110 protein-coding genes, 1 tRNA gene and 1 riboswitch (1 of these 112 running past the window's edge) are annotated in these 113,675 nt (G+C 73.9%); of the genes, 75 read left to right on the top strand and 36 right to left on the bottom strand.

Annotation, left to right across the window (positions count from 1 at the left end):
• From QRT04_RS00555 to aroC, 9 genes are all read left to right on the top strand, one after another.
• A protein-coding gene (locus QRT04_RS00555) for a hypothetical protein (protein ID WP_289452935.1) crosses the window boundary here: on the top strand, positions 1-744 show its 3' end. 1,101 nt of this gene lie to the left of the window's left edge; 744 of the gene's 1,845 nt are visible here — the last part of the coding sequence; the start codon falls outside the window, past its left edge; the stop codon is at positions 742-744.
• 126 nt (positions 745-870) lie between these two features.
• Positions 871-2,679 (top strand): prepilin-type N-terminal cleavage/methylation domain-containing protein, encoded by a 1,809-nt coding sequence (locus tag QRT04_RS00550; RefSeq protein ID WP_326522444.1) that lies wholly within the window; start codon positions 871-873, stop codon positions 2,677-2,679.
• Positions 2,672-3,340, top strand: a complete 669-nt coding sequence (locus tag QRT04_RS00545) for a PulJ/GspJ family protein (protein WP_289452933.1) — start codon at positions 2,672-2,674, stop codon at positions 3,338-3,340. The genes QRT04_RS00550 and QRT04_RS00545 overlap by 8 nt, the downstream gene beginning before the upstream one ends.
• 14 nt (positions 3,341-3,354) lie before the next feature.
• The gene (locus QRT04_RS00540) at positions 3,355-4,974 is read left to right on the top strand and encodes a hypothetical protein (RefSeq protein ID WP_289452932.1); all 1,620 of its coding nucleotides are present in this window, start codon (positions 3,355-3,357) and stop codon (positions 4,972-4,974) included.
• Positions 4,971-5,756: a prepilin peptidase gene (locus QRT04_RS00535; protein WP_289452931.1), complete on the top strand. Its 786-nt coding sequence runs from the start codon at positions 4,971-4,973 to the stop codon at positions 5,754-5,756. The genes QRT04_RS00540 and QRT04_RS00535 overlap by 4 nt, the downstream gene beginning before the upstream one ends.
• Before the next feature lie 94 nt (positions 5,757-5,850).
• A complete protein-coding gene (gene pilM, locus QRT04_RS00530; protein ID WP_289452930.1) occupies positions 5,851-6,915 on the top strand; it encodes a type IV pilus assembly protein PilM in 1,065 nt (354 codons plus the stop codon).
• Positions 6,912-7,640 carry a fimbrial assembly protein gene (locus tag QRT04_RS00525; RefSeq protein ID WP_289452929.1) on the top strand — a complete coding sequence of 243 codons (729 nt, stop codon included), beginning with the start codon at positions 6,912-6,914 and terminating at the stop codon, positions 7,638-7,640. The genes pilM and QRT04_RS00525 overlap by 4 nt, the downstream gene beginning before the upstream one ends.
• Positions 7,640-8,470, top strand: coding sequence for a hypothetical protein (locus QRT04_RS00520; RefSeq protein ID WP_289452928.1), 831 nt, complete (start codon positions 7,640-7,642; stop codon positions 8,468-8,470). Before QRT04_RS00525 ends, QRT04_RS00520 begins: the two co-directional genes overlap by 1 nt.
• Positions 8,471-8,593: 123 nt before the next feature.
• Positions 8,594-9,784 carry a chorismate synthase gene (gene aroC, locus QRT04_RS00515; RefSeq protein ID WP_289452927.1) on the top strand — a complete coding sequence of 397 codons (1,191 nt, stop codon included), beginning with the start codon at positions 8,594-8,596 and terminating at the stop codon, positions 9,782-9,784.
• Between the two features lie 91 nt (positions 9,785-9,875).
• On the opposite strand, the gene QRT04_RS00510 is transcribed toward aroC, so the two are convergent.
• The gene (locus QRT04_RS00510; RefSeq protein ID WP_289452926.1) at positions 9,876-13,799 is read right to left on the bottom strand and encodes a fibronectin type III domain-containing protein; all 3,924 of its coding nucleotides are present in this window, start codon (positions 13,797-13,799) and stop codon (positions 9,876-9,878) included.
• A gap of 194 nt (positions 13,800-13,993) precedes the next feature.
• Between QRT04_RS00510 and QRT04_RS00505 the strand changes: the two genes are divergently transcribed.
• From QRT04_RS00505 to nusB, 7 genes are all read left to right on the top strand, one after another.
• Entirely contained in the window at positions 13,994-14,575 is a 582-nt protein-coding gene (locus QRT04_RS00505; RefSeq protein ID WP_289452925.1) for a shikimate kinase, read from the top strand.
• Complete coding sequence (aroB, locus tag QRT04_RS00500) at positions 14,572-15,690, top strand: 3-dehydroquinate synthase (protein ID WP_289452924.1); 1,119 nt, start codon at positions 14,572-14,574, stop codon at positions 15,688-15,690. Before QRT04_RS00505 ends, aroB begins: the two co-directional genes overlap by 4 nt.
• A gap of 10 nt (positions 15,691-15,700) precedes the next feature.
• A complete protein-coding gene (aroQ, locus tag QRT04_RS00495; protein WP_289452923.1) occupies positions 15,701-16,147 on the top strand; it encodes a type II 3-dehydroquinate dehydratase in 447 nt (148 codons plus the stop codon).
• A 110-nt stretch (positions 16,148-16,257) separates the two neighbouring features.
• A complete protein-coding gene (locus QRT04_RS00490) occupies positions 16,258-16,887 on the top strand; it encodes a hypothetical protein (protein ID WP_289452922.1) in 630 nt (209 codons plus the stop codon).
• Complete coding sequence (locus QRT04_RS00485) at positions 16,884-17,330, top strand: hypothetical protein (RefSeq protein ID WP_289452921.1); 447 nt, start codon at positions 16,884-16,886, stop codon at positions 17,328-17,330. The genes QRT04_RS00490 and QRT04_RS00485 overlap by 4 nt, the downstream gene beginning before the upstream one ends.
• Before the next feature lie 200 nt (positions 17,331-17,530).
• Positions 17,531-18,094: an elongation factor P gene (gene efp / locus QRT04_RS00480; protein ID WP_289452920.1), complete on the top strand. Its 564-nt coding sequence runs from the start codon at positions 17,531-17,533 to the stop codon at positions 18,092-18,094.
• Between the two features lies 1 nt (position 18,095).
• Positions 18,096-18,512, top strand: a complete 417-nt coding sequence (gene nusB, locus QRT04_RS00475; protein WP_289452919.1) for a transcription antitermination factor NusB — start codon at positions 18,096-18,098, stop codon at positions 18,510-18,512.
• Between the two features lie 73 nt (positions 18,513-18,585).
• Here the strand turns inward: nusB and QRT04_RS00470 are convergent, their stop codons facing one another.
• A complete protein-coding gene (locus QRT04_RS00470) occupies positions 18,586-20,847 on the bottom strand; it encodes a putative bifunctional diguanylate cyclase/phosphodiesterase (protein WP_289452918.1) in 2,262 nt (753 codons plus the stop codon).
• Between the two features lie 167 nt (positions 20,848-21,014).
• Between QRT04_RS00470 and QRT04_RS00465 the strand changes: the two genes are divergently transcribed.
• The 27 genes from QRT04_RS00465 to QRT04_RS00335 all read left to right on the top strand — a co-directional run bounded on the left by QRT04_RS00465 (position 21,015) and on the right by QRT04_RS00335 (position 48,874).
• The gene (locus QRT04_RS00465; RefSeq protein WP_289452917.1) at positions 21,015-22,409 is read left to right on the top strand and encodes an MFS transporter; all 1,395 of its coding nucleotides are present in this window, start codon (positions 21,015-21,017) and stop codon (positions 22,407-22,409) included.
• Positions 22,406-23,809, top strand: coding sequence for a pyridoxal phosphate-dependent decarboxylase family protein (locus tag QRT04_RS00460; protein WP_289452916.1), 1,404 nt, complete (start codon positions 22,406-22,408; stop codon positions 23,807-23,809). Before QRT04_RS00465 ends, QRT04_RS00460 begins: the two co-directional genes overlap by 4 nt.
• A gap of 129 nt (positions 23,810-23,938) precedes the next feature.
• Positions 23,939-24,523, top strand: coding sequence for a bifunctional pyr operon transcriptional regulator/uracil phosphoribosyltransferase PyrR (gene pyrR, locus QRT04_RS00455; RefSeq protein WP_289452915.1), 585 nt, complete (start codon positions 23,939-23,941; stop codon positions 24,521-24,523).
• On the top strand, positions 24,520-25,512 hold the full coding sequence (locus QRT04_RS00450) for an aspartate carbamoyltransferase catalytic subunit (protein ID WP_289452914.1): 993 nt from the start codon (positions 24,520-24,522) through the stop codon (positions 25,510-25,512). Before pyrR ends, QRT04_RS00450 begins: the two co-directional genes overlap by 4 nt.
• Positions 25,509-26,825 carry a dihydroorotase gene (locus QRT04_RS00445; protein WP_289452913.1) on the top strand — a complete coding sequence of 439 codons (1,317 nt, stop codon included), beginning with the start codon at positions 25,509-25,511 and terminating at the stop codon, positions 26,823-26,825. The genes QRT04_RS00450 and QRT04_RS00445 overlap by 4 nt, the downstream gene beginning before the upstream one ends.
• A complete protein-coding gene (locus tag QRT04_RS00440) occupies positions 26,822-27,361 on the top strand; it encodes a PH-like domain-containing protein (RefSeq protein ID WP_289452912.1) in 540 nt (179 codons plus the stop codon). Before QRT04_RS00445 ends, QRT04_RS00440 begins: the two co-directional genes overlap by 4 nt.
• Complete coding sequence (gene carA / locus QRT04_RS00435; protein ID WP_289452911.1) at positions 27,358-28,518, top strand: glutamine-hydrolyzing carbamoyl-phosphate synthase small subunit; 1,161 nt, start codon at positions 27,358-27,360, stop codon at positions 28,516-28,518. Before QRT04_RS00440 ends, carA begins: the two co-directional genes overlap by 4 nt.
• Positions 28,518-31,847 carry a carbamoyl-phosphate synthase large subunit gene (carB, locus tag QRT04_RS00430; RefSeq protein ID WP_289452910.1) on the top strand — a complete coding sequence of 1,110 codons (3,330 nt, stop codon included), beginning with the start codon at positions 28,518-28,520 and terminating at the stop codon, positions 31,845-31,847. Before carA ends, carB begins: the two co-directional genes overlap by 1 nt.
• Complete coding sequence (pyrF, locus tag QRT04_RS00425) at positions 31,844-32,716, top strand: orotidine-5'-phosphate decarboxylase (protein ID WP_289452909.1); 873 nt, start codon at positions 31,844-31,846, stop codon at positions 32,714-32,716. Before carB ends, pyrF begins: the two co-directional genes overlap by 4 nt.
• 299 nt (positions 32,717-33,015) lie before the next feature.
• Positions 33,016-33,327, top strand: a complete 312-nt coding sequence (gene mihF / locus QRT04_RS00420) for an integration host factor, actinobacterial type (protein ID WP_289452908.1) — start codon at positions 33,016-33,018, stop codon at positions 33,325-33,327.
• A gap of 55 nt (positions 33,328-33,382) precedes the next feature.
• Positions 33,383-33,952, top strand: coding sequence for a guanylate kinase (gene gmk, locus QRT04_RS00415; RefSeq protein WP_289452907.1), 570 nt, complete (start codon positions 33,383-33,385; stop codon positions 33,950-33,952).
• Positions 33,953-33,993: 41 nt separating this feature from the next.
• Positions 33,994-34,257 carry a DNA-directed RNA polymerase subunit omega gene (gene rpoZ, locus QRT04_RS00410; RefSeq protein ID WP_289452906.1) on the top strand — a complete coding sequence of 88 codons (264 nt, stop codon included), beginning with the start codon at positions 33,994-33,996 and terminating at the stop codon, positions 34,255-34,257.
• A 10-nt stretch (positions 34,258-34,267) separates the two neighbouring features.
• Entirely contained in the window at positions 34,268-35,464 is a 1,197-nt protein-coding gene (gene coaBC / locus QRT04_RS00405) for a bifunctional phosphopantothenoylcysteine decarboxylase/phosphopantothenate--cysteine ligase CoaBC (protein ID WP_289452905.1), read from the top strand.
• A 30-nt stretch (positions 35,465-35,494) separates the two neighbouring features.
• A complete protein-coding gene (gene metK, locus QRT04_RS00400; RefSeq protein ID WP_289452904.1) occupies positions 35,495-36,694 on the top strand; it encodes a methionine adenosyltransferase in 1,200 nt (399 codons plus the stop codon).
• Between the two features lie 62 nt (positions 36,695-36,756).
• Positions 36,757-38,817 (top strand): primosomal protein N', encoded by a 2,061-nt coding sequence (locus QRT04_RS00395; protein WP_289452903.1) that lies wholly within the window; start codon positions 36,757-36,759, stop codon positions 38,815-38,817.
• On the top strand, positions 38,814-39,446 hold the full coding sequence (locus tag QRT04_RS00390) for an HAD family hydrolase (protein ID WP_326522443.1): 633 nt from the start codon (positions 38,814-38,816) through the stop codon (positions 39,444-39,446). The genes QRT04_RS00395 and QRT04_RS00390 overlap by 4 nt, the downstream gene beginning before the upstream one ends.
• A gap of 10 nt (positions 39,447-39,456) precedes the next feature.
• Positions 39,457-40,413 carry a methionyl-tRNA formyltransferase gene (gene fmt, locus QRT04_RS00385; RefSeq protein WP_289452902.1) on the top strand — a complete coding sequence of 319 codons (957 nt, stop codon included), beginning with the start codon at positions 39,457-39,459 and terminating at the stop codon, positions 40,411-40,413.
• Complete coding sequence (locus tag QRT04_RS00380; RefSeq protein ID WP_289452901.1) at positions 40,410-42,050, top strand: RsmB/NOP family class I SAM-dependent RNA methyltransferase; 1,641 nt, start codon at positions 40,410-40,412, stop codon at positions 42,048-42,050. The genes fmt and QRT04_RS00380 overlap by 4 nt, the downstream gene beginning before the upstream one ends.
• Before the next feature lie 58 nt (positions 42,051-42,108).
• Positions 42,109-42,768 (top strand): ribulose-phosphate 3-epimerase, encoded by a 660-nt coding sequence (gene rpe, locus QRT04_RS00375; RefSeq protein ID WP_289452900.1) that lies wholly within the window; start codon positions 42,109-42,111, stop codon positions 42,766-42,768.
• Positions 42,769-42,869: 101 nt separating this feature from the next.
• Positions 42,870-43,000: riboswitch (FMN riboswitch) on the top strand.
• A 125-nt stretch (positions 43,001-43,125) separates the two neighbouring features.
• Entirely contained in the window at positions 43,126-44,133 is a 1,008-nt protein-coding gene (gene ribD, locus QRT04_RS00370) for a bifunctional diaminohydroxyphosphoribosylaminopyrimidine deaminase/5-amino-6-(5-phosphoribosylamino)uracil reductase RibD (RefSeq protein ID WP_289455667.1), read from the top strand.
• A complete protein-coding gene (locus QRT04_RS00365) occupies positions 44,133-44,756 on the top strand; it encodes a riboflavin synthase (RefSeq protein WP_289452898.1) in 624 nt (207 codons plus the stop codon). The genes ribD and QRT04_RS00365 overlap by 1 nt, the downstream gene beginning before the upstream one ends.
• Positions 44,753-46,090, top strand: a complete 1,338-nt coding sequence (ribB, locus tag QRT04_RS00360) for a 3,4-dihydroxy-2-butanone-4-phosphate synthase (RefSeq protein ID WP_289452897.1) — start codon at positions 44,753-44,755, stop codon at positions 46,088-46,090. The genes QRT04_RS00365 and ribB overlap by 4 nt, the downstream gene beginning before the upstream one ends.
• A complete protein-coding gene (ribH, locus tag QRT04_RS00355; protein WP_289452896.1) occupies positions 46,087-46,584 on the top strand; it encodes a 6,7-dimethyl-8-ribityllumazine synthase in 498 nt (165 codons plus the stop codon). Before ribB ends, ribH begins: the two co-directional genes overlap by 4 nt.
• Positions 46,581-47,267 (top strand): nicotinamide riboside transporter PnuC, encoded by a 687-nt coding sequence (gene pnuC, locus QRT04_RS00350; protein WP_289452895.1) that lies wholly within the window; start codon positions 46,581-46,583, stop codon positions 47,265-47,267. The genes ribH and pnuC overlap by 4 nt, the downstream gene beginning before the upstream one ends.
• Before the next feature lie 47 nt (positions 47,268-47,314).
• Positions 47,315-47,578 (top strand): phosphoribosyl-ATP diphosphatase, encoded by a 264-nt coding sequence (locus tag QRT04_RS00345; RefSeq protein WP_289452894.1) that lies wholly within the window; start codon positions 47,315-47,317, stop codon positions 47,576-47,578.
• A gap of 19 nt (positions 47,579-47,597) precedes the next feature.
• A complete protein-coding gene (gene hisG / locus QRT04_RS00340; RefSeq protein ID WP_289452893.1) occupies positions 47,598-48,446 on the top strand; it encodes an ATP phosphoribosyltransferase in 849 nt (282 codons plus the stop codon).
• A 5-nt stretch (positions 48,447-48,451) separates the two neighbouring features.
• Positions 48,452-48,874 (top strand): PH domain-containing protein, encoded by a 423-nt coding sequence (locus QRT04_RS00335; protein ID WP_289452892.1) that lies wholly within the window; start codon positions 48,452-48,454, stop codon positions 48,872-48,874.
• A gap of 42 nt (positions 48,875-48,916) precedes the next feature.
• Here the strand turns inward: QRT04_RS00335 and QRT04_RS00330 are convergent, their stop codons facing one another.
• The 3 genes from QRT04_RS00330 to QRT04_RS00320 form a co-directional block, all read right to left on the bottom strand.
• A complete protein-coding gene (locus QRT04_RS00330) occupies positions 48,917-49,759 on the bottom strand; it encodes a hypothetical protein (protein WP_289452891.1) in 843 nt (280 codons plus the stop codon).
• The gene (locus QRT04_RS00325; RefSeq protein ID WP_289452890.1) at positions 49,756-50,070 is read right to left on the bottom strand and encodes a PadR family transcriptional regulator; all 315 of its coding nucleotides are present in this window, start codon (positions 50,068-50,070) and stop codon (positions 49,756-49,758) included. The genes QRT04_RS00330 and QRT04_RS00325 overlap by 4 nt, the downstream gene beginning before the upstream one ends.
• A gap of 105 nt (positions 50,071-50,175) precedes the next feature.
• Entirely contained in the window at positions 50,176-51,291 is a 1,116-nt protein-coding gene (locus tag QRT04_RS00320; RefSeq protein WP_289452889.1) for a DUF3866 family protein, read from the bottom strand.
• A gap of 34 nt (positions 51,292-51,325) precedes the next feature.
• Here QRT04_RS00320 and QRT04_RS00315 point away from each other — a divergent pair, with 34 nt between their 5' ends.
• From QRT04_RS00315 to QRT04_RS00270, 10 genes are all read left to right on the top strand, one after another.
• The gene (locus tag QRT04_RS00315) at positions 51,326-52,378 is read left to right on the top strand and encodes a helix-turn-helix transcriptional regulator (protein WP_289452888.1); all 1,053 of its coding nucleotides are present in this window, start codon (positions 51,326-51,328) and stop codon (positions 52,376-52,378) included.
• Complete coding sequence (locus QRT04_RS00310) at positions 52,371-53,330, top strand: helix-turn-helix transcriptional regulator (RefSeq protein ID WP_289452887.1); 960 nt, start codon at positions 52,371-52,373, stop codon at positions 53,328-53,330. Before QRT04_RS00315 ends, QRT04_RS00310 begins: the two co-directional genes overlap by 8 nt.
• Before the next feature lie 6 nt (positions 53,331-53,336).
• Positions 53,337-53,663 (top strand): hypothetical protein, encoded by a 327-nt coding sequence (locus tag QRT04_RS00305; protein WP_289452886.1) that lies wholly within the window; start codon positions 53,337-53,339, stop codon positions 53,661-53,663.
• 91 nt (positions 53,664-53,754) lie between these two features.
• A complete protein-coding gene (gene tatA / locus QRT04_RS00300; RefSeq protein ID WP_289452885.1) occupies positions 53,755-53,994 on the top strand; it encodes a twin-arginine translocase TatA/TatE family subunit in 240 nt (79 codons plus the stop codon).
• Between the two features lie 42 nt (positions 53,995-54,036).
• Positions 54,037-54,822 carry a twin-arginine translocase subunit TatC gene (tatC, locus tag QRT04_RS00295; protein WP_289455666.1) on the top strand — a complete coding sequence of 262 codons (786 nt, stop codon included), beginning with the start codon at positions 54,037-54,039 and terminating at the stop codon, positions 54,820-54,822.
• On the top strand, positions 54,819-55,733 hold the full coding sequence (locus tag QRT04_RS00290) for a diacylglycerol/lipid kinase family protein (protein WP_289452884.1): 915 nt from the start codon (positions 54,819-54,821) through the stop codon (positions 55,731-55,733). Before tatC ends, QRT04_RS00290 begins: the two co-directional genes overlap by 4 nt.
• A 30-nt stretch (positions 55,734-55,763) precedes the next feature.
• Entirely contained in the window at positions 55,764-58,616 is a 2,853-nt protein-coding gene (locus tag QRT04_RS00285; RefSeq protein WP_289452883.1) for a DEAD/DEAH box helicase, read from the top strand.
• A 75-nt stretch (positions 58,617-58,691) separates the two neighbouring features.
• On the top strand, positions 58,692-60,314 hold the full coding sequence (locus QRT04_RS00280; protein WP_289452882.1) for an amidohydrolase: 1,623 nt from the start codon (positions 58,692-58,694) through the stop codon (positions 60,312-60,314).
• A gap of 498 nt (positions 60,315-60,812) precedes the next feature.
• On the top strand, positions 60,813-62,378 hold the full coding sequence (gene lnt, locus QRT04_RS00275) for an apolipoprotein N-acyltransferase (RefSeq protein WP_289452881.1): 1,566 nt from the start codon (positions 60,813-60,815) through the stop codon (positions 62,376-62,378).
• A complete protein-coding gene (locus QRT04_RS00270) occupies positions 62,375-63,139 on the top strand; it encodes a polyprenol monophosphomannose synthase (RefSeq protein WP_289452880.1) in 765 nt (254 codons plus the stop codon). The genes lnt and QRT04_RS00270 overlap by 4 nt, the downstream gene beginning before the upstream one ends.
• Positions 63,140-63,228: 89 nt before the next feature.
• On the opposite strand, the gene QRT04_RS00265 is transcribed toward QRT04_RS00270, so the two are convergent.
• On the bottom strand, positions 63,229-63,573 hold the full coding sequence (locus tag QRT04_RS00265) for an RNA polymerase-binding protein RbpA (RefSeq protein WP_289452879.1): 345 nt from the start codon (positions 63,571-63,573) through the stop codon (positions 63,229-63,231).
• Between the two features lie 170 nt (positions 63,574-63,743).
• Between QRT04_RS00265 and QRT04_RS00260 the strand changes: the two genes are divergently transcribed.
• Entirely contained in the window at positions 63,744-64,694 is a 951-nt protein-coding gene (locus QRT04_RS00260) for an aldo/keto reductase (protein WP_289455665.1), read from the top strand.
• Between the two features lie 17 nt (positions 64,695-64,711).
• Here the strand turns inward: QRT04_RS00260 and QRT04_RS00255 are convergent, their stop codons facing one another.
• Positions 64,712-65,425, bottom strand: coding sequence for a hypothetical protein (locus tag QRT04_RS00255; protein ID WP_289452878.1), 714 nt, complete (start codon positions 65,423-65,425; stop codon positions 64,712-64,714).
• Positions 65,426-65,652: 227 nt separating this feature from the next.
• Between QRT04_RS00255 and QRT04_RS00250 the strand changes: the two genes are divergently transcribed.
• Genes QRT04_RS00250 through QRT04_RS00240 form a run of 3 tightly spaced genes read left to right on the top strand, consistent with a single transcriptional unit; the run spans position 65,653 to position 68,913 of the window.
• Positions 65,653-66,102: a helix-turn-helix transcriptional regulator gene (locus QRT04_RS00250; protein WP_289452877.1), complete on the top strand. Its 450-nt coding sequence runs from the start codon at positions 65,653-65,655 to the stop codon at positions 66,100-66,102.
• A gap of 5 nt (positions 66,103-66,107) precedes the next feature.
• Positions 66,108-66,518 carry a VOC family protein gene (locus QRT04_RS00245; protein WP_289452876.1) on the top strand — a complete coding sequence of 137 codons (411 nt, stop codon included), beginning with the start codon at positions 66,108-66,110 and terminating at the stop codon, positions 66,516-66,518.
• 10 nt (positions 66,519-66,528) lie between these two features.
• The gene (locus QRT04_RS00240; protein WP_289452875.1) at positions 66,529-68,913 is read left to right on the top strand and encodes an excinuclease ABC subunit UvrA; all 2,385 of its coding nucleotides are present in this window, start codon (positions 66,529-66,531) and stop codon (positions 68,911-68,913) included.
• A gap of 109 nt (positions 68,914-69,022) precedes the next feature.
• Here QRT04_RS00240 and QRT04_RS00235 read toward each other — a convergent pair whose 3' ends face one another.
• From QRT04_RS00235 to QRT04_RS00220, 4 genes are all read right to left on the bottom strand, one after another.
• A complete protein-coding gene (locus tag QRT04_RS00235; RefSeq protein ID WP_289452874.1) occupies positions 69,023-69,664 on the bottom strand; it encodes an HAD family hydrolase in 642 nt (213 codons plus the stop codon).
• 331 nt (positions 69,665-69,995) lie between these two features.
• Positions 69,996-70,481 carry a GNAT family N-acetyltransferase gene (locus tag QRT04_RS00230; RefSeq protein ID WP_289452873.1) on the bottom strand — a complete coding sequence of 162 codons (486 nt, stop codon included), beginning with the start codon at positions 70,479-70,481 and terminating at the stop codon, positions 69,996-69,998.
• A 57-nt stretch (positions 70,482-70,538) separates the two neighbouring features.
• Positions 70,539-70,664, bottom strand: a complete 126-nt coding sequence (locus QRT04_RS00225; protein ID WP_289452872.1) for a hypothetical protein — start codon at positions 70,662-70,664, stop codon at positions 70,539-70,541.
• Positions 70,665-70,707: 43 nt separating this feature from the next.
• A complete protein-coding gene (locus QRT04_RS00220) occupies positions 70,708-71,340 on the bottom strand; it encodes an MBL fold metallo-hydrolase (RefSeq protein WP_289452871.1) in 633 nt (210 codons plus the stop codon).
• Between the two features lie 72 nt (positions 71,341-71,412).
• On the opposite strand from QRT04_RS00220, the gene QRT04_RS00215 reads away from it, so the two are divergent.
• Complete coding sequence (locus QRT04_RS00215; protein ID WP_289452870.1) at positions 71,413-72,183, top strand: ParA family protein; 771 nt, start codon at positions 71,413-71,415, stop codon at positions 72,181-72,183.
• 68 nt (positions 72,184-72,251) lie between these two features.
• On the opposite strand, the gene QRT04_RS00210 is transcribed toward QRT04_RS00215, so the two are convergent.
• The 8 genes from QRT04_RS00210 to QRT04_RS00175 all read right to left on the bottom strand — a co-directional run bounded on the left by QRT04_RS00210 (position 72,252) and on the right by QRT04_RS00175 (position 78,360).
• On the bottom strand, positions 72,252-72,836 hold the full coding sequence (locus tag QRT04_RS00210; RefSeq protein WP_289452869.1) for a MerR family transcriptional regulator: 585 nt from the start codon (positions 72,834-72,836) through the stop codon (positions 72,252-72,254).
• A 138-nt stretch (positions 72,837-72,974) separates the two neighbouring features.
• Entirely contained in the window at positions 72,975-73,487 is a 513-nt protein-coding gene (locus tag QRT04_RS00205; protein ID WP_289452868.1) for a bifunctional nuclease family protein, read from the bottom strand.
• 57 nt (positions 73,488-73,544) lie between these two features.
• Complete coding sequence (gene ftsR, locus QRT04_RS00200; RefSeq protein ID WP_289452867.1) at positions 73,545-74,321, bottom strand: transcriptional regulator FtsR; 777 nt, start codon at positions 74,319-74,321, stop codon at positions 73,545-73,547.
• Between the two features lie 54 nt (positions 74,322-74,375).
• Entirely contained in the window at positions 74,376-74,846 is a 471-nt protein-coding gene (locus tag QRT04_RS00195; RefSeq protein ID WP_289452866.1) for an FHA domain-containing protein, read from the bottom strand.
• A gap of 143 nt (positions 74,847-74,989) precedes the next feature.
• Complete coding sequence (locus QRT04_RS00190; RefSeq protein ID WP_289452865.1) at positions 74,990-76,501, bottom strand: DUF881 domain-containing protein; 1,512 nt, start codon at positions 76,499-76,501, stop codon at positions 74,990-74,992.
• A 1-nt stretch (position 76,502) separates the two neighbouring features.
• The gene (locus QRT04_RS00185) at positions 76,503-76,835 is read right to left on the bottom strand and encodes a small basic family protein (protein WP_289452864.1); all 333 of its coding nucleotides are present in this window, start codon (positions 76,833-76,835) and stop codon (positions 76,503-76,505) included.
• Positions 76,832-77,788, bottom strand: coding sequence for a DUF881 domain-containing protein (locus tag QRT04_RS00180; RefSeq protein ID WP_289452863.1), 957 nt, complete (start codon positions 77,786-77,788; stop codon positions 76,832-76,834). The genes QRT04_RS00185 and QRT04_RS00180 overlap by 4 nt, the downstream gene beginning before the upstream one ends.
• Positions 77,785-78,360 (bottom strand): CDP-alcohol phosphatidyltransferase family protein, encoded by a 576-nt coding sequence (locus QRT04_RS00175; protein WP_289452862.1) that lies wholly within the window; start codon positions 78,358-78,360, stop codon positions 77,785-77,787. The genes QRT04_RS00180 and QRT04_RS00175 overlap by 4 nt, the downstream gene beginning before the upstream one ends.
• A gap of 98 nt (positions 78,361-78,458) precedes the next feature.
• On the opposite strand from QRT04_RS00175, the gene QRT04_RS00170 reads away from it, so the two are divergent.
• Positions 78,459-78,875 (top strand): CoA-binding protein, encoded by a 417-nt coding sequence (locus QRT04_RS00170; RefSeq protein ID WP_289452861.1) that lies wholly within the window; start codon positions 78,459-78,461, stop codon positions 78,873-78,875.
• Between the two features lie 250 nt (positions 78,876-79,125).
• Positions 79,126-80,895, top strand: a complete 1,770-nt coding sequence (locus QRT04_RS00165) for a DEAD/DEAH box helicase (protein WP_289452860.1) — start codon at positions 79,126-79,128, stop codon at positions 80,893-80,895.
• A gap of 58 nt (positions 80,896-80,953) precedes the next feature.
• Here the strand turns inward: QRT04_RS00165 and QRT04_RS00160 are convergent, their stop codons facing one another.
• Positions 80,954-83,641: a substrate-binding domain-containing protein gene (locus QRT04_RS00160; protein WP_289452859.1), complete on the bottom strand. Its 2,688-nt coding sequence runs from the start codon at positions 83,639-83,641 to the stop codon at positions 80,954-80,956.
• 206 nt (positions 83,642-83,847) lie between these two features.
• On the opposite strand from QRT04_RS00160, the gene QRT04_RS00155 reads away from it, so the two are divergent.
• A complete protein-coding gene (locus tag QRT04_RS00155) occupies positions 83,848-84,837 on the top strand; it encodes a LacI family DNA-binding transcriptional regulator (protein WP_289452858.1) in 990 nt (329 codons plus the stop codon).
• Positions 84,838-84,997: 160 nt separating this feature from the next.
• On the top strand, positions 84,998-87,325 hold the full coding sequence (locus QRT04_RS00150; RefSeq protein ID WP_289452857.1) for a glycoside hydrolase family 6 protein: 2,328 nt from the start codon (positions 84,998-85,000) through the stop codon (positions 87,323-87,325).
• A gap of 96 nt (positions 87,326-87,421) precedes the next feature.
• Here the strand turns inward: QRT04_RS00150 and QRT04_RS00145 are convergent, their stop codons facing one another.
• A complete protein-coding gene (locus QRT04_RS00145) occupies positions 87,422-88,468 on the bottom strand; it encodes a threonine aldolase family protein (protein WP_289452856.1) in 1,047 nt (348 codons plus the stop codon).
• 81 nt (positions 88,469-88,549) lie between these two features.
• On the opposite strand from QRT04_RS00145, the gene QRT04_RS00140 reads away from it, so the two are divergent.
• Both QRT04_RS00140 and QRT04_RS00135 read left to right on the top strand, forming a co-directional pair.
• Complete coding sequence (locus QRT04_RS00140) at positions 88,550-89,059, top strand: DUF6328 family protein (protein ID WP_289452855.1); 510 nt, start codon at positions 88,550-88,552, stop codon at positions 89,057-89,059.
• 22 nt (positions 89,060-89,081) lie between these two features.
• Positions 89,082-89,654 (top strand): GNAT family N-acetyltransferase, encoded by a 573-nt coding sequence (locus QRT04_RS00135; RefSeq protein ID WP_289452854.1) that lies wholly within the window; start codon positions 89,082-89,084, stop codon positions 89,652-89,654.
• 18 nt (positions 89,655-89,672) lie between these two features.
• Here QRT04_RS00135 and QRT04_RS00130 read toward each other — a convergent pair whose 3' ends face one another.
• The 4 genes from QRT04_RS00130 to ku form a co-directional block, all read right to left on the bottom strand.
• Entirely contained in the window at positions 89,673-90,077 is a 405-nt protein-coding gene (locus QRT04_RS00130) for a Fur family transcriptional regulator (RefSeq protein WP_289452853.1), read from the bottom strand.
• 145 nt (positions 90,078-90,222) lie between these two features.
• Complete coding sequence (locus QRT04_RS00125; protein WP_289452852.1) at positions 90,223-90,504, bottom strand: HU family DNA-binding protein; 282 nt, start codon at positions 90,502-90,504, stop codon at positions 90,223-90,225.
• Positions 90,505-90,642: 138 nt separating this feature from the next.
• Positions 90,643-91,683, bottom strand: coding sequence for a PHP domain-containing protein (locus QRT04_RS00120; protein ID WP_289452851.1), 1,041 nt, complete (start codon positions 91,681-91,683; stop codon positions 90,643-90,645).
• The gene (ku, locus tag QRT04_RS00115; RefSeq protein ID WP_289452850.1) at positions 91,680-92,675 is read right to left on the bottom strand and encodes a non-homologous end joining protein Ku; all 996 of its coding nucleotides are present in this window, start codon (positions 92,673-92,675) and stop codon (positions 91,680-91,682) included. The genes QRT04_RS00120 and ku overlap by 4 nt, the downstream gene beginning before the upstream one ends.
• 114 nt (positions 92,676-92,789) lie before the next feature.
• Here ku and ligD (QRT04_RS00110) point away from each other — a divergent pair, with 114 nt between their 5' ends.
• The 4 genes from ligD (QRT04_RS00110) to QRT04_RS00095 all read left to right on the top strand — a co-directional run bounded on the left by ligD (QRT04_RS00110) (position 92,790) and on the right by QRT04_RS00095 (position 96,451).
• Entirely contained in the window at positions 92,790-93,716 is a 927-nt protein-coding gene (gene ligD, locus QRT04_RS00110; protein ID WP_326522468.1) for a non-homologous end-joining DNA ligase, read from the top strand.
• Positions 93,717-93,753: 37 nt separating this feature from the next.
• Positions 93,754-94,632 (top strand): non-homologous end-joining DNA ligase, encoded by an 879-nt coding sequence (ligD, locus tag QRT04_RS00105; RefSeq protein WP_289452848.1) that lies wholly within the window; start codon positions 93,754-93,756, stop codon positions 94,630-94,632.
• A gap of 68 nt (positions 94,633-94,700) precedes the next feature.
• The gene (locus QRT04_RS00100) at positions 94,701-95,270 is read left to right on the top strand and encodes a Dps family protein (protein ID WP_289452847.1); all 570 of its coding nucleotides are present in this window, start codon (positions 94,701-94,703) and stop codon (positions 95,268-95,270) included.
• Entirely contained in the window at positions 95,267-96,451 is a 1,185-nt protein-coding gene (locus QRT04_RS00095; RefSeq protein ID WP_289452846.1) for an App1 family protein, read from the top strand. The genes QRT04_RS00100 and QRT04_RS00095 overlap by 4 nt, the downstream gene beginning before the upstream one ends.
• Before the next feature lie 100 nt (positions 96,452-96,551).
• On the opposite strand, the gene QRT04_RS00090 is transcribed toward QRT04_RS00095, so the two are convergent.
• Complete coding sequence (locus tag QRT04_RS00090) at positions 96,552-96,758, bottom strand: hypothetical protein (protein WP_289452845.1); 207 nt, start codon at positions 96,756-96,758, stop codon at positions 96,552-96,554.
• 239 nt (positions 96,759-96,997) lie between these two features.
• On the opposite strand from QRT04_RS00090, the gene QRT04_RS00085 reads away from it, so the two are divergent.
• The 3 genes from QRT04_RS00085 to QRT04_RS00075 all read left to right on the top strand — a co-directional run bounded on the left by QRT04_RS00085 (position 96,998) and on the right by QRT04_RS00075 (position 101,691).
• Complete coding sequence (locus QRT04_RS00085) at positions 96,998-99,802, top strand: cellulose binding domain-containing protein (protein ID WP_289452844.1); 2,805 nt, start codon at positions 96,998-97,000, stop codon at positions 99,800-99,802.
• Positions 99,803-99,943: 141 nt separating this feature from the next.
• Entirely contained in the window at positions 99,944-101,428 is a 1,485-nt protein-coding gene (gene mqo, locus QRT04_RS00080) for a malate dehydrogenase (quinone) (protein ID WP_289452843.1), read from the top strand.
• Positions 101,425-101,691: a hypothetical protein gene (locus QRT04_RS00075; protein ID WP_407653512.1), complete on the top strand. Its 267-nt coding sequence runs from the start codon at positions 101,425-101,427 to the stop codon at positions 101,689-101,691. Before mqo ends, QRT04_RS00075 begins: the two co-directional genes overlap by 4 nt.
• 86 nt (positions 101,692-101,777) lie before the next feature.
• Here QRT04_RS00075 and QRT04_RS00070 read toward each other — a convergent pair whose 3' ends face one another.
• The 4 genes from QRT04_RS00070 to QRT04_RS00055 all read right to left on the bottom strand — a co-directional run bounded on the left by QRT04_RS00070 (position 101,778) and on the right by QRT04_RS00055 (position 104,900).
• Entirely contained in the window at positions 101,778-103,223 is a 1,446-nt protein-coding gene (locus QRT04_RS00070; protein WP_289452842.1) for an HNH endonuclease signature motif containing protein, read from the bottom strand.
• Positions 103,224-103,509: 286 nt separating this feature from the next.
• Complete coding sequence (locus tag QRT04_RS00065) at positions 103,510-103,863, bottom strand: DUF2277 domain-containing protein (protein ID WP_289452841.1); 354 nt, start codon at positions 103,861-103,863, stop codon at positions 103,510-103,512.
• Positions 103,864-103,872: 9 nt separating this feature from the next.
• On the bottom strand, positions 103,873-104,433 hold the full coding sequence (locus QRT04_RS00060) for a methylated-DNA--[protein]-cysteine S-methyltransferase (RefSeq protein ID WP_289452840.1): 561 nt from the start codon (positions 104,431-104,433) through the stop codon (positions 103,873-103,875).
• Positions 104,430-104,900 (bottom strand): RNA polymerase sigma factor, encoded by a 471-nt coding sequence (locus QRT04_RS00055; RefSeq protein ID WP_289452839.1) that lies wholly within the window; start codon positions 104,898-104,900, stop codon positions 104,430-104,432. Before QRT04_RS00055 ends, QRT04_RS00060 begins: the two co-directional genes overlap by 4 nt.
• Before the next feature lie 60 nt (positions 104,901-104,960).
• Here QRT04_RS00055 and QRT04_RS00050 point away from each other — a divergent pair, with 60 nt between their 5' ends.
• Positions 104,961-105,929 carry a pirin family protein gene (locus QRT04_RS00050; protein WP_289452838.1) on the top strand — a complete coding sequence of 323 codons (969 nt, stop codon included), beginning with the start codon at positions 104,961-104,963 and terminating at the stop codon, positions 105,927-105,929.
• A 90-nt stretch (positions 105,930-106,019) separates the two neighbouring features.
• Positions 106,020-107,639 (top strand): esterase/lipase family protein, encoded by a 1,620-nt coding sequence (locus QRT04_RS00045; protein ID WP_289452837.1) that lies wholly within the window; start codon positions 106,020-106,022, stop codon positions 107,637-107,639.
• 9 nt (positions 107,640-107,648) lie between these two features.
• On the opposite strand, the gene QRT04_RS00040 is transcribed toward QRT04_RS00045, so the two are convergent.
• Genes QRT04_RS00040 through QRT04_RS00030 form a run of 3 tightly spaced genes read right to left on the bottom strand, consistent with a single transcriptional unit; the run spans position 107,649 to position 109,288 of the window.
• Positions 107,649-108,356, bottom strand: a complete 708-nt coding sequence (locus tag QRT04_RS00040; protein WP_289452836.1) for an anti-sigma factor family protein — start codon at positions 108,354-108,356, stop codon at positions 107,649-107,651.
• Entirely contained in the window at positions 108,353-108,859 is a 507-nt protein-coding gene (locus tag QRT04_RS00035; RefSeq protein WP_289452835.1) for a sigma-70 family RNA polymerase sigma factor, read from the bottom strand. Before QRT04_RS00035 ends, QRT04_RS00040 begins: the two co-directional genes overlap by 4 nt.
• A gap of 48 nt (positions 108,860-108,907) precedes the next feature.
• Positions 108,908-109,288, bottom strand: a complete 381-nt coding sequence (locus QRT04_RS00030) for a VOC family protein (RefSeq protein ID WP_289452834.1) — start codon at positions 109,286-109,288, stop codon at positions 108,908-108,910.
• A gap of 156 nt (positions 109,289-109,444) precedes the next feature.
• Between QRT04_RS00030 and QRT04_RS00025 the strand changes: the two genes are divergently transcribed.
• A complete protein-coding gene (locus QRT04_RS00025) occupies positions 109,445-110,017 on the top strand; it encodes a COG4315 family predicted lipoprotein (protein ID WP_289452833.1) in 573 nt (190 codons plus the stop codon).
• A 108-nt stretch (positions 110,018-110,125) separates the two neighbouring features.
• Positions 110,126-110,199, top strand: a tRNA-Pro gene (locus QRT04_RS00020).
• A 496-nt stretch (positions 110,200-110,695) separates the two neighbouring features.
• Here the strand turns inward: QRT04_RS00020 and QRT04_RS00015 are convergent.
• From QRT04_RS00015 to QRT04_RS00005, 3 genes are all read right to left on the bottom strand, one after another.
• A complete protein-coding gene (locus tag QRT04_RS00015) occupies positions 110,696-110,836 on the bottom strand; it encodes a hypothetical protein (protein WP_289452832.1) in 141 nt (46 codons plus the stop codon).
• 716 nt (positions 110,837-111,552) lie between these two features.
• On the bottom strand, positions 111,553-112,293 hold the full coding sequence (locus tag QRT04_RS00010) for an RHS repeat-associated core domain-containing protein (protein ID WP_289452831.1): 741 nt from the start codon (positions 112,291-112,293) through the stop codon (positions 111,553-111,555).
• Positions 112,290-113,327: a hypothetical protein gene (locus QRT04_RS00005; protein ID WP_289452830.1), complete on the bottom strand. Its 1,038-nt coding sequence runs from the start codon at positions 113,325-113,327 to the stop codon at positions 112,290-112,292. Before QRT04_RS00005 ends, QRT04_RS00010 begins: the two co-directional genes overlap by 4 nt.
• Positions 113,328-113,675 lie beyond the last annotated feature (348 nt).

Genomic DNA, 113,675 nt, shown 5'->3' with positions numbered 1-113,675 from the left:
CACACGCAGTGCGACGCCGGCCAGCTCGGCGGCCCGACGGGCGCGACGCTGCCGCTCGGCACGTTCACCAAGACGAAGGCCGCGGGCAAGCCGACGGTCAACAACGACTCGTACACCTACGACCAGACGATGACCGAGACGAACAAGTTCTGCCAGGAGGGCAACCTCTACGTCGAGGGCGTCGTCAAGGGCCGCGTGTCGCTCGCGTCGGCGCAGTCCGTCGTCGTGACGGGCGACCTGGTGCTGGCCGGCGGCCTCAACGGCTCGGACATGCTCGGCCTCGTCGCGACGAACTCCGTCGAGATCTTCCACCCGTGGATGATGAAGGTGACCGGTCCGAGCACGGGCTGCCCGTCGAGCACGTGCAAGTGGAACACCTCGGCGACCGAGGTCGGCACGGACGTGTCCGGCTGGCCGCGCGACTACGCGGACCCGACGGGCGGCGTCGTGGTCGCCGGCGTGAACATCATGGGGTCGATCCAGACGCTGCAGCACTCGTTCTACGTGCAGCAGTACGCGAAGGGCTCCCACCTCGGGCTGCTGCAGGTCAACGGCTCGATCGCCCAGCGCTGGCGCGGCATCGTCGGCCAGAGCGGTGCGAGCGGTCCCGGCTACCTGAAGAACTACGTGTACGACAAGCGGCTCGTGTACTCGTCCCCGCCGTACTTCCCGCACTGGGTCACCGCCCAGTGGAAGCAGCGCTACTTCGGGGAGGTGCGGACCCCCCAGTCGCTCAGGAACTGAGACGGCGGGCGGGTTCGCCCGGGGGATCGCGGTGGTTTGTCCGTGATCGGACGCCCGTTTCCTGCAACGTGACTGTGTGTTGACCGTTCGGGCTCATGACAGGTGCCTGACCTGCCGAGACATCCCATGTGCGCGGCGCGCTCGAGCCGTGCCGGAGAGGGGTGTCGAGGCATGCGTCGAGGCGGTTCGCCCTCCCGTCGGCTCCGGCCGGGCGGCGACGAATCGGGGTTCACTCTCGTCGAGCTCCTGGCGGCGATGGCGGTCATCACCGTCGTGCTGCTCGTGCTCATGGTGGTGCAGACGAAGGCGCTCGTCACCAACGCCCAGACGCGTGAGCGGACGCAGGCGACCGCCTACGCGAACAAGGTGATGGAGGAGCTCCGCGCGCTGCCGTGGGCCACCCTGAGCAAAGGCCTGAGCCCGGGCTTCGCGGCCGCGGCAGGCGGGGACCCGAACATCGCGTCCGGCAAGCTGCACCCGGCGAAGGCTCCGTCGATCAACGAGACCCTCGTGACCGACAGCAGCCAGTCGACCACCGCGGTCCCGCTGTCGGGTGCCGGCGGGACGAACAAGACGACGGACGTCGACCCCGCGATACCCGGCTCGCGGTTCGTGTCCCGCGCCTACGTGACCGCGGGCTCGGTGTCGGCCGACCAGGTCCTGACGCTGACCGTCATCACCACCTGGGCCAAGAACTCCTCGAGCTCGTCCGACGCGATCGTCGTGCGCTCGCAGGCGTACTCGCCGGACGGCGACTGCGGTTCGGAGTCGACGCAGCCCTTCCTCGGCGCCTGCCAGGCGATCACCTCGAGCGGCGCCGGGGCGCAGGGCCCACGGACGACGCTGAGCGCGACCACCCCGGGCGTCGCCATCATCGACGGCACCGGCTACTCGTCCGCGTCGCTGCTCGGGACCGCGGTCGGCGCCGACGTGACGTCGCAGCAGATCACGCGCGTCGAGGCGGCGGGGTCGCAGGCCGGCGCGGTCGTCACGAGCGTCGACCCCGGCATCGCGTCGGTCGCGACCGGGCAGGACCAGGTGACGAACGCGGCGTCCGACGACATCGGCGCCTCGGGCGCGCCGCCGACGAACCCCGCCGACGTCAGCCGGATCGGCGCGACGACCAGCACCAGCTGGTCGTCCGGTGGTGTGCAGCTCCTGGTCGCGCCGTCGACGGGCACGTCCACGCTCGCGCGGGCATCGACGACGACCTCGTGCGACACGGGCGTACCGGCGGCGCAGCCGTGCGCGCTCAACCGCTCGAACGACGGGACCGGGACGACGGCGACCATGAAGATCGGCGGCACCACCTTCACCGTCTACGCGGACGGGGGCGGAGGCACGCAGCAGGCGCTCGGCGCGCGCTTCCTCACCGCGAACGGAACCACCGCGACCGGCTGCGCGACGATCTCCGGCGCCGGCTGCGTCGCCGCGACCGCCAAGCAGACCGTCGGCACGCTGACCTTCGGTGCCGCGGGGTGGGGGAGCACGGGCCCCAGCGGCGGTCTCGTCAAGCTCTCCGGCTACAGCGACTCGATCGTGACCGAGCGGGGCACGTCCCAGCGCACGTCCGCGGCGAGCACGACGCGGCAGGGCACGCTCCAGGTGTGGAACGGCTCGACGTACCAGGCTGTCCCGATCGGTCCCGCCGACGCGTCGACCGTCACCTCGGGCACGGCGACGTGGTCGGGGAGCGGCAGCACGGTGACCGCGTACGCGATCGTGACCGTCACGCCCGCCACGACGGTCGCCTCGAACCCCGACCCGGCCGCCTGCAAGACGGCCGACTGCTCGATCGACGCCGCGGTCGGCACGGTCACGGTCTCGACGACCTGGACGGTGACCTCGGGCTCGCAGCCCGTCTCGTTCACGTCGGTGACGGTGGTCGGCGGCACGCACGCGAGCGCGTCGTACAAGGCGGCCCCCAGTGCGTGAGGCGTGGGCGCGCCGGCGCAGGCCCGCGGGCGAGAGCGGCTGGACGCTCGTCGAGCTCATCGTCGCGATGTCGCTGTTCGCCGGTCTTCTGGTGATCGTGTTCTCGGTCCTGATCACCATCAGCCTCCAGACGAAGGACAACCTGGCGCGCACGCGAGCGGTCGACCAGGTCCAGCTGGGCCTGATGCAGATCGACCGGCAGGTGCGGTCGGGCAACGTCATCTCGAACCCCGCGTCGGAGAGCTCGGCCGACTCGGGAGTGCCGGCGTCGTACTCGCTGCGGGTCTACACGCAGACCGACGGCGTCTACCAGTGCGTCCAGTGGCGCGTCCGGTTCCCGACCGGGTCGCCGTACGGCCTGCTCGAGTACCGGTCGTGGAAGCCCCAGTGGGCCTCGACCGGCGGCGTCGAGCCGTGGGCCGTCGTCGCCCGCAACATCGTGGCGCCCGCCAAGGCCGTGAACCTCGGCGACCCTGCGACCTGGCCGCCCTTCCTGCAGACCGACCCGGCGAAGGGCCAGACCGTCACCGTCACGTTCCAGGTGAAGGACCCCGCCCAGCGCGCGTCGTCCAAGCCGGCCACCATCTCGTCCGTCCTGACCGGGCGGAACACGATCTACGGCTACCCCGCGGACAGCTGCGCGGACGTGCCGAACCCATGAGTCGAGGAGGAACCGTGCTCGCACTGCGCCGGAGGCTCGCGGAGCAGGACCCCGAGCGGGGGAGTGCGCTCGTCGCCGCCATGGCCGTCGCGCTCATCGGCATCGCGCTCGCGTCGCTCATCGTCGCCAGTGCGATCGAGGAGGCGAACGCCTCGGGCGCGGACCGCGCTCGCACGTCGGAGGTGCACAGCGCCGAGGGCGCCGTGGACCAGGTCTACGCGCAGCTGCAGGCAGGCACGCCGTGCCGCTGGCCCGCGTCCGGCACGGCGACGAGCGGCTCGGCGCCGTCCATCACCAAGGTGAGCGCGACCATCACGTACTACGACAAGACCGGGGCGGCGCTCCCGTGCGCCGCCGGCACCGTCACCGGTGCGATCGCCACCGCCGTCATCACCGGGACGTCGCAGGCGGCGGGCAGCAACACCGAGCTCGGCGGGGGCACCCGGCGCACGGTCCAGGCCAAGGTGAACCTCAAGCCGATCGTCAACCAGGGCGCGGGCGCGGCGATCTTCTCGGCGAACGGCACCTCGGCCACGAACAGCTTCCAGCTCAAGTCCTACGACCCGTCGACCGCCGCGATCATGTGGATCGACAGCGGGGACTTCGGCTGCAACTCCAACGCGACGATCGACGCGAGCCTCGTGGTCGTCCAGGGCAAGGCCACGCTCGACAACGCCTGCCAGGTCACCAAGGACCTGTGGGCGAAGGGCATGCTCGTCAACGCTCCGCGGACGGGCGGCGGCCAGACGGTCATCGGCAACACGTACGTGGCCGGCGACGCGAAGCTCGCGCTCGGCTCGTCGTACGGCGGCGACCTCCTCGTCGCGGGCACGCTGACCACGCCCGGCTCGGGCTCGCTGATCGTCGGCGGCACCCGGCGCACCGGCATCGGCGTCAGCGCGCTGCCGCAGTACACCAAGCGCGGGTTGCCGGAGGTCGAGTACAAGCCCGCCGACTGGGCCGGCTTCGCGGCGTCGGGCGACCGGCGGCTGGCGTACCGCCAGTGGGTCGCCGCGAACGCGGGCAACCCGGACGCGACCAAGGGCTGGGGCAACAACTCGCCGACGTGGAGCACCGCGCGCGACACGACCAACAACCAGTGCAGCCTCGCGGGCGACAACTACAGCCTCAACGGCCCGCTGATCTCGCCGACCGTCCCGACCCTGTTCGACACCCGCGCGTGCGCGACGTTGCAGTGGGGCCCGAACGTCACGGTCAAGCTCCGCTCGGACCTCGTGATCTTCGCGAACTCGTTCGTCGGGACCAACAGCTGGACGGTCCTCTCGGCCGACGGGCAGGCGCACAAGCTCTGGATCATCGTCCCGGACGCCGACGGCACGCTGAACGGCACCTCGACGTGCGCGAGCCCGTCCGGCAACATCTCGCTCGCGGCCGACTCCAAGCTCGCGACCCCGGTGACGACGTTCTTCTACTCGCCGTGCGACGTGAACATCAGCAACACGGTCGACTTCTACGGACAGATCTACGGACGGACGGTCGTGCTCCAGAACAGCCTTCACGTCGACTACGTGCCGATCGGCATCCCCGGCGTCGACCTGTCCAACTCGACGCCCACGTCGTCCGCGGTCTACCGGGTCGACGTCGTGTACAAGCGCGAGGTCAGAAACCCGTGACGGGCCTCTACGTCGCCGCGGCGACGCTGTTCGGCCTCGCGATCGGCTCGTTCCTCAACGTCGTGATCTGGCGCGTGCCGCGCGGCGAGTCCGTGGCACACCCGCCGAGCGCGTGCCCGCGGTGCGGGCACGCCATCCGCGCGCGCGACAACGTCCCGGTCCTGTCGTGGCTGCTGCTGCGCGGGAAGTGCCGCGACTGCGGCAACCCGATCTCGGTGCGGTACCCGCTCGTCGAGGCCGGCACGGGCGTGCTGTTCGCCGCGACCGCGTGGTTCGTCGGACCGCACTGGGTGCTCCCGGCGATGCTCTACCTCGCGGCGATCAGCGTCGCGCTCGCGCTGATCGACATCGACACGCACCGGCTGCCGAACGCGATCGTGCTGCCCGCGTACCCGGTGTCGCTCGTGCTCCTCGCGCTCGGGTCGTGGAACCCCGGTGGCGTCGCGCACTGGGACGCGATTGTCCGCGCCCTCGTCGGCGCCGTCGCGCTGCTCCTCGTCTACGGCATCGCGTTCGTCGTGTACCCGTCGGGCATGGGCTTCGGCGACGTCAAGCTCGCCGGCGTCCTCGGCCTGTACCTCGGCTGGTGGGGCTGGGGCGCGCTCTTCGTCGGCTGGTTCGCGGCGTTCCTGCTCGGCGGCATCTACGCGGTCGCGCTGATGATCGCCGGACGCGCGGGCCGCAAGAGCGGCATCCCGTTCGGCCCCTGGATGCTGCTGGGCGCCGCCGCGGGCATCGTCGCCGGTCAGCCTCTGTGGGACTGGTACGTCGGGGTCCTCTGATCCCGTGCGGCAACCCTGCCGTTAGCCCTCAAGTCGGACGTGCGTACGCCCGATAGGACGAACATACGACCGCCCTGCCGTCGGAAGGATCCTCGTGGCCACCACACGTGTCATCGGACTCGACATCGGCTCGTCCGGTGTCCGAGCCGCCGAGCTGGAGTTCGGGAGCGGCGGTCCGTCCGGCAAGAACCCGCCGACGCTCGTCCGCTTCGGCTCGGTGCCGCTGCCGATCGGCGCGGTGCGTGACGGCGAGGTCGTCCAGCCCGAGAACGTCTCGACCGCGCTGCGCACGCTGTGGGCGCAGGCCAAGTTCGAGACGAAGGACGTGGTGATCGGCGTCGGCAACCAGCGCGTGATCGTGCGCGAGCTCGACCTGCCGTGGATGCCGCTGGCGCAGCTCAAGGAGTCGCTGCCGTTCCAGGTCACCGAGCTGCTGCCGATGTCGACCGACGACGCGCTGCTCGACTTCTACCCGACGTCCGAGTACGACGGGCCGCAGGGCCGCATGGTCCACGGCATGCTCGTGGCCGCCCAGCGGGACACCGTGAACTCCAACGTCATCGCCGTCGAGGGCGCCGGCCTGCGGCCCACGATGGTCGACCTCAACGCGTTCGCGCTCCTGCGGTCGCTGGCTCGCGGCGACCTCGCGCGCGGGACCGCGGCGTTCGTCGACATCGGCGCCTCGATCACGACCGTCGTCGTGGCCGCGCAGGGCCAGCCCCGCCTCGTCCGCGCGCTGCCGACCGGCGGGCAGAACGTCACCAATGCGGTCGCGACCGCGCTCGGCGCGTCCGGCCCGGAGGCCGAGGCGGTCAAGCGCGAGATCGGCATCGGCTACGCGGTGGGCGAGCACCGCAAGGACGCGGCGGACGCGATCGCGAACGTCGTGCGGACCCTCGTGGAGTCCGTGCGCAACACGTTCGTCTACTACCAGAGCAACAACCCGGGCGCGGGCATCGACGTGGTCGTGCTGACCGGGGGAGGGTCGCACCTCCCCGGCCTCGGCCAGTACCTGTCGAGCGCCAGCCGCCTCCCGGTCACGATCGGTGACCCGCTGGCCGGCCTGCGGTCCGGCAAGGCCTCGCCGCGCGAGCGCCTCGCTGGCCAGGAGTCGTTCGTCGCCCTCCCCGTGGGCCTGGCATACGGAGTCGCAGCATGACCACGTTGCTGGAACGTCCGAAGCTCGCGCTCAAGCCCAAGGGCAAGGCCGGCGGGTCGAGCGTCCTCACCGGCGGCCTGCCGCAGGTCAACCTGCTGCCTCCCGAGGTGCGCGCCGCGCGCGGGCTGCAGCAGACGAAGCGCTACCTCGTCATGGCGCTCGCCGCGACGCTGGTGCTCTGCGTCGGCGTGGTGGGCTGGTCGAAGATCGAGAAGTCCAGCGCCGACTCCGACTTCCAGAGCGCGCAGGACGACACGACCCGGCTCCTCAACGAGCAGAAGAAGTACGCGGACGTCCCGAAGGTGCTCAACGCGCTCGGGAACACCGAGCTGGCCCGGCAGATCGGCATGGGCACGGACGTCGACTGGCAGGCCTACATCGGCGCGATCACGGCCGTCCTGCCCAAGGACGTCAGCATCGACACACTGACCGTGACGGGTGACACGCCCATGGAGGCGGCGAAGGCCGGCGTCGAGGACCCGCTGCAGCCGCAGAGCGTCGGCACGATCTCGTTCACGGGCCGGACGGTCACCGTGCCGGACACCGCCGCGTGGATCAAGGCGCTGAACTCGGTCCCCGGCTTCGCGGGCGCGTGGGTGTCGGCGACGCAGGTCGCGGGCGACGACCACGGCGACTACTACAGCGTCGCGTCGAGCGTCCAGCTGCTCAAGACGACGTACACGCACAACTACGACGTCACGACCGACGCCAAGGGGACGAAGTGATGACGGGCGCCAAGCGCAGCACCTGGATCGGCGGCACGGTCTTCGTCGGCGTCGTCATCGCGGTCGCGACCTGGTTCCTGTTCGTCTCGCCGACGCTCGCCTCGGCCGCCGACGTCCGCAGCCAGGCGGACCAGACCCGCCAGCAGAACGACCTGCTGACGCTCAAGGTCACCAAGCTCAAGGCGGACTTCACCAAGCTGCCCGAGTACAAGGCGCAGCTCGCGGGGCTGCAGAAGCAGATCCCGCTCGACGCGGACCTGTCGGCGTACTTCCTGCAGATCAACAAGATCGCGGACGCGCACTCGGTGGTCATCACCTCGATCGCGCCCGACACGCCGCAGACGGTCAAGCTGGCACCCGCACCCAAGCCCGCCACGGCGAGCTCGGACTCGAGCACCGACGGCTCGAGCGACTCGTCGACGCCGTCGCCGTCGCCGACGCCCACGCCGTCCGCCTCGGCGGGCGCGTCGGGCACGGGTAGCAAGACGGCCACCGTTCCGGACGGCTTCGTCGCGATCCCGTTCTCGGTGACGGTGCTCGGCAAGTACGCCGACACCGTCGCGTTCCTGCACGACGTGCAGCGCGGCACCGATCGCCTGTTCCTCGTCAGCGGGCTGACCGGGACGGCGCAGAAGGACGCGGCGGCCGTGAGCGGCAAGCCGGCGACGCACGAGGGTGACCAGGAGCTGGAGATCTCCGGCTTCACCTACGTGCTGAACCCGGAGCTGGCGAGCGTCGCGGTGACGGCTCCCACGCCGGCGCCGACCACCAAGCCGGCGCTGCCGAAGCCGCCGTCGTCGAAGAACCCGCTGGTGCCCGTCGGGAAGTGACGCACCGAAGCGCCTCGGCCCGCCTGCTCCCCTCGGGGCGCACGGCGGGCCGAGCCGCGTCCGGGCGTTCCACTGCCCGGATGCCCGCCGGGCGGCGTCGGCCACCATGGAAGGATTCCGAGCATGCTGCGTTGGTTGACGTCCGGTGAGTCGCACGGCCCCGCCCTCGTGGGCGTCCTCGAAGGGCTCCCTGCCGGCGTCGAGGTGACGACGGACGACGTGCGCGCGGTCCTCGCGCGGCGGCGGCTCGGCTACGGCCGCGGCGCGCGCCAGAAGTTCGAGCAGGACGAGCTGCGGGTCCTCGCGGGCGTCCGCCACGGCGTCACGCAGGGCGGACCGATCGCGCTCGAGATCGGCAACTCCGAGTGGCCCAAGTGGGTCGACGTCATGGCGGCCGACCCGGTCGAGGACGCCGACGTGCTCAACCGGGCGCGCAACGCGCCGCTGACGCGTCCTCGGCCCGGCCACGCCGACCTGGTGGGCATGCGCAAGTACGGCTTCGACGACGCGCGGCCCGTGCTCGAGCGCGCGAGCGCGCGCGAGACGGCGACGCGTGTCGCTCTGGGTGCGCTCGCGGCGCGGTTCCTCGAGCAGGCCGCAGGCGTCCGGCTCGTCGCGCACGTCGTGGCGATCGGCGCGGCCGCCGTCCCCGAGGGCGCACCGCTGCCGGGTCCCGACGACGTCGCCGCTCTCGACGCCGACCCGGTGCGGTGCTTCGACGCTGCGTCCTCGGCCGCGATGGTCGCCGAGATCGACGAGTGCCACAAGGACGGCGACACGCTCGGCGGGGTCGTCGAGGTGCTCGCCTACGGGCTGCCCTCGGGCCTCGGCTCGTACACGCACTGGGACCGCAAGCTCGACGCGCGACTGGCGGGTGCGCTCATGGGGATCCAGGCGATCAAGGGCGTCGAGGTGGGTGACGGCTTCCGCACGGCCGCGCGTCGCGGCTCGCAGGCGCACGACGAGATCGAGCGCGGCGCCGACGGGCGGATCGTGCGGCGCACCAACCGTGCGGGCGGCCTCGAGGGCGGCATGACGAACGGCGAGGTGCTGCGCGTGCGCGCCGCCATGAAGCCGATCTCGACGGTGCCGCGCGCGCTCGCCACGGTGGACACGGCGACGGGGGAGGCCGCGAAGGCGCAGCACCAGCGCTCCGACGTCTGCGCGGTGCCGCCCGCCGCGGTCGTCGCCGAGGCGATGGTCGCGCTCGTGCTGGCCGACGCGCTGCTCGAGAAGACGGGCGGCGACTCGCTCGTCGAGGTGCGGCGGAACCTCGACGCGTACGTCGCGTCGATCCCGGAGCTGCTCGCGTAGCAGCTCGCACCGACCGACGGCCGGCGTCGACCGACGGCCGGCACGAGAGAGGCCCGGCGCAGTGCGCGCCGGGCCTCTCTCGTCGAGCGGGCTACTTCGCCACGAACTTCACGGACGAGCTCGCGGAGCTGGTCCCCACGGAGTTCTTGGCGTAGATGCGGACGTAGTACGCCTTGCCCTTCGTGGGCTTCGACCACGTGTAGCTGGTCGCCGACGCCGAGGGCGACGCCTTGGTGGACCACGTCTTGCCCGTCGTCGAGTACTGCAGGACGTAGCCCGTGAGGGCCGCGCCGTTCGTGTTCGGCTTCTTCCACGAGACGACGGCCTTGCCGGAGGACACCTTCACCGCGACGGAGGTCGGTGCGAACGGCTTGCCCGCCGGGACGACCGTGAGCGTCGTCGAGGCTGCGCCGGCCGGGGCCGGCGCGGTCTTGGCGTAGACGCGCACGTGGTACGTCGTCCCGTTGATCAGGCTCGTGACCGTGGTGCTGGTCGCGGTGGTCGACACGCGGCTCGCCCATGCGCCCCAGGTCTTCGTCGACGCGTTGTAGGCGCTGGTCTGCACCACGTAGCCCGTGATCGGAGAGCCGCCGTCGGCCGTGGGCTTGGTCCACGACACCTTCGCCGAGCGGTCACCACGTACGACCTTCGCCGACAGCGGCGCCGAGGCTGCGGCGTAGGGCAGGGCCGTCACGGTCGCGTTCGGACCCGTGCCGAGCACGTTCTGCGCCGCGACCGTGATCGTGTACGTCGAGCGGCTCAGGCCCGTGATCGTGGCGGTCGTCGTCGTCACCGTGACGGACTTCGGCGCGCCGGTGCCGACGGCGTACGTCACGACGTACCCCGTCACCGCGGGGCTGCCGGTCGTGAGCGTGGGCGCCTGCCAGCTGACCTTGACGCTCCCGACCGACGTCAGCGCCGAGGCGGTCACGCTCCGCGGGGCGCCCGGGACGGTGCCGGTGGTCGCCGTGGCCTGAGCAGACCACGCGCTGGTGCCCAGGTCGTTCTGCGCGCGCACCTGGAGCGCGTAGGTCACGCCCTGGAGCAGGCCGGTCACGGTGTAGGTCGCCGCGTTCCCGAGGTCCTGCTCGGCGATCCAGGTGTCCGGCACGCCCGTCGCGACGTTGACGACGCCGTAGCGGACCACGTAGTCGGGCGTGGCCGACGATCCGAGGGACGGGCCGATGAGCGCCGTCCAGGTGGCTGCGACGGTGGTGCCGTCCTTCACGACGAGCGAGGGCTTGCTCGGGGTGCCGGGAGCGCCGCTGAACGTGAAGGGCACGACGGCCGACTGGCCGAGCGTCGGGCGCGCTGACGACGTCGTCGCCACCTCGGGCACCGCCGTCACCTGCCACTGGTACTGCGTCCCGAACGCCAGCGCCTTCGACGGGACGTACGACGTCGCGGTCGTCTCGGCGCTGTCGACCGTGGTGCCCGAGGGCGTCGTGATCTTGACGACGTACCGCGACGCGCCGGCGAGCGGCGCCCAGTCGAGCGCGGGGCTCTGCCACGTCACGACGGCGCCCGAGGCCGGCTCGGTGCCCGTGCTGCGGGTCGTCACCGTGCGCGGGTCGACCGTGAACGCGCCGCTCGACGTGCTGCCGACGACCGTCTGGGAGTCGGTCGGCGTGACGGTCCACGTGTACGCGCCAGGCGTGAGGTCGGTGATCGTCGTGGCAGTCTGCGACGTCGTGACTGTCTTGGTCGTCGCGCCGAGGGTCGCGGTGACCTTGTACGACGCCGCACCGGGCGACGGGTTCCACGAGAGGGTCTCGCCCGAGCCCGCCGGCACGGCCGTCAGGCCGCTGGGCGCGGAGCCGTCGATCACGAACGTCTGCGAGCTGGACGCGCGCCCCGCGGCGCCGCTGGCGTCGAGCGGCTGGACGGTGAAGTTGTACGTGCCCGGCGTGAGCGTCTTGCCGGTGCTCGGGTTCGCGGCGACGAAGAACGGGTACGTGACCTTCTGCGCCGTGCCGATCACGGTGTTGGCGCTGTTCCGGATGGTGATCTGGTAGCCGCGGCTGCCGCCGTCGAGCGGTGCCGACGCGGCCTGCGGCGCCCACCGCAGCAACGTGGTGCCGCCGACCTGCGTGACCGGCTGCTGGCCGTCGAAGGTCGCCGCCGTGCTCGCCTTCGACCAGCTCTGCGTGGTCGTCCAGTCCCCGAGGTAGGTGAGGTCCGTCGACGTGATGTCGCTCGCCATGCCGCGGACGCGCCAGTAGTAGGGCAGGTTCACCTGGTTGTCCGCGAACACGCCGGTCGCGCGGAAGGAGGTGCCGGGCACCCTGATCGTCGCGATCGGGTTCGTGTCGACGGACGAGTTCAGGCCCACCTGGACCATGTAGTACGTCGCGCCGGCCATCGGCTGCCACGAGAGAAGCGGCGCGGGCTCACCGGGCGCGACCTGGTCCGTCGAGTCGGGTCCGAGCGCGATCGTCGAGGCCGACGTCGACGCGGGCGCCGTGGCGGTCACGTACGTCGCACGTTCGGGGAAGTCGACGCTCTGCGGGTCGGACCAGTCGGAGTGGATGCTGGCCGTGGGCGCGTCGCCGGCGATCGAGGCCGTCGAGCTGGCGGTGACCTGCCAGCCGCGCACTCGCCACCGGTAGGTCCCGCCGGCGATGATCCGCTTCGCGGCCTGCGCGTTCCACAGGCAGGCGACGCCGTTCTGCCGCAGCGCGGCGGGGCTGCCGCCCGTGGCGCTGGACGCCTCGTACTTCGCGAAGATCGTCGCTGACGTGCTCGCCGTCTGGCAGGTCACGACCGTGGTGTCGTTGGCGACCTCGACCTCGTAGTACGTCGTCCGGGCCAGCGGCTTCCACGACAGCTCGAACTGGTCGAGCGGGATCTGCGGTGCTGCCCCCGGAGTCGTGGCGCCGACCAGCGGCTCGGGGTAGGCCGTCGAGTACTCGTTCGTGGTCGCAGGCGCGCTCTGCCGGCCCCACCGCTTGATGAACTCCTGCACGTCCGACGGCGTCCCCGGCTTGCCCGCGGCGTCGAGCGGCGTGACCTGCCAGAAGTACTGCTGGTCGAGCAGCGGGTCGGTGAGCGCGTAGGTCGTGCCCGTGACGTTCTTCGTGAGGACGACGTCCGTGACGGCCGAGCCGTCGTCGGAGCGCGACTTGCCGAGCGTCAGCGTGTAGGAGCCGGCGCCGGCGACGCCCGACCAGCGGAACAGCGGGTCGGACACGACGGGGTCGGACGGCGACGAGCCGTCGGAGGCGGCCGGCTCGAGCAGCATCGGCTGGGAGACGGCGGACGGCCACGTCACGGTGAACTGCCGGTCGGTGCTGCTCCACGGCCCGACGACGGGCGTCGCGGTGCCGGCGAAGTAGCGGGCGCGCACGCGCCAGTGCCACGAGATCGACTCGCCGTCGAGCGTGCGCGTGAGCGGCGCGGTCGGGCTCCACGTGGTCGCGGTGGTGGGCGAGGTCGTCGTCACGGTCGACGTGCTCGAGAAGTCCACGTCGCTGACGGGCGCGTACTGCACGTCGTAGCCGGTCGCGCCGGGCACCGGCTGCCACGAGAACTGGACCGGCGTCGGGTACTGGAGCTCGGAGTCCGCGCCCGAGCTGCCCGGGCCGAGCGGCACGGGAGCGGCGAGGTCGTCCTCCCAGAGCGACTGGGTGTCCGACCACGCACCGGTCGTCGTGCCGGACACGGCCGCGACCCGCCAGTACAGCGTCTGGCCACCGGCGTCGTGCCCGACGCCGCCCAGGGGAGAGGTGGGCACCCAGGCGGGGAGCACCGTCTTGACGAGCGGCACCACGTCCGAGCCGGAGGCGAAGTCGGAGCGCGTCGAGATCTCCAGGCTGTAGCCAGTCGCGCCGAGGACCGGCTGCCACTGGAACAGCTCGTCGCCGGCGCCGGTGTCGTCCGCGGTCACGACGTGCCCGACCTGCGGGCCGGTCGGCGCGTCCGGCCCGGCCGCCGCCGCGGGGACGGCGATCAGCACTCCCGTCACGAGCACCGCCGCTCCGGTGGTGATCCCGACGAATGCGCGGCTTCGCGACATTGCTCCCCCTCGTTCGACCCAGGTGTCGGTGGTCGTCTCGGCACCGCTGCTGCCTGGGGCAAGGGAGGGGGTGCCGTTTCACCCGTTCGGTCCTGCGTGCCCGGAACGTCGCGCGCTGACGGCGCCTGACGCCGGCGCCGCCCGCGGGACGGACACGCGGCCGCACGGCCGCCCGCGGTGGCTAGCCTCGACGCGTGACGTCCCCGACCGACCCGCGGCCCGGCCCGCGCATCGTCCTCGTCGGCCCGCCGGGTGCGGGCAAGTCGACCGTCGCCGCGGCCCTGGCCGAACGGTGGCAGCTCGCCGTGCGCGACACCGACGCCGACGTCGAGGCGGTCGCCGGCAAGCCGATCGCCGAGATCTTCTTCGACGACGGCGAGCCCGCCTTCCGCGAGCTCGAGCACGTGGCGGTGACCGACGCGCTGCGCGAGCACGACGGCGTGCTCGCGCTCGGTGGTGGCGCGGTGCTCGACGAGCGGACGCAGGGCGCGCTCGCCGCGTACCGGGCGGCCGGCGGCGTCGTCGTGTTCCTCGACGTGAGCCTGGCGCACGCGGCGCCGCGCGTCGGGTTCAACCAGTCCCGTCCGCTGCTGCTCGGCAACCCACGGGCCCGGTGGCAGGCGCTCATGGAGGAGCGGCGGCCGGTCTACGAGGCCGTCTCGACCGTCACCGTGCTGACCGACGACCGCAAGCCGCCCGAGGTCGCGCAGCTCATCGAGGACGAGCTCTCCGCCGCCCGCCGTGCCGCGCCCCGAGACCTGGAGGACCAGCGATGAACCGGATCGTCACCGTCGACGGCGAGCGGCCCTACGACGTCGTCATCGGCCGTCACCTGCTCGGCGAGCTCCCCGGCATGCTGGGTGAGGGCGTGCGGCGCGTGCTCGTCGTCCACCCGGCGGCGCTCGCGACGACCGCCGAGGCGATCCGCGCCGACCTGCGCGAGCACGGCTACGAGGCGTTCACCGCCGAGGTGCCCGACGCCGAGGAGGCGAAGACGGCGCAGGTCGCCGCCTTCCTGTGGCAGGTGCTCGGCCAGGCCGGGTTCACGCGCTCGGACGCGGTGGTCGGCGTCGGCGGGGGAGCGACGACCGACCTCGCGGGGTTCGTCGCCGCGACGTGGCTGCGCGGCGTCCGCGTGGTGCAGGTGTCCACGACCGTCGCAGGCATGGTCGACGCGGCGGTCGGCGGCAAGACGGGCATCAACACCGCCGAGGGCAAGAACCTCGTCGGCGCGTTCCACCCGCCGGCGGGTGTCATCTGCGACCTCGCGGCGCTCGAGACGATGGCGCGCCACGACTTCGTCGCCGGGCTCGCGGAGGTCGTCAAGTGCGGGTTCATCGACGACCCGCGCATCCTCGAGCTCGTCGAGGCGAACGTGGACCTGCTGACCGACCCGGTCGCGGCGTCGCGGTCCGACGTGCTGCTCGAGCTCGTCGAGCGGGCGGTCGCGGTCAAGGCGAAGGTCGTGAGCGTGGACCTCAAGGAGTCGGGCCTGCGCGAGATCCTCAACTACGGCCACACGTTCGGCCACGCGATCGAGCAGGTCGAGCGGTTCCAGTGGCGGCACGGCGCGGCCGTCTCGGTCGGGATGGTCTACGTCGCGGAGCTCGCGCGCCTCGCCGGGCGACTCTCGGACGACGTCGTCGAGCGGCACCGCTCGATCCTCTCGTCGCTCGGGCTGCCCACGACCTATCGCGGCGACCGCTGGGAGCGGCTGCTCACCGCGATGCGCCGGGACAAGAAGACGCGCGGCGACCTGCTGCGCTTCGTGGTGCTCGAGGACGTGGGCCGCACCGCACGGCTCGAGGGCCCGGACCCGACGCTGCTCGCCGCCGCGTACGCCGAGGTCAGCGAGGGCGCGCCCCGGCCGTCCCGCGCGGTCGACCTCTAGGCTGCCGCCCATGACGCGGGTGCTCGTCCTCAACGGTCCCAACCTCGGTCGCCTCGGCGTGCGCGAGCCCGAGGTGTACGGCTCGGCCACGCACGCGGAGCTGACGGCGAGCGCGCAGGCGTGGGCGTCCGAGCTCGGCCTCGACGTCGAGGTCCGGCAGAGCGACGACGAGTCGGAGCTGGTCGGCTGGCTGCACGAGGCGGTCGACGCGCGCGCTCACGTGGTGCTGAACCCGGCCGCGTTCACGCACTACTCGTACGCGCTGCGCGACGCGGCGGCTCAGGTGACGAAGGGCGGGCTGCTGCTCGTCGAGGTGCACCTGTCGAACCCGTACGCGCGCGAGGAGTTCCGCCATCGGTCGGTGATCGGCGGTGTCGCGACCGGCACGGTCGCCGGCTTCGGACCGGACTCGTACCGGCTGGCCCTGTCGGCGATCGCCTCACGCCTGGGGGGCTGAACAAGACCGCGGCCTGGTGGGCGGCGCTACAAGTCCGACTCCGCCCGCCCGTGCGGCAGCGACAAGCCTTGTGACTTGTTTCATTGGCTACAAGGGGCCAGACTTGTCGCATGTTCGTCGTCACCATGGACCAGCAGGGCAGCCGCACCCGCGGCGACCACGTCGACGCGCTGCTCGCCGAGCTCGGCCCCAGCCCTGACGCGCTGCGGGCGTTCACCCGCACGGTCGGCGACGAGGTCCAGGGGGTCTACGCGCAGCCGCGCGCGGCGCTCCAGGTCGTGCTCCGGGTGCTGCGGCTCGGCGGCTGGAGCGTCGGCGTGGGCGCCGGGGCGGTCGACGAGCCGCTGCCCGCCGACGCGCGTGCCGCGAGCGGTGCCGCGTTCGTGCACGCCCGCGAGGCCGTGGAGGCCGCGAAGAGCAGGCAGCGCTCCGTCCCGCTCGTGGTCCGCGGCGACGACGAGCAGGCGGCCGCCGACGCCGAGGCGGTCGTCGTCCTGATAGCCGCAACAGCGGCACGGCGGTCCAGCGCGGGCTGGGCCGCGATCGACGCGCTCACGGCCGCGGGCGCCTCCGCCCGCCAGGACGAGGTTGCCCGTACGCTCGGCATCTCCCAGCAGGCAGTCAGCCAGCGCCTGCGCACCGCGATGTGGGCCGAGGAGGTCGCGGCGCGCGGTGCGGCGGAACGTCTGCTGGCCGCCGCCGAGGGAGCGGCCCGACCCGCGAGGAGCCCGTCGTCGTGAACCCCGCACTCACCGCCCTGGTCGCCGTGCTCGCGCTCGCCCTGTCGAGCGCCGGCGGCTCGTTCGTCGTCACGGCCGTGCTGCGCGCCGCGTCCCGCTCGACGGACGCCGGGCACGAGCACGCGGAGGCGGCGGCCGCGGCCGACCCCTCCGAGGTCGCGGGGACGCGCTCCGAGTCCGACGGCCCCGAGGGCGCGCGCGCCCGCGCGGCCCTGCGCGGCGGGATGTGGATCGGCCTGCTCGAACGGATCGCCGTCACGGGCTGCGTCCTGATCGGCGCGCCGTCGGGTGTCGCCGTCGTCGTCGCCGTCAAGGGACTGGGTCGGTACCCGGAGCTGCGCGAGAACCCGGGCGTGTCCGAGCGGTTCGTCATCGGGTCGCTCGCGTCGCTGCTGTGGGCAGCGTTCGTCGGCTGGGTCGCCATCAGCGTCCTCGGGTCCTGACGGCACGGGCGGGACGTCGCCGGAAGACCCACGGGCCCGCCTCAGGGGCACCGTCCGCGCGCGGCGGTGGGGGAGTGCCGCACGGTACGATGGTCGGCGGCCTGCGGCAGGACCGCGCCCGACCCCACCGCTCGAGCGACGGGTCGCACGGGCGCCCGGCACCCGCAGCCCCACCCGAACCCCCGGACAGGAAGACGATCGTGGCGACCACCAACGACCTCAAGAACGGCATCGTGCTGCGCATCGACGGCCAGCTCTGGACCGTCATCGAGTTCCAGCACGTCAAGCCCGGCAAGGGTGGCGCGTTCGTCCGCACCAAGCTCAAGAACGTCCTGTCCGGCAAGGTCGTCGACCGGACGTTCAACGCGGGCCTCAAGGTCGAGACGGCGAACGTCGACAAGCGCGACTACCAGTACCTGTACAAGGACGGCGACGACTTCGTGTTCATGGACACGGACACGTACGAGCAGATGCACGTCTCGTCCGCCACGGTCGGCGACGCCGCGCACTTCCTGCTCGAGAACCAGAACGCCATGGTCGCGACGAACGACGGCGTGCCGCTCTACGTCGAGCTCCCGCCGTCGGTCGTGCTCGAGGTGACCTACACCGAGCCGGGCCTCCAGGGCGACCGCTCGAGCGCCGGCACGAAGCCCGCGACGCTCGAGACGGGCTACGAGATCCAGGTGCCGCTGTTCCTCGAGTCGAACACCAAGGTGAAGGTCGACACGCGTGACGGCAGCTACCTCGGCCGCGTGAACGACTGACGTGGCAGCTCGCACCAAGGCCCGCAAGCGCGCGCTGGACGTCCTCTTCGAGGCCGACCAGCGCGGCCTCGACCCGGTGACGCTGCTCGCGCAGCGCATCGCGGAGCCCGGCACCGAGGCGGCGCTGCCGCAGTACTCGGTCGACATCGTCGAGGGCGTCCTCGCGCACCGCGAGCGCATCGACGAGGTGCTCGCGACGTACGCGCACGGCTGGACGATCGACCGGATGCCGGCGGTCGACCGTGCGCTGCTGCGGATCGGCACCTGGGAGATCCTCTTCAACGACGACGTGCCCGACGTGGTCGCGGTCGACGAGGCCGTCGACCTCGCCCGGTCGCTGTCGACGGACGAGTCGCCGACGTTCGTGAACGGGCTGCTGGGTCGCGTCGTCGACCTCAAGCCGACGCTGCTCGCCTGACGGCAGGCTGACGAGGGCGGGACGACGGCAGCATCCGTCGTCCCGCCCTCGTCGTTCGTCGGGAGAGGTGGCGTCAGACGCGACGCGGCAGCACGACCCGGCGGTCGTCCCGCGGGGAGGACGGCGTCGGCACGCTGCGCAGCGCGCGCACCGACTCGACGACCGGGCGTGGCCCCCGGACGGGCAGACCCGCCTGCGCGCGGCCCAGGAAGTTGCCCTGCGCGCGCCGCACGCCGAGCTCGACGAGCGTCGTCAGGTCGGACGCGTGCTCGACGCCTTCGGCCACGACGTCGAGCCCGTGGGTCTGCGCGAGCGCGACGATCGCGCGGATCACGCCGCGTCCGCGCTCGGTCGCGATGTCGCGCACGAAGGAGCGGTCGATCTTGAGCACGTCGACCGGGAGCCGCGACAGCCGGGCGAGCGAGCTGTAGCCCGTGCCGAAGTCGTCGACCGCGATCCGCACGCCCCGCGCGCGCAGCTCGGACAGCACCGGGATGGCGTGCGTCGTCCGCACGAGCGCGCTCTCGGTGATCTCGAGCGTCAGGTGCTCCCAGAACACGTCGCCCCACGCGGTCTCGATCTGGGCGAGCGCGTCCGGCTCCGCGAGCTGGCGGGCGGCGACGTTGACGGCCACCGGCATCTGGAACCGCTCGAGCGCGCGCCGGCCCTGGCGCAGCACCTCGAGTCCGATGGGCACGATCAGGCCGGTCTCCTCGGCGAGCTCGAGCCACTCCGACGGCATCAGCAGGTTGCCGTGGTGGTCCCAGCGGGCGAGAGCCTCGACCTCGACGATCTCGAGCGTCCGGGCGTCGACCACGGGCTGGAAGTGCGCGACGAACGCGCCGTTCTCGACGGCCGACTCGAGCTCGGCGCGACGGTGCCGGTCGGCCTCGACGCGGCGGCGCAACGCGCGGTCGAACACGCGGAAGCCGGCGCGCGACCGCTTCGCCTCGAGCATCGCCGTGTCGGCGTGCCGCACGAGCGCGTCGACGTCGACGATGTCGCCCGGCACCCACGTCGCGACGCCGACCGTGAGCCGGGCGGGGTGGCTGTCGAACGTGCGGTCGACGAACCCCTCGCGCAGCGAGCGGGCCAGCCCGACGAGCTCGGCGTCCTGCGGCGCGCGGGCCACGACGAGCACGAACTCGTCTCCGCCGAGGCGGCCCACGAACACGTCGTCGTCGTGCGCGGCGAACGAGCGGAGGTAGTCGGCGACGCGGACGAGCAGCGAGTCGCCGGCCGCGTGGCCGTGCAGGTCGTTGACCCGCTTGAACGCGTCGAGGTCGCAGTAGACGAGCGACACGCGCGTGCGCTCGACGTTCGCCCGGTCGAGGAGGTCGGTGAGGTGCTGCTCGACGGCGCGACGGTTGGGCAGGCGGGTCAGCGTGTCGGCGTACGCGGTGTCGTGCAGGCGCTGCGTGAGCGCGTACCGCTCGGCCGCGGCCGAGACGACCTGCGCCAGGTCCACGACGAACGTGCGCTGCAGCGGGTCGGCCGGCGGGCCGTCGCCCGAGAACATCTCGCAGACGAACCGCCCGCGGGCGATCGGGCGCAGCGACGCCTCGATCGTGTCGTCCCCGAGGACCTGCCGGGCCTCGTCGCGCGCCGCCACGAGCAGCGACTCCGCGTCCTTGACGAACCACGCGGTGTTCGAGATGTGTGCGAGCGCGTCGCGCATGCGGTGCTGGAGCGTCGAGCGGTCCTGCGCGCGCCGCAGGGTACGCAGCGCGATGATCTCGAGCGCCAGCGCGAGGGGGATCGCCCACAGCCCGCCGAGGATCGGGCCGACCGCGCTGTTCTGGACGAACAGAGCCGCGGCGAACACGCCGAGCGACTCCGTGAGAGCGACGACCACGAGCACGCCGAACCGGGACAGCCGCATGCGACCCATCGCCGCGATCACGTAGCCGACGACGACGGCCGCCGCGGCCAGCAGCAGACAGCCGGAGAACGTGGCGGGCTCGTCGCGCTCGCCGGGCATGAGCGGCGTCCACCAGAGGGCGGCGCGGACCACGAGCACCGTGCCCACGGCGGCGATCCACGGTGCGACGCGAGGCCCGCCGCCGAACGCACGCGTCGCGGGGATCGAGATGACGAGGAACGCGCCGACCAGCAGCGAGTGCGCGAACACGAGCGCCTCGCGCAGCGCGCCCGGCTCGGTGTACGCGAAGAGCGCGGCCGCGAGCAGCAGGAGGGTCATGTCGATCGACCAGGCGATCGCCCACGCGGCGCCCGCGGGGCGCAGCTCACCGCGCCACCACACCCACTGCAGCACGCAGAAGCCGCCCACGAAACCGGCTGCCACGAGCTGGGCGAGCGTCACCCAGGTCGGCACGTTTCCCAGCACGTCAGGGTCATCGGCGCACCCCCACCCGACCGTGATGCGGCATTCGGGTGATGCGTGCTGTGGCTGGGATGACTCGCCGCGTCACGGGGACCGCCGGGCGCCCGCTGGCGCGTCGGTTTGGGCGCAGGGGCCGGTGAGGACGATCATCGGCGGCCATGACGACGACGTCACCCGCGGCACCGCCCCGCGCGCTGTCCCGCCGGACCGTGACGGGCTACGCGCTCGGCTCGGTCGCCACGGGCGGCTTCGGCACCCTGCCCGGCCTCGTGCTGGCGTACTACCTGACCGACACGCTGGGCGTCGCGGCGGGTGCCGCGGGGCTCGTCGTCACGATGCCGAAGATCTGGGACGTGCTCGTGAACCCGTTCGTCGGCGCGCGGTCCGACGCGTCGGCGGCGCGACGCGGGAGCCGGCGGCCGTTCCTGCTGGCCGGCGCCGCGACGCTGCCGCTGCTGTTCGCGCTCGTGTTCGCGACGCCGCGCGCCCTGTCGGGTGGCGGGGCGGCCGCTTGGGTCGTCGGGACGTTCCTGCTCGCCGCGACCGCGTACGCGGTGTTCCAGGTGCCGTACATCGCGCTGCCGGCCGAGATCGCCCCGCGGTACGAGCTGCGCACCCGGCTGCTCGCGCCGCGGATCGCGGTCCTGGCGGTGGCCATCCTGGCGTTCGGCGCCGGCGGACCGCTCGTGCGGGACGCGGTGGGCGGCGGCCGGGCCGGGTATGCCGTGATGGGCGTAGTGGCCGGCGTGGCGATCGGTCTCGGCATGCTCGGCGCGTGGTGGGGCGCGCCACGGCGCGCGGCCGTCGAGGACCGCGCGCCGGAGACGGCGGCGGAGGGGGAGAGCTCGGCGGCCGACGCGTGGCGGCAGGGGTTCGCGGTGCTGCGCGAGAGCCGCCCGTTCCGCGTGCTGCTCGCCGCGTTCGTGCTCCAGGCGCTCGCCACGGGCGGGATGCTCGCCGGTGCGCAGTACGTCGCGACGTACACGCTCGGCGACGAGAGCGCGGTGACGTTCCTGTTCGTCGCGCTCGTCGCCCCCGCGCTCGTCGTCATGCCGGTCGCCACGCGGCTCGCGCGCCGCGTGGGCAAGCGCACCGCGCTGCTCGGGGCGTCGACCCTGTTCGCGGTCGCCGCGCTGTCGCTGCTGCCCGCGCGCTGGGCGCCGGGCGGGTGGGTGTACGTCTCGGTGGCGCTGGCCGGCGTCGCGTACGCGGGCATGCAGCTCTACCCGCTCGCGATGCTGCCGGACGTCGTCGCCGTCGACGCGCGCGAGCGCGGGGCCGACCGCGCCGGCGTCCTGGGCGGCGTGTGGACCGCGGGCGAGACCGCGGGGCTCGCGCTCGGGCCGGCGCTCGTGCTCGGGCTGCTCGCTCTGACGGGCTTCGTGTCGCACACGGGCACCGACGCGGTCCCACAGCCGGCAGCGGCCCTCACCGGCATCGTGGTGGCGTTCTCCGTGCTGCCCGCCGTGCTCGTCGCCGCCAGCCTGGTGCCGATCCTGCGCTACCCGCTGACGGCGGCCGTCGTCGACGACCACGAGGAGGTCCGGCCGTGACCGACCACCAGCCGCAACCCGTCGACGCCGTGCTCGCGCGGCTCGCCCAGCTCCGCGCCGCCGACCCTCCGACGCACGGTGGCCGCGTCCTGTCGTACGTGTACGACCCCGGCCGGCCCGACCTCGACCAGCTCGCCGCGGAGGCGGTGCGGCTGTTCCTGCCGGTCAACGGCCTCGACCCGACCACGTTCGGCTCGGCCGCGGTGCTCGAGCGCGACGTCGTGGCGTTCGCGCGCGACGTGCTGCACGGCGACGGCGAGGTGGTCGGCTCGGTGACCTCGGGGGGTACGGAGTCGTGCCTGCTCGCGGTCAAGTCGGCCCGCGACACATGGCGAGCCGCCGGGCCGGGCCGCGAGCGCGCGCACCCGCGCCTCGTGCTCGCGACGACGGCGCACCCCGCGTTCCGCAAGGCCGCGCACTACCTGGACCTCGACGTCGTCGAGGTCGCGGTCGACCCGGTGACCGGTCGCGCGGACGCCGCTGCGATGGCAGCCGAGCTGACCGACGACACCGCGCTCGTCGTCGTGAGCGCACCGAGCTACCCGTTCGGCGCGCTCGACCCGGTCGCCGAGGTCGCCGCCGCCGCCGCGGACGCCGGCGTGCCGTGCCACGTCGACGCATGCATCGGCGGCTGGGTGCTGCCCTGGTGGGGCGACCTCCCCCCGTGGGACCTCGCGGTGCCCGGCGTCACGTCGATCTCGGCGGACCTCCACAAGTACGGGTACGCGCCGAAGGGTGCGTCGGTCGTGCTGTACCGCGGCCGCGCGGCGCACCGGGCGCAGTACTTCGCGACGACCGCGTGGCCGGGGTACCCGGTGGTGAACCCCACGGCGCTCGGGTCGCGCGGGGTCGGTGCCATGGCCGCGGCGTGGGCGCTGCTCCGCGCGCTCGGCGAGCCGGGGCTCGCCGGGTTGGCCGGCGACGCGCGGCGCGCCACCGATGCCGTGCGCGCCGCCGCGGGGGAGATCGCCGGGCTGCACGTGGTGGGCTCGCCGGTCGGCCCGCTGCTCGCGCTGGCGGCGGACGACGGTCCCGACTCGGTCGACCCGTTCCGGCTCGTCGACGCGCTGCGGGCGCGGGGGTGGGTGGCGCAGGCCCAGCCCGGGCTCGTCCAGCCCGACGGCTCGCGCCTGCCGCGGACCGCGCACCTCACGCTCACCGCGGTGTCGGCCGGGATCGCCGACGACCTCGCCGCCGCGCTGTCCGCCGCGGCCGACGACGTCCGCGGTCTGCCCGCGCCGCTGCCGGACCCGGCCCTCGCGGAGCGCGTGCTGACGGCCGGGCTGCCCGACGAGCTCGCGGGCGTGATGGCGACGCTCGAGGCGCTGCCGGCGGACGTCGTCCGGCCGCTGCTCGTCGAGGTGCTCGCCTCCGTGGTGGACCCCGGCCCGGTGGGGTGACGAAGACCACCCGGGGCGTGTGCCCACGGATCGGGCGTCGCCGCGGCCGTGGGGGGCCCGCCGGGTAGGATCGTGGCTCGTCAGCATCCTTTAAGGCCCGTCCTGTGAGGCGGGGAAGGAGGCGCGTGCATGGGCACGTCCACGTCCACCACCGGTGGACCCGCCGAGGACGGCAACCTCGTCCTCGGTCCCCCCGAGATCGCCCGGGCCCTGACCCGCATCGCGCACGAGATCCTCGAGCGCAACAAGGGCGGCGCGGATCTCGTGCTGCTCGGCATCCCGACGCGCGGCCTGCCGCTGGCCCGCCGCCTCGCCGAGCGCCTCGTCGCGGTCGAGCCCGGGCTGTCCGCAGCCGGGCTCGTGGGCTCGCTCGACGTGACGATGCACCGCGACGACCTCGCGCAGCACCCGACCCGCCCGATCGGGACGACACGCGTGCCCGGCGACGGCATCGACGGACGGGTCGTCGTGCTGGTCGACGACGTGCTGTTCTCGGGCCGCACCATCCGCGCGGCGCTCGACGCGATCAGCGACCTCGGCCGTCCTCGCGCGGTGCAGCTCGCGGCGCTCGTCGACCGTGGCCACCGCGAGCTGCCGATCCGCGCGGACTACGTGGGCAAGAACCTGCCGACCTCGACGACCGAGCGGGTGCGCGTGCTGCTCGACGAGACCGACGGACGCGATGCCGTCCTGATCGAGGGAGGCACCCGATGAGGCACCTGCTCTCCGCCGGGGACCTCACGCCGGCCGAGGCGGTCACGATCCTCGACACCGCCGCGCAGATGGCGGCGACGCAGGAGCGGGAGATCAAGAAGCTCCCCACGCTGCGCGGCCGCACGGTGGTCAACCTCTTCTTCGAGGACTCGACGCGCACCCGGATCTCGTTCGAGACCGCGGCGAAGCGCCTGTCCGCCGACGTCATCAACTTCTCGGCGAAGGGCTCGAGCGTCTCGAAGGGCGAGTCGCTCAAGGACACCGCGCTCACGCTGCAGGCCATGGGCGCCGACGCCGTCGTCATCCGGCACCAGGCGAGCGGTGCGCCGCACACGCTCGCGACCTCGGGCTGGACGCACGGCGCGGTCGTCAACGCGGGCGACGGGACGCACCAGCACCCGACGCAGGCGCTGCTCGACGCGTACACGCTGCGCCGGCACCTCGTCGGCGACGGCGGGCGCTCCGACGTGACCGGCCGGGACCTCGAGGGGCTCAAGGTCGCCATCGTCGGCGACGTGCTGCACAGCCGCGTCGCGCGCTCGAACGTCCAGCTGCTGCACACGCTCGGCGCGGAGGTCACCCTCGTCGGCCCGCCGACGCTCGTCCCGGTGGGCGTCGGGGCCTGGACGGCGCGCGTCAGCTACCACCTCGACGAGGTGATCGCCGACGAGAAGCCGGACGCCGTGATGATGCTCCGCGTCCAGCGCGAGCGGATGTCGAGCGCGGGCGGCGGCTTCTTCCCGAGCCCGCTCGAGTACACCCGCGGCTACGGCCTGGACGCGCGGCGTCTGGCGGCACTGCCGGACCACGCCATCGTGCTGCACCCGGGCCCGATGAACCGCGGCCTGGAGATCTCCGCGGACGCGGCGGACTCGCCGCGCGCCGTGATCGTCGAGCAGGTGGCCAACGGCGTCGCCGTGCGCATGGCGGTGCTGTACCTGCTGCTCGCCGGCGGCGCGCCGGCCACGAACGAGAGGGCCGACGCGTGACCGACTACCTCCTGACGGACGTCTCGCCGCTGGGCGAGGCCGCGACCGACGTGCTGCTCGCGGACGGCCGGATCGCCGCGCTCGGTGCCGACGCGCGCGCCCGGGCGAACGACGACGCCGTGACGATCGACGGCGCGGGCCTCGTCCTGCTGCCGGGCCTGGTGGACCTGCACACGCACCTGCGCGAGCCGGGCCGCGAGGACGCCGAGACCATCCGTACCGGCACGCGCGCCGCGGCGCTCGGCGGCTTCACCGCGGTGCACGCCATGGCGAACACGAGCCCGACGCAGGACACGGCGGGCGTCGTCGAGCAGGTCTGGCGGCTCGGCCGCGAGGCCGGCTGGGTCGACGTGCACCCGGTCGGCGCCGTCACCGTCGGGCTCGAGGGCGAGCGGCTCGCCGAGCTCGGGGCGATGGCCGACTCGCAGGCACAGGTCCGCGTCTTCTCCGACGACGGCAGGTGCGTGCACGACCCGGTCGTCATGCGCCGCGCGCTCGAGTACGTGAAGGCGTTCGACGGCGTCGTCGCGCAGCACGCGCAGGAGCCGCGGCTCACCGAGGGCGCCCAGATGCACGAGGGCGTCGTCTCCGCCGAGCTGGGTCTGGCGGGCTGGCCGGCCGTGGCGGAGGAGGCGATCATCGCGCGCGACGTGCTGCTCGCCGAGCACGTCGGCTCGCGCCTGCACGTCTGCCACCTCTCCACAGCCGGGTCCGTCGAGATCGTCCGCTGGGCCAAGTCGCGCGGCATCGACGTCACCGCCGAGGCGACGCCGCACCACCTCGTCCTCACCGACGAGGAGGCCCGCGGCTACGACCCGGTGTTCAAGGTGAACCCTCCGCTGCGCACGCAGGCCGACGTCGACGCGGTCCGCGCGGGCCTCGAGGACGGCACGATCGACATCGTCGCCACCGACCACGCGCCGCACACGCGCGAGGACAAGGACTGCGAGTGGGCCGCGGCCGCGTTCGGCATGACGGGCCTCGAGACCGCGCTCTCGGTCGTGCAGGAGACCATGGTGGACACCGGTCGGATGACGTGGGCAGACGTCGCCCGGGTGCTCTCGACGAACCCCGCGCGCATCGGCCGGGTCGCCGACCACGGTCGCCCCGTCGCGGTGGGGGAGCCGGCCAACCTCGTGCTGGTCGACCCGGCCGCGCGCCGCACGGTCGTCCCCGAGGAGCAGGCCACGAAGTCGACGAACTCGCCGTTCCGCGGCCGCGAGCTGCACGGTCGCGTCGTCGCGACGTTCCTGCGCGGGCGCGCCACGGTGCTCGACGGCGCTCCGGTCGACGAGTCGCAGGTGGTCGCGTGACGCCTCGCATGTGGCTCTCGGTCGTCGTGCTGGCGGCTGTGGTCCTGCTCGCCTGCTGGGGCATGTGGCGCGGCTGGGCCGCCCGACGACGACGCAGCGCCGACGCCGTGCCGACCGCGCTGCCCGCCGCCCCGGCCGATCTCGGCCTAGCGCGCACCGACGCGCTCGAGGCGCAGTACGTGACGACCACCCGGTCGGGCGACTGGCTCGACCGCGTCGCGGCCGACGGCCTCGGCGTGCGCGGGCGCGCGACGGTGCAGGTCTTCGACGCGGGCGTGCGCATCGACCGCGTCGGCGAGCCGGGCGTCTTCGTCCCGGCGAGCGCGCTGCGCGCCGCGTCGACCGCACCCGGCATGGCCGGCAAGTTCGTCGGCCGTGAGGGCCTCGTGGTCCTCACCTGGGCCGCTGACCCGAACGACGAGCGCGGGCTGGACACCGGCCTGCGCACGCGGCACGCCGCCGACCGCGACCTTCTGGTCGCCGCGGCGTCCGCCCTGATCGAGCCCGGCACCGCCGGGCGGGAGGAGAACGCATGAGCGAGGCAGTGCTCGTCCTCGAGGACGGCCGCACGTTCACCGGCCGGGCCTATGGCAAGGTCGGCGAGGCGCTCGGCGAGATCGTCTTCAACACCGGCATGACCGGCTACCAGGAGACGCTCACCGACCCGAGCTACCACCGCCAGATCGTCGTGATGACCGCGCCGCACATCGGCAACACGGGCGTCAACGACGAGGACCCCGAGTCGGGCCGCATCTGGGTCGCCGGCTACGTGGTGCGCGACCCCGCGCGCGTGCCGTCCAACTGGCGCTCGCGCCGGTCGCTGGACGACGAGCTCGCCGCGCAGGAGGTCGTCGGCATCAGCGGCATCGACACGCGCGCGCTGACGCGCCACCTGCGCGAGCGCGGCGTGATGCGCGCCGGGATCTTCTCGGGCGACGCGCTGGCAGACGCCCACGAGCTGCTCGGGCGCGTGCAGGCCGCCCCGGCGATGGTCGGCGCCGACCTGGCGGGCGAGGTCTCGACCGACGAGGCGTACGTCGTCGAGCCGCTCGGCCCCGACGGCGCGCCGCTCGACGAGCCGGTCGCGACCGTCGCGGCCGTCGACCTCGGCATCAAGGCGATGACCCCGCACCGGATGGCCGAGCGAGGCATCCGCGTCCACGTCCTGCCCGCGACCGCCACGATCGACGACGTGCTCGCGACGAGCCCCGACGGGGTCTTCTTCTCGAACGGACCCGGCGACCCGGCCGCCGCCACGCACGAGATCGACCTGCTGCGCGACGTCCTCGACCGCAGGATCCCGTTCTTCGGGATCTGCTACGGCAACCAGCTGCTCGGCCGCGCGCTCGGGTTCGGCACGTACAAGCTCGGCTACGGCCACCGCGGCGTCAACCAGCCGGTGATCGACCGCCGCACCGGCAAGGTCGAGATCACGGCGCACAACCACGGCTTCGCGGTCGACGCGCCGCTCGACGGGGACACCGTCGCGCCGCACGACGGCGGCCGCTACGGGCGCGTGGTGGTCAGCCACGTCGACCTCAACGACGACGTCGTCGAGGGCCTCGAGGCGCTCGACCTGCCCGCGTTCTCGGTGCAGTACCACCCCGAGGCCGCGGCCGGCCCGCACGACGCCGCCTATCTGTTCGACCGCTTCCTCGACCTCATGAACGAGAACCAGAAGGGCGCCGCCTGATGCCTCGCCGCACCGACATCTCCAGCGTCCTCGTCATCGGCTCCGGCCCGATCGTCATCGGCCAGGCCTGCGAGTTCGACTACTCCGGCACCCAGGCGTGCCGCGTGCTCAAGGAGGAGGGCCTGCGGGTCGTCCTCGTGAACTCGAACCCGGCGACGATCATGACCGACCCGGAGTTCGCCGACGCGACCTACGTCGAGCCGATCACCACCGAGGTGCTCACCAGCATCATCGCCAAGGAGCGCCCCGACGCGATCCTTCCGACGCTGGGCGGCCAGACGGCCCTCAACGCGGCGATCGCGCTCGACGAGGCCGGCGTGCTCGAGAAGTACGACGTCGAGCTCATCGGCGCGAACATCCCGGCGATCCAGAAGGGCGAGGACCGCGAGCAGTTCAAGCAGGTCGTCGAGGTCTGCGGCGGCGAGAGCGCGCGCTCCGTCATCGTGCACGAGATCGACGAGGCCCTCGCGGCCGTCGACGAGCTCGGCTACCCGATGGTCGTGCGCCCGTCGTTCACGATGGGCGGCCTCGGCTCGGGCATCGCCTACGACGAGGAGGACCTGCGCCGCATCGTCGGCCAGGGCCTGCACTACTCGCCGGTCACCGAGGTGCTCCTCGAGGAGTCGATCCTCGGCTGGAAGGAGTACGAGCTCGAGCTGATGCGCGACAAGCACGACAACGTCGTGGTCGTGTGCTCGATCGAGAACGTCGACCCGGTCGGCGTCCACACGGGCGACTCGGTGACCGTGGCGCCCGCCCTGACGCTCACCGACCGCGAGTACCAGCGGCTGCGCGACATCGGCATCGCGGTCATCCGCGAGGTCGGCGTCGACACCGGCGGCTGCAACATCCAGTTCGCGGTCCACCCGGACACGGGCCGGATCATCGTCATCGAGATGAACCCGCGCGTGTCCCGGTCGTCGGCGCTCGCGTCCAAGGCGACCGGCTTCCCGATCGCGAAGATCGCCGCGAAGCTCGCGGTCGGCTACACGCTCGACGAGATCCCCAACGACATCACGGGCTCGACCCCGGCGAGCTTCGAGCCGACGCTCGACTACGTCGTCGTCAAGGTGCCGCGGTTCGCGTTCGAGAAGTTCCCGGCCGCCGACGACACGCTGACGACGACCATGAAGTCCGTCGGCGAGGCCATGGCGCTCGGCCGCAACTTCACCGAGGCGCTCGGCAAGGCGATGCGCTCGATCGACAAGAAGGGCTCGGTGTTCCACTGGGCCGGCGAGCCGGCGTCGGGCGACGCGCTCGACGCGCTGGTCGAGTCGATCGCGCGGCCCACCGAGGGCCGGCTGATCGACGTGCAGCAGGTGCTCCGCGCCGGCGTGCCGCTCGAGACGGTGTTCGAGCGGACCAAGATCGACCCCTGGTTCCTCGACCAGGTCCAGCTGATCAACGAGGTCGCCGCCGAGACCGCCGCGGCGACGGCGCTGACGCGCGAGGTCATCGCGCACGCCAAGCGGCACGGCCTCTCGGACGCGCAGATCGCCCAGGTCCGCGGCACCACCGAGGACGTCGTCCGTGCGGCCCGCCACGCGGTCGGTCTCCGGCCGGTCTACAAGACGGTCGACACCTGCGCCGCCGAGTTCGCGGCCCAGACGCCGTACCACTACTCGTCGTACGACGAGGAGACCGAGGTCGCGCCGCGCGAGCGGCCCGCGATCCTCATCCTCGGCTCCGGTCCGAACCGCATCGGCCAGGGCATCGAGTTCGACTACTCGTGCGTGCACGCCGCACTGACGCTCAAGGGCGAGTACGAGACCGTCATGGTCAACTGCAACCCCGAGACGGTGTCGACGGACTACGACACGAGCGACCGGCTGTACTTCGAGCCGCTGACCTTCGAGGACGTGCTCGAGGTCTACCACGCGGAGCTCGCCGCCGGTCCGGTGGCGGGCGTCATCGTGACGCTCGGCGGCCAGACCCCGCTCTCGCTCGCGCAGCGCCTGCAGGACGCGGGCCTGCCGATCCTGGGCACCTCGCCCGCGGCGATCGACGCCGCCGAGGACCGCGGCGAGTTCGGCAAGGTGCTCGAGGCCGCGGGGCTGCCCGCCCCGGCGTTCGGCACCGCGACGACGCTCGCCGGTGCGCGCGAGACGGCCCGCCGCATCGGCTTCCCGGTGCTGGTGCGCCCGTCGTACGTGCTCGGCGGCCGCGGCATGGAGATCGTCTACGACGAGACCCAGCTCGCCGAGTACGTCGAGCGCGCGCTCGCGAACGCGGCCGACGGCGGGCGCGCGGGCACGCTGCCCCCGCTGCTCATCGACCGCTTCCTCGACGACGCGATCGAGATCGACGTCGACGCGCTCTTCGACGGCACCGAGCTGTTCCTCGGCGGCGTGATGGAGCACATCGAGGAGGCGGGCATCCACTCGGGCGACTCGGCGTGCGCGCTGCCGCCGGTGACGCTGTCGACGGCCGAGCTCGAGCGGATCCGGCTCTCGACCGAGGCGATCGCGCGCGGCGTCGGGGTGCGCGGGCTGCTGAACATCCAGTTCGCGCTCGTCAGCGACGTGCTCTACGTGCTCGAGGCGAACCCGCGCGCGTCGCGCACCGTCCCGTTCGTGTCCAAGGCGACGGGCGTGTCCCTCGCGAAGGCGGCGGCGCACGTGATGACCGGCAGCTCGATCGCCGACCTGCGCGCCTCGGGCCTGCTGCCCGCGAACGACGCGAGCGTCGTCGACCTCGACCAGCCGGTCGCCGTCAAGGAGGCGGTGCTCCCGTTCAAGCGGTTCCGCACGGCGCAGGGCACGGTCGTCGACACCGTGCTCGGCCCGGAGATGCGCTCGACGGGCGAGGTCATGGGCTTCGACGTCGACTTCCCGACGGCGTTCGCCAAGTCGCAGGAGGCGGCGTTCGGCGGGCTCCCGACGAGCGGCAAGGCGTTCATCTCGGTCGCCGACCGCGACAAGCGCTCGATCGTGTTCCCCGTCAAGCGGCTCGCGGAGCTCGGGTTCGAGATCCTCGCGACCGAGGGCACCTCCGCGGTCCTGCACCGCAGCGGCATCCGCTCGACCGTCGTGCGCAAGCACTCGGCGGGCCGCGGCGAGAACGGCGAGCCGACGATCGTCGACCTCATCACCGCCGGCGACGTCGACCTCATCGTCAACACGCCGTCGGGCCAGGGCGCGCGCGCCGACGGCTACGAGATCCGCGCGGCCACGGTCGCGGCCGACAAGGCGATGGTGACGACGGTCCAGCAGCTCGGCGCGGCCGTCCAGGCCATCGAGGCGCAGCAGGCAGGGCCGTTCACGGTGACGAGCCTGCAGGAGCACGACGCGGCGACGGCGGCCCGGCGCGAGGCCGCGGTGGTCGCGTGACGAGCGGGGCGGCAACGCCCGGGGGAGCGACGCCCTTCGGGGCGCGCCTTGCCGCCGCGATGGACGAGCACGGACCGCTCTGCGTGGGCATCGACCCGCACGTCGGGCTGCTCGACGCCTGGGGCCTGACGGACGACGCCGCCGGTCTGCGCACGTTCGCGCTCACGGTGCTCGACGCCGTCGCGGGCCGCGTCGCGGCCGTCAAGCCGCAGTCCGCGCTGTTCGAGCGCCACGGCTCGGCGGGCGTCGCCGTGCTCGAGGAGGTCGTCGCCGCGGGCCGCGAGACGGGCACGCTCGTGATCGTGGACGCCAAGCGCGGCGACATCGGCTCGACGATGGACGGCTACGCCGACGCGTACCTGCGCGACGGCTCCCCGCTGGCGGGCGACGCGCTCACGGTGTCGCCGTACCTCGGCTTCGGCTCGCTCGACCCGGCGGTCGACGCGGCGCTCGCGTCGGGCCGCGGCCTGTTCGTGCTGTGCCTGACCTCCAACAAGGAGGGTCACGAGGTGCAGCACGCCCGCACCGAGGACGGCGTCTCCGTCGCGGCTGTGATGGCCGGCCGTGCCGCCGCGCTGAACGCCGGGGCCGACCCGCTGGGCTCGATCGGCCTGGTCGTGGGCGCCACGATCGGCGACTCCGCCGCGCGCACCGGCGTCGACCTCGCCGCCGTGAACGGCCCGCTGCTGGCACCGGGTGTGGGTGCGCAGGGCGCGGGTCCGCGCGAGCTCGCCGCCGTGTTCGGCGCCGCGCGCCGCCAGGTGCTCGCGTCGTCGTCGCGGGGCGTGCTGCGCGCGGGGCCGGACTTGGCCGCGCTCAGGACCGCCGCGCGGACCGCTGCGCACGAGGCAGCCGCGGCCCTGCGCTGACCCTCCGCACGGCTCGACGCCGGGTGCCGGGCCCCGAGCTCGCGCACCCGGCGTCGGCCGTCCGTGCGGGTCTCGTGCGCCCCGTCAGGGCGCGCACGCTCGCGGCCCGGCGCCGCCCGCGCTCGGGCCGTCCTCCGGCGTGTCCCCGGCGCGCCGGCGTCGCGGTCCGCGCCGCCGCCGTTCTCGCAGGTCCGGGCCGCGCGTACGCGTTGCCGACCCCGACGGCCCTCGCTAGGTTCGGTTCAACGATCCGCCACCCGACCGGGATCGCCGGCCCCACTGACGAGAAGGTGACACGCGTGGCACTTCCCCCGCTGACTCCCGAACAACGAGCCGCCGCGCTCCAGAAGGCCGCCGCCGCTCGGCAGGCCCGTGCCGAGGTGAAGAACCGCCTCAAGTACTCGCAGGGCTCGCTCTCCGAGGTGATCGCCCAGGGGCAGAGCGACGAGACGATCGGCAAGCTCAAGGTCGTGTCGCTGCTCGAGTCGCTGCCCGGCGTCGGCAAGGTCAAGGCGCGTGCGATCATGTCCGAGATCGGCATCTCGGAGACGCGCCGCGTGCGCGGGCTCGGCCCGCACCAGGTGGACGCCCTGGTCTCGCGCTTCGGGTGACGGTCGTCCGCCGTCGCCAGGACGGCGGCCCGACGCGAGGAGACCTGCACCACCCATGACGACGACGCCCGCCCGGCTGACCGTTCTCGCCGGACCGACCGCCGTCGGCAAGGGGACCGTCTCCGCCGACGTCCGTGCCCGCTACCCGCAGGTCTGGCTGTCGGTGTCTGTGACGACGCGACCGCCGCGCCCGGGCGAGGTCGAGGGCGTGCACTACCACTTCGTCCCGCCCGACGAGTTCGACCGGATGGTCGCGGCCGGCGAGCTCCTCGAGTGGGCGGTCGTGCACGGCCGCAACCGGTACGGCACGCCGCGCGGTCCGGTCGAGGCTCAGCTCGCGTCGGGTCGGCCCGCCCTGCTGGAGATCGACCTGCAGGGCGCTCGCCAGGTCAGGGACTCGATGCCCGACGCGCGGTTCGTGTTCCTCGCTCCGCCGTCGTTCGACGAGCTCGTGCGTCGGCTCGTGGGCCGCGGCACCGAGGACGCGGAGGAGCGCGAGCGCCGTCTCGCCACCGCGCGGGTCGAGCTCGCGGCCGAGCCCGAGTTCGACCACGTGATCGTGAACGACGACGTCCACCGGGCCACCGACGAGCTGGTCCAGGTGATGGGCGTGGTCACCGGGTAGGATGGCGGCAGTCATCCCCCCTCGACGTACGGAGAACTGACGTGGCTGGAACCGTCGCCGCCCCCACGGGCATCACCGACCCGCCGATCGACGACCTGCTCGAGCGCGCGGACTCCAAGTACGCCCTGGTGCTCTACTCGGCCAAGCGCGCGCGCCAGATCAACGCCTACTACTCGCAGCTCAACGAGGGCCTGCTCGAGTACGTCGGGCCGCTCGTCGAGAGCCGCCCGCAGGAGAAGCCGCTCTCGATCGCGATGCGCGAGATCGACGGTGGCCTGCTCACCGTCGAGGCCACGGAGGGCTGACCCTCCGCCCATGCGGATCGTCCTCGGCGTCGCCGGCGGCATCGCCGCCTACAAGGCCGTGCTGCTGCTGCGCCTTCTGCGCGAGGCGGGCCACGAGGTCCGCGTCGTGCCGACGCGCGCGGCGCTCGAGTTCGTCGGCCGCCCGACGTGGGAGGCGCTGTCGGGCCAGCCCGTGACGACGGACGTGTTCGACGACGTCGACCGCGTCGCACACGTCGAGATCGGTCAGCGCGCCGACCTCGTGGTCGTGGCGCCTGCGACGGCGGACCTGCTGGCGCGCGCGGCGACCGGCCAGGCGGACGACCTCCTGACGGCGACGCTGCTGGTCACGCGCGCTCCCGTGCTGCTCGCGCCGGCCATGCACACCGAGATGTGGCAGCACCCGGCGACCGCGGCGAACGTCGCGACGCTCCGCGCGCGCGGCGTCCACGTGCTCGACCCGGAGTCCGGCCGGCTCACGGGCGCCGACACCGGTCCCGGGCGGCTGCCCGAACCGGAGACGATCGCCGCCGCGGCGCTCGCGCTCGTCGACGGCTCGCAGCGCGACCTCGACGGCTGGCACGTCGTGGTGTCGGCCGGCGGGACGCGCGAGCCCCTCGATCCGGTGCGCTTCCTCGGCAACCGCTCGTCCGGCCGCCAGGGGGTCGCGCTCGCCCAGGCGGCCGCGCGTCGCGGTGCGCGGGTCACGCTGGTCGGCGCCAACCTGGCGGTCGCCGCACCCGCCGGCGTCGACCTCGTCCCGGTCGAGACGACCGCCCAGCTGCGCGACGCGGTCCGCGCGGCCGCCAAGGACGCCGACGTGGTCGTCATGGCCGCAGCGGTGGCCGACTTCGCGCCGGCGCACGCCGCGGCGGACAAGATCAAGAAGCGCGCCGACGGCGTCACGCCTGCGATCGAGCTGGTCGAGACCGTCGACATCCTGGCCGAGCTCGCGCACGAGCCGCTGCTGCCGGGCCAGCTCGTCGTCGGGTTCGCGGCCGAGACCGGCGACGCGACGGGGTCGGTGCTCGAGCACGGCCGCGCGAAGGCGCTGCGCAAGGGCGCCGACCTGCTCGTCGTCAACGCGGTGGGTCACGGCGTCGGGTTCGGCACGGACACGAACGACGTCACGCTGCTCGACCGTGCCGGCGAGGTCGTCGGGCGCGCCGACGGCACCAAGCTCGACGTGGCGCACGCCATCTGGGACGCGGTCGTCGCACGGCGCTGAGCGTCGCCGGCCGCGGATACCCTGGACGCCATGCCCGACGCGCTGCGCCTGTTCACCTCGGAGTCCGTCACCGAGGGGCACCCCGACAAGATCTGCGACCAGATCTCGGACGCCATCCTCGACGCGATCCTCGAGCAGGACCCCGAGGCCCGCGTCGCGGTCGAGACGATGGTGACGACGGGCCTGGTCCACGTCGCCGGCGAGGTGACCACCGAGGCGTACGTCGAGATCCCTCAGGTCGTCCGCGACGTGGTGCGCGGCATCGGCTACACGTCGTCGCACATCGGGTTCGACGGCGACTCGTGCGGCGTCTCCGTGTCGATCGGTCAGCAGTCGCCCGACATCGCCGCCGGCGTCGACAAGGCCATCGAGGTGCGCGAGGACGCGTCCGACCTCGACCCGCTCGACCAGCAGGGCGCGGGCGACCAGGGCCTGATGTTCGGCTACGCGTCCGACGACACGCCGTCGCTGCTGCCGCTGCCGATCTGGCTCGCCCACCGGCTGTCCGAGCGCCTCGCGCAGGTGCGCAAGGAGGGCGTCGTGCCCGGCCTGCGGCCGGACGGCAAGACGCAGGTGACCATCGGGTACGAGGGCGAGCGCGCGGTCCGCCTCGACACGCTCGTGCTCTCGACGCAGCACGACCCTGACCTGAACCTCGAGCACGAGCTGCGGCCCGCGATCGCGGAGCACGTCGTCGCCCCGGTGCTCGCGCAGGTCCAGCTCGACACGTCCGACTTCCGGCTCCTCGTGAACCCGACCGGCACGTTCGTGATCGGGGGCCCGCAGGGTGACGCGGGCCTGACGGGCCGCAAGATCATCGTCGACACGTACGGCGGCATCGCGCGCCACGGCGGCGGCGCGTTCTCCGGCAAGGACCCGTCGAAGGTCGACCGGTCGGGCGCGTACGCGATGCGATGGGTCGCCAAGAACGTCGTCGCAGCCGGCCTCGCGCGCCGCTGCGAGGTCCAGGTCGCGTACGCGATCGGCAAGGCGAACCCGGTCGGCCTGTACGTCGAGACGTTCGGCACGGGCACCGTCCCGGTCGAGCGACTCACCGCCGCGATCCGCGAGGTGTTCGACCTGCGGCCCGCGGCGCTCATCCGCGACCTCGCCCTGCTGCGCCCGATCTACCGGCGCACCTCGAACTACGGGCACTTCGGACGCGAGCTCCCGCAGTTCACGTGGGAGCGGACCGACCGGGTGGCCGACCTGCAGGCCGCCGTCGGCTGAGCCGCACGACCGACCTGGGGACGGCGTCCCGGGACGTCGGCGGGCCGTGGTGGGATGGGCGCGTGGACGGACCGGCGGCGGAGCAGCTCGCGCTCGAGGGCCTGCCCGTCGCCCCCGCCCGGCGCCGGCCGCGACGCGCGGGTCCCGTGCCGATCGCGGAGAGCGCGCCGGTCGCGCGGGTGTGCGTCGACCTGCCCCCGCCGCACCTCGATCGTCCGTTCGAGTACCTCGTCCCCGCGAGCATGGACGCCGCCGCGCGGCCGGGTACCCGCGTCAAGGTGAGGTTCGGCGCGCAGGACGTCGACGCCTATGTGCTGGAGCGGGTCGACGAGGCCGAGCACGAGGGCGCGCTCGCGCCGGTGCGCCGGGTCGTGTCGGGCGAGCCGGTCGTGACGCCGGCGGTGCTGCGCCTCGCTCGAGCGGTGGCCGACAGGTGGGCCGGGACGCTCGCCGACGTGCTCCGGCTCGCCGTGCCGCCGCGGCACGCGCGCGTCGAGGCCGAGGACGTGGCTGAGCTGCCGCCGGCGCACGGCGCGGGCCGCCCGCTGAGCGGCGAGGCGTGGGCCCCGTACCGGGGCGGCGCGGCGTTCCTGCAGCACCTCGCCGGCGGGGGCACGCCGCGGGCGGTGTGGACCGCGCTGCCCGGGCCGGCGGGGGAGCGGTGGCCCGACGCGATCGCGCAGGCGGTCGCCGCGTGCGCCGTCTCCGGGCGCGGCTCGCTCGTCGTCGTGCCTGATGCGCGCGACCTGGACCGGGTGCTCGCCGCGCTCGAGGCCGCGGGCGTCGAGGGCGCCGTACGGCTCGCGGCGGACGACGGGCCCGCGCCGCGGTACCGGTCGTTCCTCGCGGTGCTGCGCGGCCGGTCGCGCGTGGTCGTCGGCACGCGCGCGTCGGCGTTCGCGCCCGTGGCCGACCTCGGGCTGGTGGTGTGCTGGGACGACGGCGACGGCCTCCACGCCGAGCCGCGCGCGCCGTACCCGCACGCTCGCGAGGTGCTGGCGCTGCGGGCCGAGCTCGAGGGCGCGGCGTTCCTCGTGGGCGGCGCGTCGCGCAGCGTGGAGGCGCAGGCGCTCGTCGCGACCGGCTGGGCGCGGGAGGTCGTGGCGGACCGCGCCACCGTGCGTGCCCGCACGCCGCGGGTCCGCGCGCTGACGTCGGTGGAGCTCGCGCGCGAGGGGCCGGCGGCCGCGGCACGGCTCCCGGGGCCCGCGTGGCGCGCGATCCGCGAGGCGCTGGCGCGCGGTCCGGTGTTGGTCCAGGTCCCGCGCGCCGGCTACGTGCCGGTCGTCGCGTGCGCGCGGTGCCGGGCGGCGGCCCGGTGCGGCGTGTGCCACGGCCCGCTGGGCGTTCCCGCTCACGGCGCGATCCCGACCTGCGCATGGTGCGCGCGGCTGGCGACGGACTGGCGCTGCTCCGAGTGCGGCCACGACCAGCTGCGCTCGGTCCGCGTCGGCTCGGAGCGCACGGCCGAGGAGCTCGGCCGCGCGTTCCCCGGCGTCACCGTCCGCGCGTCCGGCTCGCGTGCCGCGTCCGGCGTGCTCGCGACGGTGCCGGACGGGCCGGCGCTCGTCGTCGCGACCCCCGGCGCCGAACCCGTCGCGCCCGCGGGGTACGCGGCGGCGGTGCTGCTCGACGCCGGTGTCGCGACGTCCGGCGCGTCCTTGCGCACCGGTGAGGACGCGCTGCGGCGCTGGCTCGCGGCCGCATCGCTCGTGCGTGCCGCGGACGACGGCGGCCAGGTGCTGGTCGTCGGCGACGGGGAGGAGCGCGTGACGCAGGCGCTCGTCCGGTGGGATCCCGCCGGCTTCGCCGCCCGCGAGCTCGACGAGCGCGCGCAGCTCGCGCTGCCGCCCGCCGTGCGGGTCGCGACCGTCACCGGGCCGCGCGAGGCGGTCGCCGCGGTGGTCGCGCGCGTCGACGGCGCCGAGGTGCTCGGGCCGGTCCCGGTCGACGGCCCCGCGCCGCGGGGGTCGCTCGTGCCCGACGTCCGCACGGTGCTGCGCGTGCCGCGCGCGCACGGGACGGCGCTCGCCGCGGAGCTGCGGGCGTCGCTGGCGGTGCGCAGCGCGCGGCGCGAAGGTGGGACCGTGCGCGTCCAGCTCGACCCGGCCGACCTGACGTGACCGACGTCGCGGCCGTGGTCTTCGACCTCGGTCAGGTGCTCGTGCGGTGGGACCCGTACCTGCCGTACGAGGGCCGGCTCGCGCGCGACCAGGTGGAGCAGTACTTCGCCGACGTCGACTTCCCGACGTTCAACCACCGGCAGGACGCGGGCCGCCCGTGGGCCGAGGCGCGCGCCGAGGTGCTGGCCCGGTTCCCGCACCACGTCGACGCGTTCGACCTCTACGTCGAGCACTTCGCCGACTCGCTGCCGGGGCCCGTGCCGGGCTCGGAGCGGCTGGTCCGGGACCTCGTCGACGCCGGGGTGCGGGTGCTCGGGCTCACGAACTGGTCGGCCGAGACGTTCCACCACGCCGAGCCCGCCGCACCCGCGATCGGGCTGCTCGAGGACGTGCTGGTCTCGGGCCGCGAAGGGCTCGCCAAGCCGGATCCGCGCATCTTCGAGCTCCTCGTCGAGCGGTTCGACCTCGACCCGGGCGCAACCGTGTACACCGACGACAACGCGGCGAACGTCGCAGCCGCGGCGGCCGCCGGACTCGTCGCGCTCGAGTTCCGCTCGGCGGCCCGACTCCGCGCGGACCTCGTCGCGCGCGGCGTCCCCGTGCCGGAGGCCGGCGTCGCCGCCACCTAGGATCGGGCCCATGCGACTGCTCTTCGCCGGTACCCCCACGGCCGCGGTGCCGTCGCTCGAGGCGCTGCTCGGCTCCCGGCACGAGGTCGTCGCGGTGCTGACGCGGCCGGACGCGCGCTCGGGGCGAGGCCGCACGCTGCATCCGAGCCCGGTGAAGGAGCATGCGCTCGAGGCGGGCGTCGAGGTCCTCACGCCCGCGTCGCCGCGCGACCCGGAGTTCCAGGCGCGGCTCGCCGCCCTGGCGGTGGACGCCGCGCCCGTGGTCGCGTACGGCGCCCTGCTGCCCGCCGCGGTGCTCGACGTCCCGCGGCACGGGTGGGTCAACCTGCACTTCTCGGTGCTCCCCGCGTGGCGCGGCGCCGCCCCCGTCCAGCACGCGCTCATCGCCGGGGACGAGGTGACCGGAGCGTCCACCTTCCGTATCACGCAGGGCCTCGACACGGGTCCGGTGTACGGGTCGTTCACCGAGACGATCCGTGCTCGGGACACGGCCGGCGACCTGCTCGGGCGCCTGTCGGTCGCGGGAGCCGACCTGCTCGTCCGCACGCTCGACGGCATCGAGGAGGGGATCCTCGCGGCGGTGGAGCAGCCGGGCGACGGAGTCAGCCACGCGCCGAAGATCGAGGTCGAGGACGCGCGCATCCGGTGGCAGCACCCGGCGCACGCCGTCGACCGGCGCATCCGCGGGTGCACTCCGGCGCCCGGCGCGTGGACGACGCTCCCGGACGGGTCCCGCCTCGGCATCGGACCGGTCCAGCCGCTGCCCGACGTCGACGACCTCGCGCCCGGCGAGGTGCGGGCGAGCAAGCACGAGGTGCTCGTCGGCACGGGCGGCCACGCGGTGCGTCTCGGTGACGTGACGCCCGCCGGGAAGCGGCCGATGGCGGCCGCCGACTGGGCCCGCGGTGCGCGGCTCGACGGCGGTGTCGTGCTCGGGTCGGTCACGCTCGGCGGGCAGGTCGCGTGACCGCCGACGACCGGCGCGACGGCGACGCGCGCGGCGCGGGCCGACCGGACGGCGACTCGGGTGGCGCGGGACGGTCGGCCGGCGGGTCCGGAGGCGCGGGCCGGCCGCGCGGCGATCGCCGCGACGCGGGTCGGCAGGGCGTCGAACGGCGCGACGCGGGTCGGCAGGGCGTCGAGCGGCGCGACGCGTCGGGCCGGCAGCGCGGTGCCGCCCGTGCGGAGGGCCGCTCGACGAGGTCGGCGGCGGCGCCGTCCCAGCGTCGTCGGGGCACGGACGCGCCCCGACGAGCCGCGTTCGACGTGCTGCGCGCCGTGGCCGACTCCGACTCGTACGCGAACCTCGTGCTGCCGCCGCTGCTGCGTGAGCGCGGCATCCGGGGACGCGACGCGGCGTTCGCGACCGAGCTCGCCTACGGTGCTCTGCGCCTGCGCGGGCGCTACGACGCCGTGATCACCCTCGCGGCCGACCGACCCACCGACCGGATCGACGGACCGGTCCTCGACGTGCTGCGCCTGGGCGTCCACCAGCTGCTCGGGATGCGCGTGCCGCCGCACGCCGCAGTGTCGGAGACGGTCGGCCTCGCACGCGAGGCCGTCGGCGCCGGTCCGGCGCAGTTCGTCAACGCCGTGCTCCGCGCCGTCGAGCGGGAGGCCGACTGGGACGCGCGCATCGCGGACGCGGCCGGCGACGACCCGCTGCTACGCCTCGCGACGGTCGAGAGCCACCCGGTGTGGGTCGCGCGTGCGCTGCGTGAGGCGCTCGTCGCGCACGGCCGGACCGCCGACGAGCTGGCGGCGCTGCTCGCGGCCGACAACGCCGCGCCGCGCGTGACGCTCGTCGCCCGGCCCGGCCTCGCGACGCGCGACGAGCTCGGCGGCACGCCCGGGCATCTCGCGCCGACCGCCGCGACGCTCGGGGGCGGCGACCCGGCGGCCGTCGAGGCCGTGCGTGAGGGCCGCGCGGGCGTGCAGGACGAGGGCAGTCAGCTCGTCGCGCTCGCGCTGGCCGCGGCCCCGCTCGACGGTCCGGACGTCCGCTGGCTCGACCTGTGCGCCGGCCCTGGCGGCAAGGCCGCGCTCCTCGCCGCGTGTGCGGCCGAGCGGGGCGCGCGTCTCCTCGCGAACGAGCTCCAGCCGCACCGTGCGCGGCTCGTCGAGCAGGCGCTCCGCGCGGTCCCGCCCGGCGCGGTCGAGGCCGTGCGCACCGGCGACGGCCGGCTCCTCGGGGACGACGAGCCCGGCGGGTACGACCGCGTGATGGTCGACGCGCCGTGCACGGGTCTGGGCGCGCTGCGGCGCCGGCCCGAGTCCCGGTGGCGGCGGGTGCCGGCGGACGTCGCGGCGCTCGGCGAGCTCCAGCGTGCGCTGCTCGCGTCGGCTCTGCGCGCGGTGCGGCCCGGCGGGGTCGTCGCGTACGTGACGTGCTCGCCGCATGTGGCCGAGACCCAGCTGGTCGTGGTCGACGCGCTGCGCGCCGCGACGAAGGCGGGGCTGGGCGTCCAGCGCATCGACGCGGCGGCGGTCGTCCGCGGCATCGCCCCGGACGCCGAGCTCACCGACCGGGACGACGTCCAGCTGTGGCCGCACGTGCACGGCACGGACGCCATGCACCTGACGCTGCTGCGCCGCACGTCCTGACGACGGTCGCGAGCCGCGCCGCACCGCGAACCGCGACGTGCGCCGATACGCTGACGCGGTGCCCGCGCTGATCAACCCGAGCATCCTGTCCGCCGACTTCGCGAACCTCGAGCGCGACCTCGCGAAGATCGCGAGCGCCGACTTCGCGCACGTCGACATCATGGACAACCACTTCGTGCCGAACCTGACGATCGGCCTGCCCGTGGTGGAGCGGCTCGCGCAGGTGAGCCCCGTGCCGCTCGACGTGCACCTGATGATCGACGACGCCGACCGCTGGGCGCCGGCGTACGCGGAGGCGGGCGCCGCGTCGGTGACGTTCCACGCGGAGGCGACGCAGGCACCGGTGCGGCTCGCCCGCGAGCTGCGCGCCAGGGGCGCGCGGGCGGGGGTCGCGCTGCGCCCCGCGTCGCCCGTCGAGCCGCTGCTCGACCTGCTCGACGAGCTCGACATGGTCCTCGTCATGACGGTCGAGCCGGGGTTCGGCGGCCAGTCGTTCATCGACGGCACGCTGCCGAAGATCCGGCGTGCCCGGGCGGCGATCGACGCTGCCGGCACGGGGACGTGGCTCCAGGTCGACGGCGGGGTCTCGCGCGACACCATCCGCCTGATCGCGGACGCCGGCGCGAACGTCTTCGTCGCGGGCTCCGCCGTCTACGGCGCGCCGGACGTGGCCGCCGAGATCGCCGCGCTTCGCGGTCTCGCCGACGCCACCGACTGACGCCACCGACTGACGCCGCCCGCGGGCGGCGGCACCCGGTCCGCGCAGGCCCCCGACCAGGGCCGGGAACAACGTGTGTGGCATCATCGTTCACGCAAGCACACGTGCTCCGGGGTCGGTGTAATTCCGAGCCGGCGGTGACAGTCCGCGACCCGCCCGATCGTCAGATCGTGCGGTTGACCTGGTGGAACTCCAGGACCGACGGTGAAAGTCCGGATGGGAGGCGCACGTGGCGGCGCGTCAGCGTCGTCCGGTGGGCTCGTCCTGCCGTCACCCCGGAGCCACCGACGGACCCGGGAGGTGGAGACGACGAGCGCCGCGACCGATGCCCTGACCACGCCGGCCGAGCGGGACGCGATGTCGCGCGCCCTCGAGCTCGCGCAGCGCGGGCCGTCCCACGGACCCAACCCGCGCGTGGGCTGCGTGCTGCTCGCTCGCGACGGGAGCATCGTCGGCGAAGGCTGGCACCGGGGGGCCGGGACGGCGCACGCCGAGGTCGCCGCGCTGGCGGACGCTCGCGAGCGCGGTGCGGACCCGCACGGTGCGACCGCCGTCGTCACGCTCGAGCCGTGCAACCACACGGGCCGCACGGGCCCGTGCAGCCAGGCGCTGCTCGACGCCGGCGTCACGCGCGTCGTCGTGTCGGTCGAGGACCCCAACCCGGCGGCTGCCGGCGGGGTGGCGCGGCTGCGCGCGGGCGGCGTCGACGTCGTGACCGGGCTGGACGTCGAGCACGGCCGCGCGGTGCTCCGCACGTGGCTCGCAGCCGTCGGGCGGGGCCGGCCGTTCGTCACGCTCAAGCTCGCGACGAGCCTCGACGGGCGCGTCGCCGCGGCCGACGGCACGAGCCGGTGGATCACGTCGGAGGTCGCGCGCCGGCACGCGCACGAGCTGCGTGCCCAGGTCGACGCGATCGCGGTCGGCACGACGACCGCGCTGGTCGACGACCCGTCGCTGACGGCGAGGAACGCCGCGGGCGAGCTGCACGAGCACCAGCCGCTGCGTGTCGTCGTCGGCCTGCGCGACCTGCCCGCGGGCGGCCGCCTGCACGGTCCCGGGGGCGAGCTGCTCCACCTGCGCACGCACGACCCCGCCGCGGTGCTCGCCGAGCTGCACGCGCGCGAGGTCCGGCACGTGCTCGTCGAGGGCGGCGCGACGCTCGCCGCGGCGTTCCTGCGGGCCCGGCTCGTCGACGAGGTGCATGCCTACGTCGCACCGGTCCTGCTGGGCTCCGGCGCCCCCGCTGTCGCCGACCTCGGGGTGACCACCATCGGGGACGCGCTGCGCCTCACCCCCACCTCCGTCCTTCCCCTCGGCCCCGACGTGCTCGTCGTGGCCACCCCCCGGCACGAGGAGCTGCACTGATGTTCACCGGCATCGTCGAGGAGGTCGGCACGGTCGAGGCCCTCGAGCCCGGCCGTGACGACGCGGGCGCGGTCGTCGACGCGCGCCTGCGCGTGCGCGGGCCGCTCGTCACGAGCGACGCGCACCTGGGCGACTCGATCGCGGTGTCGGGCGTCTGTCTCACGGTCACGGAGCTGCCGGGGGACGGCACGTTCGTGGCCGACGTGATGCCCGAGACGCTGCGCCGGACCGCGCTGGGGGACGTCGCGCCGGGCAGCCCGGTGAATCTCGAGCGCGCGCTCGCCGTGGGCGGCCGCTACGGCGGCCACGTCGTCCAGGGGCACGTCGACGGCGTCGGTCGGATCGTCGCCCGCACGCCCGGACCGCGCTGGGACGACGTCGAGGTCGCCCTCGAGCCCGAGCTCGCGCGCTACGTCGCGGAGAAGGGGTCGATCACGGTCTCGGGCGTGTCGCTGACGGTCACGCACGTGTCGGACGACGGCTTCGGCGTCTCGCTCATCCCGACGACGCTCGAGGCGACGACGCTCGGCACGCTCGGCGTCGGCGCACGCGTCAACCTCGAGGTCGACGTGCTCGCGAAGTACACCGAGCGGCTCCTGACGAACGCGGGGGTGCTGCGATGAGCGTCGTGCTGGGCACCGTCGAGGAGGCGCTCGAGGCCCTGCGCGCAGGCCGGCCGGTCCTCGTCGCGGACTCGCCGGACCGCGAGAACGAGGCCGACGTCATCCTCGCCGCGCAGTCCGCGACGCCCGAGTGGATCGCGTGGACCATCCGGCACTCGTCCGGCTACCTCTGCGCTCCCATGCCCGCCGCGCGCGCGGACGCCCTCGACCTGCCGCTCATGGTCCCGCACAGCCAGGACCCGCGACGCACGGCCTACACGGTGACCGTCGACGCCGCGACGGGAGTGACGACCGGGATCTCGGCCGCCGACCGCGCCCGCACGCTCCAGGTGCTCGCCGACCCGGCGAGCGGGCGTCAGGACCTGATCCGGCCCGGCCACGTGCTGCCGCTGCGCGCGGTCCCGGGGGGCGTCCTGCACCGTGCGGGCCACACGGAGGCCGCGGTCGACCTGTGCCGCCTGGCGGGCCTCGAGCCGGTCGGCGCGATCGCCGAGCTCGTGAACGACGACGGGACGATGACGCGCCTGCCGGCAGCCTCGGCGCTCGCGCAGGACGAGGGCCTCGTGCTGCTGACGATCGAGCAGCTCGTCGCGTGGCGACGGGAGCACGACGACCAGGTGACGGCCGACGCGGCGCCCGCGGCCGCCAAGGAGCGCGTGCACGCGACGCACACCGCCTACCTGCCGACCCGGCACGGCGACTTCCGCATCCACGGGTACCGCGACCTGCGCACGGGCGACGAGCACGTCGCGCTGGTCTCGACCGCCGGGCTGGCCGAGAACCCGACCGTGCGTGTGCACTCGGAGTGCCTGACGGGTGACGCGTTCGCGTCGGCGCGCTGCGACTGCGGGCCGCAGCTCGACGCGGCGCTCGAGATCGCGGCGCAGACCGGGGGAGCGGTCGTGTACCTGCGCGGCCACGAGGGCAGGGGCATCGGCCTGCTCGCCAAGGTCGCGGCGTACGCGCTGCAGGACGAGGGCCGCGACACCGTCGAGGCGAACCTCGACCTCGGCTGGCCGGCGGACCGGCGCGAGTACGGCGCGGCGGCGGCGATCCTCGCCGACCTGGGCGTGCGCCGCGTCACGCTCCTGACGAACAACCCGGCCAAGGTCGCGGGCCTGCGCGCGCACGGCATCGACGTCGTCGAGTCGCGCAACCTCGAGGTCGGTCGCACGCCGCAGAACGAGGCCTACCTGCGCACCAAGGCGACGGCGATGGGCCACACGTTGCACCTGTCCGAGCCCATCCCGGTGAGCCCGGTGCACGCCGCACCGGCGACGCCGGGCGCCGACCACGACGACCACGCGTTCGAGAACCTGGAGGACCTGGCATGAGCGGTGCGGGCGCACCCACCCTGAGCGTCGACGGGAGCGGCCTCAAGGTCGTCGTCGTCGCCGCGAGCTGGCACACCGTCGTCATGGACGGGCTGCTCGACGGCACGCGCCGCGCGCTGGCCGACGCGCACGTCACCGACGTGACCGAGATCCGGGTGCCGGGCACGTTCGAGCTGCCGGTCGCGGCGCGCGCCGCCGTCGACGCAGGCGCGGACGCCGTCGTCGCGCTGGGGGTCGTGATCCGCGGCGGCACGCCGCACTTCGAGTACGTCTGCTCGGCAGCGACCACCGGCCTGACCGACGTCGCGACGGCGTCCGGCGTGCCCGTCGGCTTCGGCGTCCTGACGTGCGACGACGACGCGCAGGCGCTCGACCGCGCCGGTCTGCCGGGGTCGCACGAGGACAAGGGCTACGAGGCCGCCCAGGCGGCGGTCGCGACGGTCGTCGCGCTGCGTCCGCTGCGTCCGCTGCGCGAGGGAGCGCGCCGGCCGTGATCCGCTGGCTGTTCGACGCGCAGGTCGTGATCGCCGGTCACGCGATCCTGTGGCGCGAGATCGTCGGGAACGCGTTCGGCATCGCGTCGGCCATCGGCGGCCTGCGCCGACGGCTGTGGGCGTGGCCGGTCGGCATCGTGGGCAACGTGCTGCTGTTCACGGTCTTCCTCGGCGGCGTGTTCCACACCCCTCAGGACAAGAACCTCTACGGCCAGGCCGGCCGGCAGGTGATGTTCGTCATCGTGTCCGTGTACGGCTGGGTGCGGTGGCGCCAGACCGAGCGCCGCGCGCACGAGCAGGGCATCGCCGATGCCGCCGCGGTCGTGCCGCACTGGGCGACGAACCGGCAGCGCGCGTGGCTCGTGGTCGCGGCGGCGGCCGGCACCGTCGGGTTCGCCGCGCTGTTCAGCAGGCTCGGGTCCTACGGCCCGTGGGCCGACGCGTGGATCTTCACGGGGTCGATGCTCGCGACCTACGGGATGGCTCGAGGCTGGATCGAGTTCTGGCTCATCTGGCTCGCGGTCGACGCGGTCGGCGTGCCACTGCTGGTCAACGCCGGGTACTACCCGTCCGCGGTCCTCTACGTGGTCTACGCGGGTGTCGTCGCGTACGGCTTCTGGGCATGGCGGCGCGCGCGGGGCCGGCAGAGTCTCGACGACGGTGAGCCGGCGCTGGCCGCGTGACGGACGCCGCGCGGGCGGTCGGGCCGGGGCCGTCTACCCTGACGTGCGTGAAGACGTTCGACGCCCTGTTCGAGGAGCTGTCCGAGAAGGCCCGCACCCGCCCGGTGGGATCCGGCACCGTCGCCGAGCTCGACCAGGGCGTCCATGCGATCGGCAAGAAGATCGTCGAGGAGGCCGCCGAGGTCTGGATGGCGGCCGAGCACGAGAGCGACGAGCGCACCGCCGAGGAGGTCTCGCAGCTGCTGTACCACCTGCAGGTGCTGCTCCTGGCGCGCGGCCTCACGCTCGCCGACGTCTACGCCCACCTCTGAGCCCCGAGAGGACTCACCAGTGCTGAGGATCGCCGTCCCCAACAAGGGCTCCCTGTCGGAGCCCGCCGTCGACATGCTGCGGGAGGCGGGCTACCGCCAGCGCCGCGACGCGCGCGAGCTCGTCCTGCCCGACCCGGACAACGACGTCGAGTTCTTCTACCTGCGCCCGCGCGACGTCGCCGTGTACGTCGGCGCCGGCACGGTCGACGTCGGCATCACGGGCCGCGACCTGCTGCTCGACTCGGGCTCGCCGGCCGTCGAGCACCTGCCGCTCGCGTTCGGCCGGTCGACGTTCCGGTTCGCGACGACGGCCGGCACGCTGACGGACGTGGCTCAGGTCGCGCGCCGCCGCGTCGCGACGTCCTACCCCGTGCTGGTCGCCCAGCACCTGCGCGACCAGGGCGTCGAGCCCGCGGCGGTCGTCCGCCTGGACGGCGCCGTGGAGAGCGCCATCCGGCTGGGCGTCGCGGACGTCATCGCGGACGTCGTCGAGACCGGCACGACGCTGCGCGCCGCCGGCCTCGAGACGTTCGGCGAGCCGATCCTACGCAGCGAAGCGGTCCTGATCCGGCACGCGAGCGCCGAGGAGCCTCCGGGCCTCGACGTCCTGACGCGCCGCCTGCAGGGCGTGCTGACGGCGCACGAGTACGTGCTGATGGACTACGACGTGCCGCTCGAGCTCGTCGAGGCCGCGGTCGCGATCACGCCCGGCCTCGAGTCGCCGACGGTCTCACCGCTGCACAACCGCGAGTGGGCCGCGGTGCGCGCCATGGTGCGCCGCGACCAGACGAACCGCGTCATGGACGCGCTGTACGACGTCGGCGCGCGCGCGATCCTCGTGACCTCGATCCACGCCTGCCGGCTCTGACCGCGATGGCACCGTTCCGCCCGCGCCTCGCCCGTCGCGTCTCGCTCGCCGTCATGTGGCTGGTCCTGGCGGGCACGGTCACCGTCGTTCTCCTCAGTGAGAACCTCGGACGCGGCGACCAGGTGGGCTTCGTCGCGTTCGGCGCGCTGCTCGCGTGGTTCTGCTGGCGGGAGGCGTCGGTCGCGGCGAAGCCCGACGAGGATGGGCTCACCGTGCGCAACCTCGTCGTCACCACGCGGCTGCAGTGGGCCGAGGTCGTGGCCGTCCGGTTCGGCGACGGCGACGCGTGGGTGCGGCTCGACATCGCCAACGGGGACACGCTCGCCGTGATGGGCATCCAGCGCGCCGACAAGGACTTCGCGCTGGCCGAGGCGCGGCGGCTCGCCGGTCTGGTGGCCGCGCGAACGCGCACGGAGCGCGACACCTGACGCGTCCGTGCCCGGCGTCGACCGTCGCAGCTCGACGGCGGCTCAGCGCTCGGTCGCCGACTGACGGCGGCTCGCGACCCCCGCGAGCACCGCGGCACCCGCCATCAGCGCGACCGTGCCCAGCCAGCTCGGCACGAACGGCGTCGCGACGAGTCCCTGGTCGCCGGTGAACGCGCTCGGGTCGTGCGCGTGCACGAGGAGCCCCCAGAGCACGGCGAGCACGGTGGTCGCGCCCATGCCGACGGCCAGCACGGCGAGGGCGGTGCGCCGCAGGCCCGGCGGCTGCTCGGCGGGCACGCGGCGCAGCACGGTCGACGCGGCCCACGCGGTCGCCGCGACCGCGCCGAGGCCGCCCAGCGCGACGGCCGCGGCCGCGAGCCGGGTCTGCGTGGCGTGCACGCCGTGGCCGTCGGCGACCGCGAGCGCGACCTGCACGAGCACGAGCCACGCGGCGCACGCGACGAACGGCACCGCGACGTACCACCAGGCCCGGTGGTCGCGCCCGCGCACGAGCGCGACCGCGGTGGGGACCGCCGCGACGACGAGCGCCAGCAGGGCGACCGCGGCCGCGATCGCGAGCAGCGTCCGGATGCCGTTCGCGACGGTGAGGAGCTCCTCGGACAGCTTCTGGAACCCGAGGCCGGCGACGGTGAAGAGCGCCGCGGCCCACACGGCCACGGTCATCGGGGAGCGGGTGGACATCGTGAGACCTCCGGGGACGAGCCGGGCGCGGGCCGCGCCGCGCAGGGAGTCGAGGACGAGCGCCGGGTGGCGGTGGACCTGCAGGTCGCACAGCAGCTGGCTGTACTCGTCGCCGTGCACGCGTCGCCACCGGGCGGGGTAGCACCCGACGAGGACGCGGACGAGCCGCGGGTCCTGGCTCATGCCTGGACGGTTCCGAGCCGGCCGAGGCTCAGCGTGGCGAGGCGGTGCATCCGGCGCGACTGCGCCGTCAGCTCGGTCGCGCCGGCCGCGGTGAGGCGGTACGGCCGTCGTCGCCCCTCGGCAGGGCGCCCCTCGATGAGGCCGAGCGCCTCGAGGCGGCCCAGCGCCGCATAGAGGGTGCCCGGTCCGAGCCTGACGCCGACCTGCTCGGCCACGTCTGCCGTGATCGCGTACCCGTGCTTCTCGCCGTCGGCGAGGCTCGCGAGGATCAGCAGGCCCGGTTCGGCCCAGCGGCCCAGGTCGTCAGCCATCGGTGCTCCGTCCGTCGGTATATCGCCGAACGTACTACGCGAGGCGATACAGCGCCAGAGGTCGGGCAGGAGAGCCGGCTGCGAGCAGCTCGACGACGGCGCGCGTCAGGCGCCGAGGAGGTCGACCGCGTGCACGCCCGCGGCCGCTGCCGCCAGGAACGACGCGGGGTCCGCATCGAGCCCGCGCCCCATCGTGGACAGCCGGACGGGGGAGGCCGCGAGCGCCTCGAGCAGGTCGGCGCCCGCCTCGACCTCCACGAGCCGGTGCCGGTCCGCGAGCGCGGCCGCCTGGTCCGCCACACGCCGGCTCAGCGGGCCGAGCCCGGGCACGTCGAGCACGGGCACCACGACGTCGGCCGGCGCGAGCGCGACCCGGCCGTAGGCCGTCAACGAGTGGTGCGAGACGCCCGTGTGACGTTCTCGCGCGTCCGCGCCGGACACGCGCAGCGACGCGACCGGTCGGCCCGCGAGCGTTGCCGCCGCGTTGACGGCCTCGCCCGCGGCGACGCCGGAGAACCCCCACCGCGTGCCGGTCCCGAGGTTGCCGGGCCCCTGCGCCACGACCGCGAGGTCGGCACCGACCACGTGCCGCGCGGCGAGCAGGCCGGTGTGGACCGTCACGGCCTCGAGGTCGCCGCCGAACGCCTGGCCGGTCGTCACGCAGGCCGCGATCCAGCGCGCCTCGCGCAGCCCGGCGACCGCGCGCGAGAACCAGGCGGGCAGGGCGCCGCCGTCCGTCATGACGTACGCGACGCGCGGCGCCCGGCCCCCGGCGCGCGCGGCGGCGTGGCGCGCGCCCGCCACCACCGCGGGCAGCGCCGAGTGCAGGTCCGCGACGACGACCGGCATCCCACCGAGGTCGTCCGCGTCGCGCAGCGCGTCGTGGTGCGGGGACTCCTGGTCGTCGACGCCGAGCACCATCGCCTGCAGCGGCGTGTAGCGCGCCTTGACCAGGTGGCCGGCTCCCGCCGGAGGGTCCGCAGGCAGGGCGCCGTCGCGCGCCACGACGAGCGCGTACCCGCCGGTCCCGAGCCCCCGCGCGAGCGCCGACACGTTGAGCTGCACGCGGTCGCCGATCGCGAGCTCGCCGACGAGCGCCGGGTAGGCGAGGGCGCGCACCGTGGGGAACGAGAGCGGCTCGTCGAGCTCGACCGTGAGCTCCTGCGCGCCCGTCCAGGCGGCGCCGAGTCCGACGACGACACCCGCGCGCCACGTGATCACCGGGCCACGCTACCGGCCCACTACGGTTGACCCGATGCCCGCGCAGATCCCCGCCCACGAGCGCCTGCTCAACCTCGTCATCGCCCTGGTCAACACCTCGGGACGCATGACCAAGGAGCAGGTGCGCCGCAGCGTCGCCGGGTACCAGGACGCGCAGTCCGACGACGCCTTCGAGCGGATGTTCGAGCGCGACAAGGACACGCTCCGCGAGCTCGGCATCCCGGTGGTGACCGTGACCTCCGCGGGTCACGGCGACGACATCGGGTACCGGATCGACCTCGACACCTACGCGCTGCCGCCGATCGACCTGACGGCGGCCGAGCTCGGCGTGCTGGCCATGGCGGCGCAGGTGTGGCAGGACCAGGCGATGCGCACCGACACCACGCGCGCGCTGACCAAGCTGCGCGCGGTCGGCGAGGCGCCCGAGGCCAACGACCTGGCGGTCGGCCTCGCGCCGCGCGTGCGCGCCGCGGGAGGCGCCCTCGCACCCCTCGTCGACGCCGTGCAGGCCCGCCAGGTCGTGCGGTTCACGTACCGCGCGGCGACCACGGGCGAGGTGCGGACGCGGGTCGTCGAGCCGTGGAAGCTGCTCGCGCGCCGCGGCGGCTGGCTGCTCGTCGGCTTCGACCGCGACCGGGGCGCGTCGCGGTCGTTCCGGCTCTCCCGCATCGAGGGCGGCGTCCGTCCCGTCGGGGAGCCCGGTGCGTTCGAGGCCCCCGGACCTGACGAGCTCGAGGCCGCACTGACGCAGTGGGCGCCCCGCGAGGAGCGGGTGGCCACGCTGGCCGTGCTGCCCGAGCGCGCGAGCGCGCTGCGGGCGCGCGCCGTCCCGGCGCCCGCGGACGAGCCCGACTGGTCGGCGGACCCGGCCGTCGGTCCGTTGCTCGCGCAGCGCGACGTGGTCCACGTGCCGTTCCGATCCGGCTGGGAGCTCGCGGACGAGCTCGTGGGCTACGGCGGCGCCGTGCTCGTCGTCGCGCCGGTCGAGCTGCGCCGCGGCGTGCTGCACCTGCTGCGCACGGCCGCCGAGCTCGACCGCCCGGACCGTTCCGGCACCGACGTGGAGGAGGGTCGGGCACATGGCTGAGCGCGCGAGCGACCGGCTGCTGCGGATGCTCGGCATGGTCGCGTACCTCGACCGCCACGGCGGCGTGCCCGTCGAGGAGGTCGCGGAGCAGTTCGGCGTCTCGGCGGACCAGGTGATGGCCGACGTCGACACGCTCTGGGTCACCGGCACGCCCGGGTACTTCCCGCACGACCTCATCGACTTCGACGCCGACTCGTACGACCAGGGCGTCGTCCGGCTCACCGAGGCGCGGGGCATGACGCGTCCGCTGCGGCTCGGCACGCGGGAGGCGGTCGCGCTCGTCGCCGCGCTGCGCGCGCTCGACGGCACGCTCCACGCGGCGCTCGACCCCGCGGAGCAGGCGGTCCTGCGCTCGGCGCTCGACAAGCTGACGGCCGCGACGGGCGACGCCGCATCGGCCGTCGACGTCCGGCTCGCGGTCGACGGCGCACCCGAGGTCGCCGCGGCGATCGCGACCGCGCTGCGCGACCGTCGGCGCCTGCACCTGCGGTACGTCAACGCGTCCGACGTCGCGACCGAGCGGGACGTCGACCCCGTCCGCCTCGTCACCGAGGACGACCGGTCGTACCTGCTCGCGTGGTGCCTGCTCGTCGACGACGAGCGACTCTTCCGCGTCGACCGCGTGCTCGAGGCCCGGGTGCTGGACGAGCCCGCGCTCGCGCACGACGTGCCCGACCGCCAGGACGTCTACCGCCCGCACGGCGAGCTCGTGACGCTGCACCTCGCGAGCCGCGCGCGCTGGGTCGCCGAGTCGTCGCCCGTCGAGGCGGTGCGCAACCTGCCCGACGGCACGTTCGAGGTCGACCTGCTCGTCGAGCAGCCGGCCTGGCTGCGCCACCTCGTGCTGCAGGTCGCGGACGACCTCGTCGAGGTGCGGCCGGCCCGGATCGCCGCCGAGGTCGCCGCCGCCGCCCGCGCGGCGCTCGCCGCCTACGAGCCGCTGGGGGAGTGAGGCGCCGTGTGGTTCTGGATCTGGTTCGTGCTCGTGGTCGGGACGCTGGTCGGCGCCTTCCTGCTCGGGCGGCGGCTGTGGCGCCAGGCGTCCGGCGTCGCCCGCGAGCTCGCGCGCGCCGGCGAGGTGGCCGCCCAGCTGTCGGAGCGGGCCGCGGAGCTCGAGGCGATCGCGGCGCGGAACGCGCCCGACACCTCGCCGACCCTGCTCTCCGACCTCGGGCCCCTGCTCGACCGGATCTGGGTGCTGCGCGACGAGGCCGCCGCGCGGAGAGCAGCGCGGCGCGAGCGGCACCGTGCGACCGCGCGCAGCTGGCGCGCGTACTGGCGCTAGCGGCGCGTCGCCGGCCGCGGCGGCCGGCGCCCCTGTCCGGCGCGGCTAGGATCGTGGGGCTCGCCCGACGCGGGCCACCGAGGGAGAACCCATGTTCAGGAACGGCCTGCAGGCCTGGCACGTCATCGTGCTGCTCGTCGTCATCGTGCTGCTGTTCGGTGCGAACCGCCTGCCCGGGGTCGCCAAAAGCGTGGGCCAGTCGATGAAGATCTTCCGCAACGAGATGCGCGACCTGCGCGACGACGAGTCGAAGCCCGACGAGAAGAAGACCGGCACCAACGGCACCTCCGGCGAGGGTTCGACCGGGGACGACCGGTCGCCGAAGGCCTGAGACCGCATGGCCGAACGCCGCGGGCGTGAGCCGGGCGGCCGGATGCCGCTGCGGTCGCACCTGAGAGAGCTGCGTCGCCGCTTCTTCTGGGCCGCGCTCGGCATCGCCGTCGGCGCCGTGGTCGGGTGGTTCCTGTTCGAACCCGTCTTCGAGGCGCTCCAGCACCCGATCCTCGAGGTCGCGAAGGACCGCGGGAGCCTGGTCGCGATCAACTTCCAGGGCGTCGCGACGGCCTTCGACCTGAAGATCAAGGTCTCGCTGTTCCTGGGCGTGATCCTGTCGAGCCCCTGGTGGCTCTACCAGTTCTGGGCCTTCATCACGCCGGGCCTCACGCGGCGCGAGCGTGTGTACACGTTCGGGTTCCTCGGCGCCGCGGTCCCGCTGTTCCTCGCCGGCTGCCTCCTCGCGTGGTGGGCGTTGCCGAACGCGGTGCGGCTCCTGACGAGCATGGTGCCGTCCGGGTCGACGAACCTCATCGACGCGCAGACGTACCTGAGCTTCGTCATGCGCCTGATGCTCGCGTTCGGGCTCTCGTTCCTGCTCCCGGTCGTCATGGTCGCGCTGAACTTCGCGGGCATCGGGCGCGCGGCGACGTGGCGCAAGGGCTGGCGGTGGGCCGTGATGATCGCGTTCGTGTTCGCCGCGGTGATGACGCCGACGCCGGACGCGATCACGATGATCGCGGTCGCGCTGCCCATCTGCGTGCTGTACTTCGCGGCGCTCGGTGTCTGCGTGCTGCACGACCGCCGCGTCGACCGGGCGCGCCTCGCCGCCGGGCTGCCACGGCTCGACGGCACCACCGCCGACGAGCCCCGGACCCGGAGGTGACGCGGATCGGGCTCGCCGTGAACCCGACGTCCGGCAAGGGGCGCGGGGGAGCGGCCGGCAGGAGGGCGCACGAGCTGCTCACCGCGGGCGGGCACGACGTCGCGGACCTGTCGGCGCCGACGCTCGCGCAGGCCACCGACCGCGCGCGCCAGGCCGCGCTGGCGGGTCTGGACGCGCTCGTCGTGGTCGGCGGTGACGGCATGGTGCACCTCGGCGTCACCGTCGTCGCCGGCACGTCGCTCCCGCTCGGTGTCGTCGCGGCCGGCACCGGCAACGACATCGCGCGCACGCTCGGTCTCCCGCGCGGTGACGTCGCGGCGGCGGTGCGCGCGATCGAGGCGGGCCTCGCGTCCGGGCCGCGGTCCGTCGACGCCGCGCGGGTCAGCACCCCCGGTCACGCCGCGCACGAGTGGTTCGTCGGCGTGCTGTCGTGCGGCATCGACGCGGCCGTCAACGCGCGCGCCAACGCGATGCACTGGCCGCGGGGGGAGGGGCGGTACATCCGGGCGCTGCTCGCCGAGCTGCACGGCTTCCGCTCGTACGGCTACCGGGTGACGCTCGACGACCGCGTGTGGGAGTCGGCGGGCGCGCTCGTCGCCGTCGCGAACGTGCCCTGGATCGGCGGCGGCATCCACATCGCGCCCGGCGCCCAGGTCGACGACGGCCTGCTCGACGTCGTGCTCGCGGCCGAGTTCAACCGGATGCAGGTGGCGCGGATCTTCCCGGCCGTGCAGCGCGGGCGGCACCTCGGGCACCCTCGGATCGAGCTCGCGCGCGCCCGGTCGGTGCTCATCGAGCCGCTCGCGAGCCGCGGACCGCACCCGCCGATCGCCTTCGCGGACGGCGAGCGGATCGGCCCGCTGCCCCTGCGCGTCGACGTCGTGCCGGGAGCGCTTGCCGTCCTCGCGTGATCCGGGGCTCGTGGTGCTTAGGGTGAGCGCGTGCCGTCCCGCCGTCGCTCGTCGTCCTCCGCCGCCGTGAAGCCGGCCCGAGAGGCGGCGCGCGAGCCGTCTCCCGCCGAGCGCTACACCGCCTCCCGCCGCCGCGCGGAGACCGAGACCGGCGAGCTCGCCCGCTTCCGCGACCTGCTCGACTTCCCGCTCGACGACTTCCAGGCGCAGGCGTGCGCGGCGCTGGAGCGCGGCAGCGGCGTCCTCGTGGCGGCGCCGACCGGAGCGGGCAAGACGGTCGTGGGCGAGTTCGCGGTGCACCTCGCGCTGGCCGGCGGCCGCAAGGCGTTCTACACGACGCCCATCAAGGCGCTCTCGAACCAGAAGTACGGCGACCTCGTCCGCCGGTACGGGCCCGACAGCGTAGGCCTGCTCACGGGCGACACGACGATCAACGGCGAGGCGCCGGTGGTCGTCATGACGACCGAGGTGCTGCGCAACATGCTCTACGCCGGCTCGGCCACCCTCGGCGGCCTCGGGTTCGTCGTCATGGACGAGGTGCACTACCTGGCGGACCGCTTCCGCGGGCCGGTCTGGGAGGAGGTGATCATCCACCTGCCCGACGACGTGCAGCTGGTCTCGCTCTCCGCGACGGTCTCGAACGCGGAGGAGTTCGGCGACTGGCTCGCGACGGTCCGCGGCGACACGACCGTGATCGTCAGCGAGCACCGACCCGTCCCGCTCGGCCAGCACGTGATCGTCGGCGGCGAGCTGCTCGACCTGTACGCGGGCCACGTCGATCCGACCGACCCGGGCGTCGACCCGCCGATCAACCCGGATCTCGCGCACCTGCTCCGTCGCCACGCGCGCGCCGAGGCAACGCCCGCACCCCGTGGTCGCGGGGACCGCGGGTACCGCGGCCGTGGCGGCAACCGACCGGCCGTCGGCCTGCGCGCGACCCCGCGGTACGCCGTCGTCGACGCGCTCGCCGCCGACGCGCTGCTCCCCGCCATCGTGTTCATCTTCAGCCGCGCCGGGTGCGAGGCGGCCGTCAAGCAGTGCCTCGCCGCCGGCGTCCGCCTCACCGAGCCTGCGGAGCAGGCGGAGATCCGTCGGGTCGTCGAGGAGCGCTGCGCGGCGGTGCCACCCGAGGACCTCGACGTGCTCGGGTACTGGGAGCTCGCGGAGGCGCTCTCGCGCGGCGTGGCAGCCCACCACGCGGGGATGCTGCCGCTGTTCAAGGAGACGGTCGAGGACCTGTTCTCGCGCGGCCTCGTCAAGGTCGTGTTCGCGACCGAGACGCTCGCGCTCGGCATCAACATGCCGGCGCGGTCGGTCGTGCTCGAGAAGCTCGTCAAGTGGGACGGCTCGAACCACGTCGACGTGACGCCGGGGGAGTACACGCAGCTGACGGGGCGCGCCGGCCGGCGCGGCATCGACACCGAGGGGCACGCGGTCGTCGTCGCGCACTCGGGGCTCGACCCGGTCCAGCTCGCGGGCCTCGCGTCCAAGCGCCTCTACCCGCTGCGCTCGAGCTTCCGGCCGACGTACAACATGGCGGTCAACCTCGTCGCGCAGTTCGGGCGCGAGCGCGCCCGCGACGTCCTCGAGACCTCGTTCGCGCAGTTCCAGGCGGACCGCGGCGTGGTCGGCCTGGCGCGTCAGGCGCAGGGCCACGCCGAGGCGCTCGAGGGGTACGCGAAGGCGATGGCCTGCGACCGCGGCGACTTCGCCGAGTACGCGGCGATCCGCCGGGACATCTCGCGGCTCGAGAAGGACGCGTCGCGGGCCGCCGCGTCCGCCCGCCGCGCGGAGGTCGCTCGCTCGCTCGAGGGCCTCCGGGTCGGCGACGTGCTCGAGATCCCGGGGGGCCGCCGCGCGGGGCACGCGGTCGTGATCGACCCCGGCGGCGCCGCGGGCTTCGACGGGCCGCGGCCGACCGTGCTCTCGACCGACCGGCTCGTCCGTCGGATCACCGTCGCCGACGTCGGGCCCGGCGCGCGCACCGTGGGCTTCCTGCCCGTGCCGCGGGCGTTCAACCCCCGCGTGCCGAGCGCTCGCCGGGACCTCGCGGCCGCGCTGCGCGCCCTCGACCTCGCGCCGGCGGAGGGCCGTCCGGGCGGCGGGCGGCGCGCGGCGGCACGGACGGCGCAGGAGGAGGACGCCCGGATCGCCGCCCTGCGCCGGCGCCTGCGGGCGCACCCGTGCCACCAGTGCCCCGACCGCGACGACCACGCACGGTGGGCCGAGCGGTGGGAGCGCCTCCAGGGCGAGCACGACGCCCTGGTGCGCCGGATCGCGGGCCGCACAGGCTCGATCGCGGCGGTGTTCGACCGGATCTGTGACGTGCTCGGCCGGCTCGGTTACCTGGCGGACGCCGACGGCGCGCTGACGGTGACGGACGACGGCCGGTGGCTGCGTCGCCTGTACGCCGAGAACGACCTGCTGCTCGCGGAGTGCCTGCGTCGCGGCGTCTGGGACGAGCTCGACCCACCGGGCCTGGCAGCCGCGATGTCGACGCTCGTGTACCGGTCCCGGCGCGACGACTCCGGCGAGCCGCGCGTGCCCGGCGGCCCGAACGGACGGCTCGCGACCGCGCTCGAGGGCACGCTCCGCGCCTGGTCCGAGCTCGAGGACCTCGAGAGCGAGCACGGCCTCGACACGACCCAGCCGCTCGACACCGGGCTCGTCGACGCCGTGCACCGCTGGGCCACCGGGCGCAGCCTCGACACGGTGCTGCGGGGTGGCGACCTCTCCGCCGGCGACTTCGTCCGCTGGTGCAAGCAGGTGATCGACGTGCTCGACCAGGTCGCGCAGGCCGCGCCGCACGAGCGGCTGCGCACGACGGCACGCCGCGCGGTCGACGCGCTGCGCCGCGGCGTGGTCGCGTACTCGTCGCTCTGACGGCGTGACGACGTTCACCTGGACCCCCGTCCGGCTCGTCCGGTATGGGTGCCTGACCTGCCCTATCGTCAGGGCGTGAGCTCGACCCTCTACCGCCACGGCGTGGTGCACTCCGCCGCCGACCCGTTCGCCGAGGCGATCCTCGTGGAGGACGGCACGATCGCCTGGCTCGGCGCCGACGACACCGCCGACGGGTTCGCCGCTCGCGCGGACGAGGTCGTGGACCTCGACGGCGCTCTCGTCGCCCCCGGCTTCGTCGACGCGCACGTGCACGTGCTCGAGACGGGGCTCGCGCTCGAGAGCGTCGACCTCACGGGCGCGCGCTCGCTCGCCGACGCGCTCGACGCGGTCCGCGCCGCGGCCGCCGGTCGCAGCGGCAGCGGCCCGCTCCTCGGCTTCGGCTGGGACGAGACTGACTGGCCCGAGCGGCGCCCGCCGACGCGCCACGAGCTCGACGCCGCGGCCGGGGGAGCGCCCGCGTACCTCGCGCGGGTCGACGTCCACTCGGCGGTCGTCTCGACGAGCCTCGCGACCGCCTCGGGCGCGGACCGCGCCGACGGCTGGCGCGAGGACGGCCTCGTGGTCCGCGACGCGCACCATGCCGCGCGCGAGGCAGCGCGTGACGTGCCCGCGGAGCGCCGCACGGCCCTCTACCGGCGGGCGCTCGCCCACGCCGCCTCCCGTGGGGTCGTGTCGGTGCACGAGCAGAGCGCGCCGTCGATCGACACCCGCGCGGGCCTGCGCGAGCTGCTCGACCTCACCGCCGACGCGGCAGGCGGGCTCCCGCACCTCGTCGCCTACCGCGGCGAGCTGTGCGTCACGGTCGACGACGCGCGCGCCGTGCTGGCCGACCTGCCGGGGCTCACCGGCATCGGCGGCGACCTCAACGTCGACGGAGCGTTCGGCTCGCGCACCGCCGCGCTGCGCGTGCCCTACGCCGACGCAGCCCCGAGCACGGGCTCGCTGTACCTCTCGGCCGAGCAGATCGCGAACCACGTCGCGGCCACGACGCGCGCAGGCGTGCAGGGCGGCTTCCACGTGATCGGCGACCTCGCGATGGACGAGGTCCTGCTCGGCCTGCGAGCGGCGAGCGACGTCGAGGGCGTCGCCCGGGTCGCGGCCGCAGGCCACCGGCTGGAGCACGCCGAGGCGATCGACGCCCCGACGCTCGCGGCGCTGGTCCTGCTCGGCGTGCGTCTCTCCGTCCAGCCGGCCTTCGACGCCGCCTGGGGCGGCCAGGACGGCATGTACGCGCGCCGGCTCGGCGCGGGACGGGCGGCCGCGCTCAACCCGTTCGCCGACCTGGCGGCGGCCGGAGTGCCGCTCGCCTTCGGCTCGGACTCGCCCGTGACGGCGCTCGACCCCTGGGCCGGTGTCCGTGCGGCGCTCCACCACCACTCCGCCGACCAGCGCATCTCCGCACGGGCCGGCTTCCGCGCCGCGACCCGCGGCGGCTGGCGGCTCGCAGGCCTCGACCACCTCGGCGCCGGCGAGCTCCGCGTCGGCGCACCCGCCCATCTCGCCGTCTGGCGCGCCGAGCACCTGGTCGTCCAGGGGGCGAGCGGCGAGGTCTCGGCGTGGAGCACGGACGCGCGCGCCGGGACGCCGCTGCTGCCGGACCTGTCGGCCGACGCGCCCCCGCCCGTGTGCCTGCGGACCGTCCGCGACGGCGTCACGATCTTCGACGCGCTGGGCTGAACGGCCCGCTCACGATGCACCCCAACGGGTGAATTCTTCTCACCCGTGGTCGCGTTCCCGCGTCACCCGCGGGGCCGTCGGCGCGACACGCGGACGACACGCCGAACGCGAGGGTCCATATCGGTCGGATCGGGCATCGGTGACCTGCCCATACGGCTGCCACCTGCAGTGACACGACCTTGACACCCACCCTCAGACCGGTAGGTTTTCGCGCAGATCCACCGCCGCAGGGGCGTCCTTCGAAGACGCGGGAACAGCTCCCCGAGCCACACAGCCGGCGGTGGCCAGGGCTCCGACCGGGCCCGCGCGTTCAGTAGACAACGGTCCGTGCGTGCGCACGCGACCGGTACGAAGGACGCGCGGGCCGGTCGGTCGGAGCGGCGCCGCGAGGTTCTGTGGCGCGGGAACGCCCGGCCCGGTGCCGTCGCCTGCTCGCCACCGCGCCGTGCGAGGCCCTCGGTCGCAGGAACGCCCAGCCCACTGCCGTAACCTGCTCCGGTGCCCGAACGTCCGCCCGCCCGCTGGTGGACCCTCATGCTCGCCGGCCTCGGCGGCATCGCCGCCCGGCTCGCGTTCCCGTCACCGGGGTGGTGGCCGCTCGCCCTGCTGGGCGTGGCGGCGCTGTTCCTCGCCCTCCGGCGCGACAGCGCCCGGTGGAACGCCCTCGTCGGGCTCGTGTGGGGTCTGACCTTCTTCCTGCCGCTGATCACCTGGATCGTCGACGCGGTCGGGTTCGTGCCGTGGCTGGTGCTCGGCGTCACCGAGGCGGGGTACGTCGCGCTGCTCGGCGCCGCCTGGTCGTGGGCGCGACGCGGCGAGGCCGTCTGGCGCAACGTGTGGCTCCAGCTCCTCGTGTTCACGCTCCTCTGGGTGGCGATCGAGGAGCTCCGGTCGGCGTGGCCGTTCGGCGGGTTCCCCTGGGGGAGGCTCGCGTTCTCGCAGGCCGACTCGCCGCTCGCCGCCTTCACCCGGCTCGCCGGCACCCCGCTGCTGTCCGCCGCGGTCGTGGCGACCGGCGTGCTGCTCGCCATCGCGCTGCGTGCCGCTCGGCGGTTGGCAGCGGGGCGCGCGCTGCTGGCCCTGGGCGGCGCGGCCGCGGTGCTCGTCGTCGGCCTGCTGCTGCCGCTCGACACGGCGGCCCAGAGCGGCACGCTCCACGTCGGTGCCGTGCAGGGGAACGTCCCCGGAGAAGGGCTCGACGCGTTCGGGCGCCGCGCCGTCGTGCTCGACAACCACGTCGCCGGCACGCTCGCCCTGCTCGACACCGTGGACCGCGGCGACCTCGACCTCGTCGTCTGGCCCGAGAACGGCACGGACATCGACCCGCAGGTCGACGCGGGCGCCGCGGCGAAGATCGACGCGGCGGCCCGGGCGGTGGGCGCCCCGATGCTCGTCGGGACGGTGCAGTACCCGAACTCCGGCGGCCGGTACAACACTGCCGTGCTGTGGGAGCCGGGGAAGGGCGTGGTCGCGTCGTACACGAAGCAGCACCCGGCGCCGTTCGCCGAGTACATCCCGATGCGCGGCATCGCACGCCACTTCTCGTCCGCGGTCGACCTCGTGACGCGCGACATGCTCCCCGGGCACCGGCCGGGCTACGTGCCGCTCGACTCGCCGCGGCTCGGCCGGACGGTCGGCCTCGGCGACGTGATCTGCTTCGAGGTCGCCTACGACTCGATCGTGCGGTCGGCGGTGCGGGCCGGCGGCGAGGTGCTGATGGTCCAGACCAACAACGCGACGTTCGGCCACTCGGACGAGTCCACCCAGCAGCTCGCGATGTCCCGGCTGCGAGCCATCGAGCACGGGCGCGCGACGATCCAGATCTCGACCGTCGGCGTCAGCGCCGTGATCGCGCCGAACGGCGCCGTCGAGCAGCAGACCGGCCTCTTCACCGCGGATCAGCTCGTCGCTACGCTCCCACTGCGCGACTCGCTGACCCCCGCCACCCGCCTGGGGCCGTGGCCGGCGCGAGTCATCGATCTCCTCGCGGTGTGCGCCGTGGTGGCCGGCTGCGCCGGCGCCGCGCGCGTGCGCCGCGCCGACCGGATGGGTACCGACGCATGACCGACAGCCTGAGCCGCGTCCTCGTGGTCGTCCCGACCTACAACGAGCGCGAGAGCCTGCCGATCGCGCTCGAGCGCCTCGCGCAGCACGTGCCGCAGGCCGACGTGCTCGTCGTCGACGACGGGTCGCCCGACGGCACGGGCGAGATCGCGGAGAAGCTCGCCGAGGCCGAGCAGGGACCGCGGACGATCGGCGTGCTGCACCGCGCCGGCAAGCAGGGACTCGGGACGGCCTACGTCGCGGGTTTCGGCTGGGCGCTCGAGCGCGGGTACGACGTGGTCGTCGAGATGGACGCCGACGGGTCGCACCGCGCGCAGGACCTGCCGAGAATCCTTGCCGCCGTGGGCGGCGCCGACCTGGTGCTGGGCTCGCGCTGGGTGCCGGGCGGCGAGGTCGTCAATTGGCCCGTCTCGCGCCTGGTGCTCTCGCGCGGCGCGAACCTCTACACGCGCGTCGCGCTCGGCATCCCGGTGAAGGACGCGACAGGCGGCTTCCGGGCGTACCGTGCGTCGCTGCTGCGGACCCTGTCGCTGCGCGACGTCGCCTCGCAGGGCTACTGCTTCCAGATCGACATGGTCTGGCGCGCCGTCAAGCAGGGCGCGCGGGTCGTCGAGGTGCCGATCACGTTCGTCGAGCGCGAGCTCGGCGCGTCCAAGATGAGCCGCAGCATCATCGTCGAGGCGCTCGTCAGCGTCACGCGGTGGGGTATAGCAGAACGCTCCCGCCGACTGGCGGGAGCGTTCCACAAGCGGTCGCGCTAGGCCTGCCGCCGACGCCGCCGATCAGGTCGGTCGGCAGGAACGGGGTCGCGCGGGCTCGCCGTCTCCGAGGAGCCGACCGACCGTGCCGGTCAGGCGCTCCGGCGGAGCTTGCCGGCGCGCAGCAGGTCGAGGCGCTCGTCCAGCAGCTCCTCGAGCTCGCCGATCGTGCGGCGCTCGAGCAGCATGTCCCAGTGCGTGCGCGGCGGCTTGCCGGCCTTCGCCTCGGGCTTCGAGGCGTCGCGCAGCAGCGCCTCAGCGCCGCACCGGCACTCCCAGACGACGGGCACGTCGGCCTCGACCGAGAACGGGAGGATGATCGTGTGGCCGTTCGGGCAGTCGTAGTGCGCCTGGAGCCGGGGGGCGAACTCGACGCCCTCCTCGGTCTCCATGCTGTTGGCGCCGATACGCATGCCACGCAGAGACCGGTTTGCCATGGGGGAACCTCCGTGCCGGGTCGCGGCAGTCGAGTGGTGTCTGTCCATCAGACGCAACGGTGGACAACCGTCCAGTGTTCCTGCTCCGCGTGAAGGTCTGGTGAACGCAGGCGGGTCACGGGGGAGAGGCTTAGGGTGCCGGCGTGACCACGTCCTCCGATGATTCCACGATGCGGTTCCAGCGTCTCGGCGACAGCGGGCTGACCGTCTCGGTCGCCGGCCTCGGCACGAACACCTTCGGCGCCACGCTGCCGCCCGACGGCGTTCCCGCGCTCGTGGACGCCGCGCTCGACGCCGGCGTCACGTTCTTCGACACTGCCGACGTCTACGGCGGCGAGCCCGGGCAGAGCGAGACGCTGCTCGGCGCGGCGCTGCGCGGTCGCCGGGACGACGTCGTGATCGCGACGAAGTTCGGCCACGACGTGCGCGGCCTCAACGGCGAGGACTGGGGCGCGCGCGGCTCGCGCCGCTACGTGCGCCGGGCCATCGAGTCGTCGCTGCGGCGGCTCGGCACCGACCACGTCGACCTGTACCAGCTGCACACGCCGGACCCGCTGACGCCGATCGAGGAGACGCTCGCCGTGCTCGACGAGCTGGTCGCGGAGGGGAAGGTCCGGTACGTCGGTTCGTCGAACCTGACCGGCTGGCAGGTCGTGGACGCGGACTGGACCGCGCGCTCCGAGGGCCTCGCGAGGTTCGTCTCGGCGCAGAACCGGTACAACCTCCTCGACCGGTCGGCCGAGCTCGAGCTCGTCCCCGCCGCGGAGAGCGTCGGCGTCGGCATCCTGCCGTACGTCCCGCTCGCGTCCGGGCTGCTGACCGGCAAGTACCGGCGGGGTGAGGGGGCGCCGGAGGGCACCCGGCTGACGCGCATGCCGGGACGGCTCGCCGGAGCCGACTTCGACCGGATCGAGGCGCTCGAGGCGCTCGCGCGGTCGTGGGACGTCGACCTGCCGACGCTCGCCCTCGGCGGCCTCGCCGCGCAGCCGGCCGTCGCGTCGGTGATCGCGGGTGCGCGCACGCCGGAGCAGCTCCGGGCGAACGTCGCGTCGGTGCTGTGGGAGCCCACGATCGAGCAGCTCGCGGCGATCGACGAGGCGGCCCCCGCCCCGCGCCACTGACGCCCCGAGCTCGAGCGTCACCACTCGAGGACGCGCGCGCGGCTCGCTCCGATCGCGACGACGGCGTGCACGTCCACGCCCCGCTCGTCCGCGGCGTCGCGCAGCGCGCAGGCCCAGGACGTCTCGAACGGTCCGCGGTCGCCGCCCGCAGAGCGCACGAGACCTGCGACGATCGCGCCGCCGCCCGCGACCGCCGCCTCCAGGACGGATGCGACGGCCCCGACGAGCCGCGCAGCCACGCGTCCGTCCGCGCGCTCGGTGACCTCTGCGACGGGGAGCACGAAGGGCAGCGCATGGCGCTCGGCGTCCACGGGCAGCAACCAGATCGCGGGTGGCCCGTGCCGTTCCGGGCCGACGAGCGCGAGGAGGCACTCCAGGGTCGCCGCGGGCGTCGTCAGCGGCTGGGACGGGCTGTCCGGCAGGTCGTCGTCGGGGCCCGAGAGGTCGAGGACGCCCTCGTCGAGCGCGCCGAGGTCGAACGGCTCACCGCCGTCGGCGAGCGCTGCACCGCGGCGGACCGCCGGCGGCGTCGGCCACGCGTCGCCGTCGTCCGCCGGCCACGCGTCGTCCTCGTCGCTCCACCAGGTCTCGTCGTGGGGGGCGCCGCGGAGCGCCGTCTTGTCGGGCGTCCACGTGACCTCCGGGTCGCCGGCGGGCCACTCGGTCTGCTCGCGCCGGTCGCCCGGGCCGGCGGGGTCGGCGGGGTCGTCATCGTTCGTTCGTCTCGTCACGGGACCGACACTCGCGGGCCGCGGCGTCTGAACGCGGGACACCAGCGGGTTCGGGGGAGGCGAGGGCGCTCGGCGGGGCTGTGGGCGGCTCGGCGATCGCCGGCGTCCACCCGGCGCGAGCCCCGAGCCGGACCCGGGGCCGGACGTGCGCGCGCTCGGTCCCAGGAGCTCTGTCGCGAAGCCCGGTGCGATGCGCGGTGTCAGGGGTGCGTGGCACGATCCGAGGCATGACCTCCGACGCCGCCTCCGAGCAACGGCTGCGCGACCTCGCCCGGCTCCGCCAGGTGCGCGACCGGATCGACCGCGAGTACGCGCGGCCGCTCGACGTCGAGGCGCTGGCGCGCGGCGTGCACATGTCCGCAGGTCACCTCAGCCGTCAGTTCCGCCTCGCGTACGGCGAGTCGCCGTACGCCTACCTGATGACGCGCCGCATCGAGCGCGCCATGGCCCTGCTGCGGCGCGGCGACCTGAGCGTCACCGACGTCTGCTTCGCCGTCGGGTGCCAGTCGCTCGGCACCTTCAGCACACGCTTCACCGAGCTCGTCGGGATGCCGCCGAGCGTCTATCGCGCCAAGACGGCCGGCCGCGAGGTCGAGCCGCCCTCGTGCGTCGTGAAGCAGGTCGGCAGACCGGTCAGGATCCGAGAAGCGCGCGCCGCGGCACCCGACCTAGCGTGACGGGCATGGACATCACCCTGTACACCACGTTCCTGCCCTACGACGACCCGGACACCGCGGTCGCCTTCTACCGCGACGTGCTCGGCTTCGAGGTCCGCGCCGACGTCGGCTACGGCGCGATGCGCTGGGTCACGGTCGGCTCGGCGGACCAGCCGGGCACCAACATCGTCCTCGAGCCCCCGTACGCCGATCCCGGGGTCACGGAGGAGGAGCGGCGCACCGTCGTCGAGATGATGGCGAAGGGCACCTTCGCGCGCGTCATCCTGGCGACACCCGACCTCGACACCACGTTCGAGAAGATCCAGGCCGCGGGCGCCGAGGTCGTCCAGGAGCCGACCGAGCAGCCGTACGGCGTGCGGGACTGCGCGTTCCGTGACCCGTCGGGCAACCTCGTCCGCATCAACGAGATCCGCTGAGAGGAACCGCGTGACGAGCACCGGGGAGCGCACCGACCCACGCGCGGCCGACGCCGCCGACAGCCACGACCGGATCCGCGTGCACGGCGCGCGGGAGAACAACCTCAAGGACGTCAGCGTCGAGCTGCCGAAGCGCAGGCTGACGGTGTTCACCGGTGTGTCAGGCTCGGGCAAGAGCTCCCTGGTGTTCGGCACGATCGCCGCCGAGTCGCAGCGCCTGATCAACGAGACGTACAGCGCCTTCGTCCAGGGCTTCATGCCGACGCTCGCGCGGCCCGACGTGGACGTGCTGGACGGGCTGACGACGGCGATCATCGTCGACCAGGAGCGCATCGGTTCCGACCCGCGCTCGACGGTCGGCACCGTGACCGACGCGAACGCGATGCTGCGCATCCTCTTCAGCCGCCTCGGTCAGCCGTACCTCGGCTCGCCACAGGCCTTCTCGTTCAACGTCGCGTCGGTCAGCGGCGCGGGCGCGGTGCGGATCGAGCGCGGCGAGGGCGTCACCAAGGAGCGGCGGAGCTTCTCGATCACCGGCGGCATGTGCCCACGGTGCGAGGGCCGCGGCACGGTGCAGGACTTCGACCTCGCGGAGCTGTACGACGAGACGAAGTCGCTGGCCGGGGGAGCGCTCAAGATCCCCGGGTACTCGATGGACGGCTGGTACGGCCGGATCTTCGCCGGCTTCGGCTTCGACATGGACAAGCCGATCGCGCAGTTCAGCAAGCGCGAGCTCGACGACCTGCTCCACAAGGAGCCGACCAAGATCAAGGTCGAGGGCATCAACCTCACGTACGAGGGCCTGATCCCGAAGATCCGCAAGTCGATGCTCTCGAAGGACGTCGACGCGATGCAGCCGCACGTCCGCGCCTTCGTCGAGCGCGCGATCACCTTCCAGACCTGCCCCGACTGCGGCGGCACACGTCTCAACGAGGGTGCGCGCTCGTCGACGATCGGCGGCGTCAGCATCGCCGACGCGTGCGCCATGCAGATCAGCGACCTCGCGCAGTGGGTCCGCGGCATCGAGGAGCCGACGGTCGCCCCGCTGGTGGAGGCGCTGCGCGACACGCTCGACTCGTTCGTGGAGATCGGCCTCGGGTACCTGTCCCTCGACCGGTCGTCGGGCACGCTCTCGGGAGGTGAGGCGCAGCGGACCAAGATGATCCGCCACCTCGGTTCCGCGCTCACCGACGTGACGTACGTGTTCGACGAGCCCTCGATCGGGCTGCACCCCCACGACATCCAGCGCATGAACGAGCTGCTCGTGCAGCTGCGCGACAAGGGCAACACCGTGCTCGTCGTCGAGCACAAGCCCGAGATGATCGCGATCGCGGACCACGTCGTCGACCTTGGGCCTGGTGCGGGGTCCGCCGGCGGCGAGGTGGTCTACCAGGGAACCCTCGACGGACTCCGCGCGAGCGCGACGCTGACCGGACGGCATCTCGACGACCGTGCGCGCCTCAAGCCGGGCGTCCGGCGGCCGACGGGCGTCCTCGAGGTGCGCGGCGCGACGCTGCACAACCTGCGCGGCGTCGATGTCGACGTGCCGCTGGGTGTCCTCGTGGTCGTGACGGGCGTGGCCGGCTCGGGCAAGAGCTCGCTGATCCACGGCTCGGTGTCGCCGCGTGAGGGCGTCGTGACCGTCGACCAGACGCCTATCCGCGGGTCACGCCGGTCGAGCCCCGCGACCTACACGGGCCTGGCGGACGCCGTCCGCAAGTCGTTCGCCAAGGCCAACGGCGTGAAGCCCGCGCTGTTCAGCCCCAACTCCGAGGGCGCATGCCCGAACTGCAACGGCGCAGGCGTCATCTACACGGACCTGGCGATGATGGCCGGCGTCGCAACCGTCTGCGAGGTCTGCGAGGGCCGCCGCTTCGACGCGTCGGTGCTCGACTACAAGCTCGGTGGGCGCGACATCAGCGAGGTTCTCGCGATGTCCGTGGTCGAGGCGGAGGCGTTCTTCGGCGGGGGAGAGGCACGTACCCCCGCGGCGCACGCCGTGCTGCAGCGGCTCGCAGACGTCGGGCTCGGATATCTGAGCCTCGGGCAACCGTTGACGACGCTGTCCGGGGGAGAGCGGCAGCGGCTCAAGCTCGCCCTCCAGCTGGGGGAGAAGGGCGGCGTCCTCGTGCTCGACGAGCCCACCACCGGGCTTCACCTCGCGGACGTCGACCACCTGTTGGGCCTGCTCGATCATCTGGTCGACGCGGGCAAGTCGGTGGTCGTCATCGAGCACCACCAAGCCGTGATGGCTCACGCCGACTGGATCATCGACCTCGGCCCTGGTGCGGGCCATGACGGCGGGTCGGTGGTGTTCGAGGGGACGCCCGCCGACCTCGTCGCCGGCCGGTCGACGCTGACGGGTAGGCACCTCGCGGCCTACGTCGGCGCCTGACGCGACGACGATCCGCCCGGGGAGCCACACGCGGGTGCGCCGAGCAACGGGATGACCGGTGCGGCCCGGTCCCGCCTCCGTGGTGCGGCTCGACCGTGCCTTCGTCGGGTCACGGGGCGTCGAGGACGATCGACACCAGCTCGCTCAGCTGCGCGATCCGGTAGCTCGCGCCCGAGAAGTCGTGCGACCGCGTGAACGCGTTGTCCACGACGACGCTGTCGATGCTGGCCGCGATCGCGGACGCCAGCCCACGCGCCGAGTCCTCGACGACCACGGTCTCGGCCGCCGTCGCCCCGAAGCGGGCCAGACCGGTGAGGTACGGCTCGGGATGCGGCTTGGCGAGCTCGTAGTCCTCACGGCAGAGCACGAACTCCATGAACGGCACGATCTGGCGCCTCTCGTGGATCAGCTCGAAGTCCGAGCGCTTCGACGTCGTGACGATGGCCATGCGCACGTGAGGCGACAGCTGGGTCAACGCGTCCACCACGCCGGCGATCTCGATGTCCTCCGTGCGGAGGCTCTCCTGGTAGTAGGCGTCGCGGACCTTCCGCTGCCTGCGGATGGTCGCCTCGTCGATGCCCGCCGCGCGCGCCTGCGCCCACGTGCCCGCGCCCTGGGTCATGTCCCGGAGGTACTGCTCGCCGTCCAACGTGAAGCCGACGTCCGCCAGCGCGCGCTCGCCGGCTCGGAAGTACCAGAGCTCGGTGTCCACGAGGACGCCGTCGTGGTCGAAGAGCACGAACTTCTTCACGCGCCCATCGTGCCGCTAGCCGCGGCAACTATCTGCGCGCCCAGCCTGCAGACCCGCGGGAGCACACGGCCCAGGCGCTCGCCGCGGCGACCATCTGCGTGACCAGCTCACGGGCGCCGACTGCACGTACGGATGAGTGCGACGGACCGCACGAACGTGCCCAGCGGGGTGACAGTCACGGTTCCGGACCGGGAGTCTGCTGACCCGTCGGACCGCTTGAGCGTTGCGCCGATAATGGACGTTATGTCAGATCCTCGAGAACGAGAGGCGAAGACCGCCCCGCGCCCCTCCACTACCGGCCCGCACCCACGGCGCCTACCGGGTCGAGCCCTCAGCCCAGCGCGAGCGCGTACCGCTCCTCGGTCCGCGACGGGTCTCGCGGCAGCACCTGACGCTCACCGGTCCGCGTGTAGCCGGCGCGGACGTACAGGTCGATCGCCGCGTGGTTGTCGTCGACGACCCAGAGCGACGCCGTGCGCGCGCCCTCGTCCGACGCCGCGTGCCGCACCGCGTCGAGCAGCGCCCACCCGACGCCCGAGCGCCGCGACTCCGGCGCGACCCAGAGACCCACGATGTGCCTGTCGTCGACCGGAGAGCCCGGCTCGAGGATCATCGTGACCATCCCCCGGCCCTCGCCGGTGTCGTCGACGGCGATCCAGGTGAGCGACGAACGCAGCCGCATCCGCCAGTGCCGCTCGGTGAACATCTCCTCGCGGGTCAACGTCGAGCCGAACGCGGACCCGTCCTCGCGCAGCGCCCGGAGCCGGACCTCCGCGAGGAGCTTCCAGTCGTCTTCGGCGGCGCGTCGGATCTGCACGGCCCAAGTATCTCAAAGTCCGCGCGCAGGCCCGACGGGGCTCGGCGGCGCGCGACGTCAGCCGCCGTGGCCCGCAGGGTCCGGCGTCGTGCGCGCGACGTCGGCGACCTCCTCCTCCGGGCGTGGCGGGACCGTCTCGTCGAACTCGATCTCGGGGACGTCGTCGAACGGGCCTTCAGTCATGTCGTGCTCCCCCTCGTCGTGATGCGCGGCCGGCGTTCGCCGGTCAGACGTCGATGCCCTCACCCGGTGCGAGCACGACCAGGTCGGTCTTCGCGAGGCCGTCGAGGACGGTCTTGACCAGGGCCACGCCGGCCGGGCTCAGGTGGGCGTCGTGGATCGCCGCGGTCCGCGGCGGCGACACGCGCCGGACGTAGTCGACGACCTCCGAGATCTTCAGCCACGGCCCGCCGATCGGTACCAGCAGCAGCCGGACGTCGTGGCCCTGAGGGTCGACATACGCGTCGCCGGGGTGCAGCACGCCGTCCACGAGATAGCCGACGTTGGTCGCGACCGGCAGGTCGGGGTGCACCACGGCGTGCTTCTCCCCCAGCACGCGCACCTCGAAGCCGTGGACGTCGAGGTGGTCGCCGTCGACGACGGGGTGCAGCCGTTCCGCAGGCGCACCGGCTGCCGCGAGCGCGTCGAGCACGGGCTGCGGTGCCGTGATGTCGACGTCCGACGACGCGAGCCGGGCGACGTCGACGTGGTCCGCGTGCTCGTGCGTCACGAGCACGTCCCGCACGCCATCCAGCGCCGCGTCGAGGTCCGACAGGACGCCCGGATCGATGACGAGGACATCGCCGCCCCGTTCCACCCGGACGCAGCTGTGACCGAAGCGCGTGACTCGTGACGTCATGCCGACATCCTGCCGGAGACGCGGCCGTCGCGCGTTCGGGAGGTGGGCAGGTGCGGCGCTACGGTGTGCGGCGTGCTGGTGCTCGGGGTGTGCAGTCTCAAGGGTGGCGTGGGCAAGACGTCGGTGACGCTGGGGCTCGCCTCGGCGGCGTCGGAGCGAGGGCTCCGCACCCTCGTCATCGACCTCGACCCGCAGGGTGACGCGACGATGGCGCTGGGTGCGCGCGTCTCGCCCGGCTCGCCGGACGTCTCGGCGGTGCTCGACGACCCGTCGCAGGCGACGGTCGCCGCCGCGACGGTGCCCAGCAGCTGGACCGCCGCCGGCCTCGACGTGCTCGCGGGTTCCGAGCGCTCCGCCTCGCACGACCGGCTCGACGACACCGACGTCGACCGTCTCCGGTACGCGCTCTCGTGGGTCTCCGACTACGACCTCGTGCTCGTCGACTGCCCGCCGTCGCTCGGCGGCCTGACCCGCACGGGCCTCGTCGCCTGCGACCGTGCGGTCGTCGTCACCGAGCCCGGGCTGTTCGCGGTCATGGCGGTCGGGCGCGCCATGCGGACGATCGACGACCTCCGCCGTGGCCCCTCCCCTGCGTTGCAGCCGCTCGGCATCGTCGTGAACCGCGTGCGCGCGCGCTCGATCGAGCAGGCGTTCCGGCTCGAGGAGCTCCAGAACCTCTACGGCCCGCTCGTCCTCTCCCCCGTCGTCCCGGAGCGCGCCGCGCTGCAGCAGGCCCAGGGAGCAGCACAGCCGGTGCACGCCTGGCCCGGCCAGGCTGCCGCCGAGCTCGCACAGACGTTCGAGGCGCTGCTCGAGCGCGCCTGGCGCGCGCCGCGTCGCTGAGCCTCCACGTCGAGACGCACGAAGGCCCCGACGCAGCGACGCGTCGGGGCCTTCGTCTGAGGCTGGGGTCAGACTGCCGACCGGGCCTGCCGCCGCATCGCGAGCTCGTCGGTGGCGGAGTGCCCGACCACGCCCTCGTCCTCGGCGCGTTCCGTGGGGAGCTCGGCGAGCGTGCCCTCGACCTCCCGCCAAACCCGGCCGACCGCGATGCCGAAGACGCCCTGGCCGCCCTGGACCAGGTCGATCACCTCGTCCGCGGACGTGCACTCGTAGACCGACGCACCGTCGGACATCAGCGTGATCTGAGCCAGGTCGTCGACACCACGCTCGCGCAGGTGGCCGACCGCCGTGCGGATCTGCTGGAGCGACACACCCGTGTCGAGGAGCCGCTTGACCACCTTGAGCACGAGGATGTCGCGGAAGCTGTAGAGGCGCTGCGTGCCGGAACCGGTCGCGGGGCGGATCGATGGCTCGACGAGCCCCGTGCGCGCCCAGTAGTCGAGCTGCCGGTACGTGATCCCGGCGGCGCGGCACGCCGTGGGGCCGCGGTAGCCGGTGGCGACGTCAAGGTCAGGCAGGTCGTCGTCGAACAGGAGACCCTGCGCCCGCTGCGGGATCGCGCCGACGTTCTCGGCGCTGTCGTTGCTGGTCACGGATCCTCCACTCGTCACGCGGTGGCCTCCCCCGGCCTCTGGCAACGCTAGGCCGCGGGACCGAGCGGCGCAACGAGCCGCGCCGCGTGTCGCGCCTCCGGCGTGTCTCACCTTCGACCTGAAGTCGAAGGTTGGCCGTCAGGCCTCGTCCTCCCCCGGCTCGGCACCGGTCTCGAAGTCCTCGGGCGTCACCTCGTCCAGGAACTTCCGGAACCGCTCCAGGTCCTCCTCCGCCGGCGCCGTCCGGACCTCGATCCCGGCGACCGCGACGACCTCGGCGGAGCACAGCACCTGGCACCCGAACCGCAGCGCCACGGCGATCGCGTCGGAGGCTCTCGAGTCCACGCGCGCGCCGGTGTCGAGCACGAGCGCCGCGTGGAACACGCCCTCCTCGAGCCGCGTGATCTCGACGTGGCCCACCAGGACGCCCGCGGCGATCAGCGCGTCACGCAGGAGGTCGTGGGTCATCGGGCGCGGCGGCACGACACCGGCCTGCGCGGCCGCGATCGCCGAGGCCTCGGCCGGTCCGATCAGGATCGGGACGAGCAGCTCCGACTCGGTGTCGAGCAGCAGCACGACGATCTCGTCGTCGGCCAGGTGCTGACGCACGCCGACCACCTCGACCGGCACGAGCTCCGGGTCCTCGTCCACGCGCCCCACGCTACGACGAGCGACGGATTCCGGCGCGGGTGTGCGCGGCCCGCGCGGCTACGGCGCGAGCTCGGCGACCGCGGCGCGGACGAGCGCCGTGTGCATCTGCGCGCAGAGCTCGCCGACCTCGGCCGCGACCGTGCCCGCTCGTGCGCGCGCCGACGCGGTGCGCTGGCCGCGCCACGGCGCCACGAGCTGGTCGACGAGGTCCGCCTGGCGGTCGGCGGCGGTCCGGAACTGGCGCAGGTGGCGCGCGTCGATGCCGTGCTCGGCGAGCGCGGCGGCGGCCACGACGACATCCCGCGACCACGGGTCCAGATGGCCGGAGGTCGTCCGGAGGACGCCGGCCGCGACGAGGTCCTCGACGAAGGCGGGTTCGACCCCGAGCTCGGCGGCGAGGGTCGCGGCCGTCCACCGCACGTCGGCGTTCAGCCGTACGCCGTCCTTCGTCGCGAGGCGCGCCCGCGGGGTCTGCTCGTCGTCGTCCGCGCCCGCGTCGAGGGCCGCGAGCTGCTCGGCGATCACGCGCAGCGGCATGTACTCGTCGCGTTGCAGGCGCAGCACGAACCGCAGCCGCTCCACGTCGGCGGGTGAGTACTGCCGGTAGCCCGCGGGTGTGCGCACCGGTTCGACGAGGCCCTGCTCCTCGAGGAAACGCAGCTTCGAGGGCGTCACCGCCGGGAACTCGAGCTGGAGGGCGGCAAGCACGTCCGAGATCCGCATCGTGGCGGTACGCGAGATGCCGCGTGGCCACGGCTCGGTCGCGCCGTGCCGCGGCGCGGTGTCCGGCTCGGGACGCGCGGCCGGTTGCTGGCGCCGGGCGGGGACGCTCACCACCGGCAGCTCCCGCCTTGCTCCGCCGCCGAGATCGCGCGAGCCGCCGACTCCTCAGGCACCGGGCGCACGGTGCGGGCTCGGGTGGAACGTGAGCCGGTACTTGCCGATCTGCACCTCGTCCCCGGCGCGGAGCACGGCCTGCTCGATGCGCTGGCGGTTGACGTACGTGCCGTTGAGCGAGCCGATGTCGCGGACCACGAAGTGCTGCCCCTCGCGCACGAACTCCGCATGCTTGCGCGACACGGTCACGTCGTCGAGGAAGATGTCGGCCGCCGTCGAGCGACCGGCCATCGTGCGGTCGGCGTCGAGCAGGAACCGTGCGCCGGCGCTCGGACCGCGCTGCATGACGAGCAGCGCCGACGTGGGGGGCAACGCCTGCACGGCCACGACCTCGTCCGGCGACAGACCGACCGACGCCTGCGGTTCGACCTCGACCGGCTCGAACGCACCGAAGCTCATGGTCGTGTCGGGACCGTGAGCCGGACGGACCGCGGGCTCCTGAGGGGCTCCGGCGTCGCTCATGTCACCTCCCGGGGCCTGCGTCGCGCGTCTCTACGCGTCGTCCTGCGCTGATCACCGACACCCTATGCGGACCCGGGCACCCTCCGCAGCCGCGGAGCCGATGTCCGTCGCGCGCCTTGGCACGCAGAACGGGCGAACCGGGATCATCTCGTCGCGACGGGCACCGGGGTCGCGTACACGGGGTCCGGCACCACGCGGACGGCGCTCACCTCGACGTGGCTCTGACGCGCGATCGACCCCTCGCCGCCGTCCGTGCGCACGGCCGCCATCGCACCGCCCGGGATCTGGAGCGCGGGCGCGATCGCGTCCGGCTCGCCGATCGCGATCCACGTGAACGGCGCCTTGAGGGTCGCGCCGTCGAGGACGACCGCCCCGGCGACGCCGGTGAACGCGCTGCTGGCGGTGATGCGATGGCCGTTGAGCTGGATCGCCTCCGCTCCCGCGTTCCGCAGCTCCTCGAGCACGTCCAGCATGGTCAGCGGCCTGATCGCACCGTCGGGCTCGGTGAGCGTGATGATGACGCCCGGCCCTTCGGCCGGCAGCCGACCCGTGAGGATGCCCTGGGTCGTCGCGGTGCGCCGCAGCGCGTCGAGCGCGGCCTGCCGCCGGTCGGAGCCGCTCAGCAGCTCGTCGCGCTCCGAGGTCAGGTTGGACTCCTGACGCGCGAGCGCGTCACCGCGGTCGGTCGTCTCGTCGAGCATCCGCACGAGGTCCGCCTGGCGCATGCCCTCGAGGCTCGTGTCGCCGTGATGCTGGACCTGGACGACGAGCGCGAAGCCGAGGACCGCGCACAAGACGCCGGCGAGCAGCTGCGCCGTCGTCAGGCGCGGGCGCAGGGCCTGGCCGAGGGCCGTCCACCCACCGACCGAGGACGCCGCCGGGACCGGCTCGTCGGCCGGGACGGGCGGGCCCGCATCGCTGGGCTCGTCGAGGATGCCCGGCCCGTCGGCGTCGCTGGGCCCGTCGACGTCGCTGGGCCCGTCGACGTCGACCGGCTCGTCAGCCTCAGCGAGCGCCGGCTCGTCCGGATCACCTGCGTCGTCGGCGTCCGGTGGCTCGTGCGCAACCCCGGACTCGTCGGCGCCCGCCGCCGCTCCCGTGGCGGCCTCCGCCGGCTGGACGGGCGAAAGGTCGTCCGGCTCGTCGCGTTCCTCGGCCTCCGCGTCGGAATCACCATGCCCGGTCCCGTCGGCACCTCGGGCGGGGTCGCTTGACGTGCCGGCGGGCCCCTCGGACGCGGCCGAGGCCTCCTCGCCGTCCCACGCAGCGCCGACGGCGACATCGTCGCCCTCGTCGGGCCGCTGCTGTGCCGTGCCCGGCTCGGCGCCACCCGTCGCGGGCATGTCACCCGGTGCGTCCGCACCTGCCTCATCCGAGGCGTCCGCGCCCGTCCTGGGCGCGCCGTCCCCGTCGGCGACCGATGCCGGCTGGGTCTCGTCCGCCCCGACCTGGTCGTCCGCTGCCTGGTCCGCGTCGGGCGCCGTCTCGTCTGCGTCGTCCGCCGTCTCGTCGGCGGCGGGCGCGGCGTCGTCCGGGTGCCAGACCTGCGCCGTCAGCGGCTCGTCGAGCGGGTGCGGCGCCGCATCGTGCACCGCACCGTTCACCGGGTCGGCGGTGGTCGGCAGCGGCGCGTCGGAGGTGGGCTCGTCCGTCACGTCACGCCTTGAAGAGGTGGCGCCGGATCGACGCGGCGTTGGAGAAGATGCGGATACCGAGGACGACGACCACGGCTGTCGAGAGCTGCTGGCCGACCCCGAGCTGGTCGCCGAGGAAGACGATCAGGGCGGCCACGACGACGTTCGACAGGAACGAGGTCAGGAACACGCGGTCGTCGAAGATCCCGTCGAGCATGGCGCGCAGACCGCCGAACAGCGCGTCGAGCGCGGCCACGACGGCGATCGGCAGGTACGGCTGCAGCTCGATCGGCACGGTCGGCTGGAGCCAGAGCCCGGCCACCACGCCGACGACCAGCCCGATGACTGCGATCACGTGCCACCCCTCCCCGTGCGTCCCGCAGAACTTGCCACATCGAGGCCGCCCGGCGCACGCACGGCGCCCGACGCGTTCCCCCGAGGGGTGGTCGGCGCCGGCGCGGGCGTCCCGCTCACGGGCTGCGCGTACTGGAGCACCACCTGGCCGCCGCCAGGCAGCGAGAGGTGCTTCTGCGACGACGTGTCGACGCCGATGCCGTACGTCGCGCGGAGCGTCGCGAGGTGCTGGCCGGCGGCGGTGCGCGCGAGGTCCGCCTGCAGGCGGCCCGCGTTCCCGATGGCCTCGACGGTGTACGGGCTGGACAGCGCCACCATGTCGACCAGCACGGCCTCGCCGGCGGAGCGGATCGCGGACGTGGCGGTGAGCCGCTGGCCGTTGACGGCGACAGCCTCGGCACCCGCGGCCCACAGCCCGTTGACCAGCACCTGCAGGTCGATGTCCTGGACGCGGTCGTTGGGGTCCTGCGTCTCGGGGTCGGACGTCGGCGCGTCCGAGAGCACGACGCGCAGCCCGGGCCCCGCGACCGGCACGGTCGCTGCCGCGACGGACTCCGCCTGCACGTTGCGCGCGAGCTCGGTCGCGCTGGTGCCGAGCGCGTCGCGCTGCAGCTGCTGGATCTGGCTGCTGAGCGCGTTGATGTGCGCCTGCGTCTGCGCGGTGTCGTCGGTGCGCTGCTGGATCTGCTTCTCGAGCAGCTGCCGCGCGGCCAGCGCCGCGGTGGGCGGCTGGCGCAGCGCGAGGGTGGCGGCGGCGATCGCGAGGCCGAGCACCGCGGCGACCAGCAGCAGCGCCACGACCCGCGGTGCGCGGCGTGCAGGGGCCCCCGCGGCCTGGCGCCGGGCGGCGGCCTCGGCGTACCCCGGGTCGAGGGGGCGGCGGTAGACCTCGTTGAGCAGCGTCATCGACGCGTCGACCACGCGGACCGTCGAGCCCCCGTGCCGCGCCGTCACGCGGGCTCCCGGAGCAGGCGGCGCGCCTGCGCGAGGTAGAGCCCGCCCGCGAACCAGTAGAGCCCGACGCCCCACAGGGCGAATGCCCAGCCGAAGACCCGCGCGAGCGCGCCCACCCACGAGTCCCACTCCGCCAGGAGCAGCAGCGGGAAGGCGTACAGCAGCATGAACGTGCCCGCCTTGCCGGCGAGGTGCACGGGCGGCGGGCCCCATCCGTGGCGCCGGAGCACCAGCAGCATGACGCCGAGGACGACCTCACGCGCCAGCAGCACCGCGAGCAGCCACCACGGCACGACGCCGCGCAGCGCGAGGCCGATGAGCGTGACGACGATGAACAGCCGGTCGGCCGCGGGGTCGAGAAGCTGGCCGAGCCGCGACACCTGACCGAGTCGCCGCGCGAGCACGCCGTCGAGCCAGTCCGTGGCGCCGGAGAAGGCGAGGACGGCGACGGCCCACCCGTCGCGGTGCGTCGCGATGAGCCACGCGAACACGGGCACGAGCAGGAGCCGGAGCAGGGAGATGAGGTTCGGCACCGTCAGCACCCGCGCCGACACCGTCTCCTCGTCGCCCACTGCTCCCCCGCGTCACGTGCCCGTACGACCGCGCCGATCCTATGCGTGCCGCGCCCACGCCCCGGGCACGACGCGAGGAGGCGTGCGAGGCTGGCCGCATGGCCGAGCTCAACGACCCCGCGGCGATCCGCCGCATCCTCACGACGCCGGGCCGGTGGGCTGTCGTCGGGCTCTCCACCAACCGCGACCGGGCGGCGTTCGGCGTCGCCGCGTACGTGCAGCGGCTCGGGCACGAGATCGTCCCCGTGCACCCGAAGGCCGAGACCGTGCACGGCGAGACCGGCTACCCGACGCTCGCGGAGGTGCCGGCCGAGGTCGACGTGGTGGACGTCTTCGTCAACAGCTCGCTCGCCGGCGCCGTGGTCGACGAGGCGATCGCCCGGGGCGCGCGGGCCGTCTGGCTCCAGCTCGGGGTCGTGGACGAGGAGGCCGCGGCGCGCGCGCTGGCCGCGGGTCTCGACGTCGTGATGGACCGGTGCCCGGCGATCGAGGGTCCGCGGCTCGGGCTGGGCTGACGTGCCCGGCTGTGCGTGACGTCACCGCATCGGTGGCACCGTCGACGGGGTCCGCGCCGGTAGGATTGCCCCCGAATCTGGAGTTCGTCGCGTCCCCTGAGTCGTGTGCCGCCGAGTGCGGTGCACCGCGTTCGTAGGGTGAGGCACCGGGAGACCGGTTGCCGCTGTGGGTGTCGGGGCTGCGACCGCCGCACGACAGTCCTGTCGAGTCGGTTCAGGGCTCCTCCGACGGAACGGTCCGCACCTTTTCATGAGCACAGCCATGCCCGACTCCACGTTCTCCGACCTGAGCCTGCCCGAGCCGCTCGAGCGTGCCGTCGCCGATCTCGGCTTCGTCACCCCGTCGGCCATCCAGCAGCAGGCGATCCCGACGCTGCTCCACGGCCGCGACCTGGTCGGCGTCGCCCAGACCGGCACCGGCAAGACCGCGGCGTTCGGCCTGCCGCTGCTCGCGGCCGTCGACCCCGGGACGCCGGGCGTCCAGGCGATCGTGCTGACGCCGACGCGCGAGCTCGCCATGCAGGTCGCCGACGCCATCGCGTCGTTCGGCACCCACCTGCCGGGCCTCGGCGTCGTCGCCGTCTACGGTGGCGCGCCGTTCCTGCCCCAGCAGCGCGCCCTCGCACGCGGCGCGCAGGTCGTCGTCGGCACGCCGGGTCGTGTGCTCGACCACATCGACCGCCGCACCCTCGTGCTCGACCAGGTGAAGTTCCTCGTGCTCGACGAGGCCGACGAGATGCTCCGGATGGGCTTCGCGGAGGACGTCGACCGCGTGCTCGAGGCCACGCCGTCCGGCCGCCAGGTCGCGCTCTTCTCGGCGACGATGCCCGCGCCGATCCGCCGCGTCGCCGAGCAGCACCTGTCCAACCCGGTCGAGGTCACCGTCGCGCGGCAGTCGTCGACCGTGACGACCGTCCGCCAGACCTACGCCGTCGTCCCGCACCGCCACAAGGCGGGTGCCCTGGCCCGCGTCCTCGCGGTGACCGAGGCCGACGCCGCCATCGTGTTCGTCCGCACGCGCGGCGCCGCCGAGGAGATCGGCTCGGCGCTCGTCGAGCGCGGCGTCTCTGCGGCCTACATCTCGGGTGACGTCGCGCAGTCCGACCGCGAGAAGATCGTCGACCGGCTGCGCTCCGGCGCGCTCGACGTGCTCGTCGCGACCGATGTCGCCGCCCGCGGGCTCGACGTCGAGCGGATCGGCCTCGTCGTGAACCTCGACGTCCCGCGCGAACCCGAGACCTACGTGCACCGCATCGGTCGCACGGGCCGCGCCGGCCGCGAGGGCACCGCCCTCACGTTCGTGACGCCGTCCGAGCAGAACCGCCTGCGGCAGATCGAGCGCACCACGCGCGTGCAGCTCGAGCAGGTCGAGATCCCCACGCCCGTGCAGGTCTCGGCCCACCGGGTGAAGGCGCTGCTCGAGCGCTCGCAGGAGCGCGCCGCCAAGGGCCGTCTCGAGGTCTACCGGCACGCGGTCGCCGCGATGCTCGCCGAGCAGCCGGAGACCGACGTGGCTGACCTCCTCGCCGTGGTGCTCGCCCTCGCCGTCGGCGACGAGGGTCCCGAGCCGCGGCTCGACGGCGACGACCTCGACGACGCGCTCGCGCGCGTGCACCTGTCCGCCGACCGCCCGGGTCGCGGCGAGCGCCCCGAGCGGGGCGAGCGCCGCCGCGCCGAGACGCACATCGCCGGGGGCGCCCCCCGCTGGCGCGTCGCCGTCGGTCACCGCGACGGTCTGCAGCCGGGCGCGCTCGTCGGCGCGCTCACGGGCGAGGGTGGCCTGACCGGCAAGGACGTCGGCCGGATCGACATCTTCGGCAGCTTCGCGCTCGTCGACATCCCCGGCGGGCTGTCGCCCGAGGCTCTCGACCGGCTCTCGCGCACGCGCGTCGCCGGCCGGCCGCTGCACATCCGGGTCGACGCCGGGCCGCGCCCGGGCCAGGGCGCCTCCCGCCCCGAGCGCGCACCGCACCGCGGCCAGCCCGCGCGCGCGGGCGCCGGGCCGCGCCGGCGCGGCTGACCCGACCTGCCGAAGCGTCGCGGGCGCCGTCCAGGACGGACGCCCGGCGACGCGCGCGTCAGCGCACGACGGTCCCGGGCCGGTCGACCCGCGTGTCCGCGGCGCCGCGGAGCAGCCGGATGTCGGCCTCGCGGAGCACGTCCTCGGCCCCGCGACTCCCCCGTAGCCCCGGCACCACGCCGTAGGCGACGCCCGGACCGAGGTCGGCGCGCAGCTGCTCGAGCATCTGCACGAACCGCGGCGGCACGCCGGCGGGGCCGACGTCGTCGAGCAGAACGACGAACTCGTCCTCGGCGGTGCGCGCCGCGGTGTCGCCGGCGCGCAGGCTCCGGCGCAGACGCCGGACCAGCTCGCGTCGCAGGTCGCGGCGGCCGTCGGTCTCGGCGTCGGGGCGGCCCTGGGTGGGCACGGTCGCGCCGTCGACGACACGCACGAGCGCGACAGCGCAGTCGTAGTCGGCCGTGCGGCGGGTCCGCGTCACCGCGGCGTCGAGGCGGTCGAGCAGCAGCGCCCGGTTGACGAGCCCCGTCTCGGGGTCGCGCAGCGCGTCGCGCTGCAGCGCGATCTCGGCCTCCTTGCGGTCCGTGACGTCGACGAGCGCACCGACGAGCCGCGCGGGCTGACCCGCGTCGTCGAGCACGGTCACGGCCCGGCACAGCATCCAGCGGTAGTCGCCGGCCGCGGTGCGGACGCGGTGCTCGAGCTCGAGGGGTGCGCGCGCCCCGGCGAGCTGCGACGCGATCGCGGCGGAGACCTCGTCGCGGTCCGACGGGTGGACGCGGTCGAGCCACTCGGCGGGCGAGCTGCCGATGGCGGGCTCGTCGTAGCCGAGCGTCTGCTTCCACCGCGGCGAGTAGTAGACGGTTCCGGCCGAGACGTCCCAGTCCCACGTGCCGTCCTGCGCCGCCATCGACGCGAGCGCGTACCGCTCCTCGCTCGCCCGCACCGCGTCGGCGAGCGCCCGCTCGCGCTCGGCAGCCTGCTCGAGCGCGTGCCGCTGCTCGCGCAGCGACCCGAGCAGCCGCTCCTGGTCGAGCGCCACCGCGAGCAGCGCCGCCCAGTGGTTGAAGCGCTCGCGCGCGCTCGTGGTGCGCGACTCGGCCGTGCCGTCGATCGCGAGCAAGCCCCAGTCCGAGCTGCCGAACGTCACGGGCACCACGAACGTGATGTCGCCCGCGCCCGCCGTGCCGGCCCGGGCGAGCGCCGCGGGCGGGAACTGGCTCGCCGTCGTCCGCACGCCGACGAGCCGCGACAGCGTGCCGGACGTGTCGTGGACACCGACGATCTCGAGCTCCCGGTCGCCGTCACCGCCCGCCGGCCCGGACCACAGGCCGAGGCACGCGTGGCCGCGCACGCTGCGCGGCAGCCAGCCGAGCGCGCGCGGGCTCGTCGAGTCGCCGCGAAGCAGGTCCATGTCGACCTCGTACTGGTCGACGATGATCCGCTCGAGCTGACCGGTGCGGACGAGCGTCGAGCGCTGGCAGCCGCGCGTGAGCGCGACGAGCACCTCGGTGACCGCCCGCTGCAGCGGTGCGGGGTGCACGCCCTCGGGCAGGGACGCGAGCAGCTCCGACTCGAGCGCGCGGACCACGGCGAGCAGGTTCTCGAGCGCCTCGGGCTGCGGCTGCATGGCGGCCGTCAGGTCGGCGAGCCGCACGAGCACCGACCGTGACGGGGACGCGCCCCGCTCGACCGCGGTCTCCAGCGCCTCGACGAGTGCCCGCCACCATGCCTCGTGCGGCGCCACCCCGGTGCGCCGCACCGGCGCAAGGCCCTGCGGCCCGAGGAACGCCGTCGTCGCGAGCTCGCGCAGCACCTGCCGCGCGGGCGGCGCGTCGTCGCCCGCGGCGACCGCGGCCGTCGCGACCACGCAGCCGCACGACTCGCGGAGCACGAGGCTCGACGGCGCGCGGTACTCCCCCGGCGCCGGTGCGTCGCCGCGCATGCGCGCGATCAGGAGCGAGACCGCCATCTCGCCGACGCGGTCGAACCGCGGGTCCACCGTGGACAGCCGCGGCGAGACGCGCGCGCCGGACTCGGCGTGGTCGAACCCGATGACGGCCTGGTCCTGCGGCAGCTGCAGCCCCGCGGCACGCAGCGCGCGCTGCAAGCCGATCGCGTTGCGGTCCGTCGCGACGACGACGGCCGTGGTCGGCCGGCCGAGCGCGAGCAGCCGCTCGGCCGCATCGGCCCCGCCCTGCTCGTGGTTGTCCGACGCGTCGTACCGCCAGGCGTCCTCGGCGACGAGGCCGTGCGCAGCCAGGGCCGCGCGGTACGCGGTGTAGCGCTCGCGCATGTCCTGCTGTGCCAGGTTGCCGACGAAGCCGATGCGCGTGTGACCGTGGGCCACGAGGTGGTCGACCGCGGCCGCGGTGCCACCCGGGTTGTCCGGGAGCACGACGACGTCGTCCTGCGCGGTCGGCTCCTCGCTGACGAGGACGACGGGCACGCCCCAGCCGTGCGCCGCCGCCACCCGGGCGTGGCTGACGGCGCGCCCGACGACCACGAGCCCGTCGACGGCGCCCAGCGCGACGGGCGCGTCGAGCACGCTCTCGTCCGGGTACCGCTCGCGATCGAGGCCCGCGGGGTACGTCTGAACTGCGACGACACGGTGCCCGGCGGCGCGCGCGGCCCTCGCGACGCCCTGGATCAGCGCGCCGAAGTAGAACCCGCCCACCACCGGCGAGAGCACCCCGATGGTCCGTCGTGCCGTCGGGGCCACCGGCAACCGCCGGATCGTTCCCATCACGTCCACCTCTCGGCCACGTCGTCGAGAATGGTGCGGATCGCCCGCATCGGGCGACACACTAGGTGATCGTGGTCACACCCGCATATGACTCTGCTCATGACGGACGCACTCGGGACGGCTCCCGGCGCCCGTCGCCTCCGACCCCCACCACGCCCGGCGCCCCACCCGGGGCGCCTGCGAGCCGACGGCCGACCATCACCGACGTGGCCAAGGCCGCCGGCGTCTCGATCGCGGTCGTCTCGTACGCCCTGAACGGACGCCCGGGCGTCTCGGCGGCGACGCGCGAGCGCGTGCTGCGCGTGGCCGACGAGTTCGGCTGGCGGCCGTCGGCGGCAGCGCGCTCCCTGCGCGCCGGACCGCGTGCGGTCGGGCTGGTCGTCGACCGCGGCATCGTCGGGCCGAGCGCCTCGGCGACCGGCGTCATCGAGTTCGTCACCGCGCTCCAGGAGGTCCTCGCGACGCGCGACCTCGCGCTGCTGCTCCAGCTCGTGGACGGCGCGGATGCCGCCGCCCACGTCTACGGCGAGTGGTGGGCCGAGCGCAGGTTCGACGTCATGGTCGTCACCGACCTGCTGCTCGAGGACCCGCGCCTCGACGCGCTGCGCAGGCTCCGCGCGCCGGCCGTGCTGGTCGGCGCGACGGTCCCGGGGCACACGCTCGCGGCCGTCGAGGTCGACGAGGCGGACGCGTCCGGCCGCATCGCGCGCTACCTGCTCGAGCTCGGGCACCGTCAGGTCGCCGTCGTGACCGGTCCGGGCGACCTGCAGCGCACCCGCAGCCGGGTCGACGCGCTCGACCAGGCGCTCGCCGCGTCGGGCGGCATGCTGCTGCAGGAGGCGACGTCGGGCTCTCCCGAGGAGTCGGCTGCCGCGACGCGTCGCATCGTGACGAGCTCGCACCGGCCGACCGCCATCGTCTACGACAACGACCAGATGGCGGTCGCGGCGCTCGACGTCGCGCGGCGCACCGGACTGTCCGTGCCGTGGGACCTGTCGATCGTCTCGGGCGCGGACTCGGCGCTCTGCCGGCTCGCGACGCCGTCGATCACCGCTCTGCCCTCGGCTCAGCGCGAGCTCGGGACCGCCACGGGCGAGGCCGTCCTCGCGGTCATCGACGGCGACGTCCGCGCACGACGCCGCGTGGCGGTCGGTGCGCTGGCCGTGCGCGGCAGCACGGGACCTCGCTCGCGCTAACGGTCCCCGGGGGTGGACGGCGGCCCTAAACGCTTCATCCTCTCGTCCGCGACGCGGGCCGGTGGTCGGGTGGCTCCCCAGTCGCCGTGGACCGTCCGGCGGCTCGCGCCCGGCCGGAACCCCCCGCTCCGGGAGCGCCGAACGACACCCGGAGGACCACGTGTCCACACTCCGCAACACCGCGGTCAGGCGGCGCGTCGGCGTCGTCGCGACCGCGGCGACCGCGACGGCCATCGTCGCGGCCGTTCCCATCTCCCTCGCGACCAGCGCCGCCGCGGCCACGCACGTCGACAACCCGTTCGTCGGCGCGACGCAGTACTACAACCCGCAGTGGAAGGCCGAGGTCGACGCCGAGGCCGCCAAGCAGACCGACTCGTCGCTCGCCGCGAAGATGCGTTCGATCGACACCCAGCCGACCTCGGTCTGGATGGACCGCATCAGCGCCATCGCCGGCAACGCCGACGGCAACGGCCTGCAGTACCACCTCGACCAGGCGCTCGCGCAGCAGCAGGGCAGCACGCCCATCGTGTTCAACGTCGTCATCTACGACCTCCCCGGTCGTGACTGCCACGCCCTCGCGTCGAACGGCGAGCTGCCCGCGACGGACGCCGGCCTGGCCCGCTACAAGAGCGAGTACATCGACCCGATCGCCACGCTGTTCAGCAGCTCCAAGTACGCGAACATCCGCATCGTCGCCACGATCGAGCCGGACTCGCTGCCGAACATCACGACCAACAGCTCGGAGGCAGCCTGTGCGGCTGCCGGTCCGTATTACAAGGCCGGCGTGAAGTACGCGCTCGACAAGCTCCACGCGATCCCGAACGTCTACAACTACCTCGACCTGGCGCACTCGGGCTGGCTCGGGTGGGAGAGCAACTCGGGCCCGGCCGCGCAGCTCATGGCGCAGGTCGCCCAGTCGACGACCGCGGGGTACTCGTCGGTCGACGGCTTCGTCACCGACACCGCCAACACGACGCCGCTCAACGAGCCCTTCCTGCAGGACTCGAGCAAGCAGGTCGGCGGCCAGCCGATCAAGTCGGCGAACTTCTACGAGTGGAACCCGGACCTCGACGAGGCCCACTTCACGGCCGACATGTACAGCCGGCTGGTCTCGGCGGGCTTCCCGTCGAGCATCGGCATGCTGGTCGACACGTCGCGCAACGGCTGGGGCGGCCCGAACCGTCCGACCGCCGTCTCGACGAGCAGCGACCTGAACACCTACGTGGACGCCTCGCGGGTCGACCGCCGCACCCACCGCGGCGAGTGGTGCAACCCGAACGGCGCCGGCATCGGTGAGCGCCCGCAGGCCACCCCGTCCGGCTACTCGTCGTCGCACCTCGACGCGTTCGTGTGGGTCAAGCCCCCAGGCGAGTCGGACGGCTCGTCGAGCGCGATCGCGAACGACCAGGGCAAGGGCTTCGACCGGATGTGCGACCCGACGTACTCGTCGGACGCCCTGAAGGGCCACACGACCAACGCCCTGCCGAACGCGCCGCTCTCGGGCCAGTGGTTCTCGGCGCAGTTCCAGCAGCTCGTGACGAACGCCTACCCGGCGATCGGCGGCAGCACCAACCCGCCGCCGTCCGACACGACCGCCCCGTCGGCCCCGACGAACCTCAAGGCCGGCACGATCACGTCGAGCTCGGTCGCGCTCTCGTGGACCGCGTCGACCGACGACACGGGCGTCGCGGGCTACGACGTCTACAGCGGCTCGACCAAGGTCGCGAGCTCGACGACGACGAGCGCCACGGTGACCGGCCTGTCGGCCGCCACGGCGTACTCGTTCACCGTGAAGGCGCGCGACGCCGCGGGCAACGTCTCGTCCGCGTCGAGCTCCGTCTCGGCGACGACGCTCTCGGGCGGCACGACCGACACGACCGCTCCGTCGGTCCCCTCGGGCCTGACGGCCGGCACGACGACGTCGAGCTCCGTCCCGCTGTCGTGGTCGGCGTCGACCGACAACTCGGGCGGCTCGGGCGTCGCGGGCTACGACGTGCTCCAGGGCACGACCGTGATCGCGACGACGACCTCGACGAGCTACACGGTGACCGGCCTCTCGGGCAGCACCACGTACTCGTTCGCGGTGCGGGCCAAGGACGTGGCGGGCAACGTGTCCGCGTCCTCGTCCGCGGTCTCGGCCACCACCAAGTCGGGCTCGACCAACGGCGGCGCGAGCTGCAAGGTCACCTACCAGGTCAGCAGCTGGAACAACGGTCTGTCGGCGAACATCTCCATCGTCAACACCGGCACGACCGCGATCAGCGGCTGGACGCTGGCCTTCGCCCTCCCGAGCGGCCAGCAGGTCACGCAGGGCTGGAGCGCGACGTGGTCGCAGTCCGGCGCGAACGTGACGGCCAAGAACCTCGACTGGAACGCGTCCCTCGCTCCGGGGGCCTCGACCAGCATCGGGTTCAACGGCTCGCACAACGGCACGAACACCAACCCGTCGAGCTTCACGCTCAACGGCACGGCGTGCACCCTGGGCTGACGCCCGACGCCTGACACGCAGGGCCCCGGCCGTCGAGGTCGGGGCCCTGCGTGCGTCCCGAGGCGTCGCACCGGGCGCGGCGCCTGCCGGGAGGGGTCAGAGCACGGCGCGCTCGGCGGCCGCGACGAACGCGTCGACGTCGCGCTCGGTCGTGTCGAAGGCGCACATCAGGCGCACCTCGCCCGTCGCGACGTCCCAGTCGTAGAACCGCCAGCGCTCGCGCAGGCGGTCGGCGACGCCCGGCGGCAGCACCACGAAGACGCCGTTGGCCTGGACGCGCTGCGTGATGCGGACGCCCGGCACGTGCGCGAGGCCCGCGGCCAGGCGTCCCGCCATCGCGTTCGCGTGCACCGCCGAGCGGAGCCAGAGGTCGCCCTCGTAGAGCGCGATGAGCTGCGCGGAGACGAACCGCATCTTCGAGGCGAGCTGCATGACGACCTTGCGCTGGAACACCAGGCCGTCCGCCGCCGCCGGGTCGATCACGACGACGGCCTCACCGAACAGCAGCCCATTCTTGGTGCCGCCGAGCGACAGCGCGTCGACGCCGGCCTCCGTGGTGAACGCGCGGAGCGGGAGGTTGAGGCTCGCGGCGGCGTTCGCGAGCCGCGCGCCGTCGACGTGCAGCCGCATGCCGAGGCCGTGCGCCTGGTCGGCGAGCGCGCGGATCTCGTCCGGCGTGTAGACGGTGCCGAGCTCGGTGCTCTGCGTGATCGAGACGACGCCCGGCTGCGCGCGGTGCTCGTCGCCGAAGCCCCACGCCTGACGCGCCACGAGCTCGGGCGTGAGCTTGCCGTCGGGCGTCGGCACCGTGAGGAGCTTGAGACCGCCGACCCGCTCCGGCGCTCCGTTCTCGTCGGTGTGGATGTGCGCCTGCTCGGCGCAGATCACGGCGCCCCAGCGCGGAAGCATCGACTGCAGCGCGAGCACGTTCGCGCCCGTCCCGTTGAGCACGGGGTACGCGACGGCCGCCTCGCCGAGGTGGGCGCGCACCACCTCCTGGAGGCGCGCGGTGTACGCGTCGGCGCCGTACGACGTCTGGTGCCCCCCGTTGGCGGCGGCGATCGCGGCGAGCACCTCGGGGTGAGCGCCCGCGTAGTTGTCGGACGCGAAGTCCCGGTGCCCGGGGTCGTGGAGTGTCGTCACGGGCACAGTCTCTCGCGCTGGGCGAGCCAGCCGGGCCACGCCGCGGGATGATCGCCCTCACCGGCACCGGGAGGGCAGGACGTGGGCGCGCGCGCTTCGGACGAGACGGACGCGGACCCCGGCGACGGCCGGCACGAGACCTACACGGAGCGCATGGACCGCAACTGGGACGAGCTGCTCCAGGAGCTCCGCGTCACGCAGACGGGCGCCCAGCTGCTCACCGGCTTCCTGCTGACCATCCCGTTCCAGCAGCGGTTCGCGACGCTCGACCAGTACCAGACGCGCCTCTACCTCACGCTCGTGGTGCTCGCCGTCCTGGCGGTCGCGCTGATCGTCACGCCCGTGAGCCTGCACCGCACGCTGTTCCGGCGGCGGCTCAAGAGCGAGCTGGTGTCCGCCGGCAGCTGGCTCGCGCGCGCGGGCCTGGTGGTGCTCGCGCTCGCGCTGGCGGGCGTCGCCAGCCTGCTGTTCGACGTCGTGGTGTCGCGCGGCGCGGGGTGGGTCGCAGGCGGCCTGGCGCTGGCCGTGATGGTCGGGCTCTGGTGGGTGCTCCCGCACGTGCTCGCGCGACGCGCGCACCGCCACCCGTGACGTCCGCGCCTATCCTCGCCGCGTGACGACTGGCGAGCCCGACCCCGCGGTGGCCCGCGAGACGCGCCGCGACAGGGAGTCGTTCGCCGCGGCGCCCGGGGGCGTCGAGCCGGTCCCCGCGACGTCGGACGACGTCGACGGCATCCACGCGCTGCGGCGGTCCCTCGAGGACTGGATGGCCGGCCGCGTCGAGCAGTGGCCGCGCGGGTCGCTGCCGCGTGAGCGGATCGCCGAGCAGGTCGCGGCCGGCGAGTGGTGGGTGGTCCGCGACGCGCTTGGTCTCGCGGCGACCGTCCGGCTCGTCGACACCGACCCGTTCTTCTGGGGCGACGACCCGGCCGTGGCGCTCTACGTCCACGGGCTGATGGTCGACCGCCGGCTGACCGGCCACGGCGTCGGGCGCGCGCTGCTCGCGTGGGCGGTGGGACGGGCCAGGGCGGCGGGCGTCGACCTCGTGCGGCTCGACTGCCGCGTCTCGAACCCCGCGCTGCGCGCCTACTACGAGGCCCGGGGGTTCGCGGTGGTCGGGCGAGCGGACTTCACCGGCTGGTCGAACTGGCTGCTCGAGCGAGCCGTCCCGGCGGCCGACGGCTGAGCGCGGGCCGGCGCCTCGTCAGCCCTGGCCGGCCGCGCGGCAGGCCGCGCAGGTCCCGAGCAGCTCGATCGTGTGCTCGACGTCGTCGAAGCCGTGCGCCGACGCGACCTGCGCGGCCCACGCCTCGGCCTGACCCGCGTCGATCTCGACCGTGCGCCCGCAGCTGCGGCACACGAGGTGGTGGTGATGGCTTCGCTGGGCGCAGCGGCGGTAGACCGACTCGCCGTCGGGGGTGCGCAGCACGTCGACGTCGCCGTTCTCGGAGAGCGACTGGACCGCGCGGTACACGGTCGCGAGCCCGACGCCCGAACCGCGCGCCCGCAGGAGCTCGTGCAGCTGCTGGGCGCTGCGGAACTCGTCGACGTCGTCGAGCAGCTCGAGGATCTCGGCACGTTGCCGCGTGTGCCGCTGGGCCACCACCACGCCGTCCGTCCTTTCGTGAGCGCCCGTCGGGACGCTGCTGCCGACACGTCTTCCTGAGAGTCGTTCCCAATGCTAGCCGCGTCGGGCGCCGGACACGCCGACGGCCCCGCACCCACCGAGGTGGGTGCGGGGCCGTCGTGGCTCGTCAGCCCTGGGCGGCGCGCTTGAGGGCGCTGCCGGCGCTGAGCTTGACGCGGTAGCCCGCGGGGATGTCCAGGGCCTCGCCGGTCTGCGGGTTGATGCCCGTGCGGGCGGCGCGCTCGGCACGGCCGACCGCGAGGAAGCCGGAGATCGCCACGTTCTCACCGGCGGCGACGTTCTCGAGGACGACGTCCTGGAACGCCTTGAGGGCCTTGTCCGCGTCGCCGGTGGACAGACCGGCCTTGGCGGCGACGGCCTGGACGAGCTCGCTGCGGTTCACGCTCACGGAAACTGCTCCTTGGTTGGGACTGGTCGCACACGGACCCGGCGGACCGGGCCGTCGCCGCTCGGCGTCCGGGCGGCGACGCCGGAACCCTAACCCGCGCTCCTGGCCACCGCGGTCACACGGGCGACGTCGCGCGCGTCACCGTCGGCCGCGGAGGCGCTCCGCGGGCCAGGTCGTGATGATCCGGTCGGCGCCGATCCCGTGCTCGGCGGCGCGCGCGCACCCCGCCGAGACCCAGTCGAGCTGACCCGGCGCGTGCGCGTCCGTGTCGATGCTGAACAGGCAGCCGGCCTCGACCGCGAGGGCCACGAGCTCGTCCGGCGGGTCCTGGCGGTCCGGCCGGCAGTTGATCTCGACCGCGACGCCCTGCTCGGCGCACGCCTCGAACACTGCCTGCGCGTCGAACTCGCTCGGCGGACGCGTGCGGCCGACCACCTTGCGGCCGGTGCAGTGGCCGAGCACGTCGGTGCGCGGGTTCGCGATCGCCGCGAGCATGCGGCGCGTCATCGAGCCGCGGTCCATCCGCAGCTTCGAGTGGACCGAGGCGACGACGACGTCGAGCTCGTCGAGCAGGTCCGGGTCCTGGTCGAGCCCCCCGTCCTCGAGGACGTCGCACTCGATGCCGCTCAGGACCGTGAACGGTGCGACCGCCCGCGTCAGCGCCGCCACCTGCTCGAGCTGGGCGCGCAGCCGCGGGGCGGACAGGCCGTTCGCGACCGTCAGCCGCGGCGAGTGGTCCGTGATCGCGAGGTACTCGTGCCCGAGCTCGAGGGCCGCGAGCACCATCTCCTGCATCGGCGTCGCGCCGTCGCTCGCCTCGGTGTGCGCGTGGAGGTCGCCGCGGACCTGCTCTCGTAGCGCCGCCGCTCCGGGCGCCAGGACGCGCGTCGGGTCCGCGGCGTCCTGGGCCTCGAGGTCGAGCAGGTAGGGCACGTCGGCGCCGCGGAGCGCGAGCCCCGCGACCTCGGCGGTGCGCTCGCCGACCGCGGGCAGGTCCGTGAGCGACCCCGAGCCCGCCAGCGCGAGCACCTGGTCGGGGTCCGTGCGCTCGATGCTGCGGGCGGCAGCGCGGAACGCCTCCGACCGGTAGGCGCTCGCCTGCGCGCGTTCGAGCAGGTAAGCGACGCGACGCAGGGTCGCGACCGCCGCGTCGCGGCGGTCCGCTGACGACGGGCTCACGAGGCCTTGCGGCGCCGCCGGGGCGCGGGCGTCTCGGGCTCGGCCGGCTCGACGGCCTCGGCCGTCTTCGCCGCATTCGCCTTCGCCTTCTTCGGCTTCTCGCCGTCGTCCGCGGTCGTCGCGTCCTTCGCGGCGGTCCGGGTGGCCTTGCCCTTCGGCGGGCTCGCGGTCTCCGCCTCGCCGCCCGACTCCCCGCGCGCGGTGCGCGCCTTCTCGACGCTGCGCTGCAGCGCCGCGAGCAGGTCGACGACCTCGCCGCCGCCGCTGCCCGCCGCGGAGCCCTCCTCGGCCGGCACCGGGACCGCCTGCGTGTGGCCCGCCGACACCTTCTCCTCGATGAGCGACTCGAGCGCGGCCTCGTAGCGGTCGGAGTACTGCGACGGGTCGAAGTCAGCCGCGAGCGAGTCGACCAGCGACGCGGCCATCGCGAGCTCCTGCGGGCGCACCGACACGTCGCCGTCGAGGATCGGGAACTCGGCCTCGCGCACCTCGTCCGGCCACAGCAGCGTCTGCAGCACGATCACCTTGTCGCGCACCCGCAGCACTGCCATCGACTCGCGCTGGCGCAGCGCGACCTTGACGACCGCCATCCGGTCTGCCTGCTCGAGCGCGCCGCGCAGCAGCGCGTACGGCTTCGCGGCGGTCTTCTCCGGCTCGAGGTAGTAGCTCTTGCCGAGCAGCATCGGGTCGACCTGCTCCGCCGGGACGAACTCGAGGACCTCGATCTCGCGCTCGGTCGCCAGCGGCAGGCGTGCGAGGTCCTCGTCGGTCAGCACCACGAGCTCGCCGTCGTCGGTCTCGTAACCCTTGGCGATCTCGGCGTACTCGACCGTCTCGCCGTCGAGGCTGCACGTGCGCTTGTACCGGATGCGCCCGCCGTCCTTGGCGTGCACCTGGTGCAGCGTCACCTCGTGCTCGCCCGTCGCGGCGTAGAGCTTGACGGGCACGTTGACGAGCCCGAAGGCGACTGCACCCTTCCAGATGGCCCGCATGCTCTCCCTCGTCCGTCGTCGTTCGGCGTGAACCTGCACGTCGCGGCGCGACGACGGCAGCCCGTTCGCCGCTCGTTCTCCGCCCCTTCTGGGCAGGATGGACCCGTGGAGCCCATGCTCGCCACCCCTGCACCGCAGGTCGGCGCCCTGCCGCGCGGCCGGGAGTGGGCCTACGAGGTCAAGTGGGACGGCGTCCGGGCACTCGCGGACACCACCGGCGAGCGGCTGCGGCTGTGGAGCCGCAACGAGCGTGACGTCACCGTCGCGTACCCCGAGCTGGGCGGTCTCGCAGACGTTCAGGGCGCGCTCCTGGACGGCGAGATCGTGCTGCTGGCGGACGGCGTGCCCTCGTTCGCGGCGCTCGCGGAGCGGATGCACGTGCGTGACGCGCGACGGGCCGCGGCGCTCGCCGCCCGGCGGCCGGTGACGTACGTGGTGTTCGACGTGCTGCGGCTGTACGGCGTCGACCTGACCCGCAGCCCCTACGACGAGCGCCGCGCGACGCTCGAGCGGCTCGACCTGCCGGAGAACGTGCAGCTCTCCCCCGTCTACACCGACGGCGAGGACCTGTGGCGCGCCACGGCGGACCACGGCCTCGAGGGCGTCGTGGCCAAGCGCCGCGACTCGCTCTACCAGCCGGGACGCCGGTCGGGCGACTGGGTGAAGTCCGCGCACCGCCGCACGCGCGCCGCGCTCGTCGCGGGGTGGAAGGACGAGTCGACGGGCTCGGGCCGGCTCGGCTCGCTCATCGTCGGGGCACGCGACGGTGCGGGCGAACTCCGGCTGCTCGGCTCGGCGGGAAGCGGGCTGACGGGCGCGCGTGCGAGCGAGATCGAGCGGCTGCTGCGCGGGCGCGAGGTCGCCGCGCCGCCCTTCACCGAGCAGGTCCCCGCCGCGGACGCGCGTGGCGCGCACTGGACCGAGCCCGAGCTCGTCGTCGACCTCCGCTATCTCGGCCGGACGCCCACCGGTCGCCTCCGCCAGCCCGTGGTGCGCGGGCTGCGCACCGACACCGACGCCGACCCGTGGGAGCAGCCGTGACGCCGTACCGACCCGCCGACGCACGTCAGGAGGACGCGTGAGCCCCGAGCGACAGGTCGTCGACGTCGGCGGCCGCCCCGTGCGCGTCACACACCTCGACAAGGTGCTGTTCCCCGCCACGGGGACGACGAAGGCTGAGGTCATGGACTACCTCGTCCGCGTCTCCCCCGCGCTCCTGGCGCAGCTCCGCGACCGTCCGGTCACGCGCATCCGGTGGCCCGACGGCGTCGAGGGCGGCAAGTTCTTCGAGAAGAACGTGCCACGCGGCGCCCCGGACTGGCTGCGGCACCGGGTGCTGCGAGCCGCGCCCGGCGCCGAGGACGAGGGCGCCGAGCTCGACCTCCCGTTCATCGACGACCTCGCGGGCCTGATGTGGGCGGCGAACTCGGGCGCGCTCGAGCTGCACACGCCGCAGTGGACCGTCGGGCCGCGCGGAGCGGTGCGCCGTCCCGACCGCCTCGTCGTCGACCTCGACCCCGGACCGCCCGCGGGGCTCGACGCCTGCGCGAAGGTCGCGCACCTCGTCGCGGACCGGCTGCGCGCCGACGGGCTCGAGACCACCGTGCCCGTGACGTCGGGCAGCAAGGGCATGCAGCTGTACGCGCCGCTCCCGGGTCGGCGCAGCGTGCTCGAGGTGCGGCAGTACGCGCACGACGTGGCGTACGAGCTCGCGGCCGCGCACCCCGCACTCGTCGTCGCCGTCATGCGCAAGGAGCTGCGCGGCGGGAAGGTGCTGATCGACTGGTCGCAGAACCACCCGGCGAAGACGACGATCACGCCCTACTCGCTCCGGGGCCGCGAGACACCGCATGTCGCCGCGCCGCGCTGGTGGGACGAGATCGGCCCGGGACTCGCGCAGCTGACCCCCGACGAGGTCGCCGGACGCCTCGAGCGCGACGGCGACCCGTTCGCGTGACGCCCTCCGATGGCGGCTGACCCCTCCGTCCGGCAGCGTTGAGCCATCACCCCTGCGAAGGAGCTCACATGGCCCGCAACTCCCTGCCGAAGTACACGGTCCCATCGCTGACGCCCGAGGTGGGCGCCGAGGTGGCCGCGATCCTCCAGCAGCGCCTCGACGCTCTCAACGACCTCGCCCTGACACTCAAACACATCCACTGGAACGTCGTGGGCCCGCACTTCATCGCGGTCCACGAGATGATCGACCCGCAGGTCGACGCGGTCCGGGAGATGGTCGACCAGATCGCGGAGCGCATCGCCACGCTCGGCGTCGCACCGGTCGGGACCCCCGGCGCGCTCGTCAAGAACCGCACGTGGGACGACTACGCGATCGGCCGGGACAGCGCGATCGCGCACCTCGGTGCGCTCGACGAGGTCTACATCGGAGTCATCACGGACCACCGCAAGGCGGCGGGCGACACCGAGGAGAGCGACCCCGTCACGAACGACATGCTCATCGGCCACCTGCACGGCCTGGAGCTCTTCCACTGGTTCGTGCGCGCGCACCTGGAGTCGGCCGGCGGCGCGCTCGCCACCGAGGGCGCACAGACCGAGCAGTCCGCCGCACGGAAGGCCGCGCGCAAGGAGTCTGCGTGACCCGACCCGGAGGCGACCGGCCCGCCGCCCCTCGGGACGGCGGGCCGGTCCTCCGTGCGGGCCGGCCCTGGGCTCGCGCCGAGGGGACGGCCCACCCCGCGGCGCCGGTGCGCCGGCTGCACGTCGCCGCGCGTGTCGAAGACCGCTTCGACCGGCGCGTCGCGAACCTGCTCCGCGCCCGCGGATGGACCGTCCGGATCGAGCCGTACGTCGGCTACGGCGCGCCGGGCTGGGTGCGCGTGCTGGCCCGGACGCTGCTCGCGAGCCCGCGCGTCCGCGACGCCGACCTGCCCGGCGCCGGTGGTGCCGCGCAGGCGGGCTCGACGTCCGCGCGCGCGCTGCGCGGCTGGCGGTCGTTCGCGACGGCGCAGGTCGCAGGCGCCGTGCTCGAGGTCCAGGTCGGCGACCGCCGCCACCGCGTCGTGACCGACCGCGGCGGCTACCTCGACATCGTCCTGGAGTCCGACCTGGAGCCCGGCTGGCACGACGTGTTCGTGACCGGTGCCGACGGCTCGCGCGCCGCCGCTCCCGTGCACGTCGTCGATCCCGCGGCTCGGCTCGGCATCGTCTCCGACATCGACGACACGGTGATGGTCACGCGTCTGCCTCGACCGTTCGTCGCCGCGTGGAACGTGCTCGTCCGGCACGAGAACGCGCGCGAGCCGGTGCCCGGCATGGCGCGGCTCTACGACACCGTGCTCGCCCACCACCCGGAGGCGCCGGTCGTGTACGTCTCGACCGGCGCGTGGAACGCCGCACCCGCGATCGGGCGGTTCCTGCGCCGCGCCGGCTACCCCGCGGGCCCGCTGCTGCTCACCGACTGGGGGCCGACCAACACGGGCTGGTTCCGCAGCGGGCCCGCGCACAAGGCCGCGCAGCTGCGGCGGCTGTTCGCCGAGCTGCCCGACGTCCGGTGGCTGCTCGTGGGTGACGACGGCCAGCACGACCCCGAGATCTATGCGCGGGCCGCGGAGGCGTACCCCGACCACGTGCGCGGCATCGCCATCCGGCAGCTCACCTTCTCCGAGCACGTGCTGGCGCGCGGCCTCCCGGGGCCGACGAGCGAGTCGGTCCGTGCGGAGGCGAACGCCCGGCGCGACGGGATCCCCGTGCTGCTCGGGCCCGACGGTGACGCGCTGCTGCGCCTGGCCCGACTGCGCGGCGTGCGGCTCGACGACTGACGGGCGCTGCGTTCGTCAGGGGCGCCGACGCCCGCTGTCGCGCCGCGGTGCCACCACGCGCTCTCCCTCGCGGCCGGGCTGGGTCGCGGCGCCGGCCGGCTCAGAGCCGCGCGGGGTCGTCCCAGTCGTCGCGGCTGGCGATCGCCTCGTCGTCGGGCTCGAGCTCGACGCCGAGGAGCGAGCGCGGCGCACGGGCGGGGTCGCCGCCTGATCGGGCGTCTGCCGCGGCGAGCTCCGCCTCCGGGGTGACCGGATCGGCGAGGTGCTCGGCGGCGGGATCGGAGGTGAGGTCGCGGTGGCGGGTCATGCCACGGTTCTACCCCGCCGCGGCGCGCACGGCACCCGCGACCGGCCGGATTTACACACCGTTCATGAGTCCGGTCGCGGTTCCCCCCGGCCGTCCACCGCATCGGCGAAACGCTTCGACGCCTCCACCCCGTTTGAAGCGCTTCGATACTTTCGCGCCGACCGCGAGCCGGCCGCCGCCGGACGCGTCGGGCCGCGCCACCGAGGTCGTGGTCATCGCCTCGACCGAAGGAGCAACCGATGCGCCTCCCCACGTCCCGGGCCACGAGCGGCCCACGCCATCGCGGGTCGGCGCCCGCAGCGACGCGTCGGCGGGCCGGCGCAGCGCGCGGCGCGGCTGCGCTCGCGGCCGGTGCCCTGCTCGCCGCCGGCGCGGTCCTCGCGTCGACCGCGTCGCAGGCGGCGACCACCGGCACCGGATACACCTGGGGCAACGTCCAGGTGGTCGGCGGCGGGTTCGTGCCGGGCATCGTGTACAACCAGGGCGAGCAGGGCCTCGTCTACGCGCGCACCGACATCGGCGGTGCGTACCGGTTCGACCAGAGCAGCAAGACGTGGACGCCTCTGCTCGACAGCGTCGGCTGGGACGACTGGGGCCACCTCGGGGTGCTCAGCCTCGCGGCCGACGCGATCAACCCGAACAAGGTGTTCGCCGCCGTCGGCATGTACACGAACAGCTGGGACCCGAACAACGGCGCGATCCTGCGATCGAGCGACCGCGGCGCGACCTGGCAGAAGTCCGACCTGCCGTTCAAGGTCGGCGGCAACATGCCGGGCCGCGGCCAGGGCGAGCGCCTGCAGATCGACCCCAACGACGACCGCGTCCTCTACCTCGGCACCGAGGGCGGCAACGGCCTGTGGCGCAGCACCGACTCGGGTGTCACGTGGTCCAAGGTGGCGTCGTTCCCGAACGCCGGCACCTACGTGCAGGACCCGTCCGACGCGAGCGGCTACCTGGCGGGGAACCAGGGAGTGCTGTGGGAGGCGTTCGACCCGACGAGCGGCACGAAGGGCTCGCCGTCGAGGACGGTCTACGTCGGCGTCGCGGACAAGAACCACCCCGTGTACCGGTCGACCGACGCCGGCGCGACCTGGCAGGAGGTCGGCGGCACGCCGACGGGCTACCTGCCGCACAAGGGCGTGTTCGACGCCGCCGGCAAGCAGCTGTACGTCGCGACGAGTGACACCGGCGGCCCCTACGACGGCGCCAAGGGCCAGGTGCTGCGGCTCGACCAGGCGACCGGCGCCTGGACGGACATCTCCCCCGTGGCCGCCTCGAGCAGCGACGACTACTTCGGGTACAGCGGCCTGACGATCGACCGGCAGCACCCGGACACGATCATGGTCGCGACGCAGGTCTCGTGGTGGCCGGACGCGATCTTCTTCCGGTCGACGGACCGCGGGAGGACGTGGACCCGGATCTGGGACTTCGACGGGTACCCGTCGCGCACGCTGCGGTACACCCAGGACATCTCGGCGGCGCCGTGGCTGACGTTCGGCACGCAGCCGCAGGACCCGGTGCCGAGCCCGAAGCTCGGCTGGATGACGGAGTCGTTCGAGATCGACCCGTTCGACTCGAACAGCTTCCTGTACGGCACGGGCGCGACCGTCTACGGCGGCAGCAACCTCACGGCGTGGGACACCGGCGGCAAGGTCGACATCTCCGTCAAGGCGCGGGGCATCGAGGAGACCGCGGTGCTCGACCTCGCGGCGCCCCCGGGCGCGACCGAGCTGATCTCGGCGCTCGGCGACATCGGCGGGTTCGTGCACAGCGACATCACCAAGGTCCCGTCGACGTACTGGAGCGCGCCGATCTTCACGTCCACCACGTCGGTCGACTTCGCCGAGAAGTCGCCCTCGACCGTCGTGCGCGTCGGCAACGGTGACACGGGCGTCGCGCACATCGGCGTCTCGACGTCGGGCGGCAGCTCGTGGTGGGCCGGCCAGGAGCCGCCCGGCGTGACCGGCGGGGGCACGGTTGCGGTGGGCGCGGACGGCGGGCGCATCGTCTGGAGCCCGGACGGCGCGGGCGTGTACGTCTCGACCACGCTGGGTTCGAGCTGGACGAGGTCCACCGGGGTGCCCGTCGGCGCGAGCGTGCGGGCCGACCGTGTCGACCCGAAGACGTTCTACGCGTTCTCGAACGGCACGGCCTACGCGTCGACCGACGGCGGCGTGACGTTCACGGCGTCGAGCGCGGTCCTGTCGAAGACCGGCCGGCTCGCGCCTGTCCCCGGCCACCAGGGCGACGTCTGGTTCGCGGGCAGCGACGAGAAGGGCACGCCGGGCGTGTGGCGCTCGACCGACGCCGGCCGGACCTGGAGCAAGGTCGGCGCGATCACGGCGGCGAAGAGCGTCGGCTTCGGCAAGGCGGCGCCCGGCGCGTCCTACCCCGCCATCTACACGATGGCCAAGATCGGCGGCGTGGCGGGCGTGTACCGGTCGACGGACGGGGGCGCGACGTGGGTCCGCATCAACGACGACCAGCACCGGTACGGCAACGCGGGCGACGTGATCACGGGCGACCCCGACGTCTACGGCCGTGTCTACCTCGGCACGAACGGACGCGGCATCGTCGTCGGCAACCTCACGGGCAGCGACCCGACGCCGACCACGACGCCGTCGACGACGCCCACGTACACGCCGAGCACGACCCCCACCCCGACAACGACCCCGACGCCCACCGTGACGCCCACCGTGACGCCGACGCCGACCCCGACGCCGACGACCGGCGGCACGTGCAAGGTCACGTACTCGACGTCCGACTGGAACAGCGGCTTCACGGCGTCGGTGCACATCGCGAACACGGGAGCCTCGGCGATCAACGGCTGGAGGCTGACGTTCGCGTTCACCGCGGGCCAGACGGTGACGAACGGCTGGTCGGCGACGTTCAGCCAGACGGGCTCGGCCGTGACGGCGACGGCCGCGGCGTGGAACGGCACCATCGCGCCGGGCGGCTCGGTCGACATCGGGTTCAACGGCTCGCACACCGGCTCGAACCCGCGGCCGGCGTCGTTCGCGCTCAACGGCACGACCTGCTCGTGACGAAGCTCGGCGCCCGCTGAGGGCTGCGAGAGTGGGGATGGGTGGGCGTGCGAGGCGCGCGCCCACCCATCCCATGACTTCGTGACGAGGATCACAGATCCCTCGTCGTGAAGATTCTCGACGTCAACTTACGATCGAAACGTGCTGGATCGGAACGCAGACGTCGACGTACTCCTCGTAGGTGGCGGGATCATGAGCGCCACGCTCGCGGCGCTCCTCACGACCCTCGAGCCGAGCTGGACGATCGAGCTGCACGAGCGCCGGGGCGCGCTCGCCGAGGAGAGCTCGAACCCGTGGAACAACGCGGGCACCGGCCACGCGGCCCTCTGCGAGCTGAACTACACGCCGGAGAAGCCCGACGGCACGATCGACATCGCCAAGGCCGTCACGATCAACGAGCAGTTCGAGCTCTCGCGCGAGCTCTGGCACTACCTCGCGGCGGCGAACCGGCTGCCGGAGGGCACCGGCTTCCTGACGAACACCCCGCACCTGACGTTCGTGCGCGGCGAGGCCAACGCGGACTACCTGCGCCGCCGCTACGAGACGCTGCGCCGCCACCCCCTCTTCTCGGACCTCGAGTTCAGCACCGACCCCACGCAGATCGCGCAGTGGGCGCCGCTGCTCGTGGCCGACCGCGACCCGTCCGAGCCGATCGCCGCCACGCGTGCGGCCGCCGGCACCGACGTCGACTTCGGCGCCCTGACCCGCTCGCTGGTGGCGGACGCCGAGCGTCGTGGCACCCGCGTGCACCTCGAGAGCGAGATCACCCGTCTCCACCAGCGCAAGGACGGCACCTGGCGCGTGACGGTCCGCGACCGGCGCTGGAACGGACGGCGCAAGCCGCGCACGGTGACGGCGCGCTTCGTGTTCGTCGGCGCCGGCGGCGGCGCGCTGCCGCTGCTGCAGAAGTCCGGCATCCGCGAGGCGCGCGGCTACGCGGGCTTCCCCATCAGCGGGCAGTTCCTGCGCACGACCGACCCGACGCTCGTCGCCCAGCACCAGGCGAAGGTCTACGGCAAGGCCGACATCGGCGCGCCGCCCATGTCGGTGCCGCACCTCGACACCCGCGTGGTCGAGGGCAAGACGGCCCTGCTGTTCGGCCCGTACGCCGGCTGGTCGATGAAGTTCCTGAAGCACGGCTCGTGGCTCGACCTCGTCACGTCGATCCGGCCGGGCAACGTCGTGCCGATGCTGCAGGTCGGCGCGCGCAACCTCGACCTGCTCAAGTACCTGATCGGCGAGGTCACCGCGACCGAGACCGACCGGCTGCGCACGCTCCGGGCGTTCATGCCCACGGCGCATCCCAAGGACTGGGAGCTCATCACCGCAGGCCAGCGCGTGCAGGTCATCAAGAAGGACGCCGTCAAGGGCGGCGTGCTCGAGTTCGGCACCGAGCTCGTGACGTCGGCCGACGGCTCGATCGCGGGCCTGCTGGGCGCCTCCCCCGGCGCCTCGACGGCGGTCGCCACGATGCTCGACCTGCTCGACCGCTGCTTCCCCGACCGCGCCGACTCGTGGCGCCCGGCCCTGCAGCGGATGATGCCGAGCCTCGGCGGCGGCGCGTGGGACGAGTCGTTCGAGCTCGACCAGCTCGTGGACGACGAGTCCGTACACTCCGAGGGGTGAGCGACGCCGTCAGTGCCGGGATGCGCCGGGCGAAGGTCCAGGCGGCGACCGAGCACACGACGGTCGGCTTCGTCGAGCAAGCTGCCGACGGCTCCGTGACGATCGAGTGCGCGTGCGGCATGCGCCTGACCAACGGTCCGACCTGGTCGCTCGACGAGCACATCCGGCTGCACCGCGCGGAGGCGCGATTCCTCGCGCTCGCCGCGGTGGCACCCGAGGGCATCCCGCGGCTCGTCGGCTGGCCGCTCGCCGAGCACGCCTGAGGCAGGGACAGCGACGGAGTCGGCGCGCCGCGACCTACGCGTGCTGCTCGCGGCGCGGCTCAGGCCTCCCGTGGTGAGGTCTCGGCTTACCTCTGTCGCCGCACGCGGGACTGTCCAGCCGCCGTTGGGCCGCCCGGCCTGGATGGTCGCCAGCGACCCGCGCGGTCGAGCCACCCCGGAGCCTTGATCCACGGGAGGCCGTCGACCATGCGGATGGCCCAGCCGGACGTCTCGAGCGTGCGGTGATGGTGCCAGCACAACAAGGTCCCGTTGTCGGTCGTCGTTCCGTCCGGGTCGTCCGCGTGCGGGACGACGTGGTGGACCTCGCACCAGGCCGCCGACACGTGGCAGCCCGGGATGACGCAGCCACCGTCACGCAGTGCGATCGCCCGGCGCTGGGCGCCGGTGAAGCACCGCTCGGAGGACCACAGCCCGACGATGCGCCCCGCAGCGTCGATCCCCACTCGCTGGACGGCTCCGGCGCAGCCGACGTGGCGTGCGGCCGTGATGCTCAGGGCCGTGCCGTCGTCGGTCTGCGCCGCGCCCTCACCGCTCACGAGGTCGGACTCGCGTGCGACCACGACGAGCGTGGGAGCGTTGCCCGCCACGGAGGGCGCGTCGACGACGCGCGCCGCCACGTTGAGCGCGGTCGCCAGCACGTCGTGCATCACCTGTGCGCGACTGCGCGTCTCGGCCGGCGCACCGTCGCCGTCGGCGGCGTCATCCGGCACACAGTCACCTGGAGCTCTCGTCGGGTCCGGCACGGGCTCGGTGCGCGGGCTGGTCCACGCGTCGGCGTACGTCCGGAGCATCGCCGCGACCTGCGGCAGGAGCAGACCCGTGACGGGCACCAGACCGCGCCGCGGCCGGTGGAGCGCCATGAACCGCCGCTCCTCGTCGCGCTCGTCAGGCGCACTCCCGTCGGGATCGAGGTACTCCGCCCACACCTTGGCCTGCACGCGCACCGTGTCCGCGTCGATCACCGGCGGCGCCGCGCCGCCGATTGCCCCATCTGCACGATGCTCCGGCTCGTCGGTCCACGTCTCCGTCGCCGCAGCGACGAGATCGGCCTCGGCCGCCGCGGCGTGCGACGGGTCTGCGACCCCCAGCGTCGGCTCGAGCGTCGTCACGATCGCCTGCGCCGCCTCGACACCGAGATCGCCTGCGGCAAGTGACTCGGCCACCGCCGGGAACCGCGCGGGGATCTCGCCGCCGGCGAGCCCGACGTCGGCTCGAGTCGCGAGCCCGAGCCGGATACGACGGCCCGCGCTCGCGCCGGACACTCCCGTCGCCCGCTGCACGAGTTCGGCGCCGTTCCGGCAGCCCCTTCGGGCTGACAGCCGCTCACCCCCGAGCTCGCGACGCGACCGGTGCGCCACCTCGGCCGCCAGGCGAACGCCTGCCGCGTCGACGAACCGGGCCAGGGACTCCACCTCGGTGAGGATCCGCACCAGCTCGTCGTCGGACAGCGAGACCGCGTCCAGCGCACGCCGCACCACCCCACATGGGTCACGCGGCGCGGATTCGTACATACGTGCGATTCTACGCGATCCCGGGCGAGATAACCAGGCCTGACCTGCAGAAACGTATCCACAGTCATGTACCTGTGGGCGGCTCGTGGCCGCCGTCAACAGCGGCACAGGTCTCGGGCGGCCGCGCCCACGCAGGCCCCCGCCAGGGTTCGCCAGCGCCCGCCTCGTGCCAGGCCTGCCCAACCGGGCCGCCGAGCCGGTGCTGCACGCGCCTGAGGTGGGTACCGAGGTGCCGTCGGCGGACGCCGGTTCGGCGTCGTCACGTCACCAGCCCGGCCTCAGCCCGTCAGTGCCCGACGCGCATCGCCCCGTCGGCGTCGTGCGTGTGCGCCAGCCCGAGCTCGTGCGCCCGCTCGTGCTCCTCGCGCACGGCCATGCGTGCGGCGATCCGCGCCTGGACCTCGGCGCGCCGGAGCGGCGGGACGGTGGTGGGCGGGTTCCGCCGCGCGGGCAGCTCGTCGAGCAGCCGCGCCGTGATCGCCGCGATCTCCGCGACCGCCGCCTCGAACGGGTCGCGCGTCGCCGCGCTGAGCTGCTGGACGCCTGTCACCTTGCGCACGTACTGGCGGGCGGCGGCCTCGATCTCGGCGTGGCTGGCGGGCGGCTCGAGGCCGCGCAGCGTGGTGATGTTCCGGCACATGCCTCGACGCTACGCCCGCCGTTCGAGCGCGAGGAGGGCGAGCTTGGCGTCGTCTCCCCCGGCGTACCGACCGGGCGAGCCGTCGGAGCGGACCACGCGGTGGCACGGCACGACGACCGGCAGCGGGTTGAGCGCGCACGCCGTGCCGACCGCGCGCACCGCCCGCGGGCTGCCCGTCAGCGCGGCGACCTGCGCGTAGCTCGCCGTCCGGCCGTACGCGATCGACGGCAGGTGCTCGACGACGGACCGCCGGAACCCGCGCGCCAGCCGCAGGTCGAGCGGCACGTCGAACGCCTCACGCCGGCCCGCGAAGTACTCGTCGAGCTCGCTCGCGACGTCGTCGAGCGCGCGCGGCGCCTCGAGCACGCGCGGGCTCACCTCGTCGGAGAGCTCCTGCAGCGCGGCGTCGTGGTCCTGGACGGCGAACGCGACGCGGACCAGGCCGGCAGGCGTGCGGGCGAGCAGCAGCGGGCCGACCGGGCTGTCCACGGTCCGGTACGCCACGTCGAGCAGCCCCTCGTCGGCCGCGGATCGCACGAGCCTCTCGTGCAGGGCGGCGAGCTCCGTCATGACTCCTCCTCGATCGGGTAGGTGCGGCGCAGGGTGGCGATGCCGTCGGCGGCGGCTCGGCGTGCCGCCGCCGCGGTGCCGCCGAGCAGGGCTGCGACCTCGTCGTACGGCAGCCCGGCGAGGTGGTGGTAGGCGACCGCGTGGCGCTGCTTCGGCGGGAGGTCGCCGAGCGACCGCCAGAGGTCGAGGTCCCGCGCGCCGTCCGGCACCGGCCGGTCGGGCAGCTCGGCGACCGGTACGGCGTGACGCGCGTCGCGGCGCACGACGTCGATCGCCTTGCGACGCGCGATCGTCACGAGCCACGCCTCGACGTTGGCGTCCGCCGGCAGCTCCGGGTAGGCGCGCAGCGCGGCGAGGAACGTCTCCGACCACGCGTCCTCGGCGTCGGCGCCGCGCAGCACGGACCGGCAGACGCGCAGCACGGTCGGGCCATGGCGCGCGACCACGCGCTCGAACGGTTCGGTCACCCTCACAGTGTGCAGACGCGCGTGGTCGGCCGGACGTGAGGTCCGCGGCAGGATGGCGTCATGACGAACCTCGAGACGCGGCCGGTGCCCGAGCTCTGCGACGCGCACGCGCGGTTGGGGCCCGTCATCGAGCGGTACGACGAGCGCGAGGTCCCGCTCGGCGGTCTGCGGGCGATGCCGGTGCGGCGCACGCTCCCCCACCGCGACCTGCCGCTCGTCGGTGCGTGGTGCTTCCTCGACGAGTTCGGCCCCGACCACCACGACATGCGCGTGCTGCCGCACCCTCACACCGGACTGCAGACCGTGACGTGGCCCGTCGTCGGCGAGATCCGGCACCGCGACAGCCTCGCCTCCGACCTCGTCGTGCGGCCCGGGCAGCTCAACCTCATGACGGCGGGGCGGGGCGTCTCGCACTCGGAGTTCTCGCTCGGCGACGCCCCGCTGCTGCACGGCGTCCAGCTCTGGGTGGCGCTGCCCGATGGCGTGGCCGACGCCGGCGCGGCGTTCCAGCAGGTCACGGACCTGCCGGTGCTGGAGGTGCCCGGCGCGCGCGCGACTGTGGTGGTCGGTGGGCTCGACGGGCTCGCGTCGGCCGCGGTCGTGCACACGCCGCTGCTCGCGCTCGACGTGACGGTCGACCCGGGCGCGGACGTCGCGCTGCCGCTGGACCCGACGTTCGAGCACGCCGTGCTGGTGCTCGACGGTGCCGCGCGCGTCGCGGGCGTCGAGCACGCACCGCACGCGCTGCTGTACCTCGGTGACGGGCGCGCCGAGCTCGGCGTCGCGTCCGCCGGCGGCGCGCGCCTGCTGGTGCTCGGCGGAACGCCGTTCGACCACGACCTCGTCATGTGGTGGAACTTCGTCGGGCGCACGCACACCGACATCGCCGCAGCGCGCGCGAACTGGGAGTCGCCCGACGCGGCCGAGCGGTTCGGGCTCGTCGACGGCCACGGTGGGGCTCGCATCCCCGCTCCGCCGCTCCCGGACGTCACCCTCCGCCCGCGGCGCCGCCGGCACCCGCCCCGCTGATCGCGCCCGGTATCACCCGGTATCACCCGATCCGCGGCACACTCCTGAGGAACGACCCGCAACGTCGCGGGCCCCGACGGGAGGGTTGCCATGACCTATCCGGGCGACGGGCGGCTGCCCGTCATCTACGTTCGCGGCTACGCCGGCGGGCCGTCCGGCATCGACAAGGCGGTCGACGACCCGTTCTACGGCTTCAACGAGGGCTCGGTGCAGGTCCGCGTCGACGGCGCCGACCGGGCGGTCTTCCACCAGTTCGAGAGCCCGCTGCTGCGACTGCTCATGGACCACGGGTACGAGCTGATCGTGCAGGGCGACCAGCTCGCGTACCTCCAGGCGCAACAGGCCGGGACGGTTCCGGCCGCGACGATCTGGGTGCACCGGTTCTACGACGAGTTCGCTCCGGGGCTGACGAAGGACCCGAACGCGTTCAGCATGGAGCGCGCCGCCCAGAGCCTCGTCGACCTCGTGCTGCTGGTGCGCAAGCAGACCGGTGCGCCGCGCGTGTTCCTGGTCGCGCACTCGATGGGGGGCCTCGTCGTGCGCGCGGCGGTCCAGAAGACGATCCCGGACAGCCCGACGCTCGGCGGGACGCTCGACGCGGCGCGCGCGTTCGTCGACCGCGTCTTCACCTACGCGACGCCGCACGGCGGCATCGACTTCGCGATCGGCGGCGGCCTGCTCGAGAAGCTGCGCGACACGCTCAACCCGATGGGCGCCGACATCTTCGGGGCCGAGCGGATGGCGCAGTACCTGACGCCGAACCTCGCCGGGCCCCCGTCGGCGAAGGGCTTCGAGGGCACCGTCATGCCAGCCGGCGGGTTCCCGCTCGACCGGCTGTTCTGCCTGGTCGGCACGGACGCGAAGGACTACGCGGTCGGGCTGGGCCTGCCGGCGAAGGTCGTGGGCCCCCGGAGCGACGGGCTCGTGCAGTTCGACGACGCGGCCGTGCAGGGCGCGCCCCGCGCGCTCGTGCACCGCAGCCACTCGGGCCCGTTCGGGATCGTGAACTCCGAGGAGGGGTACCAGAACCTGCGGCGGTTCCTGTTCGGCGACATCGAGGTCACCGCGACGCTCACCGACGTCCACCTGCCCGGCACGCTCGACGACGGCGTCGACTGGCAGCTCGAGACCGCGCTCTCGATCCGCGGCCTGCCCGTCATGCTCCACGAGCAGAGCACGGCGTATCTGTGCCCGATCCAGATCGAGCGGCCCGCCACCGAGGACAGCCCGTCGACACCGGTCCCGCTGGTCCGCACCTACCTCTCCACGGCGGCGCGACGCCCCACCGACGCGCAGGGCCAGCCGGCGCCGACGATGCGGCACGTGCTCCAGCTGCGGCTGCTCTCGCTCCGGCGGCGCGGCGGGTTCCTCTCGTTCGTCGACCACCTCGAGCAGACCGCGGACTGGGCGGACGTGCTGGTGGTGGACATCCAGGCGACCTCGGCGACGCCGCACGCGTGGGCCGTGTGGAACTCCGACCTGACGACGCCGATCAGCGACTGGGCGCCCGACCCGGCGCGCGACGCCCCGCTGACGGACGAGGACCCCGCGGCCGGCGTGTGGCGCGCCCGCGTGCCGGTGCCCGCCAACGCGCACGGGATGCTCGGGCCGGATGCGGCAATCACGCTCGAGGTGCGACCACGCGCGACGCTCGACCTCGCCGAGCACCCCGCCGGTCCGACCGCGGCCGCCCCCGTCGGCACCGCCTAGCCCGTCGCGTCAGACGTGCGCCACGGCGAGCGGCGAGGCGGAATCCGTCGTGCGGATCTCGATGCTCCGGATGCTCGCCGTCGGCACGCTCGTCGAGGCGCCCAGGCCGTGCGCGCTGCCGCCGTGCGCCGCCCACGTGGCGACCACCGTCGGGGTCCCGTCGGCCTGCACGACCACGAGCTCGTACGTCGGCTCGTAGTCGGCGGGCAGACCACCGGCTCCCGGGGCCGGGTACGTGCACGACCAGTCGAGGCGCGTGCCCCAGGCGCGCGCGGACATCGTCAGGTCGGCCTCCACGCCGGACGCGTCGGCGGCCTGCAGCTGCAGGTGCTGCGCCGCGACGGTGACGCTCGGCGCGGGCGAGCCATGGTCGCCCGCTGCCGCGAAGCCGCCCGCGACGCCACCGACCAGCAGCACGCCCGCTGCCGCGGCCACGAGCGTCGTCCGCCGGCGCCGGTGCCGCCGCGCGGAACGCGCCACGTCCGCGATCGGGATGACGTCGGCCAGCCCCGGAGCATCCGCGTCGTGCGCCGACGCGCCCGCCTCGTCGGCGGGGAGCAGCCGCAGCACGCCCGGGATGCCCGCGAGCTCCGCCACGGCCTCGCGGCACTCGTCGCACGTCCGCAGGTGGTCCTCGTACGCACGCCGGTCGGCCGGCTCGAGCGCCCCGAGCACGTAGGCCGCGTCCCACTCCCGGAACGGATCCGGCGACGTCATGGCGTCACGCCCCTCTCCTGCAGGGCCAGGCGCAGCGCGCGCAGGCCGTAGTGCAACCGCGACTTGACGGTTCCCTCCGGGATGCCGTTCTCGCGCGCGAGCTCCGCCGTCGAACGGCCGCCGTAGTACGCGCCGACGACGACCGCACGGTGCTCGGGCGTCAGTTGCGCGAGCGCGTCCCCTACGAGCCAGGCGTCGAGCACGCGCTGCGTCTCGTCGTTCTGGCTGCGCTCCGGCACGCGGTCCGTCGCGAGCTCGCGGCGGTGCCACGCGGTGCGCCGGTCGTCGACCACGAGGTTGTGCGCCACGGTGAACAGCCACGCCCGCGCCCCGTCGTCGTCACGCTCGAAGACCTCCGGGTGCCGCCACGCGCGCAGCATCGACTCCTGCACCACGTCCTGCGCGAGCGCGTCGTCACCCGTCAGCCGCATCACGTAGCGGTGCAGTGGGCGCGCGTACGCGTCGTGCAGCGCGCGCAGCAGCTCGTCCGGCTCGGCGCCCACGTCCACCTCCGTCCCTCGCCCGTGCAACGTCCCACGGGCGGGAACGGTTCACTCCATGGACTCGATGTTCAGGAAGTTCCCGTCGGGATCCGTGAACCAGGCGGACTTGTTGCCGCCGCCCTCGAGCACGCCGTCGTGCCACTCGCCCTCCGGCACGTCGAACGTCGCGAACTCGACCCCGGCCGACCGCAGCGCCGCGGCCTCGGCGTCGAACTTCGCGGGGTCGATCTGGAACGAGATGACCGTCGCCTTGTTGCTGCCCGCGAAGCCCGACGGGTAGACGAGGAACGGGCCCGACGCCGTGCCGTAGATGACGCCCTCGGGCGCCGGTCCGGTGCTGGAGAACCCCAGCTTCCCCTCGTAGAACGCGCGCGCCCGGTCCAGGTCGCTCACCGCGATCACCGGGATGGCCTTCGCATCCGAGAGCATCGTCGCCTCCTTGCCGGGCCGCCGACCACCGGCGCACCGGCCAGTCGAACGTACGCCCGTCCGCCCTCCCGCTCGCAGGTGGTTGAACCCCTCGCGCACCACCGCCGTGGACAGCGTGTGCCGCCGGGTGGCGGCGGCCAACGAGGGAGGCTCGTCATGCGCACCACCTACTTCCGCAGCCTGCTGGCGGTTGCGGCCGTCGCGACACTCGCCGCGTGCTCGGGGACGTCAGGGGGCTCCGGGTCCGGCTACGGCGGAGGCGGCGCCGCGACGCAGAACGCTGCGCCGGCAACGGCCAACGTCCAGGACAACGGCATGGGGTACGGCTCCGGCTCGACCACAGGAGCCAAGGGCGGAGCGGCGGCCGCGGCGAGCGGCGACGCGCTCATGACCGCCGGCACGTCGCTCGGCACGATCGTCGTCGACGGCAAGGGGATGACGGCGTACGTCTACGACAAGGACACCAAGGGCACGAAGCAGAGCGCCTGCACCGGCGTGTGCCAGCCGCTGTGGCCCGCGATCGAGTCGTCGTCGACGACGCCGACCGTCAAGGGCGTCACCGGCACCGTCGCCACGATCACCGGAGTCGACGGCAAGCCGCAGGTCACGCTGAACGGCTGGCCGCTGTACACGTTCGCGGGCGACGCGAAGGCGGGCGACACGAGCGGACAGGGCTACCAGGACCTGTGGTCGGTCATCTTCCCCGACGGCACGCCCAAGGGCGACTGAGCCGCGCCGTTACCGGCGCCGGGCGGTGGAGGGACCGGTCGGCGCCGGTAACGCGTGCAGGTTGCCGGCCCGAGGTGAGATAGAGTCTCCCCGGCCCTCCGGGGCCATCGGGCTGTGGCGCAGCTTGGTAGCGCACTTGACTGGGGGTCAAGGGGTCGCAGGTTCAAATCCTGTCAGCCCGACCGCGAAAGCCCAGGTCAGCGGCTTCTGGGAGTCATTCTAGGACGTCGCTGACCTGGGCTTCGTCGTGTTCGGGAAACATCTCGGGAAACATCTCCGCGCCGGACGTGGACGGACGACAGCCATCCGCTGCGGACGACAGCCCGTCGTAACAGCCACTTGATGGTCGTCTGAGGTCGCTACGTAGCACCTTGTGAGGCAAACCCCCGGCGCCGGTAAGTCGCCCCGCATGGGTGTGGGGCTGGTCGAGCCGCGGAGACTCGAACCCCTGTCCCCCTGAAAGACGGGAGCCGAATCCGGCCCTCGCTGGCTCGCGGGATTTCTCGCGCGTTCTCGCATCATCTGGCCAAACGCCGAGATCAGCCGGCGCTTGCGTCCTTCGAGTATCGCTCGATCTCGCGCCAACGCGGAACACCTCGAGTCCGCTCGCGGCGAATTTGTGGCCAGTTTCTGGCCAGTTCTTGTCCATCGCGGGTTGGCCACCCGCAGCTCGCCGGGCTAGCCGTCGAGCCTGGCGCGTATGAACCAGGTGCCGGACTCCGGATCGACGCCGTCGGCCTGCGGCGCATGCGGCGCACCGACGACAGAGATCCACTCGCGGTCCGCGCCGGTGATCACCAGGTCGAGGTCGTTCGTCAAACCCACGAGCCGGTACCGACCCCCGGGCGTCGAAGTGCGCGGTCGATGCTTTGGCTGCCGGTGTGACACGCGGTTGTAGGTGTTCGAGAAGCATTGTGCGCCAGCACCAACGGACCCTGCGCGCGAAAGCACGCCGGACGGCGTCCCTGACGTACAGACTACCGGCGCCCTTTGCAGGCAGTCGGACCGCCGTACCGGCCGCAGTCGGGCCGGCGCTCCTCCAGTCTCCAGACGCTGCGTCGCACCGGCGCTAATGGCTCCGGCCGCCAGTGAGATCGCCCCACAGAGCTGCGCACAGCGACCCAGGAATGAACTCGGCGTTCAGGGTGGCCCTGCCACCCTATTTCGCCAACTTCTTCAAGTGCCACCAATTGCCCGCCAGATCAAACCTGTTAACCCGATCCTGCGGATACACACAGGTGGCTACTGCTACGGGGGAAACACCGCGTCCCGGAACTTCCCCACATCAACCCAAGGCGGACCAGCCTCCGGCGGCGCGCTCTTTGCGAAATAAAGCAGCACCTGGTCCCACGTATCGGCCCAGTGATTGTAAGCCTCTGAACCATCTGGCTTCTCATACAAGATGTCCCAGCCTCGGTCGAGCGCTTCACCGCCGTGCTCGTCACGGGGTCGCTCGATGCGCAACTCGAAGCCGGCGAACCTAGAATCGCTGGGAAAGGTCGCCGTGACGTTGGGTCTGGGTTTGTTTTCCGCTGTCATTCGAGCGCCCTAACGTGGTAGTTCGAAATGCCCCTCTTTTCAAAGTTCGCGACCCGTCCGGAAGGAAACCTTCCCTTGTAGTTCTTGAGTTGGGGAGATCGATAGATCCGCGACGCACCGCGGCTTTTTAGGCCGATCTTAGGCCCGGTTCCATGGTTGCTCCGGATCGCACGCCCCCCTCGGGTCCAAACTCGTCCCGCCCAGCCGATCGCTCGCTCTGACGCCATCGCGCCCCCGTCGTCGCCTACAGCTGTGGACGCAGCCCTCACGATCATGAACGCTGCGTCGGCGTCTTCAGCAAAGGCAGCTACTGCAGGCAGCGCTTCCGGCGCCAACACAAACAGTGCCGCGATCGCGACTCCGATGGCGACAGCTTTCCAGTGCCTGTGCCACCACTTCCTGACTCCCCACTGCCCACTTACGTCGAACTGGTTAATGGGGTCTTGCGGGTACGCGTAGGCGGTGGAGTTACCGCCCGGCACCGGGTCCATCGATGTGAACTGTCCAGTGACCGAGTTGTACAGCCGCACTCCCATCAGGACGAGGCCGGAGCCGTCGGCGGAGCGCTGCTTTGCGCCGAGCCATCCGTAGGAGAGCGCACCCGTGTTGAGCCTGGTGCTGGTGTCGACGGGGTTACCGTCGGCGTCGCCGTTCTGGTCGGTGGTCTGGTTGCCGTACTCGTCGTAGCACGCGACGGCGCCGAGCAGCGCCCCGGATGCATCGGTCGGGACTGTCATCGAGCTGACCGTGTCGCCGTGCGGGTCGGCGAGCGCGAGCGAGGCGACACCACCGGTGACGGTGAGACCGAGGTCACCGCCGATGGACGACCCGTCACGCTCACGACCGCGCCCGCGGTGGCGTAGGAGGGGTTGTCGGAGTCGTCGCCGTAGTCGCGCGTCGTGTCGACGGGGTTCGCGGTGGGTGTGGTCACCGTTGAGGTCGCTCGCCGACCAGAGGGGTCCAGCTTGTACGTCGTGGTCGTGCTTCCCGAGGTGATGCTGCGGGCGGCGTCGGTGTCGTAGTAGCCGATCGTGATGTCCTGGCCCGTGCCGCTCTGTCCGAGAGTCTCGGCCTGCTGGTTGGCCGGTGCGTCGCCGGCGGGAACGCGCGTGGCGCGACCGAGCGCGTCGAACGTGTAGGCGGTTGTCCCACCCGCCTGCGTCGTGGTCGATGTCGGGTTGCCGTTGGCGTCGGTGTCGTAGGTGTCCGTGGTGATCTGGGCCTCGTTGCTGGCCCGGTCGGCGTCGTTGTAGCTCCACTTCTTGTCGACGTTGAGGAGCTTGGCGCTGCTGTTGGTGCAGTCGTCGCCGTCGTAGCTGGTGATCACCTGCTCGGTGCGGTTGCCGTTGACGTCGAAGCCGTAGGTCCGCGCCTGGCACGTCTCGCCGCGCGAGTCGGTGGCGCTGAGGAGCCGCGACGCATTGTCATACCCATACGTCAGTGTCCGGCCGACCGTGGTGCCGTTGGACGACGCGTTGGTCTCGAGGCCGATGGTGCGGCCCTGGACGTCGGACGTGATCGTCCAGGCGAGCATCGGCGTCGGGTCGCCGTTGCTCGCTGTCCCCCAGTACCCCAGCGCAGTCAGCTGGCCATCGCGGGAGTAGGACTCCTTCTGCGTCACCTTGCCGGGCATGCCCTGCTCGGTCAGGTCCCCGAACCCGTTGAAGGTGGCGGTGTACACGTACGGAACTCCGCCGACCGTGGTGGTCTGCTTCGTGACGTTGCCTGAGGTGTCGTAGTCGTTGTCCGTAGAGGACTGGTCATCGCTCACGATGTCGACTGACCCGGCGCCGGGGGCGCCCGAGGGGATGTAGGTGGTGTGAGTCACCTTGTGGTTGGCGTCGGTGTAGTCCGTGACCCGGCCCCACTGGTCATGGGCGGTGGAGAGTCGGCCTGTCTCGGCGCCGCTGCTCGGGTCCCGGCTCGCCGTGTAGTCGACGAGCCCCTGACTGTCGTAGTCGGTGTACGTGTCATCGACGGGCGTCGAACCGGCCGCTGAACCGCCCCGGGTTCAGTGGAGGCTCGGTTCTCTGGTTTCGGCCGTCGTGACGGCCGGGTTCTGACGGTAGTAGTTCGCTTCGTGCTCGGCTGGCGGGATGTCGCCGAGCTCGGTGTGCAG

Source organism: Cellulomonas alba (assembly GCF_030362835.1).
Taxonomy (GTDB): domain Bacteria; phylum Actinomycetota; class Actinomycetes; order Actinomycetales; family Cellulomonadaceae; genus Cellulomonas; species Cellulomonas alba.
This window is presented reverse-complemented; position numbering and strand designations above follow the sequence as displayed.

What these genes read in the sequence shown, in the direction of transcription:
- QRT04_RS00250 (WP_289452877.1), top strand. Translation starts at nt 65,653, where the DNA reads ATGACCTCCGACGCCGCCTCCGAGCAACGGCTGCGCGACCTCGCCCGG.
- QRT04_RS00330 (WP_289452891.1), bottom strand. Translation starts at nt 49,759, where the DNA reads ATGAGCCAGGACCCGCGGCTCGTCCGCGTCCTCGTCGGGTGCTACCCC.
- QRT04_RS00010 (WP_289452831.1), bottom strand. Translation starts at nt 112,293, where the DNA reads ATGACAGTCCCGACCGATGCATCCGGGGCGCTGCTCGGCGCCGTCGCG.
- QRT04_RS00070 (WP_289452842.1), bottom strand. Translation starts at nt 103,223, where the DNA reads ATGTACGAATCCGCGCCGCGTGACCCATGTGGGGTGGTGCGGCGTGCG.
- QRT04_RS00335 (WP_289452892.1), top strand. Translation starts at nt 48,452, where the DNA reads ATGGCACCGTTCCGCCCGCGCCTCGCCCGTCGCGTCTCGCTCGCCGTC.
- carB (WP_289452910.1), top strand. Translation starts at nt 28,518, where the DNA reads ATGCCTCGCCGCACCGACATCTCCAGCGTCCTCGTCATCGGCTCCGGC.
- pyrR (WP_289452915.1), top strand. Translation starts at nt 23,939, where the DNA reads ATGGGCACGTCCACGTCCACCACCGGTGGACCCGCCGAGGACGGCAAC.
- QRT04_RS00100 (WP_289452847.1), top strand. Translation starts at nt 94,701, where the DNA reads ATGGCCCGCAACTCCCTGCCGAAGTACACGGTCCCATCGCTGACGCCC.
- QRT04_RS00310 (WP_289452887.1), top strand. Translation starts at nt 52,371, where the DNA reads ATGGCTGAGCGCGCGAGCGACCGGCTGCTGCGGATGCTCGGCATGGTC.
- aroC (WP_289452927.1), top strand. Translation starts at nt 8,594, where the DNA reads ATGCTGCGTTGGTTGACGTCCGGTGAGTCGCACGGCCCCGCCCTCGTG.
- QRT04_RS00165 (WP_289452860.1), top strand. Translation starts at nt 79,126, where the DNA reads ATGAGCACAGCCATGCCCGACTCCACGTTCTCCGACCTGAGCCTGCCC.
- QRT04_RS00270 (WP_289452880.1), top strand. Translation starts at nt 62,375, where the DNA reads ATGACCGACAGCCTGAGCCGCGTCCTCGTGGTCGTCCCGACCTACAAC.
- QRT04_RS00085 (WP_289452844.1), top strand. Translation starts at nt 96,998, where the DNA reads ATGCGCCTCCCCACGTCCCGGGCCACGAGCGGCCCACGCCATCGCGGG.
- ribH (WP_289452896.1), top strand. Translation starts at nt 46,087, where the DNA reads ATGAGCGGTGCGGGCGCACCCACCCTGAGCGTCGACGGGAGCGGCCTC.
- QRT04_RS00510 (WP_289452926.1), bottom strand. Translation starts at nt 13,799, where the DNA reads ATGTCGCGAAGCCGCGCATTCGTCGGGATCACCACCGGAGCGGCGGTG.
- ku (WP_289452850.1), bottom strand. Translation starts at nt 92,675, where the DNA reads ATGCGGGCCATCTGGAAGGGTGCAGTCGCCTTCGGGCTCGTCAACGTG.
- tatC (WP_289455666.1), top strand. Translation starts at nt 54,037, where the DNA reads ATGCCGCTGCGGTCGCACCTGAGAGAGCTGCGTCGCCGCTTCTTCTGG.
- QRT04_RS00025 (WP_289452833.1), top strand. Translation starts at nt 109,445, where the DNA reads ATGCGCACCACCTACTTCCGCAGCCTGCTGGCGGTTGCGGCCGTCGCG.
- QRT04_RS00525 (WP_289452929.1), top strand. Translation starts at nt 6,912, where the DNA reads ATGACCACGTTGCTGGAACGTCCGAAGCTCGCGCTCAAGCCCAAGGGC.
- QRT04_RS00465 (WP_289452917.1), top strand. Translation starts at nt 21,015, where the DNA reads ATGACGACGACGTCACCCGCGGCACCGCCCCGCGCGCTGTCCCGCCGG.
- QRT04_RS00245 (WP_289452876.1), top strand. Translation starts at nt 66,108, where the DNA reads ATGGACATCACCCTGTACACCACGTTCCTGCCCTACGACGACCCGGAC.
- QRT04_RS00065 (WP_289452841.1), bottom strand. Translation starts at nt 103,863, where the DNA reads ATGTGCCGGAACATCACCACGCTGCGCGGCCTCGAGCCGCCCGCCAGC.
- QRT04_RS00160 (WP_289452859.1), bottom strand. Translation starts at nt 83,641, where the DNA reads ATGGGAACGATCCGGCGGTTGCCGGTGGCCCCGACGGCACGACGGACC.
- QRT04_RS00520 (WP_289452928.1), top strand. Translation starts at nt 7,640, where the DNA reads ATGACGGGCGCCAAGCGCAGCACCTGGATCGGCGGCACGGTCTTCGTC.
- QRT04_RS00225 (WP_289452872.1), bottom strand. Translation starts at nt 70,664, where the DNA reads ATGACTGAAGGCCCGTTCGACGACGTCCCCGAGATCGAGTTCGACGAG.
- aroB (WP_289452924.1), top strand. Translation starts at nt 14,572, where the DNA reads ATGAACCGGATCGTCACCGTCGACGGCGAGCGGCCCTACGACGTCGTC.
- QRT04_RS00260 (WP_289455665.1), top strand. Translation starts at nt 63,744, where the DNA reads ATGCGGTTCCAGCGTCTCGGCGACAGCGGGCTGACCGTCTCGGTCGCC.
- QRT04_RS00315 (WP_289452888.1), top strand. Translation starts at nt 51,326, where the DNA reads ATGCCCGCGCAGATCCCCGCCCACGAGCGCCTGCTCAACCTCGTCATC.
- ligD (WP_326522468.1), top strand. Translation starts at nt 92,790, where the DNA reads ATGCTCGCCACCCCTGCACCGCAGGTCGGCGCCCTGCCGCGCGGCCGG.
- ribB (WP_289452897.1), top strand. Translation starts at nt 44,753, where the DNA reads ATGAGCGTCGTGCTGGGCACCGTCGAGGAGGCGCTCGAGGCCCTGCGC.
- QRT04_RS00550 (WP_326522444.1), top strand. Translation starts at nt 871, where the DNA reads ATGTGCGCGGCGCGCTCGAGCCGTGCCGGAGAGGGGTGTCGAGGCATG.
- QRT04_RS00050 (WP_289452838.1), top strand. Translation starts at nt 104,961, where the DNA reads ATGACGAACCTCGAGACGCGGCCGGTGCCCGAGCTCTGCGACGCGCAC.
- QRT04_RS00220 (WP_289452871.1), bottom strand. Translation starts at nt 71,340, where the DNA reads ATGACGTCACGAGTCACGCGCTTCGGTCACAGCTGCGTCCGGGTGGAA.
- QRT04_RS00265 (WP_289452879.1), bottom strand. Translation starts at nt 63,573, where the DNA reads ATGGCAAACCGGTCTCTGCGTGGCATGCGTATCGGCGCCAACAGCATG.
- QRT04_RS00365 (WP_289452898.1), top strand. Translation starts at nt 44,133, where the DNA reads ATGTTCACCGGCATCGTCGAGGAGGTCGGCACGGTCGAGGCCCTCGAG.
- coaBC (WP_289452905.1), top strand. Translation starts at nt 34,268, where the DNA reads ATGCGGATCGTCCTCGGCGTCGCCGGCGGCATCGCCGCCTACAAGGCC.
- QRT04_RS00325 (WP_289452890.1), bottom strand. Translation starts at nt 50,070, where the DNA reads ATGGCTGACGACCTGGGCCGCTGGGCCGAACCGGGCCTGCTGATCCTC.
- QRT04_RS00040 (WP_289452836.1), bottom strand. Translation starts at nt 108,356, where the DNA reads ATGACGTCGCCGGATCCGTTCCGGGAGTGGGACGCGGCCTACGTGCTC.
- QRT04_RS00450 (WP_289452914.1), top strand. Translation starts at nt 24,520, where the DNA reads ATGAGGCACCTGCTCTCCGCCGGGGACCTCACGCCGGCCGAGGCGGTC.
- tatA (WP_289452885.1), top strand. Translation starts at nt 53,755, where the DNA reads ATGTTCAGGAACGGCCTGCAGGCCTGGCACGTCATCGTGCTGCTCGTC.
- ribD (WP_289455667.1), top strand. Translation starts at nt 43,126, where the DNA reads ATGTCGCGCGCCCTCGAGCTCGCGCAGCGCGGGCCGTCCCACGGACCC.
- QRT04_RS00045 (WP_289452837.1), top strand. Translation starts at nt 106,020, where the DNA reads ATGACCTATCCGGGCGACGGGCGGCTGCCCGTCATCTACGTTCGCGGC.
- QRT04_RS00090 (WP_289452845.1), bottom strand. Translation starts at nt 96,758, where the DNA reads ATGACCCGCCACCGCGACCTCACCTCCGATCCCGCCGCCGAGCACCTC.
- fmt (WP_289452902.1), top strand. Translation starts at nt 39,457, where the DNA reads ATGCGACTGCTCTTCGCCGGTACCCCCACGGCCGCGGTGCCGTCGCTC.
- QRT04_RS00195 (WP_289452866.1), bottom strand. Translation starts at nt 74,846, where the DNA reads ATGAGCGACGCCGGAGCCCCTCAGGAGCCCGCGGTCCGTCCGGCTCAC.
- QRT04_RS00060 (WP_289452840.1), bottom strand. Translation starts at nt 104,433, where the DNA reads ATGACGGAGCTCGCCGCCCTGCACGAGAGGCTCGTGCGATCCGCGGCC.
- metK (WP_289452904.1), top strand. Translation starts at nt 35,495, where the DNA reads ATGCCCGACGCGCTGCGCCTGTTCACCTCGGAGTCCGTCACCGAGGGG.
- carA (WP_289452911.1), top strand. Translation starts at nt 27,358, where the DNA reads ATGAGCGAGGCAGTGCTCGTCCTCGAGGACGGCCGCACGTTCACCGGC.
- aroQ (WP_289452923.1), top strand. Translation starts at nt 15,701, where the DNA reads ATGACGCGGGTGCTCGTCCTCAACGGTCCCAACCTCGGTCGCCTCGGC.
- QRT04_RS00030 (WP_289452834.1), bottom strand. Translation starts at nt 109,288, where the DNA reads ATGCTCTCGGATGCGAAGGCCATCCCGGTGATCGCGGTGAGCGACCTG.
- QRT04_RS00170 (WP_289452861.1), top strand. Translation starts at nt 78,459, where the DNA reads ATGGCCGAGCTCAACGACCCCGCGGCGATCCGCCGCATCCTCACGACG.
- QRT04_RS00490 (WP_289452922.1), top strand. Translation starts at nt 16,258, where the DNA reads ATGTTCGTCGTCACCATGGACCAGCAGGGCAGCCGCACCCGCGGCGAC.
- gmk (WP_289452907.1), top strand. Translation starts at nt 33,383, where the DNA reads ATGACGACGACGCCCGCCCGGCTGACCGTTCTCGCCGGACCGACCGCC.